At 65.3% G+C, this 112,299-nt stretch carries 112 protein-coding genes, 2 tRNA genes and 1 pseudogene (1 of these 115 only partly in view); 57 read left to right on the plus strand and 58 right to left on the minus strand.

All coding sequences use genetic code 11. The features are described from left to right. Position 1 precedes the first annotated feature (1 nt). Positions 2-74, plus strand: a tRNA-Ala gene (locus A9W95_RS16530). A 21-nt stretch (positions 75-95) separates the two neighbouring features. On the opposite strand, the gene A9W95_RS16535 is transcribed toward A9W95_RS16530, so the two are convergent. The 4 genes from A9W95_RS16535 to A9W95_RS16550 are packed head-to-tail and all read right to left on the minus strand — an operon-like array spanning position 96 to position 3,418. Then, a complete protein-coding gene (locus A9W95_RS16535) occupies positions 96-836 on the minus strand; it encodes a 3-oxoacyl-ACP reductase family protein (RefSeq protein ID WP_067414847.1) in 741 nt (246 codons plus the stop codon). After that, positions 833-1,702 carry an NmrA family NAD(P)-binding protein gene (locus A9W95_RS16540; RefSeq protein ID WP_067414850.1) on the minus strand — a complete coding sequence of 290 codons (870 nt, stop codon included), beginning with the start codon at positions 1,700-1,702 and terminating at the stop codon, positions 833-835. Before A9W95_RS16540 ends, A9W95_RS16535 begins: the two co-directional genes overlap by 4 nt. Further along, positions 1,689-2,324, minus strand: coding sequence for an FMN reductase (locus A9W95_RS16545; RefSeq protein WP_067414853.1), 636 nt, complete (start codon positions 2,322-2,324; stop codon positions 1,689-1,691). The genes A9W95_RS16540 and A9W95_RS16545 overlap by 14 nt, the downstream gene beginning before the upstream one ends. Beyond that, entirely contained in the window at positions 2,321-3,418 is a 1,098-nt protein-coding gene (locus tag A9W95_RS16550) for an LLM class flavin-dependent oxidoreductase (protein WP_067414856.1), read from the minus strand. The genes A9W95_RS16545 and A9W95_RS16550 overlap by 4 nt, the downstream gene beginning before the upstream one ends. A gap of 166 nt (positions 3,419-3,584) precedes the next feature. On the opposite strand from A9W95_RS16550, the gene A9W95_RS16555 reads away from it, so the two are divergent. Together A9W95_RS16555 and A9W95_RS16560 are read left to right on the plus strand one after the other, a co-directional pair. Further along, the gene (locus A9W95_RS16555) at positions 3,585-4,526 is read left to right on the plus strand and encodes a DUF5996 family protein (protein ID WP_067414858.1); all 942 of its coding nucleotides are present in this window, start codon (positions 3,585-3,587) and stop codon (positions 4,524-4,526) included. Beyond that, on the plus strand, positions 4,523-6,013 hold the full coding sequence (locus A9W95_RS16560) for an MFS transporter (protein ID WP_067414860.1): 1,491 nt from the start codon (positions 4,523-4,525) through the stop codon (positions 6,011-6,013). Before A9W95_RS16555 ends, A9W95_RS16560 begins: the two co-directional genes overlap by 4 nt. A 2-nt stretch (positions 6,014-6,015) precedes the next feature. On the opposite strand, the gene cwsA is transcribed toward A9W95_RS16560, so the two are convergent. Then, a complete protein-coding gene (gene cwsA / locus A9W95_RS16565; protein WP_067414863.1) occupies positions 6,016-6,441 on the minus strand; it encodes a cell wall synthesis protein CwsA in 426 nt (141 codons plus the stop codon). A 135-nt stretch (positions 6,442-6,576) separates the two neighbouring features. Here cwsA and A9W95_RS16570 point away from each other — a divergent pair, with 135 nt between their 5' ends. Beyond that, entirely contained in the window at positions 6,577-7,125 is a 549-nt protein-coding gene (locus A9W95_RS16570) for a peptidylprolyl isomerase (protein WP_067414866.1), read from the plus strand. Positions 7,126-7,140: 15 nt separating this feature from the next. On the opposite strand, the gene A9W95_RS16575 is transcribed toward A9W95_RS16570, so the two are convergent. Then, the gene (locus A9W95_RS16575; RefSeq protein WP_067414869.1) at positions 7,141-7,554 is read right to left on the minus strand and encodes a PH domain-containing protein; all 414 of its coding nucleotides are present in this window, start codon (positions 7,552-7,554) and stop codon (positions 7,141-7,143) included. A gap of 155 nt (positions 7,555-7,709) precedes the next feature. Beyond that, entirely contained in the window at positions 7,710-7,991 is a 282-nt protein-coding gene (gene crgA, locus A9W95_RS16580; protein WP_067414872.1) for a cell division protein CrgA, read from the minus strand. Positions 7,992-8,112: 121 nt separating this feature from the next. Between crgA and A9W95_RS16585 the strand changes: the two genes are divergently transcribed. Continuing rightward, on the plus strand, positions 8,113-8,856 hold the full coding sequence (locus A9W95_RS16585) for a DUF881 domain-containing protein (RefSeq protein ID WP_067414875.1): 744 nt from the start codon (positions 8,113-8,115) through the stop codon (positions 8,854-8,856). Positions 8,857-8,895: 39 nt separating this feature from the next. Next, a complete protein-coding gene (locus tag A9W95_RS16590) occupies positions 8,896-9,573 on the plus strand; it encodes an aminodeoxychorismate/anthranilate synthase component II (protein WP_067414877.1) in 678 nt (225 codons plus the stop codon). On the opposite strand, the gene pknB is transcribed toward A9W95_RS16590, so the two are convergent. From pknB to A9W95_RS16625, 7 genes are all read right to left on the minus strand, one after another. Then, a complete protein-coding gene (gene pknB, locus A9W95_RS16595; RefSeq protein WP_067414880.1) occupies positions 9,551-11,440 on the minus strand; it encodes a Stk1 family PASTA domain-containing Ser/Thr kinase in 1,890 nt (629 codons plus the stop codon). The two genes, A9W95_RS16590 and pknB, sit on opposite strands and share 23 nt — an antisense overlap. Further along, a complete protein-coding gene (locus A9W95_RS16600) occupies positions 11,437-12,765 on the minus strand; it encodes a serine/threonine-protein kinase (RefSeq protein ID WP_067414882.1) in 1,329 nt (442 codons plus the stop codon). The genes pknB and A9W95_RS16600 overlap by 4 nt, the downstream gene beginning before the upstream one ends. Positions 12,766-12,853: 88 nt before the next feature. Continuing rightward, positions 12,854-14,332 carry a D,D-transpeptidase PbpA gene (gene pbpA / locus A9W95_RS16605; protein WP_067414885.1) on the minus strand — a complete coding sequence of 493 codons (1,479 nt, stop codon included), beginning with the start codon at positions 14,330-14,332 and terminating at the stop codon, positions 12,854-12,856. Beyond that, the gene (locus A9W95_RS16610; protein ID WP_067414887.1) at positions 14,329-15,738 is read right to left on the minus strand and encodes an FtsW/RodA/SpoVE family cell cycle protein; all 1,410 of its coding nucleotides are present in this window, start codon (positions 15,736-15,738) and stop codon (positions 14,329-14,331) included. Before A9W95_RS16610 ends, pbpA begins: the two co-directional genes overlap by 4 nt. Beyond that, complete coding sequence (locus tag A9W95_RS16615; protein WP_067414890.1) at positions 15,735-17,267, minus strand: PP2C family serine/threonine-protein phosphatase; 1,533 nt, start codon at positions 17,265-17,267, stop codon at positions 15,735-15,737. Before A9W95_RS16615 ends, A9W95_RS16610 begins: the two co-directional genes overlap by 4 nt. Continuing rightward, entirely contained in the window at positions 17,264-17,731 is a 468-nt protein-coding gene (locus A9W95_RS16620) for an FHA domain-containing protein (protein ID WP_067414893.1), read from the minus strand. The genes A9W95_RS16615 and A9W95_RS16620 overlap by 4 nt, the downstream gene beginning before the upstream one ends. 125 nt (positions 17,732-17,856) lie before the next feature. Further along, positions 17,857-19,572, minus strand: coding sequence for a DUF3662 and FHA domain-containing protein (locus A9W95_RS16625; RefSeq protein WP_067414896.1), 1,716 nt, complete (start codon positions 19,570-19,572; stop codon positions 17,857-17,859). Between the two features lie 226 nt (positions 19,573-19,798). Between A9W95_RS16625 and A9W95_RS16630 the strand changes: the two genes are divergently transcribed. Further along, positions 19,799-19,884 (plus strand) — tRNA-Leu (locus A9W95_RS16630). 163 nt (positions 19,885-20,047) lie between these two features. Here the strand turns inward: A9W95_RS16630 and A9W95_RS16635 are convergent. The 3 genes from A9W95_RS16635 to A9W95_RS16645 all read right to left on the minus strand — a co-directional run bounded on the left by A9W95_RS16635 (position 20,048) and on the right by A9W95_RS16645 (position 23,555). Beyond that, a complete protein-coding gene (locus A9W95_RS16635) occupies positions 20,048-21,412 on the minus strand; it encodes an NAD(P)/FAD-dependent oxidoreductase (RefSeq protein ID WP_253851680.1) in 1,365 nt (454 codons plus the stop codon). 138 nt (positions 21,413-21,550) lie between these two features. Further along, positions 21,551-22,279 carry a hypothetical protein gene (locus tag A9W95_RS16640; protein ID WP_067414902.1) on the minus strand — a complete coding sequence of 243 codons (729 nt, stop codon included), beginning with the start codon at positions 22,277-22,279 and terminating at the stop codon, positions 21,551-21,553. A 22-nt stretch (positions 22,280-22,301) separates the two neighbouring features. Next, positions 22,302-23,555, minus strand: a complete 1,254-nt coding sequence (locus A9W95_RS16645) for an EAL domain-containing protein (protein ID WP_067414905.1) — start codon at positions 23,553-23,555, stop codon at positions 22,302-22,304. A 220-nt stretch (positions 23,556-23,775) separates the two neighbouring features. On the opposite strand from A9W95_RS16645, the gene A9W95_RS16650 reads away from it, so the two are divergent. Beyond that, positions 23,776-25,278, plus strand: coding sequence for a PPE family protein (locus A9W95_RS16650; protein ID WP_067414907.1), 1,503 nt, complete (start codon positions 23,776-23,778; stop codon positions 25,276-25,278). On the opposite strand, the gene A9W95_RS16655 is transcribed toward A9W95_RS16650, so the two are convergent. The 4 genes from A9W95_RS16655 to A9W95_RS16670 all read right to left on the minus strand — a co-directional run bounded on the left by A9W95_RS16655 (position 25,275) and on the right by A9W95_RS16670 (position 28,537). Beyond that, positions 25,275-25,613: a GNAT family N-acetyltransferase gene (locus A9W95_RS16655; RefSeq protein ID WP_067414911.1), complete on the minus strand. Its 339-nt coding sequence runs from the start codon at positions 25,611-25,613 to the stop codon at positions 25,275-25,277. The two genes, A9W95_RS16650 and A9W95_RS16655, sit on opposite strands and share 4 nt — an antisense overlap. Next, positions 25,613-26,593: a pirin family protein gene (locus A9W95_RS16660; protein ID WP_067415148.1), complete on the minus strand. Its 981-nt coding sequence runs from the start codon at positions 26,591-26,593 to the stop codon at positions 25,613-25,615. The genes A9W95_RS16655 and A9W95_RS16660 overlap by 1 nt, the downstream gene beginning before the upstream one ends. A gap of 57 nt (positions 26,594-26,650) precedes the next feature. Next, on the minus strand, positions 26,651-28,033 hold the full coding sequence (locus A9W95_RS16665; protein WP_067414914.1) for an acyl-CoA dehydrogenase family protein: 1,383 nt from the start codon (positions 28,031-28,033) through the stop codon (positions 26,651-26,653). 87 nt (positions 28,034-28,120) lie between these two features. Continuing rightward, positions 28,121-28,537, minus strand: a complete 417-nt coding sequence (locus A9W95_RS16670; protein WP_067414917.1) for a WhiB family transcriptional regulator — start codon at positions 28,535-28,537, stop codon at positions 28,121-28,123. Positions 28,538-28,682: 145 nt separating this feature from the next. On the opposite strand from A9W95_RS16670, the gene A9W95_RS16675 reads away from it, so the two are divergent. The 6 genes from A9W95_RS16675 to A9W95_RS16700 all read left to right on the plus strand — a co-directional run bounded on the left by A9W95_RS16675 (position 28,683) and on the right by A9W95_RS16700 (position 32,850). After that, the gene (locus A9W95_RS16675; RefSeq protein ID WP_067414920.1) at positions 28,683-29,486 is read left to right on the plus strand and encodes a helix-turn-helix domain-containing protein; all 804 of its coding nucleotides are present in this window, start codon (positions 28,683-28,685) and stop codon (positions 29,484-29,486) included. Beyond that, a complete protein-coding gene (locus A9W95_RS16680; RefSeq protein WP_067414923.1) occupies positions 29,470-30,297 on the plus strand; it encodes a C40 family peptidase in 828 nt (275 codons plus the stop codon). Before A9W95_RS16675 ends, A9W95_RS16680 begins: the two co-directional genes overlap by 17 nt. Before the next feature lie 13 nt (positions 30,298-30,310). Continuing rightward, the gene (locus A9W95_RS16685) at positions 30,311-30,673 is read left to right on the plus strand and encodes a DUF4226 domain-containing protein (protein WP_067414926.1); all 363 of its coding nucleotides are present in this window, start codon (positions 30,311-30,313) and stop codon (positions 30,671-30,673) included. Between the two features lie 85 nt (positions 30,674-30,758). Beyond that, on the plus strand, positions 30,759-32,171 hold the full coding sequence (locus tag A9W95_RS16690; protein WP_067414929.1) for a DUF4226 domain-containing protein: 1,413 nt from the start codon (positions 30,759-30,761) through the stop codon (positions 32,169-32,171). A 59-nt stretch (positions 32,172-32,230) separates the two neighbouring features. Then, positions 32,231-32,548, plus strand: coding sequence for an ESX-1 secretion-associated protein (locus A9W95_RS16695; protein ID WP_067414933.1), 318 nt, complete (start codon positions 32,231-32,233; stop codon positions 32,546-32,548). Further along, positions 32,545-32,850, plus strand: coding sequence for a DUF2694 family protein (locus A9W95_RS16700; protein WP_067414936.1), 306 nt, complete (start codon positions 32,545-32,547; stop codon positions 32,848-32,850). The genes A9W95_RS16695 and A9W95_RS16700 overlap by 4 nt, the downstream gene beginning before the upstream one ends. Positions 32,851-32,854: 4 nt before the next feature. Here the strand turns inward: A9W95_RS16700 and A9W95_RS27290 are convergent, their stop codons facing one another. Next, on the minus strand, positions 32,855-32,998 hold the full coding sequence (locus A9W95_RS27290; RefSeq protein WP_172826640.1) for a hypothetical protein: 144 nt from the start codon (positions 32,996-32,998) through the stop codon (positions 32,855-32,857). A gap of 78 nt (positions 32,999-33,076) precedes the next feature. Between A9W95_RS27290 and A9W95_RS16705 the strand changes: the two genes are divergently transcribed. From A9W95_RS16705 to A9W95_RS16730, 6 genes are all read left to right on the plus strand, one after another. After that, entirely contained in the window at positions 33,077-34,213 is a 1,137-nt protein-coding gene (locus A9W95_RS16705; protein WP_067414939.1) for a DUF5631 domain-containing protein, read from the plus strand. Positions 34,214-34,258: 45 nt separating this feature from the next. After that, positions 34,259-34,588 carry a DUF2710 family protein gene (locus tag A9W95_RS16710; RefSeq protein WP_067414942.1) on the plus strand — a complete coding sequence of 110 codons (330 nt, stop codon included), beginning with the start codon at positions 34,259-34,261 and terminating at the stop codon, positions 34,586-34,588. Between the two features lie 49 nt (positions 34,589-34,637). Further along, entirely contained in the window at positions 34,638-36,134 is a 1,497-nt protein-coding gene (gene eccB / locus A9W95_RS16715) for a type VII secretion protein EccB (protein ID WP_067415151.1), read from the plus strand. A gap of 2 nt (positions 36,135-36,136) precedes the next feature. Further along, positions 36,137-40,225 (plus strand): type VII secretion protein EccCa, encoded by a 4,089-nt coding sequence (eccCa, locus tag A9W95_RS16720; protein ID WP_067414944.1) that lies wholly within the window; start codon positions 36,137-36,139, stop codon positions 40,223-40,225. Between the two features lie 79 nt (positions 40,226-40,304). Further along, positions 40,305-40,616 carry a PE family protein gene (locus A9W95_RS16725; RefSeq protein ID WP_253851681.1) on the plus strand — a complete coding sequence of 104 codons (312 nt, stop codon included), beginning with the start codon at positions 40,305-40,307 and terminating at the stop codon, positions 40,614-40,616. An 8-nt stretch (positions 40,617-40,624) separates the two neighbouring features. Next, positions 40,625-41,800 carry a PPE domain-containing protein gene (locus tag A9W95_RS16730; RefSeq protein ID WP_067414951.1) on the plus strand — a complete coding sequence of 392 codons (1,176 nt, stop codon included), beginning with the start codon at positions 40,625-40,627 and terminating at the stop codon, positions 41,798-41,800. Positions 41,801-41,892: 92 nt separating this feature from the next. Here the strand turns inward: A9W95_RS16730 and A9W95_RS16735 are convergent, their stop codons facing one another. Further along, a complete protein-coding gene (locus A9W95_RS16735) occupies positions 41,893-42,678 on the minus strand; it encodes a TIGR03084 family metal-binding protein (protein WP_067415154.1) in 786 nt (261 codons plus the stop codon). Beyond that, a pseudogene (locus tag A9W95_RS16740) lies at positions 42,678-44,013 on the minus strand (MFS transporter). The gene A9W95_RS16735 and the pseudogene A9W95_RS16740 overlap by 1 nt, the downstream one beginning before the upstream one ends. 102 nt (positions 44,014-44,115) lie before the next feature. Here A9W95_RS16740 and A9W95_RS16745 point away from each other — a divergent pair. Continuing rightward, positions 44,116-44,721, plus strand: coding sequence for a YqgE/AlgH family protein (locus A9W95_RS16745; RefSeq protein ID WP_067414953.1), 606 nt, complete (start codon positions 44,116-44,118; stop codon positions 44,719-44,721). A 5-nt stretch (positions 44,722-44,726) separates the two neighbouring features. Here A9W95_RS16745 and A9W95_RS16750 read toward each other — a convergent pair whose 3' ends face one another. Both A9W95_RS16750 and A9W95_RS16755 read right to left on the minus strand, forming a co-directional pair. After that, positions 44,727-45,071 (minus strand): hypothetical protein, encoded by a 345-nt coding sequence (locus tag A9W95_RS16750; protein WP_067414956.1) that lies wholly within the window; start codon positions 45,069-45,071, stop codon positions 44,727-44,729. A gap of 69 nt (positions 45,072-45,140) precedes the next feature. Then, positions 45,141-46,259 (minus strand): LpqN/LpqT family lipoprotein, encoded by a 1,119-nt coding sequence (locus A9W95_RS16755; RefSeq protein ID WP_067414959.1) that lies wholly within the window; start codon positions 46,257-46,259, stop codon positions 45,141-45,143. Between the two features lie 197 nt (positions 46,260-46,456). Here A9W95_RS16755 and leuS point away from each other — a divergent pair, with 197 nt between their 5' ends. After that, complete coding sequence (leuS, locus tag A9W95_RS16760; RefSeq protein ID WP_067414962.1) at positions 46,457-49,360, plus strand: leucine--tRNA ligase; 2,904 nt, start codon at positions 46,457-46,459, stop codon at positions 49,358-49,360. A 3-nt stretch (positions 49,361-49,363) separates the two neighbouring features. On the opposite strand, the gene A9W95_RS16765 is transcribed toward leuS, so the two are convergent. From A9W95_RS16765 to A9W95_RS16785, 5 genes are all read right to left on the minus strand, one after another. Further along, the gene (locus tag A9W95_RS16765; RefSeq protein WP_067414965.1) at positions 49,364-50,029 is read right to left on the minus strand and encodes an SDR family oxidoreductase; all 666 of its coding nucleotides are present in this window, start codon (positions 50,027-50,029) and stop codon (positions 49,364-49,366) included. 40 nt (positions 50,030-50,069) lie between these two features. Further along, entirely contained in the window at positions 50,070-50,573 is a 504-nt protein-coding gene (locus A9W95_RS16770) for a MarR family winged helix-turn-helix transcriptional regulator (protein WP_067414968.1), read from the minus strand. A gap of 64 nt (positions 50,574-50,637) precedes the next feature. After that, entirely contained in the window at positions 50,638-51,387 is a 750-nt protein-coding gene (locus A9W95_RS16775; RefSeq protein WP_067414971.1) for an amino acid ABC transporter ATP-binding protein, read from the minus strand. Next, the gene (locus A9W95_RS16780; protein ID WP_067414974.1) at positions 51,384-53,207 is read right to left on the minus strand and encodes an ABC transporter substrate-binding protein/permease; all 1,824 of its coding nucleotides are present in this window, start codon (positions 53,205-53,207) and stop codon (positions 51,384-51,386) included. The genes A9W95_RS16775 and A9W95_RS16780 overlap by 4 nt, the downstream gene beginning before the upstream one ends. A gap of 38 nt (positions 53,208-53,245) precedes the next feature. Next, entirely contained in the window at positions 53,246-53,974 is a 729-nt protein-coding gene (locus tag A9W95_RS16785; RefSeq protein ID WP_067414977.1) for a GntR family transcriptional regulator, read from the minus strand. Positions 53,975-54,217: 243 nt separating this feature from the next. On the opposite strand from A9W95_RS16785, the gene fadD32 reads away from it, so the two are divergent. Next, positions 54,218-56,128: a long-chain-fatty-acid--AMP ligase FadD32 gene (gene fadD32, locus A9W95_RS16790; protein ID WP_067414980.1), complete on the plus strand. Its 1,911-nt coding sequence runs from the start codon at positions 54,218-54,220 to the stop codon at positions 56,126-56,128. 44 nt (positions 56,129-56,172) lie between these two features. On the opposite strand, the gene A9W95_RS16795 is transcribed toward fadD32, so the two are convergent. Next, positions 56,173-56,958 carry an LLM class F420-dependent oxidoreductase gene (locus tag A9W95_RS16795; protein ID WP_067414982.1) on the minus strand — a complete coding sequence of 262 codons (786 nt, stop codon included), beginning with the start codon at positions 56,956-56,958 and terminating at the stop codon, positions 56,173-56,175. Positions 56,959-57,305: 347 nt separating this feature from the next. Here A9W95_RS16795 and A9W95_RS16800 point away from each other — a divergent pair, with 347 nt between their 5' ends. Further along, positions 57,306-58,277, plus strand: coding sequence for an NAD-dependent epimerase/dehydratase family protein (locus A9W95_RS16800; protein WP_067414986.1), 972 nt, complete (start codon positions 57,306-57,308; stop codon positions 58,275-58,277). Here A9W95_RS16800 and A9W95_RS16805 read toward each other — a convergent pair. The 6 genes from A9W95_RS16805 to A9W95_RS16830 form a co-directional block, all read right to left on the minus strand. Next, on the minus strand, positions 58,263-59,102 hold the full coding sequence (locus A9W95_RS16805; RefSeq protein WP_067414989.1) for an SDR family oxidoreductase: 840 nt from the start codon (positions 59,100-59,102) through the stop codon (positions 58,263-58,265). The genes A9W95_RS16800 and A9W95_RS16805 overlap by 15 nt on opposite strands. Positions 59,103-59,167: 65 nt before the next feature. Beyond that, complete coding sequence (locus A9W95_RS16810; RefSeq protein WP_067414992.1) at positions 59,168-59,773, minus strand: TetR/AcrR family transcriptional regulator; 606 nt, start codon at positions 59,771-59,773, stop codon at positions 59,168-59,170. 12 nt (positions 59,774-59,785) lie between these two features. After that, positions 59,786-60,679, minus strand: coding sequence for an alpha/beta fold hydrolase (locus tag A9W95_RS16815; RefSeq protein WP_371328086.1), 894 nt, complete (start codon positions 60,677-60,679; stop codon positions 59,786-59,788). A gap of 76 nt (positions 60,680-60,755) precedes the next feature. Then, positions 60,756-61,862, minus strand: a complete 1,107-nt coding sequence (locus A9W95_RS16820; protein ID WP_067414995.1) for an inositol-3-phosphate synthase — start codon at positions 61,860-61,862, stop codon at positions 60,756-60,758. Between the two features lie 61 nt (positions 61,863-61,923). Then, positions 61,924-62,451: a PadR family transcriptional regulator gene (locus tag A9W95_RS16825; protein WP_067414998.1), complete on the minus strand. Its 528-nt coding sequence runs from the start codon at positions 62,449-62,451 to the stop codon at positions 61,924-61,926. 150 nt (positions 62,452-62,601) lie between these two features. After that, a complete protein-coding gene (locus A9W95_RS16830; protein ID WP_067415160.1) occupies positions 62,602-63,474 on the minus strand; it encodes a DUF1707 domain-containing protein in 873 nt (290 codons plus the stop codon). Between the two features lie 112 nt (positions 63,475-63,586). Between A9W95_RS16830 and A9W95_RS16835 the strand changes: the two genes are divergently transcribed. From A9W95_RS16835 to A9W95_RS16880, 10 genes are all read left to right on the plus strand, one after another. Continuing rightward, positions 63,587-64,009: a DUF5318 family protein gene (locus A9W95_RS16835; RefSeq protein ID WP_067415000.1), complete on the plus strand. Its 423-nt coding sequence runs from the start codon at positions 63,587-63,589 to the stop codon at positions 64,007-64,009. After that, complete coding sequence (locus A9W95_RS16840) at positions 64,002-66,542, plus strand: transglycosylase domain-containing protein (protein ID WP_082983139.1); 2,541 nt, start codon at positions 64,002-64,004, stop codon at positions 66,540-66,542. Before A9W95_RS16835 ends, A9W95_RS16840 begins: the two co-directional genes overlap by 8 nt. Then, entirely contained in the window at positions 66,539-68,158 is a 1,620-nt protein-coding gene (locus tag A9W95_RS16845; RefSeq protein ID WP_067415003.1) for a glycosyltransferase family 87 protein, read from the plus strand. Before A9W95_RS16840 ends, A9W95_RS16845 begins: the two co-directional genes overlap by 4 nt. Continuing rightward, positions 68,158-68,796, plus strand: coding sequence for a DJ-1/PfpI family protein (locus A9W95_RS16850; protein WP_067415163.1), 639 nt, complete (start codon positions 68,158-68,160; stop codon positions 68,794-68,796). Before A9W95_RS16845 ends, A9W95_RS16850 begins: the two co-directional genes overlap by 1 nt. A gap of 113 nt (positions 68,797-68,909) precedes the next feature. After that, the gene (gene rpsF / locus A9W95_RS16855; protein WP_067415006.1) at positions 68,910-69,200 is read left to right on the plus strand and encodes a 30S ribosomal protein S6; all 291 of its coding nucleotides are present in this window, start codon (positions 68,910-68,912) and stop codon (positions 69,198-69,200) included. Between the two features lie 67 nt (positions 69,201-69,267). Further along, positions 69,268-69,795: a single-stranded DNA-binding protein gene (locus A9W95_RS16860; RefSeq protein ID WP_067415009.1), complete on the plus strand. Its 528-nt coding sequence runs from the start codon at positions 69,268-69,270 to the stop codon at positions 69,793-69,795. Positions 69,796-69,833: 38 nt separating this feature from the next. Continuing rightward, a complete protein-coding gene (rpsR, locus tag A9W95_RS16865) occupies positions 69,834-70,088 on the plus strand; it encodes a 30S ribosomal protein S18 (protein ID WP_067415012.1) in 255 nt (84 codons plus the stop codon). A gap of 31 nt (positions 70,089-70,119) precedes the next feature. Next, complete coding sequence (gene rplI / locus A9W95_RS16870; RefSeq protein WP_067415015.1) at positions 70,120-70,578, plus strand: 50S ribosomal protein L9; 459 nt, start codon at positions 70,120-70,122, stop codon at positions 70,576-70,578. A gap of 531 nt (positions 70,579-71,109) precedes the next feature. After that, on the plus strand, positions 71,110-73,740 hold the full coding sequence (dnaB, locus tag A9W95_RS16875; RefSeq protein WP_067415018.1) for a replicative DNA helicase: 2,631 nt from the start codon (positions 71,110-71,112) through the stop codon (positions 73,738-73,740). Positions 73,741-74,377: 637 nt separating this feature from the next. Beyond that, positions 74,378-74,998 (plus strand): NADPH-dependent F420 reductase, encoded by a 621-nt coding sequence (locus A9W95_RS16880; protein ID WP_067415021.1) that lies wholly within the window; start codon positions 74,378-74,380, stop codon positions 74,996-74,998. Here A9W95_RS16880 and A9W95_RS16885 read toward each other — a convergent pair. Next, positions 74,985-75,572, minus strand: coding sequence for a TetR/AcrR family transcriptional regulator (locus A9W95_RS16885; RefSeq protein WP_067415025.1), 588 nt, complete (start codon positions 75,570-75,572; stop codon positions 74,985-74,987). The two genes, A9W95_RS16880 and A9W95_RS16885, sit on opposite strands and share 14 nt — an antisense overlap. A gap of 137 nt (positions 75,573-75,709) precedes the next feature. Here A9W95_RS16885 and A9W95_RS16890 point away from each other — a divergent pair, with 137 nt between their 5' ends. Together A9W95_RS16890 and A9W95_RS16895 are read left to right on the plus strand one after the other, a co-directional pair. Continuing rightward, on the plus strand, positions 75,710-76,444 hold the full coding sequence (locus A9W95_RS16890; protein ID WP_067415166.1) for an SDR family NAD(P)-dependent oxidoreductase: 735 nt from the start codon (positions 75,710-75,712) through the stop codon (positions 76,442-76,444). Positions 76,445-76,648: 204 nt separating this feature from the next. Continuing rightward, positions 76,649-77,074, plus strand: coding sequence for a nuclear transport factor 2 family protein (locus tag A9W95_RS16895; RefSeq protein ID WP_067415028.1), 426 nt, complete (start codon positions 76,649-76,651; stop codon positions 77,072-77,074). A gap of 253 nt (positions 77,075-77,327) precedes the next feature. Here the strand turns inward: A9W95_RS16895 and A9W95_RS16900 are convergent, their stop codons facing one another. Continuing rightward, the gene (locus tag A9W95_RS16900) at positions 77,328-78,428 is read right to left on the minus strand and encodes an aldehyde reductase (protein ID WP_216638177.1); all 1,101 of its coding nucleotides are present in this window, start codon (positions 78,426-78,428) and stop codon (positions 77,328-77,330) included. 232 nt (positions 78,429-78,660) lie between these two features. On the opposite strand from A9W95_RS16900, the gene A9W95_RS16905 reads away from it, so the two are divergent. Beyond that, positions 78,661-79,134: a DUF4262 domain-containing protein gene (locus tag A9W95_RS16905; RefSeq protein ID WP_067415031.1), complete on the plus strand. Its 474-nt coding sequence runs from the start codon at positions 78,661-78,663 to the stop codon at positions 79,132-79,134. 118 nt (positions 79,135-79,252) lie between these two features. On the opposite strand, the gene A9W95_RS16910 is transcribed toward A9W95_RS16905, so the two are convergent. Beyond that, entirely contained in the window at positions 79,253-79,894 is a 642-nt protein-coding gene (locus tag A9W95_RS16910; RefSeq protein ID WP_067415034.1) for a dihydrofolate reductase family protein, read from the minus strand. A gap of 101 nt (positions 79,895-79,995) precedes the next feature. Beyond that, positions 79,996-80,478 carry a MarR family winged helix-turn-helix transcriptional regulator gene (locus A9W95_RS16915; RefSeq protein WP_067415037.1) on the minus strand — a complete coding sequence of 161 codons (483 nt, stop codon included), beginning with the start codon at positions 80,476-80,478 and terminating at the stop codon, positions 79,996-79,998. Positions 80,479-80,565: 87 nt separating this feature from the next. Here A9W95_RS16915 and A9W95_RS16920 point away from each other — a divergent pair, with 87 nt between their 5' ends. Continuing rightward, the gene (locus A9W95_RS16920) at positions 80,566-81,540 is read left to right on the plus strand and encodes an NmrA/HSCARG family protein (protein WP_067415041.1); all 975 of its coding nucleotides are present in this window, start codon (positions 80,566-80,568) and stop codon (positions 81,538-81,540) included. Between the two features lie 82 nt (positions 81,541-81,622). On the opposite strand, the gene A9W95_RS16925 is transcribed toward A9W95_RS16920, so the two are convergent. Then, the gene (locus tag A9W95_RS16925) at positions 81,623-82,255 is read right to left on the minus strand and encodes a TIGR03086 family metal-binding protein (RefSeq protein ID WP_067415044.1); all 633 of its coding nucleotides are present in this window, start codon (positions 82,253-82,255) and stop codon (positions 81,623-81,625) included. A 52-nt stretch (positions 82,256-82,307) separates the two neighbouring features. Here A9W95_RS16925 and A9W95_RS16930 point away from each other — a divergent pair, with 52 nt between their 5' ends. Further along, complete coding sequence (locus A9W95_RS16930) at positions 82,308-82,736, plus strand: MarR family winged helix-turn-helix transcriptional regulator (protein WP_156746246.1); 429 nt, start codon at positions 82,308-82,310, stop codon at positions 82,734-82,736. A 90-nt stretch (positions 82,737-82,826) separates the two neighbouring features. Here A9W95_RS16930 and A9W95_RS16935 read toward each other — a convergent pair whose 3' ends face one another. Both A9W95_RS16935 and A9W95_RS16940 read right to left on the minus strand, forming a co-directional pair. Next, positions 82,827-83,855 carry a fused (3R)-hydroxyacyl-ACP dehydratase subunits HadA/HadB gene (locus A9W95_RS16935; protein ID WP_067415046.1) on the minus strand — a complete coding sequence of 343 codons (1,029 nt, stop codon included), beginning with the start codon at positions 83,853-83,855 and terminating at the stop codon, positions 82,827-82,829. Between the two features lie 51 nt (positions 83,856-83,906). After that, positions 83,907-84,716, minus strand: coding sequence for a DNA-formamidopyrimidine glycosylase family protein (locus tag A9W95_RS16940; RefSeq protein ID WP_067415176.1), 810 nt, complete (start codon positions 84,714-84,716; stop codon positions 83,907-83,909). A 131-nt stretch (positions 84,717-84,847) separates the two neighbouring features. On the opposite strand from A9W95_RS16940, the gene A9W95_RS16945 reads away from it, so the two are divergent. Further along, entirely contained in the window at positions 84,848-85,663 is an 816-nt protein-coding gene (locus tag A9W95_RS16945; protein ID WP_067415049.1) for an SDR family NAD(P)-dependent oxidoreductase, read from the plus strand. Between the two features lie 17 nt (positions 85,664-85,680). Here the strand turns inward: A9W95_RS16945 and A9W95_RS16950 are convergent, their stop codons facing one another. After that, positions 85,681-86,517: an oxygenase MpaB family protein gene (locus A9W95_RS16950; protein WP_253851682.1), complete on the minus strand. Its 837-nt coding sequence runs from the start codon at positions 86,515-86,517 to the stop codon at positions 85,681-85,683. 159 nt (positions 86,518-86,676) lie between these two features. Here A9W95_RS16950 and A9W95_RS16955 point away from each other — a divergent pair, with 159 nt between their 5' ends. Further along, complete coding sequence (locus tag A9W95_RS16955; RefSeq protein WP_067415054.1) at positions 86,677-87,018, plus strand: helix-turn-helix transcriptional regulator; 342 nt, start codon at positions 86,677-86,679, stop codon at positions 87,016-87,018. Between the two features lie 2 nt (positions 87,019-87,020). Next, positions 87,021-87,506 carry an SRPBCC domain-containing protein gene (locus tag A9W95_RS16960; protein WP_067415057.1) on the plus strand — a complete coding sequence of 162 codons (486 nt, stop codon included), beginning with the start codon at positions 87,021-87,023 and terminating at the stop codon, positions 87,504-87,506. Between the two features lie 18 nt (positions 87,507-87,524). Here the strand turns inward: A9W95_RS16960 and A9W95_RS16965 are convergent, their stop codons facing one another. The 3 genes from A9W95_RS16965 to A9W95_RS16975 form a co-directional block, all read right to left on the minus strand. Further along, positions 87,525-88,457, minus strand: a complete 933-nt coding sequence (locus tag A9W95_RS16965) for a TauD/TfdA family dioxygenase (protein ID WP_067415060.1) — start codon at positions 88,455-88,457, stop codon at positions 87,525-87,527. A gap of 114 nt (positions 88,458-88,571) precedes the next feature. Further along, a complete protein-coding gene (locus A9W95_RS16970) occupies positions 88,572-90,230 on the minus strand; it encodes a catalase (RefSeq protein ID WP_067415063.1) in 1,659 nt (552 codons plus the stop codon). Between the two features lie 106 nt (positions 90,231-90,336). Then, positions 90,337-90,918 (minus strand): sigma-70 family RNA polymerase sigma factor, encoded by a 582-nt coding sequence (locus tag A9W95_RS16975; protein WP_067415066.1) that lies wholly within the window; start codon positions 90,916-90,918, stop codon positions 90,337-90,339. An 85-nt stretch (positions 90,919-91,003) separates the two neighbouring features. Between A9W95_RS16975 and A9W95_RS16980 the strand changes: the two genes are divergently transcribed. Beyond that, positions 91,004-91,711 carry a helix-turn-helix domain-containing protein gene (locus A9W95_RS16980; RefSeq protein ID WP_067415069.1) on the plus strand — a complete coding sequence of 236 codons (708 nt, stop codon included), beginning with the start codon at positions 91,004-91,006 and terminating at the stop codon, positions 91,709-91,711. A 28-nt stretch (positions 91,712-91,739) separates the two neighbouring features. Here A9W95_RS16980 and A9W95_RS16985 read toward each other — a convergent pair whose 3' ends face one another. Further along, positions 91,740-93,038: an ammonium transporter gene (locus tag A9W95_RS16985; protein ID WP_067415179.1), complete on the minus strand. Its 1,299-nt coding sequence runs from the start codon at positions 93,036-93,038 to the stop codon at positions 91,740-91,742. A gap of 91 nt (positions 93,039-93,129) precedes the next feature. Between A9W95_RS16985 and A9W95_RS16990 the strand changes: the two genes are divergently transcribed. Together A9W95_RS16990 and A9W95_RS16995 are read left to right on the plus strand one after the other, a co-directional pair. Further along, positions 93,130-93,582 carry a DUF4442 domain-containing protein gene (locus A9W95_RS16990; protein ID WP_371328085.1) on the plus strand — a complete coding sequence of 151 codons (453 nt, stop codon included), beginning with the start codon at positions 93,130-93,132 and terminating at the stop codon, positions 93,580-93,582. Between the two features lie 10 nt (positions 93,583-93,592). Further along, entirely contained in the window at positions 93,593-94,207 is a 615-nt protein-coding gene (locus A9W95_RS16995; protein ID WP_067415075.1) for a class I SAM-dependent methyltransferase, read from the plus strand. 4 nt (positions 94,208-94,211) lie between these two features. Here the strand turns inward: A9W95_RS16995 and A9W95_RS28235 are convergent, their stop codons facing one another. Then, positions 94,212-94,334 carry a hypothetical protein gene (locus A9W95_RS28235; protein ID WP_256388909.1) on the minus strand — a complete coding sequence of 41 codons (123 nt, stop codon included), beginning with the start codon at positions 94,332-94,334 and terminating at the stop codon, positions 94,212-94,214. 128 nt (positions 94,335-94,462) lie between these two features. On the opposite strand from A9W95_RS28235, the gene A9W95_RS17000 reads away from it, so the two are divergent. Beyond that, the gene (locus A9W95_RS17000) at positions 94,463-95,473 is read left to right on the plus strand and encodes a methylenetetrahydrofolate reductase C-terminal domain-containing protein (RefSeq protein WP_256388910.1); all 1,011 of its coding nucleotides are present in this window, start codon (positions 94,463-94,465) and stop codon (positions 95,471-95,473) included. Beyond that, positions 95,470-96,225, plus strand: coding sequence for a class I SAM-dependent methyltransferase (locus A9W95_RS17005; RefSeq protein WP_067415082.1), 756 nt, complete (start codon positions 95,470-95,472; stop codon positions 96,223-96,225). The genes A9W95_RS17000 and A9W95_RS17005 overlap by 4 nt, the downstream gene beginning before the upstream one ends. Positions 96,226-96,240: 15 nt before the next feature. Here A9W95_RS17005 and A9W95_RS17010 read toward each other — a convergent pair whose 3' ends face one another. Both A9W95_RS17010 and A9W95_RS17015 read right to left on the minus strand, forming a co-directional pair. Further along, positions 96,241-97,140, minus strand: coding sequence for a class I SAM-dependent methyltransferase (locus A9W95_RS17010; protein ID WP_067415084.1), 900 nt, complete (start codon positions 97,138-97,140; stop codon positions 96,241-96,243). Between the two features lie 101 nt (positions 97,141-97,241). Continuing rightward, positions 97,242-97,970, minus strand: a complete 729-nt coding sequence (locus A9W95_RS17015) for a peroxiredoxin-like family protein (RefSeq protein WP_082983140.1) — start codon at positions 97,968-97,970, stop codon at positions 97,242-97,244. 100 nt (positions 97,971-98,070) lie between these two features. Between A9W95_RS17015 and A9W95_RS17020 the strand changes: the two genes are divergently transcribed. The 4 genes from A9W95_RS17020 (at position 98,071) to A9W95_RS17035 (ending at position 102,102) form a co-directional block, all read left to right on the plus strand. Further along, positions 98,071-98,799 (plus strand): cutinase family protein, encoded by a 729-nt coding sequence (locus tag A9W95_RS17020; protein WP_067415087.1) that lies wholly within the window; start codon positions 98,071-98,073, stop codon positions 98,797-98,799. A 25-nt stretch (positions 98,800-98,824) separates the two neighbouring features. After that, positions 98,825-99,673: a mycofactocin-coupled SDR family oxidoreductase gene (locus A9W95_RS17025; protein WP_067415089.1), complete on the plus strand. Its 849-nt coding sequence runs from the start codon at positions 98,825-98,827 to the stop codon at positions 99,671-99,673. A gap of 82 nt (positions 99,674-99,755) precedes the next feature. Continuing rightward, a complete protein-coding gene (locus tag A9W95_RS17030) occupies positions 99,756-100,493 on the plus strand; it encodes a TetR/AcrR family transcriptional regulator (protein ID WP_067415092.1) in 738 nt (245 codons plus the stop codon). A gap of 52 nt (positions 100,494-100,545) precedes the next feature. Further along, positions 100,546-102,102: a GMC family oxidoreductase gene (locus A9W95_RS17035; protein ID WP_067415184.1), complete on the plus strand. Its 1,557-nt coding sequence runs from the start codon at positions 100,546-100,548 to the stop codon at positions 102,100-102,102. On the opposite strand, the gene A9W95_RS17040 is transcribed toward A9W95_RS17035, so the two are convergent. Then, the gene (locus A9W95_RS17040) at positions 102,103-102,861 is read right to left on the minus strand and encodes a TetR/AcrR family transcriptional regulator (protein ID WP_067415097.1); all 759 of its coding nucleotides are present in this window, start codon (positions 102,859-102,861) and stop codon (positions 102,103-102,105) included. It lies immediately after the preceding gene. A 111-nt stretch (positions 102,862-102,972) separates the two neighbouring features. Beyond that, positions 102,973-103,566, minus strand: a complete 594-nt coding sequence (locus tag A9W95_RS17045; protein ID WP_067415099.1) for a TetR/AcrR family transcriptional regulator — start codon at positions 103,564-103,566, stop codon at positions 102,973-102,975. Between the two features lie 74 nt (positions 103,567-103,640). Between A9W95_RS17045 and A9W95_RS17050 the strand changes: the two genes are divergently transcribed. Beyond that, on the plus strand, positions 103,641-104,366 hold the full coding sequence (locus A9W95_RS17050; RefSeq protein ID WP_067415104.1) for an SDR family oxidoreductase: 726 nt from the start codon (positions 103,641-103,643) through the stop codon (positions 104,364-104,366). Positions 104,367-104,643: 277 nt separating this feature from the next. Beyond that, positions 104,644-105,936 carry a PP2C family protein-serine/threonine phosphatase gene (locus A9W95_RS17055; RefSeq protein WP_067415107.1) on the plus strand — a complete coding sequence of 431 codons (1,293 nt, stop codon included), beginning with the start codon at positions 104,644-104,646 and terminating at the stop codon, positions 105,934-105,936. Positions 105,937-105,957: 21 nt separating this feature from the next. Here A9W95_RS17055 and A9W95_RS17060 read toward each other — a convergent pair whose 3' ends face one another. Beyond that, positions 105,958-106,659 (minus strand): class I SAM-dependent methyltransferase, encoded by a 702-nt coding sequence (locus A9W95_RS17060; protein ID WP_067415110.1) that lies wholly within the window; start codon positions 106,657-106,659, stop codon positions 105,958-105,960. Positions 106,660-106,777: 118 nt separating this feature from the next. Here A9W95_RS17060 and A9W95_RS17065 point away from each other — a divergent pair, with 118 nt between their 5' ends. Together A9W95_RS17065 and A9W95_RS17070 are read left to right on the plus strand one after the other, a co-directional pair. Next, complete coding sequence (locus A9W95_RS17065) at positions 106,778-107,389, plus strand: TetR/AcrR family transcriptional regulator (protein ID WP_067415186.1); 612 nt, start codon at positions 106,778-106,780, stop codon at positions 107,387-107,389. 102 nt (positions 107,390-107,491) lie between these two features. Further along, the gene (locus tag A9W95_RS17070) at positions 107,492-108,418 is read left to right on the plus strand and encodes an SAM-dependent methyltransferase (protein WP_067415114.1); all 927 of its coding nucleotides are present in this window, start codon (positions 107,492-107,494) and stop codon (positions 108,416-108,418) included. 5 nt (positions 108,419-108,423) lie between these two features. Here A9W95_RS17070 and A9W95_RS17075 read toward each other — a convergent pair whose 3' ends face one another. Continuing rightward, positions 108,424-108,993 (minus strand): DUF2231 domain-containing protein, encoded by a 570-nt coding sequence (locus A9W95_RS17075; protein WP_067415117.1) that lies wholly within the window; start codon positions 108,991-108,993, stop codon positions 108,424-108,426. A 165-nt stretch (positions 108,994-109,158) separates the two neighbouring features. On the opposite strand from A9W95_RS17075, the gene A9W95_RS17080 reads away from it, so the two are divergent. Both A9W95_RS17080 and A9W95_RS26915 read left to right on the plus strand, forming a co-directional pair. After that, complete coding sequence (locus tag A9W95_RS17080; protein WP_156746247.1) at positions 109,159-109,698, plus strand: hypothetical protein; 540 nt, start codon at positions 109,159-109,161, stop codon at positions 109,696-109,698. Between the two features lie 335 nt (positions 109,699-110,033). Further along, entirely contained in the window at positions 110,034-110,300 is a 267-nt protein-coding gene (locus tag A9W95_RS26915; protein WP_156746248.1) for a hypothetical protein, read from the plus strand. A gap of 22 nt (positions 110,301-110,322) precedes the next feature. On the opposite strand, the gene A9W95_RS27525 is transcribed toward A9W95_RS26915, so the two are convergent. Then, positions 110,323-112,299 carry the 3' portion of an adenylate/guanylate cyclase domain-containing protein gene (locus tag A9W95_RS27525; protein ID WP_067415126.1) on the minus strand. 66 nt of this gene lie beyond the right edge of the window, so the window shows 1,977 of its 2,043 coding nt (coding positions 67-2,043); its start codon lies beyond the right edge, outside the window — the gene reads right to left on this strand; its stop codon occupies positions 110,323-110,325.

Consider the following 112,299-nt stretch of genomic DNA (forward strand, 5'->3'; position numbering starts at 1 on the left):
AGGGGCCTTAGCTCAGTTGGTAGAGCACCGCCTTTGCAAGGCGGGTGTCAGGGGTTCGATTCCCCTAGGCTCCACAATTCTCCAGCCGATCGGTGTCAGGCCGCGAATCCGCCGTCGACGTTCCACGTGATGCCGGTGATGAAGCCCGCCTCTGCGCTCACCAGATAGGCCACGGCGCTGGCGATGTCCTCGGGGCGCCCGTAATGACCGACCGCGGTGAGTTGCCGCATCGCATCGGCGAATTCGCCCACATCCGGATTGGCGTCGGTGGTCGTGGGCCCCGGCTGGACGACATTGACGGTGATTCCGCGCGGTCCCAGCTCGCGGGCCAATCCGCGGGTCAAGCCGGCGAGCGCGGCTTTCGTCATGGCATAGACAGCGCTGCCCGGACGCGGAACGCGGTCGGCGAAGATGCTGCCGATGGTGACTATCCGGCCATCGGCGCCCAGATGGGGAATTGCGCGCTGGATGGCCACGAACACGCCTCGGACATTGACCGCCAACATCCGGTCGAATTCCGGTAGCGAAAACGATTCGGCGGCACCAGACGTGCTGAGGCCGGCGTTGTTGACCAGAATGTCCAAGCCGCCGAAGGCGGCGACCGCCGCATCGACCGCGTCGGTCACCTGCTGCGCCTCGGCGCTGTCGGCGCGGATGGCCACCGCCGTTCCGCCGTGGGCAGCCACGTGCGCGCTCAGCTTGTCTGCCGAACCGGCCGAGGCGGCATAGGTGAACCCCACCTGGGCTCCGTCGGCGGCCAACCGGCGCACGATCGCCGCGCCGATCCCTCGCGACCCGCCGGTTACCAGGGCACGCCGGCCCGTGAGTGCGTTCATCCGCGATGCGCCTCCTGCGATCCGAAGGTCTGTTGCGCCCAGGCGGCGAAGGGCTGCCAAGAAATGTCGGGGTTGGCGGCGTGTAACGCTGCAACATCGACTTGATAGCCCGGGCCGTTGAGAAAGCTCCACATCGCATGCATGTCGGGACTGCCGATCGACTCGAGTGGGGTTTGTTGCAGTCGGACCGGTCTGCCCAGCACCGTGCTGAGCGCGGCGGTCATCTGCGCCGGGGTGGGGGCGTCGCTGGCCAATTCGATGCGTTGCCCACGGTATGGCGCCGGGTCGCTGAGCACCTTGGCGACGAAGGAACCGAGGTCTCGGCGAGCCAGTTGCTGCAACGGACGGTCGGGCGGCAGGGGCAGGTCGAGAATTCCGGCGTAGATGCGGTCGATGCCGCCGAGCGCGTTGTCGTAGAAGTAGGTGGGCGCCGCGATCGTATACGGCCCACCGCTCATGGCCAGCTCCGCCTCGATGATGGCCTTGCTCTCGAAATGGGGCACACCGCTGTGCTGATCTGCCCCGGCGACCGAACTGAACACCAGGTGTGGCACCTGCGCATCGGCCGCCGCCGCCACGATGGCACGGCCTTGAGCCACCTCTTCGTCGACCCCTGTCTCGAAGGGAGTGGTCACCGCGAAGACCCCTGCGACACCGCGCATTGCCGCTGCAAGCGCGGCGCGGTCGTCGAGAGTGCCGGCGACAGGCTCGACGCCGCGCTCCGCCAGGCGCCGAACCCTGGGCGCGTCGGGCCGGCGCACCAGCGCCCGCACTCGAGCTCTGCGGGCCAGTAGTTCGGCGGCCACGGCCCCACCCTGGCCACCGGTGGCGCCCAGGACGAGGAAGGGCAATTCAGTCTTCGACACCCTCGCCTCCGTTTGACGGCTGCCAACCGGCGAGGAGGCGCTCCATGTCGGTCACCTGCTCGGCGAACGCGTCCCGACGGGCGCGGGGACCGCACGCTTGCAGCAGGCGGGCAAAGTCGCTCGCCGCTTTGTCGATCCGCTCGGAGAGACCGGAGGAGGCACCGAAGTCCTCAGTGGCGGCGTACACGCCGGTGGGTGAAACGACCGCATGCAGGTAGGAGAACATCGGCCGCAGCGCGTGTTCCAGCACCAGCGAATGCCGCTCGGTGCCCCCGGTGGCCGCGATCAGCACCGGCATGTCCGAGAGCGTCTCCTCCGGCAGCACGTCGAAAAACGACTTGAACAGCCCGCTGTAGGAGGCGTTGAAGGCCGGGCTTACGGCGATCACCCCGTCGGCGCCGGCGACCGTCTCGAAGGCTGACTCGAGTTCGGGTGAGGCGAACCCCGCCAGCATTGCATCGATGATCGGGCGGCCCAGCGGTCGCAGTTCGATGGTCGACGCGGTCATCGTGACGTTGCGGTCGGCCAACGCTGCGGCAACCGAGGCGGTGATCCGGTCGGCGAGTAGCCGGGTCGACGAAGGTTCGCGCAGCCCGCCACTGATCACCGCCAACTTCGTCATGGCCGTTGCTCCACGGCCGTACCGGCGGCCGCCGCCACCAGCGACGGGTGCGTGGGAGCGTCCGGCACGTGCTCTGGCCGACCGACGGCGAATTCCTTGCGCAGCACCGGAATCACGTGTTCCCCGAGCAGGTCGAGCTGCTCGAGCACCACCTTCAGCGGCAGGCCGGCGTGGTCGATGAGGAACAACTGACGCTGATAGTCGCCGGCGTAGTCGCGGAAGCCCAGCGTCCGGTCGATCACCTGCTGGGGCGAACCGACGGTCAGCGGAGTTTGAGCGGTGAACTCCTCCAGGCTCGGGCCATGCCCGTACACCGGAGCGTTGTCGAAATAGGGCCGAAACTCCGCGATGGCGTCCTGGCTGTTGGGCCGCATGAAGACCTGCCCGCCGAGGCCGACGATGGCCTCATCGGCGCTGCCGTGCCCGTAATGCTCAAAGCGCTGCCGATACAGCTGCACCATCCGTTTGGTGTGGAACGGCGGCCAGAAGATGTGGTTGGCGAAGAAGCCGTCGCCGTAATAGGCCGCCAATTCGGCGACCTCGGGAGTTCGGATCGAACCGTGCCAGACGAACGGGGGCACCCCGTCCAACGGTTGCGGTGCCAGGGTGAAACCCTGCAGCGGTGTGCGGTATTTCCCGTCCCAGTCGACGACCTCTTCACGCCACAGTCGGCGCAGCAGCCCGTAATGCTCCACGGTCAACGGGATCGCCGCGCGGATGTCCTGACCGAACCATGGGTAGACCGGTCCGGTGTTCCCGCGGCCCAGCATCACGTCGACCCGGCCGCCAGCCAGGTGCTGTAGGACGCTGAAGTCCTCGGCGATCTTCACCGGATCGTTGGTGGTGATCAACGTGGTGGAGGTGGAAAGGATGATCCGCTCGGTCTGCGCCGCGATGAAGCCCAGCAGGGTGGTCGGCGAGGACGGCACAAACGGCGGGTTGTGGTGCTCGCCGGTGGCGAACACGTCGAGACCGACCTCTTCGGCCTTCTTGGCGATCTGCACGGTGGCGCGGATGCGCTCGGCTTCGGTGGGTGTGTGTCCCGTCGTCGGGTCCTTGGTGACGTCGCCGACTGTGAAGATGCCGAATTGCATTCCTGCCATCGACTCCATACCTCATGACGCGCTGCGCTCCACGAGGGCCGCTGCACGGCTGGGGGTGCGCGTGAGAAGACCTTACGCCTCGCCGCCAGGACGTGTAAGTACTTGAGGAAACAACCGTTCGTATGCCTGCGACACCGAACCCGGAGGTGGTCAACCAATGGCGCAAGACGGCAACACCTGGCCCAGGCTGCGTGTCGACGACTGGACTCCGACGCGGGAAACGCTGCACATGTGGATGCAGATCGTCGGCAAGTTACGACTCGTTCATTCGCCTCTTATCAACCACTGGTGGCAGGTCACCTTCTACGTGACGCCCCGGGGACTGACGACGTCAACGATCCCGTACGCGTCCGAAGCGTTCGACATCGAATTCGACTTCGTCGAGCACCAATTGCTGATTCGGAGCAGCACTGGTGCAGTGCGCGCCGTGGCGTTGCGACCACAATCCGTCGCCGAGTTCTACGCGCAGACTATGCGGACACTGGACGAACTGGGGTTTCCGACGCGCATCCAGCCGCACCCCAACGAAGTTGATCCTGCCGTGCCGTTCGACCAGGACGACCAGCACGCCTCGTACGACGGTGCTGCCGCGAACCTGTTCTGGCGCCAGTTGCTTCAAGCCAACCGTGTAATGGGCCAGTTCCGGTCCCGGTTCGTCGGGAAGGTGAGCCCGGTGCATTTCTTCTGGGGTGCAATGGATCTCGCGTGCACGCGGTTCTCTGGCCGCAGAGCACCGCGTCATCCCGGCGGAGCACCGAATTGCGGGGATTGGGTGATGGTCGAGGGCTACTCACACGAATTGAGCAGCTGTGGCTTCTGGCCGGGCGGGGGTGATGAGGGCGCGTTCTACGCCTACGCATACCCGGAACCGGACGGGTTCGCCGACTACCAGGTCAGCCCCGCAGAAGGTCAATACCGCAGCGATATCGGTGAATACGTCCTGCCCTACGCGGTGGTGCGACAGGCCGCTGACCCCGACCGGACGCTGCTGGGCTTCTTGCAGGACACCTATGAAGCCGCGGCCGTCACCGCGAATTGGGACCGCGCCACGCTCGAGGACGACCCGGACCGCTGGAGCGCCTACCAAGTGCGCCCATGACCGCCGGAAGCGAATTTGTTGCGCCGCAACGGGTTCCATTGTCCTCGACCGGCGCCCGGTGGCTGATCGCGGCGGCTGTTCTGGGATCCGGCATCGCGTTCCTGGATGCCACCGTGGTCAACGTCGCGCTTCCGGCCATCGGGCGCGAGTTGGGTGCCGGATTGACCGGACAGCAGTGGGTTCTCGACGGTTACATGCTGTCGCTGAGTGCCCTGCTGCTGTCCGGCGGCGCGGCCGGTGACCGTTATGGCCGGCGCCGCGTCTTCGTCAGTGGCCTGGTCATCTTCACCGCGGCGTCCCTCGCCTGTGGGTATTCGCCGTCGGTGGGGTGGTTGATCGGCGCGCGTTTGGTGCAGGGCGTCGGGGCGGCTGCCTTGGTGCCCGGCAGCCTGGCCTTGATTGACGTCGGCATCCGAGACCAAGACCGCGCCCGTGCGGTGGGCATCTGGGCCGGCATGTCCGGGGTGACTTCTGCGCTGGGGCCGCTACTCGGCGGGTATCTGGTCGACGCCGCGTCGTGGCGGTGGATCTTCTTCTTGAACATCCCGCTGGCCGCCGCCGCGGTATGGATCACGTTCCGCCACGTGCCTGAGTCGCGCGCCACCACCGTGCCCAAGCGCGCCGACCTCCTTGGCGCGGGGGCGGTCATGCTCGGACTCGGCGGCGTGATCTACGCGCTGATCGAAGCCCCTGCTCGGGGCTGGACGCCGATCACCCTAACGGCGGCCGTGGTCGGCGCCGCGGCGCTGGTGGGTTTTGTGCTGATCGAATCGCGCGCCGCCGCACCGCTGCTGCCCCTCCGCTTGTTCCGGTTGCGCCAATTCACCGGCGCCAATCTGACCACGCTGGCCGTCTACGCCGCACTCGGCGGGGCGCTCTTCCTGCTGGCGCTGCAGCTGCAGCAAACCCTGCACTATCCGGCGTTGGCCGCCGGCCTGGCAACGCTGCCCATCACCATCATCATGCTGATCGGCTCGCCGTGGGCCGGCGCACTCACCGAGCGCACGGGTCCTCGGCTGCCCATGGCGGTCGGCCCGCTGATCGCCGCGGCCGGGCTGGCTCTGATGGCCCGCATCATCCCGGGAGCGTCCTACCTCAACGCCGTGCTGCCGGCGATCGTCGTCTTCGGTCTAGGGCTGGCGATCACCGTTGCGCCGCTCACCGCGGCGGTACTGGCCACCGTTTCCGAAGACCTCGCGGGCACCGCGTCGGGCGTCAACAACGCCGTCGCGCGCCTAGCCGGACTACTCGCCGTCGCGGTGCTGCCAGTCGCCGCCGGCATCCATGCCGGCATCGGTCAGCCTCTTGGTCACGGCTTCGTCGTCGCAATGCTCATTGCGGCAGCCGTCTGCGCAAGCGGGGGCATCGTCGCAGCCGTCACCATCCGCAGCGGCGTCGACGTCACCCGGCAGGTGCTCCCGAGCGTCGACCACTCCTGTCAAGACCCCTGCACCCGACATGCCGCAGACGGGCAACAGGCTGCTTGACCTCAGGGCCGCGGCTGCGGGTCCACGCTGGGCGGGCGCGGCGACGGCTCCGGCTGCGACGAACGTCGCACGATGCTGAAAGTGACCGCACCACCGGCCAACACCGCCACGGCCGCGCCCGCGATCAGCCAGGGCCGCTTGCTGCGACCCTGCTTGCGGCGGGCGTCCTGCAGCGCCTGGGGCAGATTGGCGACCACTTCTTGGGCCGCGGCCAATTCCTGGGCGAGCGTGTCTTGAGCGGCCGAAAGTTCGCGGGCCAGCCGCCCCTCCTGGTAGCGCTGGCGCAGCTGAGATGCGGTCGACTGCGCGGAGCGCACACCGAGGCCGACCACACCTCGGGTGACATCCACGGGTCCCACCGCCGAATACGTCAGACCGCGAGTCAGCCGCTCCCTGGGAGTCAGCCGCGTTTCCGCCTTTGCGCTCATCTGCCGCCTTTCTGCCGTGTTGGCCCGAGGGTGGTTCAGTATCCAACACATTGCCACCATCGTTCCCCGACGGGCCCATTGGGCGCACGCAGCAGGGTTCGGGTCGGCACCGGGTGCGGCCGCGGTCTGCGCGTGATGGCAGACTGTGATCCCGTGACTAACAGCCCCATTCAGACCGCCACCGCCACGCTGCACACCAACCGCGGAGACATCAAGGTTGCCCTGTTCGGCAACCACGCGCCCAAGACTGTTGCGAACTTCGTCGGTCTGGCGCAGGGCACCAAGGAGTACTCGACGCAGAACGCATCGGGTGGCCCGTCGGGCCCGTTCTACGACGGCGCGGTCTTTCACCGGGTGATCCGGGGCTTCATGATCCAGGGCGGCGACCCGACCGGCACCGGTCGCGGCGGGCCCGGCTACAAGTTCGCCGACGAGTTCCACCCTGAGTTGCAGTTCGACCGGCCGTACCTGCTTGCGATGGCCAACGCCGGCCCGGGCACCAACGGCTCGCAGTTCTTCATCACCGTGGGCCCGACGCCGCACCTGAACCGGCGGCACACGATCTTCGGTGAGGTCATCGACCCGGAGTCGCAGCGGGTCGTCGAAACGATCTCCTCGACGGCCACCGACGGCAACGACCGGCCCACCGAGCCCGTCGTCATCGAGTCGATCACCATCTCCTGACGCCGCAGGCCTTGTTCAGCCGGCGTAGCCGGCGGCGGTGAGGGCGTCCAGCACCTCGAGCGGGTCGGTGCCGAGGTCCCACCGCGACAGAATCAGCAGGCTGCCGCCGACGGTTTCGATCTCCAGTAGCCGGACCCGGCGCCCATGGCGGCGGAACTCGGTGATCCGAATGATCTTGATGTCGGGCCGTCGTAATAACTGCGTTCGGAACCAGCCTCGCACCGCCAGACCGTCGTCGGTGATTGCCAGCTTCGGCCGTGCACGCCACGAAGCGCCCGCAAACAACAGCAACCCCAGCGCGGCAACCCCCACCATGACGTGCCCCGGTCGGTCTGTGACCAGAGTCACATCAGCGATAGCCATAGCGAGCCCGCCAACGGCGCAACCAGCGATTCCCGTCGCCGGAGGCGCCCACTGAGTTTGCTGCACGGGGTATTTAGACCTTCCCACCACGGCGGATACAGTTATCCACAGACGCTATCAACAGTGGGGATGAATCACACGCGTGTGATTGGGTCACCGGAAGGTTGCTAGCTGGTGAACGAATCCCGCACAAGATGAATTCATTACGGCTGCGTCAATGCTCAGTGCCACCGCATCGTGAGCAACAAGCCGGTGATCATGAAAGCGAACGCGATCGCATAGTTCCACGGGCCCAGCTGAGCCATCCAGTTGAGCGCCGCGGGTGCCTGGCTGCCGACGGCGGCTAGCTGGAAAACCATCAGCCAGACCAGCCCGATCAGCATCAGGCCGATGAACAGGCAGACGAACCACACACTCGACGGCCCGACCTTGACCTTCACCGGCGTGCGGCTGACCGCGCTGACCGTGAAGTCGTTCTTCTTGCGGACCTTGGACTTGGGCATTTGCTACCTCGAGATACCTCAACGGAAGAGCGGGACGGGTGCAACGATTACGGTTGCACCACAGCAGAGCTTGGCTATGAGACTAGCCCACCTGCCACCGTGACCAGGAAATGGAGACGCCATGGCCGCACCGCGCCGTTCGCCGTGGCGCTTCGGTGTGCCCTTGGTGTGCCTGCTGGCCGGGGTCCTGCTTGGCGCGACGCATGGGGTATCCGGCGGCGCGGAGATCCGCCGCAGCGACGCGCCGCGGCTGGTCGACCTGGTCCGCGAGGCGCAGTCGTCGGTGAGTCGGCTGGACACCCGACGGGAAGCGCTGACCAATCGGCTCGACGCCGTTCACGGCCGCTCCACCGATGCAGCGTTGGCGGCGATGCTCAGGCGAACCGCCGAGCTGGCCGCCGAGGCGGACATGAATCCGGTGCACGGCCCGGGGCTGGTGGTGACGCTCAACGACGCGCAGCGCGACGCCAACGGCCGCTTCCCCCGTGACGCCTCCCCCGACGACCTGGTCGTGCATCAGCAGGACATCGACGCCGTCCTCAACGCGCTGTGGAGCGCGGGCGCCGAGGCGATCCAGATGCAGGACCAGCGCATCATCGCGAACTCGGTAGTCCGCTGCGTCGGTAACACGCTGCTGCTTAACGGCCGCACCTATAGCCCGCCCTACACCATCACCGCGATCGGCAATGCCGCCGCCATGCAGGCGGCGCTGGGCGCTGCTCCCCTGGTCACTCTGTACAAGCAGTACGTGATCCGGTTCGGTCTGGGGTATCACGAGGACGTGAAAACCGACGTGCAGGTCGCCGGGCACTCCGAGCCGATCCGGATGCACTTCGCGCAGCCGCTGGGCCCGATCGGCTACTGAGCTCGGCACGGCGGCGCGGCTGGACGGTACCCTGTCACGGTGCGGATCCTGGTCGTCGACAACTACGACAGCTTCGTGTTCAACCTGGTGCAGTATCTGGGCCAGCTGGGCGTCGAGGCCGAGGTATGGCGCAACGACGACCCCCGGCTGTCCGATGAGGCCGCCATCGCCGACCAGTTCGACGGTGTGCTGCTCAGCCCCGGCCCGGGCACACCGGAACGCGCCGGCGCCTCCATCCCGCTGGTCCGGGCGTGCGCCACGGCGCAGACCCCGCTTTTGGGCGTGTGCCTGGGGCACCAGGCGATCGGCGTCGCGTTCGGCGCCACCGTGGACCGAGCTCCGGAACTGTTGCACGGCAAGACCAGCAGCGTGCTGCACAGCAATGCCGGTGTGCTGCAAGGGCTTCCGGACCCTTTCACGGCCACCCGCTACCACTCGCTGACCATCCTGCCGGAGTCGCTGCCGGCCGAATTGAAGGTCACCGCCCAGACGCGGACCGGGGTCATCATGGCCGTGCAGCACACCGCACTTCCCATCCACGGCGTGCAATTCCACCCGGAGTCGATCCTGACCGAAGGCGGGCACCGGATGTTGGCGAACTGGCTGACCTACTGCGGCTGGGTCCGCGACGACACCTTGGTGCGTCGGCTGGAGAACGAAGTGCAGACCGCGATCCGGCCGCACTTCCCGACCGCTACTGACCGAACTTCAGCGTGATGATGCCGTCCCGGTTGACGCCGGTTCCGGCGGGCGGGTTCTGATAGACGACGCGGTTGCGCTGGTTGCTGCCGGCGTCGACGTCGGCGCCCTTGTCCAGCACGCCGGTCCAGCCCAGCGCGCGCAGCCGCGGCTCGGCGTCGGTCCAGAACATCCCGGTCAGATCGGGCATCACAAATTGGTTGCCGCGGGAAACCTGCAACTCGATCACCGAGTCCACGGGGACCGTCTGCCCCTTGGGCGGATTGGTGCCGATCACCTCACCCGCCGGCCGGGTGCTGTCCACTTGCGATTGACTGAACTTGCTGAACCCGTAGACGGTCAGGTTCTTCTGCGCGAGCTCGACATCCTGACCGGCGACATCGGGAATCTGCTTGGTTTCCGGGCCGGAGCCGACGATGACCGTGATGACGTTGGTGATCGCTGAAGTCTGATTGGCCGGTGGGTTGGTTCCGACCACCTTGCCGGCCAGCTCCGGCGTCGACGAGGACGTGGTCTGCTTGAACTTGCTGAACCCGGCCGCCTTCAGCTTGGTGACCGCGTCGGCGTAGGTCAGCGACGACACGTCGGGTACCTCGCGCTGTTCGGGCCCGGTGGACACGTTGATCGTCACCTCGTCGCCGGCACTTACCGAGGAGTTGGCGGTGGGATCGGTGCTGATGACGTGATCCGGCGGGATTGTCGAGTCCGGCTTCTGCAGCGTGCGGGTCTTGAAGCCCCTGTTCTGCAGCGCGGCGATGGCATCGGCGGACGCCTGCCCACGTACTTCGGGAACTTGGACGCTGCGGGTGTCTCCGCCGAAGGTGTTGATCGCGATGGTCACGACGATGGTCAGCACCGCCAACACCGCGACGACGGCGGCCCACCGTCCGATCGAACCGCCACTGTTGCGGTCGCGGTCGCCGTTGTCGTAGGGCTGGCGGGGCAACGGGTCGGTGCGCGGGCCGGCGCCGGCCCCACCCGATCCGGACGAGGCCAGAAACGAGCGCCGTTCGGCGCCGGTGAGCACCTTGGGTGCCTCGGGCGCCTCGCCGTTGTGCACGCGGACCAGGTCCGCGCGCATCTCGGCGGCGGTTTGGTAGCGGTTCTCCGGATTCTTGGCCAGCGCCTTGAGCACCACGGCGTCCAAATCGGCGGAGATGCCTTCATGCCGCTCCGAGGGCGGAATCGGGTCTTCCCGCACATGCTGGTACGCCACCGATACCGGGGAATCGCCGGTGAACGGCGGCTCGCCGGTGAGCATTTCGTACAACACGCAGCCCAATGAGTAGACGTCGGAGCGGGCATCGACGGAGTCACCGCGAGCCTGTTCAGGCGACAGGTACTGCGCCGTGCCGATCACCGCCGCGGTCTGGGTGACGCTGTTGCCGCTGTCGGCGATCGCGCGCGCGATACCGAAGTCCATCACCTTGACCGCGTTGCTGTTGCTGATCATGATGTTCGCCGGCTTCACGTCGCGGTGAATGATGCCGTTCTGGTGGCTGAAGTTCAGCGCCTGGCAGGCGTCGGCGATGACCTCGATGGCGCGCTTGGGCGGCATCGGTCCCTCGGTGTGCACGATGTCGCGCAGGGTGACGCCGTCGACGTACTCCATGACGATGTAGGGCAACGGGCCCGACGGGGTTTCCGCTTCGCCGGTGTCATAGACCGCGACGATCGCCGGGTGATTCAGCGCGGCGGCGTTCTGCGCCTCACGCCGGAAGCGGAGGTAGAAGCTGGGGTCGCGGGCGAGATCGGCGCGCAGCACCTTGACCGCGACGTCGCGGTGCAGCCGGAGGTCGCGGGCCAGATGAACCTCGGACATCCCGCCGAAACCCAGGATGTCGCCCAGTTCATATCGATCGGACAGATGCCGAGGGGTGGTCATTGCCGTTTCTCGTATCGGGCCGCGGACGCGCGGGGGTGCGGCGTCGTGGGTACGGCCCAGCTGGTCATGATGGCCCGGACAGATCCGGGCTGGTTGCTTTGCGATCCAGAATTCCCTATCGGTGGGCGTTGCGTCCAATTCGGGCTCACGCCTTGACCGGCGGGGGTCTGGCTCGCCGGGGGGTTTCCGGTGTCGGTGACGGTGGGCGGCGACTGTTGCTGAGTCTCAGCCCGGGAGTTGATGACGATCAGCACCGCGATGATGATGGCCAGTGCCCCCAGCACCCCGGCCGCCCACAGCAGCGCGCGCTGGCCGGAGGAGAAGGTACGGCGCGCCGGCGGTGGCCGATGCCCACCGCTGGCCGGGCGGGACCGGCGCGGTGCCGTGGTGCGGGTGGACGTTGCGGGCGCGATCCGGGCCGGCGTGGCAGACGGGATGGCCGCCGGGGCGGCGCGTCCGGGCGGCGGTGACTGACTGGGTCGCGGCGGGCGGCGGCCCGCGCGCACCGCGGCGACGGCGTCGGCGAACGGTCCGCCGCTGCGGTACCGCTGACTGGGGTTCTTCACCAGCGTGATCTCGATGAGCTCCCGCACATTGGGCGGCAACTCCGGCGGCAGCGGCGGCGGGGGCTCCTTGATGTGCTTCATGGCCACCGTCAGCGCGCCGTCGCCGGTGAACGGGCGCTTGCCCGAAACCACCTCGTAGCCGACCACACCGAGGGAGTACACGTCGCTGGCCGGGCTGGCTTCGTGACCGAGGGCCTGTTCGGGCGCAATGTATTGGGCGGTGCCCATCACCATGCCGGTCTGAGTCACCGGTGCGGCGTCGACGGCCTTGGCGATGCCGAAGTCGGTGATCTTCACCTGGCCGGTGGGGGTGATCATGATGTTTCCCGGTTTGACGTCGCGGTGCACCAAGCCGGCGGCGTGCGCAACCTGTAGGGCGCGACCGGTCTGCTCCAGCATGTCCAGGGCGTGGCGCAGCGACAGCCGTCCGGTGCGTTTGAGCACCGAGTTCAACGGTTCGCCGTTGACCAGCTCCATCACCAGGTAGGCCGTCCGACCCTCGCCGTCGAGCTGGCTTTCGCCGTAGTCGTGGACTTGGGCGATGCCGGGATGGTTGAGCATCGCGGTGGTGCGTGCCTCCGCGCGGAAGCGCTCGATGAATTCCGGGTCCTGGGAGAACTCCTGTTTGAGGACTTTCACCGCCACCCGCCGGCCCAGCCGGCTGTCGACGGCCTCCCACACCTGGCCCATGCCGCCGGTGGCGATGAGGCGCTGCAGGCGATACCGGCCAGACAGCGTCACACCAACGCGCGGGCTCATGCCTTGCCTCCCACTCGCTTCGGTCCTGGTGCGTTGCGCGTCGCGGTCACCACGCCTGCGGTCGCCGCGGGTGCTGGTCTACGGGAGCTCATGGTCCTCCCTGCAGCGCGGCTTCGATGACGGCTCGTCCAATCGGGGCGGCGAGCGCTCCGCCGGTGGCGGACAGGCGATCGCCGCCGTTCTCCACCAGCACGGCGACGGCGACCTTCGGGGCCTGTGCGGGTGCGAAGGCGATGTACCAGGCGTGCGGTGGGGTGTGTCGAGGGTCGGTGCCGTGCTCTGCGGTACCAGTCTTGGACGCGATCTGCACGCCGGGGATGGCCCCTTTCTGCTGTGCGACTTTCTCGGCGCCGATCATTAGTTCTGTTAGCTTAGCGGCGACCTGCGGCGACACCGCGCGGCGCTGCTGATACGGCGTTGTCGTGCTGATATTGGCCAGGTCCGGCCCTTTCAGGCTGTCGATGAGGTAGGGCCGCATGGTGATGCCGCCGTTGGCGATGGTGGCGGCGACTTCGGCGTTCTGCAGCGGTGTCAGCGCAACGTCCTTCTGCCCGATGCTGGTCATGCCCAACGCGGCACTGTCTGCAATGGGCCCCACGGTCGACTCGGCGACCTGCAGTGGGATCGGGTTGGGGGTGCTGTCCAGGCCGAACGCCTGGGCCATGCTGCGCAGCGCGTCGGCTCCGGTGAGGATGCCGAGCTGGACGAAGGCGGTGTTGCAGGATTTGGCGAAGGCTTCGGTCAGCGGCACGGTCTGACCGGGTCCGCAGGCCGTGCCGCCGTAATTCTCCAGGGTGGCCGTGCTGTTGGGCAGCGGGATGGTGGGCGCCGCGGTCAACTGCTCGTTCTCGTTGGCACCGGCGGCCAGTGCCGCCGCGGTGGTGATCACCTTGAAGGTGGACCCGGGCGGGTAGGTCTCCGAAATCGCGCGGTTGGTCAACGGCGTCTCCGGATCGTCGCGCAGCCGCTGCCATTCCTGGGCCTGCACGTCGGAATTATGAGACGCCAGCAGGTTGGGGTCATACGACGGCGCGGATAACATCGCCAGGATCTTGCCGGTGGACGGCTCGATGGCCACCACGGCGCCCTTGCACGGCGGCCCGCCGCAGCCCTGCTGCATCGCGTCCCACCCGGCCTGCTGGACGCGCGGGTTGATGGTGGTGTCGACATTGCCGCCGCGCGGATCGCGGCCGGTGAAGAAATCGGCCAGCCGACGACCGAACAACCGCTCGTCGGAGCCGTTGAGCAACGGGTCCTCGGCCCGTTCCAGGCCGCTGCTCGAGTAACGCAGCGAGTAGAAGCCGGTAATGGGCGCATATACCGCGGGATTGGGATAGACGCGCAGGAAGCGGAAGCGGCCGTCCGTGGCCACCGAGTAGGCCAACAGCTGCCCGCGCGCGGTGATCTGTCCGCGCTGGCGGGAGTACTCGTCGAGCAACACGCGCTGGTTGCGGGGATCGGCCCGCAATCCGTCGGCGGTGAAGACTTGGGTGTAGGTGGCGTTGAGCAGGAGCAGCACGATCAACGCCATCACGGTCACCGAGATCCGGCGCAGAGAGGCGTTCATACCTTCTGGATCACCTCGGTGCCGGCCGCCGCGATCGGCGACTGATTACGTGGTTTGGTGCGCAAAGGGCGTCGGGCGCTATGGGAGATGCGGGCCAGGATGGCCAGCAGTACATAGTTGGCGAGCAGCGACGAACCGCCGTAGGAGATCCACGGTGTGGTCAGTCCGGTGAGTGGGATCAGCCGGGTCACGCCGCCCACCACGATGAACAGCTGGATGGCCAGGGTGCTGGCCAGTCCGGCGGCCAGCAGCTTGCCGAAGCTGTCGCGGGTGGCGATCGCCGTGCGCATGCCCCGCACGATGACGATGGTGTAGAGCATCAGGATGCTGGCCAGCCCAACCAGGCCCAGCTCCTCCCCGAAGGCGGCGATGATGAAGTCGGTGGAAGCCGCCGGCACGGTATCGGGTTGGCCATTGCCCAGCCCGGTTCCGAAGATGCCGCCGGTGGCGAAGCTGAACAGCGACTGCACCATCTGGTATCCGCTGCCCTCGGGGTCGGCGAACGGGTCCAGCCAGGTCTGCACTCGCACCCGGACGTGGCTGAACAAGAAGTACGCCACAACGCTTCCCGCCGCGAACAGCAGCAGACCGATGACCACCCAGCTGAACCGCTGCGTCGCCAGATACACGACCACCAGAAACGACGCGTACAGCAGAAGCGAAGTGCCGAGGTCTTTTTCGAAGACCATCACGGCGACCGAGATGATCCACGCCGCCAGCACCGGCGCCAGGTCGCGCGGGCGCGGCAGCGTCATCCCCATCAGGTGCTTGCCGACGCTGGTGAACAGGCCGCGTTTGGCCACCAGAACGGCCGAGAAGAAGATCAGCAGCAGAATCTTCGAGAATTCGGCCGGCTGAATTGAGAAGCCTGGCAAGCGAATCCAGATCTTGGCCCCGTTCTGCTCGGACAATGACCTCGGCAGCAGCGCCGGAACCGCCAAGAGGATCAGACCGGTCAGGCCGCAGATGTAGCCGTAGCGGGCCAGCTGGCGGTGGTCGCGTAAAAAGGTCACCACCAACGCGAAAGCGACCACGCCCAGCAGGGTCCACAGCATCTGCTGGTTGGCGCTGGGGTGTCCATGCCGACCGACCTGGCGGTCCACCAGATCCAGGCGGTGAATCATCACCAGCCCAAGGCCGTTGAGCAACGCCACCACCGGCAGCAGCAGTGGGTCGGTATAGGGCGCGAAGCGCCGAATTGCCAAGTGCGCGAAGACGAACAGCGTCAAGAAACCCAACCCGTAACTGGTCAGGTCCCAGTGCAGACCCCGCTCCTGGTTGGCCTCCACGATCAGCAGCGCGGCCACGGTGATCGCCGTCGCAAAGCACAACAACAACAGTTCGGCGTTACGGCGGGTCGGCAGAGGTGGCGTCACCGCCACCGGCGGTTGCAGTTGTGTGGTCATGCCACCGCCCGGCAATCAATGCCCGGCTGCGGTGGGGGTGGCGGGAGTGCGGTCACCGTTTGCGATGTAGACGGTGGCGTCGTCGACGGCGACGCGGGGGTCGCCGGAGAAACGCTGGGACTCGGCGCGGCACTCGGTGTGGTGGTCGATGTCGACGGCGGCGTGACCGGGACCGGCGATTGAGGGGTGGAAGGTTCGGGCGTGCCGCTGCTGTGGGTTGACGGCGCCGACGGCTCGGGGGGTGAGGTCGCCCCCGGCGACGGGCAGAGCGGCAGCAGCGAATTCGCCGCCAGGTCGCGAAGCTGGCGCTGGGCGTCTTCGAAGCTGCCCGACGGGAGCCCGGCTTGGACCTGGGCGCGTTCAGGAGCGCGCAGATCCTGGAGTTTCATCAGTCGGCAGGCGGTGTGCCCGCCGGTTTGCCCCGGTTCGGTCACGATGAGCTGGTTGCGGTTATCCAGGCAGCCGACGCGGTAGGGGTCGTGCAGCGACATTCCCAGTAACGAACCCTGGATGCCGCGCATGATGGACACGACGCCGTGGTCGTCGGCGACGTAGTAGTTGTTGCGGATCACCGCCCGTCCGATGGCCAATCCGGCCAGCACCAGCAACACCAGCAGCGCGACGATCAGCAGCGTCCGGCGTCGGGACCACTTGGACCGGGCAGGCGCTTCCTCTTGTTGGGGCGCAACACGTTTGGCGGCTTCCTTGCGCGGGGCGATCGCCGAGGCGCGGCCCGCGGCGGTGTTGGGCAAGGTGTGTTGGTCTTCGTCTCCGGAGACCGCCCCGGCCAGGATCGGCTGGGTTTGCCCGTATTCATAGTCGACGACGTCGGCCACGACGACGGTCACGTTGTCCGGTCCCCCGCCGCGCAGCGCCAATTCGATGAGGCGGTAGGCACTTTCGGCGACGTCGGGGATCTGCAGGGCTTCGTGAATCGTCTCGTCGCTGACCGGGTCGGACAATCCGTCCGAGCACAGCAGGTAACGGTCGCCGGCACGCACTTCCCGCATGGTCAAGGTGGGTTCGACCTCATGACCGGTCAGCGCGCGCATGATCAGCGAACGTTGCGGGTGGCTGTGTGCCTCTTCTGCGGTGATGCGGCCTTCGTCGACCAGCGTCTGAACGAACGTGTCGTCCTTGGTGATCTGGGTCAGCTCGCCGTCACGCAGCAGGTAACCGCGGGAGTCACCGATGTGGACCAGGCCCAGCCGGTTGCCGGCGAACAGGATGGCGGTGAGCGTGGTGCCCATGCCCTCTAACTCGGGCTCGGCCTCTACCTGCGCGGCGATCGCGGAGTTGCCGGCGCGCACCGCGGCGTCGAGCTTGGCCAGTAGGTCGCCGCCGGGCTCGTCGTCGTCGAGGTGCGCCAGGGCGGCGATGACCAGCTGCGAGGCCACCTCGCCGGCGGCGTGCCCGCCCATGCCGTCGGCCAAGGCCAGCAGCCGGGCACCGGCGTAGACGGAATCTTCATTGTTGGCGCGAACCAGGCCGCGGTCACTCCGGGCGGCATACCGCAGGACCAGAGTCACGGGCGCAGCTCGATTGCCGTCTTGCCGATCCGAACCGGCGTTCCGATTGGAACTCGTACCGCAGTGGTCACCTTCGCCCTGTCAAGGTAAGTGCCGTTGGTCGATCCTAAGTCTTCGACGTACCATTCCGAGCCGCGCTTGGACAGCCGGGCATGTCGCGTCGAGGCGTAGTCGTCAGTCAACACCAGCGTGGAATCGTCAGCACGTCCGATCAGCACCGGTTGCCCACTCAGCGTGATGCGGGCGCCGGTCAGCGCTCCTTCGGTGACCACCAGGTAGCGCGCGGTGTCCCTGCGCTGGCGCGCAGGCAACAGGGTGCCGCGCAACGCCAATCCGCGGCGCACCATCACGGCGCCCGTGGGTGCGTAGATGTCGGTGCGCAGGATTCGCAGGACGGACCAGATGAATAGCCATAACAGCATTAAAAAGCCGGCACGCGTCAGTTGCAGTACCAACCCCTGCATCTGGCGTCCTTTCCGTCCTTGGCGTTGCCCCACCCCGCGCCGGTGATGCCGAGCAGATCAGCAAGGTCACGATACTCAGACGGTGGTCGAGGCGGTGCGATGCTCGCAGCTTCGAGTCCAGCGGGTCAGTGGATGCGGACGATGATCTCCGAGTGCCCCAGACGGATCACGTCGCCGTCAGCCAACTGCCACTCCTGAACCGGAGCGTTGTTGACGGTGGTGCCGTTGGTCGAGTTGAGATCGGTTAGCAGCGCGACCTGGCCATCCCAGCGGATCTCCAGATGGCGCCGGGACACCCCGGTGTCCGGCAGCCGGAACTGAGCGTCCTGCCCGCGACCGATGATGTTGGAGCCGTCGCGCAGTTGGTAGGTGCGACCGCTGCCGTCGTCGAGTTGGAGGGTGACGGTCGTTCCGACCGACCCGTAGCCGCCCTGCGCGTAACCGCCATAGCCGCCTTGTCCGTAGTCGGGCTGCCCGTAGTCCGGCTGGCCGTAGTCGGGCTGCTGGCCGTACTCCGGTTGCTGGCCGTAGTCGTAGTCACTGCGCGCGGGCTCGCCGTAGCCGCCCTGCGGGGCATATCCGCCCGCTGCCGGCGCCTCGGCGTACTGGGTGTAGTCGCCGGCGCCGCCGCCGTACTCTTGCCGACCGTATCCGCCCCCTTGTTGGTAGCCCTGGTCATATCCCCCGCCCTGGTCCGGGTACGAGGGTCGCTGCGGCTCGACCGGGGCGGGCGGAGCACCAGCCGAGGCGTAGCCGCCGTCGTCGTGGCGTGCGGGCTCGCGCCCGTAGTCGCCGTATCCGCCGTAACCGGGCTGGCCGCCGGCCGGAGGTGCGCCGTAGCCGCCGCCCTGTCCGTAACCCTGGTCGTAGCCACCGCCTTGGGCGCCGTAGCCCCCGGGCGGACCGGCCGGGGCGGTCGGCGGGCGCTGCTCATAGGACTGCGGGTAACCGCCCTGTGCCTGGCCGCCGTAGCCGCCCTGGTCGCCATAGCCGCCCTGGCCCTGGTAGCCGCCTTGGGACGGGGCGCCGTAGCCGCCCTGCTCTTGGCCCCCGTAGCCACCGTGCTCGCCGTAACCGCCGGGTGCTTGGCCGCCGCCGTAGCCGCCCTGTTCCGGGTAGCCGCCCTGGCCCTGGTAGCCGCCTTGGGACGGGGCGCCGTAACCGCCCTGGTCGCCGTAACCGCCCTGGTCATAGCGCGGCGGCGGGTAGCCCTGCTGCGGCGGGTAACCGCCACTTTCAGGTGGGTAACCACCCGGAGCGCCCTGCGGGCCTGGGGCGCCGCGCGGGTCATCGTGGGGACGCCCGTAGCGGTCGTCGTAGTACTCGTCGGGCCGACCCTGCCCCTGACCGCCGCGGTAGCTCGAATTGTCAGTCATCGGTGGTACTCCTGGTTCTGCGCCAAACGGTTGATTTGATTGTGGTCGGGCTGAATCGGTGCTTGTCGCGCGGGTCTCGACGTCGGGGTTGACAGCCCCGCGGGCGCGGAACTGGCCGGTGTGTAGGTTCGCAGACTGCTCGAACCGGACGACAACCTCACCATACGTTTGCCACCCCTGTTCTTGGATATAGCCCGCCAAGTACCGAGCAAAAGCGCTTGACGACAGATCCGGGTCCGCGCCCAACTCCTCAAAGTCGTGCACACTGAGGGTAATGATGTATTCGTTGGGCGCCAAAAGGCGATTTCCCTGAAGGGACCGAACACCGTCAGAGGCTTCTCGGCGCAATGCCGTCTCCACCTCTTGCGGGACGATCGAACCCCCGAATATCCGGGCAAACGCATCACCGACGGTCGCCTCGAGTTTGCGCTCGATGCGCTGAACTAGCCCCCGTTGGCTATTCATCTGTCAGCGCTCGCCTCACTAGGTTCATCGGCGCAAGGCAAACGACTCGCCCGCGTGTCGTGTCAACCAGTCATCGTATCGGGACACCGCGACGCAGCGGCACCGTGAGAATTCTGAGAATCACATCCGATACGGTTCGGAGACCTTCGCGTGCCCGGGAGGGCAGACCTGGCCGCAGCGGTTGGGGCGCGCAACTACTACAGTGATATGGTCCTCCGGTTGTTTCGGGCGAGTGGCGGAATGGCAGACGCGCTGGCTTCAGGTGCCAGTGTCCTTCGGGACGTGGGGGTTCAAGTCCCCCTTCGCCCACCAGAGAGCGGTTCTACGAACTGCAGGTGCCGGAGGTCATGGACCAGAAATGGTTTGTGACCTTCGTGTAGCGCTGTGCGCTGGTCGGACCCAGGGCTGCGCAGCCAGACAGCCATATCTGCGTAGGCCGCTGGCACTTGCCGCCCGTGGCTTGTCCGCATCGGCGTCATAATCCGCTACTGAGTCCAGCGGGTCTTCTGGATGGGTGTCGGAGGTTGGTCAGCAGGATCTGTAAGAGCAGGGCCGGGTCCTGCAGTCGTGCGGGTGGGTCGATGAGTCCGCGGACGCGCATGAGTTGTTCGGCGACAACGATGTTGTTGGTCGCGGCCGCCAACGCTGCTCGTATCATCCAGCTGCGCATCCTTGCCCGTAGGGCAGAGTTGGGAGCGGCTGGGCGGTCGCTGGCCCGGTTCATCGTCCACACTGGCGCGATGTGTTCGGCCGCAGTTCTGTAGAACCGCCCGGCCACGTCGGTCTCGCCGGCGGCTAGGCAGTCGCGGAGTGCGAGCGCGTGCAGAGCGGCCATGGTCATGCCTTGGCCGTACAGCGGGTTGAGGGTGCACAGCGCGTCGCCCAGAATAAGCAGACCCTTGGGTAGGCGGGGCATTCGGTCATAGCGTCGCCACCGCCCGGCGGTTGCTCGGGAGATCGCGATCTCCCCGACGGGCGTCGCATCGCGCAGGACCATGCTGATGGCGCGCGGAAGTATTTGGTCAGTTATTTCCAGCATCTCGGTAAAGGATCTCGGCGGAGCACCACACTTGACCGAGCGAGAGGTGGCCAGCATCCAGGTGTCGTCTTCATAGGCCATCAGCACGGCACCGGGTGCCGAGGTGCCTTGATTGACAAACACCATTCGCTTGTTGAGGCGACCGGCTGGGATGCGCATCAGGTGACTGGAATATCCCCACATCGCAGGTGTCCGGTCGTGCGGCACCGGGCCGTATCCCTGGCTCTCTAAGAATGCGTGGGTGCGCGACGCGCGGCCGGTCGTGTCGACGACCAAATCGGCGTCCACCGCGCTCGTAATGGCGTTGGCCTGGTTGATGATTCGCGCACCGATGACGGTGTCGGCCGAGATCAGCGGTTCGGTCACCGCGTGATTGTCGAGAATCGCGACGCCGGCCAATGCGGCGACCCGTCGGCGCAAGTGCAACTCGATAAACGGGCGACTGGCCTGGTAGGCCGCTAGTGGTCGAGGATCGGTCAGCTTGCCCGCGGGGTTCAGCTCGTAGCCGGCGTTGCGCACATATAACCGCGACAAGTCGTCGCTCTGGTCGACAGCGGCGCCGCCGGCAGCCAGTTCTTCCAAGATGCCGGGAAAAAGCTCGCCGATCAATTGAGTGCCACGACTAAGAAAGTTGTGCAGGTGACGGCCTTGCGGCACCCCTTTGCGTTGTTCAGGACCTTGCGGCAGTACGTCTCGCTCCACCAACGTCACCGACCGGTAAAACTCCGAGAGCACCCGGGCGGTCAACAACCCCGCCATACCAGCACCGAGAACCAAAGCGTGTGAACCACTTTCGGCCACAACACCACCTTCTGTCGCCTCCATAGGGCACTTTGCGGCGCCCCGCCGGACTCTGACAGTACAGCAAAAATAAGAAAAATAAGACACTCTTAAGATAACGTTAAGGACCGTGTTTGATTCGCAGTCTCTTAATGAGGGTTAACAGCCAAACACCGGATTGAGGGTGTCGCTGTCGGCGGTGATGCCCGCTGAGATGTCCAGCGGCGCCGTCTCGAGATCCTTGTTGGTCAGGAGCTCCTCGATGCAGGCGTGTGAGGCCCCGATATAGGTGCTGTCGAGGTCGATGTCGGTGGCCACGCACCACGCGTGGTCAGCCGGCCACCAGAGGTTGCAGGACGTGTGTGGCCACGGTTGGGCGGCTACCGACTGAGCGGCCGCCGCAAGCGGACCATGGGCCAGGTGGTAATTGCGCGCGGGCAGCCCGAACGTAGGACGGTCACCAAAAGCCGCGTCGAGCGATCCCCAGCCGTCCCACACTGCAAACCAGCAGTCGTCCGGGTCTGGCGTGTGGCGAGCAAACGTACGGACCAGGATGCGCGCGGTCGCTGCCGGCAGCGTCCCGATCGCGGGCGCTTCGTCGAACAGTCCGGGTTGCTCGCCGTGATATCCGACGACGTATCGCGAGGCGAAGCCGATCAACCGATTGAACTGCATCTGCGGGTGCGCTGTCTTGCCATTCGCCCGCGCGATCTCCGTCCACCTGATCGGGGTGCCACCGTCGTAGGCGGGATGGAAGAGCCGCGCGTAGCCGTCGAACATGTCCGGCAGCAGCGATCCGACGTTGTACGCGAAGGTGCGGATGTGGTCGGTCAGCCAATGCGCCGGGCGCAGATCGTGGACGACGGTCAAGGCGCCAACGGTGACCACGGCACCACCCTAAGCGCAGTGCTCACAGCATGCGGTCCAGCAGATTGTGTGCGGCAGCGGTAACGAGCGATCGGTCGTAGGTGATGGTGAAGTCGAACCGCCGGTCCGAGTCATCCCGGTGCCGATTCGCGTCGTCGGCTCGTTCCCGTGCGATGAGCGCGACGGCGAGTTGCGCCCCCAACGCCAACACCACCCACTCGTTGTTCAACGCGTCAGCGGCGTCCACGTGGACACCGCGCACGCCGGATCCCAGGTCTGTCGGCAGGTTCTGACCGAAGACGGCGACCAACGGTGAGGATCGCGCCAGGTCCAAGTAGTGCTCGCGGGTCCCGGGGGTGAAGTACTCCGCCTCCTGCAAAGCGACCAACACCATCGGCGGGTCCGCGGTGAATCTGGCCTGATCTTCGATGTGTCGGGCCAGCGCGGTCAGGGTGGCTTTGCGCGCGGTTCGCAGCGGTGCCCTGCTGGCGACCAGATCAAACGGTGAACCCGAAACCAATTGAGACGGGGACGTTTTGGGCGGCGCGGCCCATATCCGCGGCGGCTCGAGGCAGTCTTGCAGGTCGAACCGATAACCCTGGCCCAAGCTCGCGCCTAGGGCGAGCGCCTGTTCGAGGTGATCGTCGTTTTCGATGCCCTCGGCGAGGATGACCGCGCCGGCTCGTTCCTGGTGAGCCAGGACAGCGGCCAATGTCCGTGCCTGGCTACGACGAGGTTGAGACTGTACCAGCGGAAGGTCCAGTTTGATTACGTCAGGAGACAAAACATCCAGCAGCGCAAGCGAATCCGGATGGGCGCCGACGTCGTCAAGGGCGACGGCGAAGCCGTCTTGCCGGAGCGCCGCGACCTTCGCCAACAGAGCATGCGGGTGAGTGAGCACGCTCCGTTCGGTGATTTCGAAGACCAACGCCAGATGGTCATGTCCGCGTACCAGCAAGTCGTCGTCGGCCGGACCGACATACGCGCTCGCGGGTTCACAGTTGATCGCCAACATGGTCCCGCGGGGTAACTGGTGGTCCAGCGTCGTGCGAATCGCGGCGTAAATGCACAGCTGATCGAGCTCGTCTAAGCGGCCGGAAGCTGAAGCGTAGGCAAAAACGTCCAGCGGGCTCGGGTTGTTGAGGGACGGCCACCGCGCCAGCGCCTCAAAGCCGACAAGATCACCACCGGGTAGGGCGACAATCGGCTGCAGCACCGGCGCTAACCCGACACCCCGGGCGGCAGCGTCGAGACCAGCGTCTTCCCGCCGATGCCGAACTTCCTGGCCGCTAGCCATGAACCCCCACTTTGAGTGGCTGCCGCGCCGAACGGGCGATTACCGGGTTCTGTCGCCCACGGCCGTTCCGTTACCCTACCTGTTAGGGGAGCCTAAGCTACGGTGAGAGGGCCGCAGCCGCGAGTGGGAGGGATTGCCGGATGTACGCAAGGGCAGTGCCTTGTCGCTTGGCGGCAGCGCCTGCCCTTAGTCGGAGGGTGATCCAGCGAGGTCGCCCGGCATGAGTTTTATGTGGATGGCGCTGCCGCCCGAAGTCCATTCCGCGCTGCTCACCAGCGGCCCAGGCCCGGGTTCCTTGCTCGCCGCCGCCGGCGGTTACCAGGCGCTGAGCGCCGAATACGCCGAGGCAATGGCCGACCTCACCGGCTTGCTGGGCGCGGTGCAGGCCGGTGCGTGGCAAGGGCCCAGCGCCGAGCAGTATGTGGCCGCGCACGTGCCCTACCTGGCATGGCTTGCCCAGGCGCGGGGCAAGAGCGATGCCGCTGCCGCGCAACACGAAGCCGCGGCCGCCGCCTACACGACGGCGGTGGCAATGATGCCCACGCTGCCCGAACTAGCGGCCAACCACGTCATACACGGGGTCCTCGTCGCGACGAACTTCTTCGGCATCAACACCATCCCGATCGCACTCAACGAGGCCGACTACGTCCGCATGTGGATCCAGGCCGCCACCAGCATGACCGGCTATGAAGCGGCGTCGGCCGCGGCGCTGGGCGCTGTCCCCCCGACTGCGCCGGCTCCGATGGTGATGACGGCCGAGGCCACCGACGCCGCGCAGACCAGCCAGCTGGCCGCGGCCGCACCGGCGGCGGACTCGGGCAGCCAGCTCAATCTCGCCGACATCATCAGCCAACTCCTGCAGGGCTACATGAACTATGTGCAGCAGCTGTTCGAGCCGATCACCAACTTCCTGCAGGACCCGGTGGGCAACACCATCAAATTGATCACCGACTTCATGACCAACCCGTCGCAGGCGCTGGTCACCTGGGGCCCCTTCTTGTTTGCCATTGCCTATCAAGCCTTTTCCTGGGTCGGGGCGTCACTGACCTATCCCCAGCTGCTGCTACAGCCCCTGCTCGCCATCACGTTGGGAGTGGTCATCGGCGTGGCTCAGCAGTTCTTGGAGCAGGCGCCGGCTTTGGCGGCCGAAGGCGGCGCCGCCGCTGCGGCTATACCTGCCGTCGTTGCGCACCAGTCGACCTGGCCGGTGGCGGGCTTGGCTCCGACCGTGGCCGGCCCGGCCGGCGCACCCGCCGCTTCTGCGGCAGGCAGCGCAGGGGCCGCACCGACGTCGGCGGCTCCGGCGGCGCCGGCGACCACGATCGTGCCCTACGCCGTGGGCGGTATGGATCCCGGCGAAGGATTCACCCCCATCCTGCGCGACAAGACCTCCGCCAAAGCTCCGGCGGCGAGTGTTCCGGCCGCCGCGGCGGCTGTGTCCGCGCGAGACCGGCGCTTGGCCCGGCGCAAGCGCAAGGACACGATGCCGGAACGTCAGTACGCGGACGAATTCATGGATTACGACGGGGGTTCCGGCGCTGCGCCCGAGCAGGAGCCGACGGTGGCCGCGTCGGCGCTCGGCGCCGGGCAGATGGGTTTCGGCGGAACCGAGGCCAACGGCCAGGCGGACGCAGCTGGGTTGATCACCTTGCCCGGCGACAGTTTCGGCGGTGGACCGACCAGCCCGATGTTGCCCACCACCTGGGAATCCGACAACCGCTAGTTCGGCTGTGTCTGTGCCCAGCCCCGAACGTCCGCGGTGACGGGGTCGGTGATGTCGTTGTACTCGGGATGCTTCTTGAGCACCGTGCCCACCATCGAACAGACCGGAACGATGCGCTTGCCTTCCGCGCGGGCCTCTTGCAGCGCTTCCTCGAGCAGGATGGTGGCCAGGCCGCGACCGCCGAACTCGGGATCTATCTCGGTGTGGTAGAAAACCCGCTGGTCGCCCCGGTCGGCGAAGTCGGCGAGACCGACCACCTGGCCGTCAACGGCGATGGTGTACCGGCGCGCCTCGGTGGTGACGGTGGCTTCCGCGCCAGTCTTGTCGGTGGTCATCAATTCTCCTTCCTGTCTGGCTGCGACCGAGGCCGCAACCGAGTGGTGGGCAGAGCCGGGGCGGGCAGTCGGGTGACTGAGCCCTGGTACCCCTCGACGGCGCCGAAGCGGTCGTCGGCGTCCTGCCACTGCCGGCGATAGGTGACGATGTCGTCGTGGCTGCGCCCGACGAAGTTCCACCACATCACCAACTGTTCGGTGAACGGGGTGCCGCCCAGCAGCAACACCCGTGCGGGTTGTTCAGCGACGTTGTGCAGATGCAGGGTGTGGTTGCCCGGCGACTGGTAGCCCAAATCACCCACCGCGAGCACCGTTCCACACATCCGAACCGCTCCCTGATCACACAGCACCCCATGCTCAAAGGTGGTGTCAATGTCCAGGCGCACCGCGCATCCTGGGTCCAGATCGATCTGGCACCCAAGCAACGGAGTGAATGTTTCTATCGGCGAACGGCTTCCGGCGAGCTCTCCCAGAAATACTCGAAGCTGCGCACCGGGCACAGCGACGGGCGTGGGCGCATAGTGGGCGAAGTCGCGTCCGGTGTCGCGCGCGAAGCCTGGCAACGCCACCCATAACTGCGCGCCGTGCAGCACGGGCTCGGACTCCACCGAAACCTCGGAGTGGCAGATCCCCGCGCCCGCCGTCATCAGATTCAGCTCCCCAGGGCGGACCAGGGTGTGAACTCCGGCGCTGTCTCGATGCTCCACCAGCCCGCTGAACAACCAACTAGCCGTCTGCAGTCCGGTGTGTGGATGCGGTGGTACATCCATGCGCGTCCCGGAGACCGGGCCGTAGTGGTCGACAAAGCACCAAGCCCCGATCAGCGAACGCTGTCGCTGCGGCAGCGTGCGTTGTACGCGGATGGCCCGCGGGCCGCCCAGCGGCACCTCGCGCGGATGGAGCACATCGACCGGCTCGTCGTCGCCCACTTGTGAAGGGCGACAGGCGACCTCGGCCGGTGCTACCTCAACGTTGCTCATCATTACTCTTCGGCGCGGTGCGGTCGGGTGTTCAACCGCGACCATACCCTCGGCTCGCTACCGCCCCGGTGGCTGCAGCGCCTTCATGGCCACGCGCATCACCGGCTCCGGAATCCGATCCTTCATGGACAACGCCGCATCGGCAGCCCGGGAACGCAACGGAGTGCCGCGACCGAACATCCGGTTGAACGGCCCACCCGACGGTTCCAGCACCACGTGCAACGGCGGCCGGTCCACCGCAGCACCCAGCGCGTTGGCGATGACCATGCGCTGGATCTCGCTGGTGCCTTCAAAAATGGTGTACAGCTTGGCATCCCGATACCACTTCTCGACCGGGTGATCGGTGATGTAACCCCAGCCGCCCATTGTTTGAATGGCGCGCTCGGTCGCTTTGACCGCGACTTCGCTGGCGGCCATCTTCGACATCGAACCTTCCCCGCGCTCGAACGGGATCCCGTTGGCCGCCATCCACGATGCCCGCCAGGTCAGCAGCCGGGCCGCGTCGATCTGGGTGGCCAATTCCGCGAGCGGGAAGGCGATGCCCTGGTTGTCGATGATCGGCCCGCCGAACGCTTCGCGTTCGGTGGCGTAGGCCGTCGCGTATTCCAATGCGGCGCGGGCGATACCGATCGCCTGCGCGGCGACCATCGGGCGGGTCTGTTCGAAGGTGCCCAGGGTCGCCGAGCCGGACCGCTTGGCGCCCGCGACCACTTCCCGGGCCTTGGCTAGCTTATGTTCCAACTTCTCTTCCCCGCCCAACAAGTTCCCGCCCGGAACGCGGACACCGTTGAAGCGCAACTCCGCGGTGTGCGAGGCCCGGCAGCCGAGTTTGTCGAGCTTTCGCACCAGCTCCAAGCCAGGGGTTCCGCCTGGCACCACGAACAGCGCCTGTCCGCGGTGCCCCAACTCCTGGTCGACCACGGCGTTGACGACGTGCACATTGGCGATGCCGCCGTTGCCGATCCACATCTTGTGGCCATCGATGATCCAGTCGTCGCCATCTCGGCGCGCGTGGGTACGCAGGTTGCGCACATCACTGCCGCCTTCGGGTTCGGAGATCGCCAAGGCGGCGAGCTTGAGGTCCCCCGGCGTGCCGAAACACTCCGGGGCCCACTGCAGCATTTGTTCCGGCGATGCGGCCTGGCCGATCGCCGACAACGCCAACGCGGGCATGACGATCGCCAAACCGATTCCGGCACAACCCCAGAACAGCTCTTCCATGAACATCGGCAGCGAAATGCCAGTCGGGTCACCGATCAGATCGCGGTAGAACAACGGGCTGTAGAACCCCCGCTGAGCAGCCTCCTCCAGCACCGGCCAGGGGAATTCCTGCCGTTGGTCGTAGTGGAGGGCAACCGGGCGGATCACCTCCTCGGCGAACTCATGCGTGCGACGGGCCAAATCGTGTTGTGCCGCTGTTGGTGTCAGATCGAACGTCATGGATTCGCGCCCTTTTGGTCGACCGGTCCCTGCCGCCCTCGTCTACCCCGTCGTCAAACCCAGCAAACTGCGATCGATGCGCGGGTACTACGCCGCCGTGCGCGGGCCCAGATGTGCGGTCGGCAAGTGCAGTACCACCGCGGTTACCGGAACCACGTCATGTTCGCGCCGTTCTAACAATGCCGCGTTCTCGGGCAACTGCCGGGCGTTGATCTCGCCGGCCGCGATGCGACGCAATACTTCGTGGGCACGGGCGAGCTGTTCTCGCTTGCGGTATTGGCCGCCGGGAAGCTTCACTCCAGCCCAGACGCCGTACTCCTCGCGGTGCTTGATGGCCCGTTGCGCGCACAGCCGCTGTTGAGCCAGTGGGCAGCGGCGGAGGCATTGGACGCGAGCCTCGGTGGCCGAGCGTTCGTAGGCGCGGGCCTTGGCTGCGCCGTCGCCATCATCGTCATCGGGGTAGCCGAACCACAGTTCCGGGTTGCTTGCGCACGGGTTTGCCATCTTGACGGCCCTCCTATCTAACTGAAACGTAGGCGGAATCGTATACACACGACGGCGTGCAACACAAGGAAATCGCGACAAGAACGTATATCCAGTGTGGCGTCGGAATGCGTGTGTAATATCCGCTTATGGCCCGGAGCCTGCGGTGAGCCGCGAGTCGGCCGGCGCGGCGATCCGCGCTTTGCGGGAGTCGCGGGACTGGTCGCTGGCGGACCTCGCCGCCGCGACCGGCGTCAGCATCATGGGCCTGAGCTTCCTGGAACGAGGAGCCCGTAAGCCTCACAAAAGCACAGTTCAGAAGGTTGAGAACGGGCTGGGCCTGCCGCCCGGCACGTATTCGCGATTGCTGGTCGCTGCCGATCCCGACGCGGAGCTCGCTCGCCTGATCGCGGCGCAACCGCCCGAGCCGTCGAGTGTTCGGCGTTCTGCAGCGGTCGTCGTGGATCGACACAGCGACGCCGAGGTGCTCGAAGGCTACGCCGAAGCACAGCTCGACGCACTCCGCTCGGTCATCGACCGATTGCCCGCGACGACCTCAAACGAATACGAGACGTATATTCTGTCTGTGATCGCGCAATGCGTGAAAGCGGAGATGCTCGCGGCCAGTTCCTGGCGGGTAGCGGTCAACGCCGGCGCCGACTCGACTGGTCGGTTGATGCAGCACTTGGAGGCGCTGGAGGCGACCCGTAGAGCCCTGCTAGAGCGAATGCCCGCCAGCCTGAGCGCTCGGTTCGACCGGGCTTGCGCACGCTCGCCGTTGCCGGAAGCAGTCATCGCCGCGCTGGTGGGTCTCGGCCGCGACGAATTGTGGGACGTCCGAAATCGTGGTGCCATACCTCCGAATGCGGTGCCCAGAATCCGCGCTTTCACCGAAGCGATGGATGCGGCGGAAGCGGGCACGGACAACCGTGCAGCCAGCGGTGAGGGGAGCAATGAGTCCGGAAGTTGAGTTGCTGAGCCGAGCCCATGAGTTGTTCTCCGGTATCGGACACCACGAGGCCGTGAACGCCGGCATCAGCAGGGCCGGGCAACCGCCGCATCGGGTATCGAATGCCGCTGTCGCACAAGGGAATTATGTGCGGACGGCAGACCACAGTCACACCGCATTGTTATCGGCTGCCCGCACCGACGCGGCTGCCACCACTGTCATCGGCGCAGCACATCGGGATCGGGAAGCGGGTCGAGAGGCAACCGGGCGAGTCGTCGCAGAAGCTCGCGCTGACGCGGGCGCTACCCAGACGACGCCGTTAGGCCAGCGCGAAGCGATGCGCCGACGAGCGGCGCGCCTGCGCGCCCAGCGCGCGCACGTCTTGTTGGCGCGGCACAGAGCGCGCCGGCACGCGGCGGCACTGCGTGCACTGCGTTACCGCACCACGCGGCACCATCGAGGTGCGCTCTCTGGCCTGCGGGTACCGGCAGCAAACGGTCGCGCCGGGACAGCCGTGCGCGCGGCGTTGTCGCGGCTGGGCCGCCCGTACGTGTGGGGTGCCACCGGGCCAGACCAGTTCGACTGCTCGGGTTTGGTGCAGTGGTCCTACGCGCAGGCCGGTGTGCATCTGGATCGGACCACCTACCAACAGATCAACGACGGGGTCCCGGTACCTCGGTCGCAGGTGCGCCCGGGGGACCTGGTTTTCCCGCACGCCGGTCACGTGCAACTGGCCATCGGCAACAACTTGGTGGTGGAAGCCCCGTATTCGGGCGCGACGGTTCGAATCAGTCCCTTGGGCGGCAACGTGCAGATCCGCCGTCCTCTGTAAGAAGGTTGACCCCATGTCGGATCAAGCAGGATCCTCGATAGCCACCATCCAGGCACGGCAGGCAGCGTTGGCGCGGCGACATCGCGCGGTCGCGGAGGCCGATCGCGTCCTGACCGAGGCAGTGCACAGTGCCCACGCCGCGATGCGGGACAGTGTGCAGCGGCTCGACGCGATCGCCGCCGAAATCGGCCGTGCCGTGCCAGACGAACACGAGCGCGCCGTCGATACGCCGGTCGGCGCCCGAGAATTGCAGAGGTTCTTGGTCGCAAAGCAGCGGGAGATCGCCACCATCGTGGCCGACGCCCGCGAGCTCAGCCGTACGAAAGCCGCTGTCCTGCAGGGAATCAAAGACCACTACATTCTGATCGCGGGTTAGGGCTCGACTGCGGGCCAGGGTCCTGAGGTGAATTGTCGCTCGCCTGCGGCTTGGGTACTGTCCCGCGGCATGAAGGGGTCGCCCGATGTCGACGTTTAGCGATCTGGTCGACACTCTCGGTGCGATACGGGAGCGTACCGGCGACCCGAACGCCTGGCAGTCGGGTCTGACAGTAGACGAGGTCACCGCCGTGTTGACCCCCGCCACCGGTCCGGCCCAACTGACCGCAATTCTCGCCAAGATTCGCCAGCGCTACGCCACCATACTGAACCCCCCGGCCGTCTCTACACCACCACCGGGCCCGCACCAAGGCGATGCGGCCGAGGCTATTGCCGCCGCCGAATCGGCACTGGCGCATCAGAATTCGGCGACATCTCAACTCGACTTGCAGGTCGTCTCGGCCATTCTCAATGCGCACTTGAGCACCGTCGAAGGTCGGGAGGCGCTGACCCAATTACAGCGCGCCATCGAGGCCGCGGTGCGTACCCGGTCCGACTTGGACACCCCAGCCGGAGCCCGCGACTTCCAGCGGTTCTTGATCGGGAAACTCAGAGACATCCGCGCAGTGGTCGCCAACGCCAGCCTCGACGACACGTCGAAGTCTGCGTTGATGGCGGCGTGGACGTCGTTGTACAACGCGTCCAAAAACGAGATTCCCGACGAGCGCCGGGTTTCCGCCGTGCCTGCCGCAGCCCAGCCCAGCCGGACCGTCAGCGCTCAGCCGGCTGCGATACCAGAGGCCGGTGCCGCCGACCCGCTGCTGGACTCTCTGCTGCTGGACGATCCCGGAATGACTGGCACCGACCCGGTCCCAGCGAGCGCCGCCGTGCCGGCAGTCGCAACCGCGCCCGCCATACCGGCCTTCGGCGGCGCAACCATGCCGGCCGGCGGCAGTATGCCGGGCTGGGGCACCGCGGGTGAATCGCCATTGTTCACCCCGACCAGCGGCCGATCGCATCACCAACAGCGAGATTTCGACGACGACTTACTGGACGACGAATCCGACCCGCACGAATCGAAGTCGACCGAAGCAACCGAAGACGGCCACCACGACGACGAGGCGCCAAAGGATGCGCCGGGCCAACCGGAACCTGCGCCGACCGGGCCGACCACCGTGACGCTGCCCAATGGTGAGACGGTCACCGCCGCCAGCCCGCAACTCGCCGCGGCGATCAAGGCGGCGGCCGGTGGAACACCGATCGCCGAGGCGTTCCAGCAGCAGGGCATCACCATTCCGCCGCCTGGAACGGCCGTCCCCAAACCGCTCGAACCGGCACTGCTGGTCCCCGGAGACATCGGCATGTTCAGCGACCGCCACGCGCTGGCCCTCGGGCGCAGCGAAGCCCTTCTCGACGGCCAGATTCAGCACATTTCCACGGTGAGTGGACCAAGCTTTCTAGGGTGGGAACATCCACCGACAGCGGCGACCGCCACGGCTCCGGCCGGGACCGGTACGCCGACACCGACCCGGCCGGCGGCCACGCCGACGGCGACCTGACGACGCACCGATGAGTCCGCCGGCACCCAGCCGCCGGCGCAGGAAAGAGGAGACCGCCGATGGCAGATCGAATTCGGGTGGTACCGGCGCATTTACGCGAAGCCGCCGCTCACCATGAGCGGACCTCCGACCACCTACGGACGATTCCGGCGTCGCACCCGGCGATTCAGGAGAGCCTGGACTCGTTAGGGCCTATCTTCAGCGAGTTACGTGAAGCCGGTCGCGAACTGCTCGAACTCCGGCGGCAATGCTACGAGCAGCAAGCCGACGACCATGCCGACATGGCCCAGAATCTCCGCACGTCGGCCACGGTGTGGGAGCAGCACGAGGAAACGGCCGCCCACGACCTGAGCAGCATCATCGACCCGGACCGATGACGGAGGCCAATCCCGCTTTCGACACCGTCCACCCCAGTGGACACATCCTGGTCCGATCGTGCCGCGGTGGATACCTGCATAGTGTCGCGCTGAGCGATGCGGCCATGGATACCGATGCCGCCAGTCTCGCCGAAGGCATCCTGCTGACCGCCGACGTGTCGTGCCTCAAAGCGTTACTCGAGGTGCGCGACGAGATCATTGCCGGCGGTCACACGCCGTCCGCGGAGGTGCCCACCCTCGACGATCTGCACGCGGCCATCGAAAAGCTGTTGGCTCATCAGCTGCGCCGGCGGGACCGCTGACCAGCTAGAGCAGCCAGATTTTACCGCTCTCCGGATCGGGCGTGATGTCGGCAGGCGGCTCGATTGGGTTGTCGCCGAACAATTGTCGTGCGCGGCCCAGCAATGCACGCACCTCGTCGAGTTGCTGCTGCAGCGCAGAATCGGCCATGGCCCCACGCTACCGACGCCGTGTCGTGCGCACAATTCACCGCCAAAGCCGCCAGCGACGTGCCGGTACGCTTACCCGGTGGCGATTTTCGGTCGACGGGCAGCGCGACAGCGCCTGCGCAAAGCGACCCAAGAATCCCTCGCCATCCCGACATTCAGCTCGCCGCCCGACTGCACCCCATGGGTCATCGGTGGGCTGTGGCCCGCGGACCTCTCCCCCGAGAACCCCGAAACCGCTTCACTGGCAGAGGTTCTCAGATCCGACCTGCAACGGATCGCAGGCAATGCCAACGAGGAGCTGATTTCGATTCGGCGCGCACCGATTGCCGACTCCGCCAGGCGAGCCGCCGAATCCCAGCTCATCGCGCAAGCTCGCGCGATGGCGGTGCGGCGAGTCGAGTCGACCTTGCGCCAACTACGCGGGAGGCCCCACCCCGACTCCCACGACCGGCGGCCCGGTTCGGTCACCCGGCATTCGCCCGGCAATGACCTGGAGACGACGCTGGTGCTGCCACCGGTGCAAGCGGATCCGCCCGAGGTGGCGCACCCCTCCCCCGCAGCATCGATTCCAGCGGACGCAGTGGCGCCGGAGGACCCGCACCAGCGATTGCGCCGGCTGCTGAGCGTCGTGGTCCGTCAGGAACCCCGCCTCGGCTGGGCGATCGGCGACACAGCGGACGGGTCGACAGTCTTGGTCACCGATCTCGCGCACGGCTGGATTCCGCCGGGCATCGTATTGCCGGAAATCGTGCAGGTCGTGCCGCCGGGTCAACGAACCGGTCGAGCGGTCGACTTGCTAGGCGCGGCGACGCACACCGCCAGGTACACGCCAGGTGACCCGGTCGGTGGGCCGGCAGAATTCACCGACGCAGAATCATCGACACGGCCCCTGCAGTTGCCTACCGTGACCGACCTGCCCGTGAAGCTGGAGGCAGCCACGCGGACCAGCGACGAATTGCCGCGAATGGTGCACCGGTTAGCCAAGGCCGCGGCCGCTGGAACCGGGGTCGCCGATGAAGAAATCGATCTGCTGCGCGTACATCTGGAAACGGCGCGATATCGGCTCGTCGCCCAATACCCCGAAGTGAATTCCACACAGTTGCTGAACTGTATGCTGCTGGCCGCTACCGAAGGTGCCGTCACCGATGACGAGATAACGGCGAATTATCACTTCGCATGGTTCCAAAAACTGAACACCCTACCGTCGCACCAATGACCGCGCAGGTGAATTGACGCAGGTGAGGGCTGTGGACATACTGTCCTGGTGTCGCGGTCGGACAGCCCGAGGGAATTGGGTGACAAAAGCGACCGAGACCTCGTCGAATCGGTTCTCCGCGACTTAAGCGAAGCGGCCGACAAATGGGAGGCACTCGTCGCGGAAGCCGAAACCGTCACCTACAGCGTGGACCTTGGAGATATTCACGCTGTTGCAAATTCCGACGGTCGGTTGCTCAAGTTGACGCTGCATCCCAGCGTGATGACCGGCTACGCCCATGGCGAGCTGGCCGACAGGTTGAATACAGCGATCGCAGCGCTGCGAGAGGAGGCAGAGGCCGAGAATCAGGCACGGTACGGCGGCCATCTGCAGTGACGTCGGTGATGCGGATAGCGGCATATCCCGCATCGGAAGGAGAATGACTGTGCCACTCAATCTGTCCAATCGGGATCAGAATTCGGGGCACCTGTTTTATAACCGGCGGTTGCGTGCGGCCATTACGCGGTTCTCCGTCCGCATGAAGCATGACGACCGTAAGCAACAAGCGGCGGTCGTGTTGTCGATCGTCTTGGTCCTTATCGGCGCCGGCTGGATGGCTCTGTTGCACATCATGAAGCCGGCGGGCCTGATCGGTCAGTCGGCCGTCATCGGTAACCGCGACACCGGCGCTGTCTACGCCAGGATCAACGGACGGCTGTACCCCGCGCTCAATCTGACGTCGGCGCGACTGGCGGTGGGCAACGCCGCCGCGCCCGCCTGGGTCACCGCCGGCGAAATCACCAAGTACCCGACCGGGCCGATGATCGGCATACCGGGTGTTCCCGACAGCCTTCCCGTCGTCAGTAGTGCGGTGTCGGCATGGTCGATCTGTGACACCGCGGCAACTCGAGGCAGCGGCACGGCGCCGGTGGTGACATCCATAGCTGGCCAACTCCTCCCGATGGGCAGGGCCGTCGCGCTGGGGACCAGGCAAGCCGTGCTGGTGACCCACAAAGGCGGGACGTACGTCATCTGGGGCAGTCAACGGTCGCGCATCGACCCGACGGACCGGTCGGTCACCTTCAATCTCGGCCTCGACCCCGGCGTCACATACCCGATCGAGATTTCCAATGCCCTTTTCGATGCGCTGCCAGCAACGGAACCCCTTGTGCTGCCGGCCATCCCAGAGGCCGGAGCGCCGTCGCGGTGGCTACCCGAAGACAAGGTCGGCAGCGTGCTGGAATCACGCGACGCCAGCGGCACGGTCAACGGCTTCTACGTGTTGCTGCCCGGCGGAGTGCAGAAGATCAGCGCCTTTGTCGCCGACCTACTCCGCACCGGCAACTCTCAAGGGTCCACCGCCCCAACCCTGGTACCTCCGGACAAATTGATCCACATCCCTGTTGTCGATGTCCTCAATGTCGACTACTACCCGTCGGGGAAGCTGGAATTCGTTGACACCAAGGCCAATCCGGTGACCTGCGTCGGGTGGGAGAAGCAGTCCGGTGACCCGCAGGCCCGGATCACCACCTTCACCGGCCGAGGACTGCCGGTGCCGATCAGCATGGACTCCCGCCTGGTGCATCTGGTCCGCGACGACCGCAATCCCGACTCGGCCGAGGCTCACCAGACCCTGGTCTTGCCGGGCGCGGCCAACTTCGTCACCAGCACCAGCGGAGTCGCCGCGGCGGACAGCCGCGAAAGCCTGTATTGGCTATCGCCGCAAGGCGTTCGGTACGGCATCCAGTCGGAACAACGGACCTTGCAGGCACTCGGACTCGATCCGCGCCTGGCGGTGCAAGCGCCCTGGCCATTGCTGCGGACGTTTGCCCCCGGTCCGGCCATCAGTCGTGACGCGGCATTGGTCGCGCGCGACGCCGTCCCGGCTGGTGGCGCGGTGGCGCCGCTGCCCGACGCAAACGACCCAAGCGTCGGGGGTTAGACATGTCCAAGCGGGGTTTCGTCCGGGGCAAACGCACACCACCGCCCGCCGTTCCGCCGGTGCGAGTGGCGGTCGCCGCGCCGCTCGCACTTCCCGAACGCGAACCACGCAACATCCTGTTGATGATCGCCTTGCCGGCGCTGCTGATCGGGATCATCGGCACGTTGGTAGTGATGTACGCCTCCGGTATCCGGACGTTGCAGTCGGGCTTCTTCCCGATGATTGGTTTGGTCGGGTTCGGCGCGCTGATGTTCGGCGGCCGATTCGGGCGCGGACGCCGAATCAGTTGGGGCGAACAGGAAAAGCAGCGCCGCAGCTATCTGCGCCAGCTCGACGAGGATCGTGAAGAGGTGCAACGGGCCGCGCAGGAGCAACGTCGCAGCCAGTCGTTCCTCCATGCCGATCCGCACAAGCTGGACACCGTGATCGGCGGTCCGCGCATGTGGGAGCGCCGCCCGGCGGACGCCGATTTCCTGGACGTCCGATTAGGCATCGGGGTGCAGCAAGCCAGTGAATCGGCGGTCACGTTGCAATGGCCTGACGTCCCCGTAGGGGAGGAGCTCGAACCGGTCACCGGCGGTGCGCTACGGGACTTCATTCTCGAGCAGAGCAAGATCCGCGGCATCGGCAAGGTGCTCAGCCTGCGGTCCAAGCCCGGATTCAGCTTCATCGCCGACGATCCGAGTGAATTGCACGCTCTGGCAAGGGCAATCATGTGTTCGCTCGCGGTCTATCACAGCCCCAGCGACGTCAAGCTGTTGGTGGTCACCCGCCACCCGGAAGCGTGGTCGTGGCTGGTGTGGCTCCCGCACAACCAGCACGACGAGATGTTCGACGCGTGCGGGCTGCGGCGACTGGTGTTCACTTCGCCCACCGAGTTGGAAGAGGCCCTCGACGCCGATCTCCACCGCAAGGGGCGCGGACCCTGGACCCCACCGGTCGGGGCGAGCCCTTCGTCGATGCCGTCTGCCATGGAGTCGCCGACCGCAGTTTCACTCGGTCCGCACTGGGTCATCGTCGACGACAACGTAGGCACTCCCGAGCAATGGGAGGGCGTGACCGGACAAAAGGGCATGGCCGGCATCACCGTGCTGCGGCTGGCGACGCGGGTCGGCGTCGGCGTCGGATTCGCCGACGAGAACCAGCGTTTCACGCTGCGCGAAGGCAGGTTGATACATCGCGGCACCTTCTACGCGGTTGCCGATCTGCTTGCCAACAGCACGGCCAGCCGGTACGCCCGGGCGCTGGCCCGTTGGTCTCCGATGACCGCCGGAGAACTTTCCGATACCGACAGCCAAGGTGGCGAGTTGTTGCGCGCGTTGGGGATCAGCGACCCGCGATCGCTCGACGTCGAACGCCTGTGGGCGGAAAGTCGCGGCCGTGGTGACCCTAAGTGGGCCATGGTGCCGGTCGGCGTCAAGCAAGGCGGCGAGCTGCAGTATGTGATTCTGCGCGCCAAGGACTTCGGCGGCTACGGCTTCCACTCGGTGGTGATCGGCACGTCCGGATCGGGCAAGTCCGAGTACTTCTTGTCGCTGTGCAGTGGGATTGCCCTCACCCATTCGCCGGAGACGTTCATCGTCATCTTCGTCGACATGAAGTTCGAATCCGCCGCTCAAGATCTGCAAGGCTTCCCGCACGTCGCGGGCTCGCTGTCCAATCTCGGCAAGGACGACCGGCATTTGGCCGAGCGGATGCGCAAGGCGATCAACGGTGAAATCGCGCGCCGGTACCGGCTTTTCAAAGAGGCCGGGGCGCGTGACGCCAACGAGTACGAAGAGATGCGGCTGGCCGGGCGGGATTTGGAGGCGGTGCCGATCTTGTTGGTGATCATCGACGAATACCTCGAGTTGTTCATTCACCACCCGGAGTGGATCGATCTGGTCATCCATATCGGGCAGGAGGGCCGCGGCTGTAACGTCTTTTTCACCCTTGGTGGTCAGCGACTGGACCTGTCGTCGCTGAGTAAGGTCAAGAGCAACATCGCCTTTCGCGTGGCGCTGCGCGCCGAGACCGCCGAAGACTCGCGTGATGTCATCGGCAGCGACGCGGCCCTGCATCTGCCCTCGAAAGAAAACGGTTATGCCCTACTGAAAGTGGGGCCGCGTGACCTCGAGCAATTCCGCTGCTTCTACGTTTCGGCCCCGTTCGTGGTGCCCAAACGGACCGTATCCGTGGACAAGACGGTGGCGATGAGCTTCTCCCAGCCACGCTCATACACCTGGGAATACCAGCCGCTCACCGATGCTGACAGCGCGGCATTGGCGGTGGCCGACGCGCCGGAGGAACCCGACGAATTCCTCTTTCACTCTGACGGTTTCCGCAAGAAGAAACTCGTCGACGTGGTCCGCGACTCCCTGGTATCCCACGCCGCCCGGCCGCCGCACCAAATCTGGCTGCCGCCACTAGAAGTCAGCGAGCCCATCGATATGTTGGTGGCCCGCTGGCGGGGCCGGCCATGGCACGTCGACTACGGGCACAACCCAGGCCTGGTCTTTCCGGTCGGCATCGTGGACATCCCCGAAGAGCACAGCCAACGGGTGCACAGCATCGACGCCGAGATGGACAACGTCATGGTGGTGGCCACCGCTCAGCGGGGGAAGTCGACCACACTGATGACGCTGATGTGCTCCGCGGCCTTGATGTACCGGCCCGAACGGGTCACCTTCTTCTGCATCGGGGCATCGCTGTACCCCATCGAAGATCTCCCGCACGTGGCGTCGGTGGTGAGCCCGACCGACACCGAAGGCGTATCCCGGACCATCGCCTCCATCGAAGGCCTGATCCTGGCCCGCGAGGCGTCGTTCAAGAAGTACCAGATCGACGTCTCCGAATTCCGGGAGCGACGATTCGCCGCCGACGCCCTGGGTGCCACCGACCCCGACGACAAATTCGGTGACGTGTTCCTGGTGATCGACAACTTCAGCGATCTCTACGACAAAGACGCCGCCATGGGCGAGCGGGCCATCGCGATCGCCCGCCAAGGTCTGTCGTACGGTGTGCACATCATGACCAGTGCCACCGCCTGGCTGGTCGGACAGAAGCAGCAACTGGTCAACGTGTCCAACGCGCGCATCCAGTTGCGGCTGAGCAACCCCGACGAGACCCAGATGGGTGAGGGGTTCGAGCGCAAGAAAGCCGCCCGCAACACGCTGGATCGGCCCGGGTTCGGAGTGACCAGGGACGGGCACGAACTGCTGATCGGTGCCCCAGAGGTGATCGGGCCGACCGGTGATCGGGTGCCGACGCGCGAGATCGGCCGGCTGATCGCAGACCTGACCGGGGCGGGCCGCGTGGAAACCCTGGCCCGGCTGCCCGCACGAGTGGACCTCGACGACGTGCTGGTCGCCTTCGAGCGCAGCGCCGCAGCCGCCGATCCGTTGAACATCCCCTTCGGTATCGGAGAGACCGCGCTGCAGCCCGCGGTCCTGCCTACCCGGGTGGCACCCAACATGCTGATCGTCGGACGTCAGTCATGCGGTAAGACAACCACTTTGGCCGTCATCGGGCAGACTATCGCGAATCGTATGACGCCCGAGCAGGCGCAGATCACCATCATCGATCCCAAGACCTCGCTGATCGGCAAGATCCGAGGGGACCATGTACGGGCTTACGCGTACACCGCCGATGACATCGACGTGGTCGTGGGTGAGTTAGCGCAGCTGCTGCGCGATCGGCTGCCGCCGTCGGGTCTGAGCCAAGAAGAATTGCTGAGACGAAGCACCTGGGAAGGGCCGCACCACTTCGTCCTGATCGACGACGAGCACGAGCTGCGACCTCACGGGGTGGTCGGCAAGGGCGCGGCGACCGCCCCGCTGTGGGGGCTGATCGAACGCGGCCGTGAGATCGGATTGCACATCATCGCCTCGCGGCTGCCGGGTAACTGGGCCGGAGTCTCGGTAACGAACCCGTTCCTGCAGAAGATGACGGGTTCGCGTGCTCCCACTTTGTTCATGGACAACGACCCGGCAGCCGTCAAAGTGTTCGGCCGGACCAGCGCCCAGCAACTCCCGCCGGGAAGGGGCCTGTTGGTCACGACGGACGGCGTCATGGAGGGAGTCTTGGTCGCCGACCCGGGCCGAGGAAGGTGAATCGACAGCTGGAGTGCCCGAATTTAGACTCAGACCGCTCGCTTGCGTGCCAAGCTGAGCAGCAACGTGGGAGGCAGATATGACTGGCTTTTTCGAAATGGTTCCCGGCGCCGTCGACCTGTCGGCGGCTGCAGAGGCCGGTATCAGTGAGGAAATGGCGGCCACCACCGCGGCGGGAGCCGCAGCGTTGACCGGCGTCATGCCGATGGCGTCCGATGCCGACTCGATCGAGTTCGCGGCCGCGCTCAACGCCGCCGGCGCCGCTTACCTCGCCACGGCGGCCGAGCACGTCGGGCAGCGCGCCGGCTTCTCCGGTGCGCAAGGGCTGGCGTCCGCGACCACGGTCGCTACCGATGGGCTGAACGCGGCAGCCACCGCACTCGGGGGGTAGCAGACGGTATGCCCGACCCAAGGTGGACCGGTCCCCCAGAAGTCGTCGCCGCGATCTTCGAAGCCGGCTCGCCTGCGTCGGTGATCGCCAACAACACCGTCTGGGTCGCCGAGACCGCCAACAAGGAGCTTTCGGCAGGCCTGTCGGCCGTCAACACCCTGGCCACCGCCGCGCAATGGCAAGGAGTCAGTGCCGTCGCGTCGATGGCGACCGCCACCGGACTCAACGCCGGACTGCAAACCCTGGTGGGCTGGACGGCCGAGAAGATCAGCATCACCCAAGCGGCCGTGGAGGCGTTCGCCGTAGCCAGGTCCTCGGTCATCCCCTCGTTGGTATCGCAGACCAACCGCGACGAGTGGGCCGTCCTCAACGCCACCAACTTCCTCGGCATCAACACTCCCGCCATCGTCGAGCGGGATTGCGAATACTTCGGGGAGCACTGGCCGCACAACTCCAGCATCGGATGGACCTACTCCGGCGCGCTGAGCGCGCTGGTGGCAGCACTGGCCGTGCCGCCGCCAGTTGCTCCGATGGGCGCGTCACCGGCCGCTCCCGCAGCGGCGGCCCAAGCCGTCGCGCAGGCGGCGGGGCAGTCCGGCATGAACGGCGCGGTGCAGGCATCGACCCAAGCCGCGCAGACGACCGCCGCACCTTCGGAAGCCACCGGCCAACTGGGCTCGCTGATGCAGCAGCCGATGCAGATGATCTCGGGTGTCACCGAACCGCTCAAAGAGATGGCTCAGGCGCCGATGCAGGCCATGCAGGGCTTCACCAGCCTGCCGCAGAGCATGATGCAGGCCATGGGTGGGATGTTCGGTTCCGCCGGAGCGCCGAGCGCGGCCACGGTGGCCGCCGAGCCAGTGGTCGCGGCGGGCGGCGTGGCAGGAGGCGCCGCCTCAGGTGGGGGTGCGGCCGGTGTGGGGAGCTTCCCCGGTGCCGGATTGACCAGCTACACCCGTCCCACCAGCAGTTTCGAACCGGAGGCAGGCGGGCGGCCGACCAGCGTGCGGGCAGGTGTGCTGAATGCCGCTGAACTGCGCGGCCCGGTGACGTCGTCGGCTATGGGAGGTGCGCCGATGCCGGTGTCCCCGGCCGGCATGCTGGCGCGAGGCGCTGAATCGGAGAAAGAGTCGGTGACGCGCGCACGCGTCGTCGTGAACGGTGACGGCGAGCAACCGCGCTAGGTCCCGGCCGGGCACGTTGGTCACGGGTGTCACTCCAACCCCTGGCCGACTAACTGCACATCGGCGACCACCCCGGGAAGAGGCCAGTGTGACTACTGTGACGCGCTTCGACCAGCGCCGGGCGGCCCGGCAAAGGCTTGCGCAATAGACAGCCACCGGCACGCATCCTCACCGTCGGCAACCAAATCCAAACGGCTCAGCGCCCGCCGCTGCGTCACCAGATAACAGAAGTCTTCGGCCGAACCGGTGACCCGCTGCGCCGCCCCCTCCGGCCCCCACACCCAGAGGTCACCAGCAGGCCCCCGCAACTCAACGCGAAACGGCTCGGTGGGCGGGGTCGCGTTGTTGACGGCGAAGGCGTAATCACGGGTGCGCACGCCCAGGTGCGCAATCGAGCGCAGTCGTTCCGTCGCGACCCGCCTGACCCCCAATGCATCGGCGACATCCAACCCATGCGCCCACGTCTCCATCAGTCGCGCCGTCGCCATCGATGCCGCGCTCATCGGCGGCCCGAACCATGGCAGTTTGCGCCCCTCAGGAACCGTGACCAACGCCTGGTGCAACTTCTCCCGGGTGATCCGCCAGTCGTTCAACAAATCACTGGCGGGCACCGCGGCCAGGTCTTCGGCCCCAGCGTCGACGAAGCCGCCCGGATCGGCCGCAGCGGCGCTCAGCACGGCGCCGAACGCGTCCTCGTCGGTGACCGCGGTCAGTGCGACGCGGTCCGTCCACAACAAGTGCGCGATCTGATGAGCAATGGTCCAGCTCGGCGCGGGCGTCTCCGTGGCCCATTCCTCCGGCGACAGCGGAGCCACCAGCGCGTCGAGGTCCTCGCTTTCGGCGCGCAAGTCAGCGACTATCGGACCGGGTCCCGCCATCACAGCCTCCCTAACTTGGCCGGTAACCCGCGCCGGCCGACAACGCTGTGCACCACCAGGCCCAGCACATAAATCCCCGAGCCGACCAGCACGAACACCGGCGCGCGCCCATCATCCGGAATCACCGCCGCAGAAACGGTCACCGCGACGATGAACGACACCCAGAACAAGGCGTCCTGCACGGCGAAGACGTGTCCGCGCAGCGCGTCGTCGACGTCGATCTGCATCGCGGAGTCCGCGCACAGTTTGACCACCTGCCCCGCCACGCCCAGCGAGAAACCGCAGGCCACCATGACCGGCAATTGCAGCCCCGCGCCGGCGAGCTGGATGAGCGCCGCGGCCACCAGGGCACCGTTGGCCGTCGCGTAGCGGCCCCACCGGCGGATGATGATCGGAGTCAACACGTTGGCTAGAAACGCCCCTAGCCCCGTGGCCCCGAAAAACACCAGTGCGGTGCCCAATCCCGCGACGTCCGGATCTGGGAGGTGGTGCACCAGCAACAGCACCAGCAACGAGTTGATGCCGACCACCATGCGATGGGCGGCTAAACCGGAAAGCGCCGCCGCCACCGTCGGCAGCTGCACCACCGTGCGCAAACCGTGCAACCACCCGGTGATCACCGCGTACACGGCCGATCCGTGGATGGCGCGCTTGGTGTCGTCGGGCCCGAGCACCCGCGGGGCGAAGCGCAACGACAACAGCAGCGCTATCGACACCGGTATGGCGGCGACGAAGATGACGAGCGCGGCACCCCGATCACCACCACCGCCCAGCCAGCGGGGGACCAACATGAAGTTGGCGCCGACGAAGGCGGCAACCGCACCCGAAGCGGTCGCCACCGAGTTCATCGTGACGACCTTCTCGCGCGGCACCACATGCGGCAGCGAGGCCGACAGCCCGGACGCGACGAACCGGGCCAAGCCATTCGCCAGCAGCGCCGCGCACAGTAACAGCACATCACCGGCCCCGACGGCCAAGATGGTGCCGATGATCGCGATGAAGGCCAACCGAGCCACGTTCGCGCCGACCAGCACCAGACGCCGATCCCAGCGGTCCATCAGCGCCCCGGCGAAGGGTCCCAGCAACGAGTACGGCAAGAACAGCACGGCGAAGGCTCGGGCGATCGCCATCGGGTCAGCGGCTCGGTCCGGGTTGAATAGGAGCGCTCCGGCCAGGCCCGCTTGAAACAGGCCATCGCCGAACTGACTTGCCATGCGCAGCTGCATGAGTCGCCAGAAGTCCGGCATACCGCGTACCGACCGCCACAGCTCGACGGGTGCGCGTGCCTGCGTGCGGCTGCGATTCAACAAAACCCACTTCCACGATCGGGCGCAGGCAAGGCTGGTGTCGCGCTGTGCCGCCCCACCAACATTACAAATCTTCACCGACGGCGCTTGTTTGTGCCGGGCTTCGCGTCGCGGGTGCGATGATGGTGAGGTGGCGCCGCACGAAGATCCCGAAGACTATGTCGCACCCGCCGCGCAACGGGTTCGAGCGGGTACGTTGCTGCTCGCCAACACCGATCTGCTCGAACCGACTTTCCGCCGTAGCGTCATCTACATCGTCGAGCACAATGACGGCGGAACCCTGGGCGTAGTGCTCAACCGGCCCAGCGAAACCGCGGTCTACAACGTGCTGCCGCAATGGGCCAAACTCGCCGCCAAGCCCAAGACGATGTACATCGGCGGCCCGGTGAAGCGGGACGCCGCGTTGTGCCTGGCGGCTCTGCGGGTCGGCGCCGAGCCCGACGGTGTTCCCGGCTTGCGGCACGTCGCCGGCCGTATCGTGATGGTCGACCTGGACGCCGAGCCGGAGGCGATCGCACCGGTCGTCGAAGGGGTGCGGATCTTCGCCGGCTACTCCGGTTGGACCATCGGTCAACTCGAGGGCGAGATCGAGCGCGACGATTGGATCGTCTTGTCCGGGCTGCCCTCTGACGTGCTGGTCGGGCCGCGGGCCGACCTGTGGGGGCAGGTGCTGCGCCGCCAGCCGTTGCCGCTTTCGCTATTGGCCACCCACCCGATCGACGTCAGCCGCAACTAGGCCGGTCAGTCACAGGACAGGGTGCAGCCGACGCAATTTCCCCCGCAGCCGGCGGCCTCCACGGCCTGATTGCGTAGCGCATACCTCGCGCTCTGCCAAGAGCCGGTCGCCAACGTCCCGACCGCGCCGACGATGCAAACGATGACCACGACCAGCGCCGCCTGCGGGGAGGCGGCCAATGCCACCACGGCACCGGCGGTCAACATCACCGCGGCCGCCAACTGTGTCGGCGCCATCGCCCGCCGCGCCAGCAGCGTCGTGTCGGCCGTCTGAGGCTGTGTCAGCGACCAGGCCCCGAACGCGGCGGAGGCGACCGCCGCACACATGCACAGCATGCCGACGATAAGCATGGGCTCACAATACGAGTTCGCCCATGCCTCCGCTCGCCGGGTTCCGCCGATCCCTGGGTGCGAATGGTCCTAACGTTGGGGAAGCAACGGGATCAGCGGCGTCGGTGCGGTTCCCGGGCCGGGCAACGGACGCTGTGCCGGCAGCCCAACCGCACCGGACCGGGCTGTCTGCGCGGGTGCGGGGACCGATGCCGGGGCGACCGCCGGCGCTGGCGCAACCACCGGTGCTGGCGCAACCGCCGGTGCAGGCGCAACCACCGGAGCCGGGGAAACCACCGGCGCAGGAGCAGCGGGCACCGCGGAGGCGGGAGCCGCTCCGGGCGCCGACACCCGGAAGCCGTTGACGATCGCATCGGTGGCCGGCGCGTCGGAGACGGCCTGGGAAGCGGCCGTGGTCACCGACAACGACACCAGGTACTTCTCGTTTGCGGCGGTCGCGATGACATGACGCCGCGACGTGTTGAGGGTCATGTCGTTTTCGCGGTAGGTGCCCTCGATGACTGACGACGGGAAAGCGCCGAGATTGGCCATCGAGGCATTGGTGGTCTGCCAGCCGAGCAGCTGTTGGCTGTCGACGTAACCATGGCTGATCGCCTCGACGGGGTCGAAGTCGCCGATCAGCTTGTACACCACGACCTGGGCGTTGGACGTGTAGATGCTGTTGCCGCCCACCCGGTCAGCGATCACCACGAATGCGTCGGGGACGTTGGGATCGGGCACCTGCGTCCACCGCGGCGGCACCGGCAATGTGATGTCGAGCGCCTTGAACCCTTGCGACCGCTGCGCTTCGAGCTTGACGCCCTTGGCGCGCAGGTAGTCCCGCAAGGTGCCGGTGACCGTGGGGGTGGCCGCTGGTGGCGTGGGCGCTGCGACGGCCCCGGCACCGGCGGCCGGAACCGTGGCGGGAACCGGGGAAGCAACCGGAGCCGGCAGCTGCACCGGAGGCACAGCCTGCGCCGGTGCCGGAGCGAATCTGTTGGTGACGCCACCGGGGTAAACGCCACCGGGGTAAACCGTGAGGTTCTGCGCCGGCGGCACGGCGGCTTGAGACGGGACTGGCGCGGGGATAGCGGGCGGTGGGAACAGTGGGTCGGCAGACGCCTTGCCACTGGTGAGTAGTACGACGCCGACGAAGCCGGCAGCCACGCCTCCCGCGAAAACCCGCCAGTTGCGGGCGATCTGAATCATGTGCGTCGATCCCTCCGAAGAACCTCGGGCGCCAGTGCCCGTCATGAACGCCGAATTTAATAAGTTCTTAAGGGGCCGACCAGGCTTGAAATGAACCTGGGACGAACCTCTGATCGGCGCGCAACGCAACCGAGACCATCCCGTGGCCGGCGGCTCGGCCCCCGACCGTTGTGGCTCGCCCTTATACCCTGTTGGGCGTGACCGAATCGCCGACCGCTCCGCCTGGCAGCACGCCCGGCGTCACCGACGCGGACTCCGACGCGCCGCGTCACCGCTACACCGCCGAGCTGGCGGCCCGGGTGGAACGGAGCTGGCAGGAGAATTGGGCGCGATGGGGCACGTTCCATGTGCCCAATCCCGTCGGCTCGCTGGCGCCGGCGGACGGCAGCCCCGTGCCGCACGACAAGCTGTTCGTTCAAGACATGTTCCCGTACCCCTCGGGCGAGGGACTGCATGTCGGGCACCCGCTTGGTTACATCGCCACCGACGTCTACGCCCGGTACCACCGGATGATCGGGCGCAATGTCTTACACGCGCTGGGCTTCGATGCGTTCGGGCTCCCGGCCGAGCAGTACGCCGTCCAGACCGGGACGCATCCGCGCATCAGAACCGAAGCCAACATTGTCAACTTCCGTCGCCAGCTGGGGCGGCTGGGGCTGGGCCACGACTCAAGGCGTAGCTTCTCGACGACCGACGTGGAGTTCTACAAGTGGACACAGTGGATCTTCCTGCAGATCTACAACGCCTGGTTCGACACCAACGCCAATAAAGCGCGACCGATCTCAGAGTTGATCGACGAATTCGATTCCGGCGCAAGAACGCTGGAGGACGGACGGCCCTGGGCCGAGCTGTCGGCGGGGGAGCGGTCCGACGTGATCGACGGCTTCCGGCTGGTCTACCGGTCGGATTCGATGGTCAACTGGTGCCCCGGGCTGGGCACGGTGCTGGCCAACGAAGAGGTCACCGCGGACGGCCGCAGTGACCGCGGCAACTTTCCGGTGTTCCGAAAGCGGTTGCGGCAGTGGATGATGCGGATCACCGCCTACTCCGACCGGCTGCTCGACGACCTCGCTCTGTTGGACTGGCCGGAGAAGGTCAAGACGATGCAGCGCAACTGGATCGGGCGTTCGACGGGCGCCTCGGCGCTGTTCTCGGCCACCAAGGCCGACGGGTCTGGAGCTGACATCGAGGTGTTCACCACCCGACCGGACACCCTGTTCGGCGCCACCTATCTGGTGTTGGCTCCCGAGCACGATCTGGTGGACGAGCTGGTGGCCGGCGACTGGCCGGAGGGCGTCGACCCGTCCTGGACCTACGGCGCCCCGACGCCCGCGGAGGCGGTGGCCGCCTACCGTCGCGCCATCGCCGCCAAGTCCGACCTGGAGCGCCAGGAGAGTCGGGAGAAGACCGGCGTCTTCCTGGGCAGCTATGCCACCAACCCGGCCAACGGTGAGCTGGTGCCGATCTTCATCGCCGACTATGTGCTGGCCGGCTACGGCACCGGGGCGATCATGGCGGTACCGGGCCATGACCAGCGCGACTGGGACTTCGCCCGGCAGTTCGGCCTACCGGTTGTGGAAGTCATTGCGGGCGGCGACCTTTCGGAGGCGGCCTACGCTGGCGACGGCGTGCTGGTCAACTCGGGGTTCCTGGACGGCATGGATGTGGCGGCGGCCAAGGAGGCGATCACCGCCCGGCTGCAATCCGAGGGGAAGGGCGAGGCCCGCGTCCAATTCAAACTCAGGGATTGGCTTTTCGCGCGGCAGCGGTATTGGGGCGAACCCTTTCCGATCGTCTACGACAGCGACGGGCGGGCACATCCGCTCGACGAGGCGGCTTTACCCGTCGAACTGCCCGACGTACCCGACTATTCGCCGGTGCTGTTCGACCCCGACGATGCCGACAGCGAGCCGTCGCCGCCGCTGGCCAAGGCGAACGAGTGGGTACATGTCGAGCTTGATCTGGGGGATGGGCTCAAGCCCTATACCCGCGACACCAACGTCATGCCGCAGTGGGCCGGCAGCTCCTGGTACGAGCTGCGCTACACCGACCCGCATAACTCAGAACGGTTCTGCGGCAGGGAGAACGAGGCCTACTGGATGGGCCCGCGGCCTGCCGAGCACGGACCCGCCGACCCGGGCGGTGTCGACCTGTATGTAGGGGGCGCCGAGCACGCCGTGCTGCACCTGCTGTACTCGAGGTTCTGGCACAAGGTGCTCTACGACCTCGGCCACGTCAGCTCCCGGGAGCCCTACCGCCGCTTGGTCAACCAGGGCTACATCCAGGCCTTCGCCTACACCGACTCCCGCGGCTCCTACATGCCTGCCGAACAGGTCATCGAACGCGACGGTAAGTTCGTCTTCCCCGGACCCGACGGCGAAATCGAGGTTTATCAAGAATTCGGCAAAATCGGTAAGAGCCTGAAGAATTCGATTTCACCCGACGAGATCTGCGACGAGTATGGAGCGGACACGTTGCGGGTTTACGAGATGTCGATGGGACCCCTGGAGGCCTCGCGCCCCTGGGCGACCAAGGACGTCGTCGGCGCGCACCGCTTCTTGCAGCGGGTGTGGCGTCTGGTGATCGATGAAGACACCGGTGCCACCCGCGCCCTCGACGGTGCGGAGTTGGATGACGAGACGGCGCGGGCTCTGCACCGCACCATCGCCGGCGTAACCGAAGATTATGCGGCGCTACGCAATAACACCGCGACGGCCAAGTTGATCGAGTACACCAATCACCTGACGAAGCGGCACCGCGACGCAGTACCGAGGGCGGCAGTCGAGCCGCTGGTACTGATGCTGGCGCCGTTGGCGCCGCACCTCGCCGAAGAGTTGTGGTTGCGGCTGGGCCACACCACCTCGCTGGCGCACGGCCCATTCCCCCACGCTGACCCCGCGTACCTGGTGGACGAGGCCGTCGAATATCCGGTACAAGTCAACGGCAAGGTTCGGGGGCGAGTCGTGGTGCCCGCGGACGCCGACCAGGAGGCGGTGAAAGCCGCTGCGCTGGCTGACGAGAAGGTGCAAGCTTTCCTGGCGGGCGCGACGCCGCGCAAGGTGATCGTCGTCGCCGGTCGATTGATCAATCTGGTGGTGTGACTCTCAACGCTGCCGAATAACCACCTCATGGACATGGCCGTCCGGGGGAGTGGCCACTACCTGTGCCACGGTTTCGGCTATGGTCTGCGGCCGCAAGAATTTGTTCGGGTCGTAATCTCCACCCTCGTACGCGACGAGGTCACGCTGCATCTCGGTATCGACGCGGCCTGGATGGATGGAGGTGACCCGCAGCGCGGGCTCGTCTTGGCGCAGCGAGTCGGCGAAGGCCCGCAAGGCGAACTTGCTGGCTGAATAGGACGCCATGCCCGGCGAAACGTTGCGTCCGGAACCGGAATTGATGAACACCACCGAACCCTTGGCTTGGCGGAGGGCCGGCAACAATGCCAGAGTCAACGCCACGGCGCCGAACACGTTGACCGCGAACGTCGCCCGCCACTCGTCGACGTGGGACTCACCGACCCGGCCGGGAACGGATAGTCCTGCGTTGTGCACCAGAACGTCCAATTCATCGATCACCTCGCAGCTGGACTCGATGCTGTCGGTGTCGGTCAAGTCCATCGGAAACGTTGTGGCGTCGAGCCGCTCGGCGACGGCGTCGAGTCGCGCCGAGGGCCGTCCGGCCAGCAGCAGGCTGTGTGTGGGCGCCAATGCGGCGGCGATGGCCGAGCCGATTCCGCCGCTGGCGCCAGTGATGAGTGCGGTGGGCATGACCTAGTCAATCATCAATGACATTGTTCGCCAATAGGATTCAAGCCTGCTCATGCGCAGGGGAGTCACCCGGAGGACTGGCCGCGGGCTCGCCGGCCGCCAACCGGTCCAGCGGCGCCAACGCCTTGGCCAATGTGTCCAGGTCCGATGAGGGAAGCTGGCTGAGCATCGCCGCCAACGCCGCATGCCGGTTGGCCAACGATTCGGCGTGCACCGCGCGACCGCGCGAGGTTATGTCCACCAACACCGCACGCAAGTCGGACGGATCACGCGAGCGCTTCACCAGCCCGATCTTCTCCAATCGGCGGATGGCGACGGTTGTGGTCGGAGTGCGTACCCGCTCATGCGCGGCTAAGTCCGTCATTCGGATCGGACCACGGTCGAGCAAGGTGACCAGAATAGAAAGTTGCGCCAGCGTCAATTCTCCGGCGACAGCGCCGTTCGGGTCACCGCGTCGCAGGATGGAAAACAATTTAGACAACGCACGATGCAAACCCTCCGCCAGCTCCGTCACCTCGGGCGCAGTTGGTTCGCTGTCCGCCATAAGTCGGCAGTCTAACGCGACGCATGCCTATGCGGAGAGTACGCCTCGCGCCAGTTGCTGGCCGTCAAAGAACTTGGGACAGAAACCGCTGTAACCGCTCGCTTTCCGCCGCCTCGAATATCTGCTGTGGAGGACCAGATTCGACGACTTTGCCATGATCCATGAACACCACTTTGTCCGATGCCGATCTGGCAAAGCCCATTTCGTGAGTGACTACCACCATTGTCATGCCATCGGCGCCGAGTTCGGCAATCAAAGCCAAAATGCCCTTGACCATTTCGGGATCCAGCGCGGAAGTGGCTTCGTCGAAAAACATCACCTGCGGCGCCATGGCCAACGCGCGCGCGATTGCCACACGTTGCTGTTGACCACCGGACAATGTGGCTGGACGGGCACCAGCTTTGTGTCTCAGGCCAACCCGATCCAGCTGGTCCACCGCCAACTCGCGCGCCGCTTCGGCAGAAAGGCTCCGCAGTTTTCGTGGTGCCAGTGTGACGTTGTCCAGGACACTGAGATGCGGGAAAAGGTTGAAATGCTGAAACACCATGCCGATGCGCTGCCGCAACTCGTTGGGGTTGTCCCGTAACACCGACCGGCCGTCCAGCAGGATGTCACCACTGTTGGGTTCGTGCAAGCGATTCAACGTGCGCAGCAGGGTCGACTTGCCTGAGCCGGACGGGCCGATGACGGCAGCGGTGCTGCCGGCCGGTACGTCGATGTCGACACCGCGCAGTACCTCATTACCGTCCAGGATCTGGCGAATCTGCCTGGCCGCCAGTGACACTGGCGCTCGCTGGCGGGTGTCAGCGGTCACGTCATCTCCTGGCCGATGCTCGACGACACCATCTCCGCGGAGTCTTCCGGCTGCACCTTCGCACGGCCGCGGCGCAGCCGGGTATCGATGTAATTGACGAAATGCGTTAACGGCACTGTCAATATCAGATAGAACAGGCCGGCAGCCACCAGCGGTGACAAGTTGCCAGTCTGCGCGTTGAGGTCGCGTCCCACCTGGAACAGCTCGCGCTGTTTGGCGATCAGGCCCAGAAAGTACACCAGGGCCGACGCCTTCAGCAGCGCGATGAACTGGTTGACCAATGCGGGCAACACCCGCCGTATCCCCTGCGGTATCACGACCAATCGCATGGCCGCCGCATAACTGAATCCCAGCGCGCGGGACGCTTCCAGTTGACCGGGATCCACACTTTGGATACCCGAGCGCAGAATCTCGCCGACGTACGCGCCGGCCATCAATCCCAGCGCCGCGATGCCTAGCGGATAGGGATTGTTGTTGGTCACTCCACCGACCAAGGGTCCGAGGCCCAACCCGATGATCAAAATGATCACCACCTCAGGCAGCCCCCGGAAGATGTCGGTGTACACCCGGGCCGGCCAGCGCAGCAACCGTTTCTCTGAAATTCCGGCGATCGCCAACACCATGCCCAGCCCCAACCCGACGACGCTGGCACTGCTGGTCAGGATCAACGTGTTCGGCAACCCGGTGGTGAGCAACGCCGGAATGGCTTGCCGGTACATGTCCCAGTCCAAGAACGAGTCACGCAACTGTTCCAGCGTGGACTTCGGCGCTGCCGGGGTCACCGGCTTGCGGTGATGCTGCGCGGCGATGCTGGCGAAGTCCGGAAGTTTGGGATACGCGACTGCTTTGGAACCGGGCTTCCAACCAGGCGGCAGGGTCCGAGGCACCCACTTGCTGTACAGCTGCGCCCATGTCCCGTCGGCGATGACCGCGTCCAGGCCGGCGTTGAGGGCATCGACCAGCGGCTGGTTGTCCTTCGCCACGGCATAGGCGACGAAGTCGTCGATGCTGAAAGTGTTGGCGACAATCACCGCAGGGTCGCCCGATCGGATCGCGGCCGAGGCCTGATTGGCCGGGGCCACCCAAGCGTCGATCTGGTGGGTTTTCAGGCTGGCGTACACGGTGGCGAAGTCGGGGTACTTGACCGGTTGCAGATGCAACGTCTCGACGACATAGGCATCTTCGACCGTGCCCTGCACCACGCCGATACGCTGCCCGGGACCCAGATCGCTGAACTGCTTGACAGCTGAGCCAGGCGGCACCACCAGCGAGTAGTAGCCGAAGTCGTAGCCGTTGGTGAATGCGACGGTGTGTCGTCGCGCGTCCGTGGATTTGACCGACGCCGACCCGACATCGAAGCGCCCCGACGCCACTTGGGCGAGCAGGCCAGAGAAGTCGGTGCCGACGAAGCGAACGTGCAGCCCCAGCTTCTCGGCGATGGCGCGCAGCAGTTCATTGTCGAAGCCGGTGAACCGACCCGTGGCGTTGATGCATGTGTTGGGCGGGGCATCCGACAGCGTCCCTACCAACAGGACACCGGGGGTATCCAGTCCTAGCGCACCGACATTCACCGCGCTCAACGGCGGGGCGCTCGGCGTCGTCTCAGTGTCGGCGTCTTGGGCGGAGCCTTGTCCTTCGGTGAGGTCCTTGGGCAGTACGGTCGCGCTTTCCAGACCGGGCGGCGCACATTGGTTCCGGTCCGCCAAAGCCGGTGCCGGTAACCACACGGTGCAGGCCAGGCCTACCAAGATGTGGATCACCGCGACAATGGCGAAGAGTTTCGCGCCGGTCCTGGGGCGCGATGTCGAGCTGCAATTCATTACTTGCCACCGTATCTTCTGCGCGGTGGCGACCCCGGCTAGAGCAGGATGGAAGACCGCTCGTGCTGTAGGCCGGCGGCAACCGGCTGGGGGACACCCGGGGCGAGGAGGTCAGGCGGAGTAAAGACCCGGCGACGGCACAATTCGGCCAACATCGTCTGCGCCATCAGATAAGAACGGCCGACGCACGCGGCGCGCGCCGCTTCGGCGTCCCGCCGGTGTATCGCGGCGTTCTCGTCTTCATAGAACGGCAGGATGTCGTCGCGGTTGTTCTGATAGGTGGTCCAGAACATGCGGGGGATGAGGTTTTGTGAGGCGCGGATGGTCGCGTGTAGCCGGGGGCCCGCATATTCGTCGTTGATCACTCGGCGGTATTCCCAGGCGCTTTCGGCGAAACTGCGGGAATCCTTGGCAGCCCGCAACGACCGCATAAGCGCACCTAGTTCCCCGAGAATCCGTGGCGTGGGGTTGGCCGCGGCGCGCGCGGAAGCGATGCCATTGAGCATGCCGTCGAGTTCGTGATGTTCCAGGACGGTGCCCTCGTCGAAGCGCTCGACGAAGGCGCCGCGGTGATACCGAGTCGAGACGACGCCGTCGTGTTCAAGCTGCACCAGGGCCTCCTGGATGGGGACTCGGCTCACCCCCAACCCCTGGGCAATCTCGTTGCGGTCGACGCGATCACCGCTACGCAATCTCCCGGTCAGCACCAGATGGAGAATGTGCGACACAACCTGGTCTTTTTCTTTGATCCCATACTTCTTAGGCATCAGTTTCTCTGAATCTCTCTAAGCCCACTCCGGCCATCAGCGCGGCAAGTTTCTCACGTCTGCCCGGCCGCAATGAGGTGTTTGGCAGATGCAGCGGGGTCGACGCGGAGGTGTCGCCCCGTTCAGCCGCTCGGCTCCGGCGTTGCTGTCAACGCGCGAAACAGCGGTTACCGAGGTTGTTTCATCCACGCGGCTAAGGTGGCCGGGGTCTTCCGCTTTCCGCCTGCGATCGGAGAATTGAATATGGCAGTGCCGAACCCGTACGTCGTGGACGGGAAAATCAAATTCCCTGACAACGGCAGCTTGATTCGTCATGTAGAGCGGTGGGCGCAGGTGCGCGGGCAAAGCCTGGCCTACCGCTTCCTCGATTTTTCCACCGATCCCGACGGGGTCTATCACGATCTGACCTGGTCTCGATTCGGCGCCCGCAACCGCGCCGTCGCTGCGCGTTTGCAACAAGTCACCCAACCTGGTGACCGCGTCGCTGTATTGGCGCCACAGGGACTGGACTACATGGTGGCGTTCTACGGTGCCCTGTACGCCGGAACCATTGCGGTGCCGTTGTTCGATCCCGCCGAACCTGGCCACGTGGGCCGGCTGCATTCGGTTCTCGACGACTGCACGCCCTCGGTGATCCTGACCACCTCCAATTCTGCGGAAGGTGTCCGCAAGTTCTTCCACCACGATCGCCGGGGCGCACAACGGCCCCGGATCATCGCGGTAGACGCTGTCCCTGACGAGGTCGGTGAGACCTGGCAGCAGCCGAAGCCGGACCCGGACACCGTCGCCTACCTGCAATACACCTCTGGGTCCACCCGGGTCCCGGCCGGTGTGCAGATCACCCACCGGGCGGTGGCCACCAATCTGGCGCAGCTCATCACCGCCCTGCAGGTGGAAGAGGGTCAGCGAGGCGTGATGTGGCTGCCGCTGTTTCACGACATGGGCCTGATCACCGCGATGGTTCCGTCGGTCATCGGACACCGCATCACCTTCATGAGCCCGGCCGCCTTCGTGCGCCGGCCCATCCGGTGGATCCGCGAGCTCGGGGTGCTCGAGGACGACGATGGGCCCACCTTCTCGGCGGCACCCAATTTCGCCTTCGAGCACGCTGCGTTACGCGGACTGCCCAAAGATGGTGATCCCGAACTCGACTTGAGCAACGTATTCGCGCTGCTCAACGGCAGCGAGCCGGTTTCCACCGTGTCGATGCGCAAGTTCAATGAAGCCTTCGCGCCGTACGGTCTGCCCGCGACCGCCATCAAGCCGTCGTACGGCATGGCCGAAGCGACACTGTTCGTTTCGACCACCGACATGAAGCGGGAGGCCACCACTATTCACGTGGACCGAGAGGAATTGACCCGCGGCCGGTTCCGCACCGTTGCCGACGATGCACCGTCCGCTGTCGCGCAGGTGGCGTGTGGCGTGGTCTCGATCGACCAATGGGCCGCCATCGTCGATTCCGACACCGCCACCGAGCTTCCCGACGGACACATCGGAGAGATTTGGCTGCACGGCGACAACATCGGATCGGGCTATTGGGGCCGCGAGCAAGATTCCCGCGACACCTTCGGCAACACCCTGCATTCCCGCGCCGAACCAACGCATACCGACGGCGTGCCTGACGACGGCCGTTGGATGCGTACCGGCGACTACGGCACTTACTTCGACGGCGAACTGTATGTCACCGGTCGGGCTAAGGACATGGTGATCGTCGACGGCCGAAACCACTACCCGCAAGACATCGAGCAGACCGCGCAGGAGGCCAGCGGTGCCCTGCGTTCCGGATATGTGGCTGCCTTCTCGGTACCGGCGAACGAGCTGCCGGCCCAGGTCTTCACCGATCCTCAGTCGCGGCTCGAAAACGATCCGGAGGACTGTTCTGAGCAGTTGGTGATCGTCGGGGAACGCGCTCCTGGCGCACGCAAGGCCGACATTCAATCGATCGCCGGCAATATCCGCGCCGCGGTCGCAGTGCGCCACGGCCTCACTGCGCGCGACGTACTGCTGGTTCCCGCCGGATCCATCCCACGCACCTCAAGCGGGAAAGTCGCCCATTCCGCTTGCCGGGCGTCCTATCTCGACGGGAGCTTACGGGGAGGACACACTCAGCATTCCTACGTCAACCCCGTCGCCGATTCGGGGACGGGAGACTAGTCGACGGATCGAAATCTCGGGCCCGGCGGCCAATACGTTTGGCCTCAACGGTTATCGCGCCATTTGCAAAGCTCTTCTGCCGCGCTCAAGTCGTAGTCAGGACCGTCACAGGCGACCGTCAATAAGGTGACGCCAAGGTTGACCAACGCTTCAGCGTTGGCGGTCAAGCCGCCCTCGCCGTTCACTGCGGCCGACCGTTCGATAGTGGCCGGGTCGCGACCCACGTCGGCGCAGTGTCGGCCCAGCACGTCGGCCTTGGCGGGATATTCGTCGGCGCTGGCGAAGCTGTGCCAGATGTCGGCATGCTCGGCGACCAGGCGCAAGGTCTTACGCTCGCCGCCACCGCCGATCAGCACCGGGATGTCGCGGGTCGGCGCTGGGTTGAGCTTGGCCAATCGGGACTTGATCCGGGGCAGCGCGCCGGCCAGGTCGTCGAGGCGGCTGCCGGCGGTGCCGAACTCATAGCCGTATTCGTCGTAGTCGCGCTGCTTCCAGCCCGAGCCGATGCCCAGCACCAGCCGGCCCTCCGAGATGTGGTCGACGGTTCGGGCCATGTCGGCCAGTAGCTCCGGGTTGCGGTAGGAGTTGCAGGTCACCAGAGCGCCGATCTCGATGCGTGAGGTCTGCTCCGCCCAGGCTGCCAGCATGGTCCAGCACTCGAAGTGGGCGCCATCGGGATCGCCGTAGAGCGGGAAGAAATGGTCCCAGTTGAAAGCGATGTCAACGCCGATGTCCTCGCAACGACGCACCGCGTCGCGGATGTTGCCGTAGTTCGGTGCGTGCTGCGGCTGAAGTTGAACACCAACACGAACGGGGAAGTCAGAAGTCATACGACCACCGTAGGCACATCAACCGACAGGCGCAGTGCGCACATCCTCCCGGACCAAGCCTTCCGAGCCCGAACCGTCACGAAACTTGTTCATCAGGTGTGGATCTCGCAGCAAGGCCCTTGCCATCGCGACCACTCGAAGCCCGCACCGAGCCGTCTCAAGCCGACTGATCCCGCCCAGCAGCCTCAGCGGCATGGGGTGACGCGACGGTGCGGCATCACGCCCTCGAACGGCGCCGCTTTGCCGAAACGGTTCTTCATCGTGAACGGGCCCCGGAAGTAGCGGAGATAATGCTAATTTCGATACCATTGGCACCGAAATATACCACTCGGTCAGGAGTGCCACCAATGCTGATAGCGGTTACCGGGGGCACCGGTTACCTTGGCGCGCATACTGTTCGGGCGCTGTTGCAGCGCGGCCACGACGTGCGGCTGCTGGTAGCGCCGGGCGACCCGTGCGACACCCTTGTCGATCGGTTTCAGGCGCTCGGCTCGGTGCGAGTGGTGGTCGGTGACGTCAGGTCGACCGAGTCGATCGACGAACTCCTACGCGGCGCCGATGCGGCATTGCATGCCGCTGGGATCGTCGGAACCGATAACCGGCGGGCCCGGGCGATGTGGGACATCAACGCCCACGCAACGGAGATGTTGCTGACCCGTGCGGTTGAACGCGGGCTCGATCCGGTGGTGTCGGTGAGTAGCTACAGCGCGTTGTTCCCACCGCCGGACGGGGTTATCTCCCCGGACTCGCCCACCGTGGTGGGCCGCAGCGCATATGCCAAGACCAAGGCATACGCGGACCGTGTCGCGCGGCGCTTGCAACGCGCTGGCGCGCCGGTCGTGGTCACCTATCCCTCGAGTGTCGTCGGCCCGGCATTCGGCACGGCTCCCGGTGTCACCGAGCGAGGTTGGGCGCCGATCGTGCGGTGGGCCGTGGCCCCAAGGGTCCGCGCCGGCATGCAGATGATCGACGTGCGAGACGTCGCCGAGGTCCACGTGCGGCTGATGGAAGCCGGTCGCGGCCCACGTCGGTACGTATGCGGGGGCCACTTGCTGAGCTTCGACGACATGGTCGACGCATTGGAGGCCGGGCTGGGCAAGCGGGTGCGCCGCATTCCGATTTCCCCGGCCGTGTTGCTCTCCGCGGGCCGCCTCGCCGATGTCGCCGGCCGATTCGTCCCGCTTGCCGACGGGTTGAGCTACGAGGCCGCGATGCTCCTCACCGCCGCCACTCCGACTGACGACAGCAAGACGCTGCACGACCTCCAGATGACCTGGCGGGATCCCAGGTCCGCGATCGTGGACTCATTGCAGAAATGACCGGAGGTAGCCGATGAGCCGGCGCGCGGGAACCGGCCGGGGCCAGTCGTCGGTGCGGAAGTGGGCGTCTGTGCCGCCGTCGACGAAAACCACACTGCCGCAGCAAAAATCGGCGGCTTCCGACAGCATGAAGCAGACCCATTGCCCCAGCTGATCGGCATCTCCGAAGCCGCCGACCGGGACGGGGAAGCGCCGCACCGCTTTGCCCTGCGCCGCGCTGTCCAATTGCTGTTGAAGCAGCGGCGTCATCACCGCGCCAGGTGCCAAGGCGTTCAGCCGGATGCCCGCCCCGGCCCAGCCCGGCCGGATCGCCTCGCGGCGCACCCAGCGGGTCACCGCGATCTTGGAGGCGGCATACATCATGATCGGCCGTCCCGGCCCATACACAACCAGGCTGCGCACCGCCCTGTTGGCGTCACCCGACAACAACGCCCGCACGGTGCGTTTCGGCACAACCGGGACGGTCGTCGTCGAATTACTCGATATGACAACCACTTTCGCATGTTCGGCCGCCGCCAACGCCGGTTGCCAACGTGTCAAGAGCTCGACTACTCCGAAGAAATTCACTTCTGCGATGCGGCGCAGATTCCCCGTGCCACCGCTGGGGCCCAGGCCGGCTGCCAACACGACGCCGTCTAGGCGTCCCTGGGTCCGTTCCAGCACTTCGCGGGCGGCGTGCGCGCGGCCACTCGGAGTCGACAGATCCGCGACGACGTCTGCCTTACGGATGTCCACGCCGATCACGCGGTGGCCAGCGGCGTGCAATCGGCGTGCGCTTGCCTGCCCCATTCCCGACGCCGATCCAGTGACTGCATACGTCGCCATGGGCTACACCTCCCCGACCACAACCATTCCGATGCCATTGGTCTCGTAACGTTATCAGGGGTGCGTTATGTCGAATAGGACGCGCTGACCGCGGCCGTCAACAAGTGGGTGATTCGCCGTCCTAGCGCCTCGGAGTCGTCCTCGCGGGCGATCGTGGTGACGAAGAAGGCGGCACCGGCCGCCATCGCCAGGGTAGCTCGGGCGTCGAGATCGGCCCGGTCCCGATCGGCCGGCGCGGGTGCATTGACCCGCTCGGCGAAGAGTTGCACCGCCGGACCACTGAATCCCGCCCACATTGCCTTGCGCAACTCATCGTTTTCGCGCAAGGCCAGCAGCAGACCTGGCACCGCCGCCTGTACGTCGCTGCGGCTGAACAGTTCATGACTGCCGCGCACCACCCATTCGATCCAGCCGCTCAGGTCGGTGCCGGAAAACGGTGACAAATCCGGGGATTCACCCAAGATGGCGTGCAGTACCAACTCCGCTTTGGATGACCAACGCCGATTCAAGCTGGAGCGGCCGACCCCGGCGCGCGCCGCGACCAACCGCACGCTCAGTTCGTCCCAGCCGACCTCCAGCAACAACTCCCGCGTGACGCCGAGCACCCGCTCGTCGATCGAATGGTCGCGCGGTCGCCCCGCGGTCCGGCTGGGGCGGTCGTCGTCGGCCATCTGTGGCCAGCTTCAGCGTGCGTCGATCACGTTGCGCAGCAACTCGATCAGGGCGCGCGGTTGATCGCTTTGCACCGAGTGGCCCGAGTTCTCGACCACGTGTGCGCGCTGAAATTGCTTTGCGCGATTACTCAATTCGGCAACGTCGTCGTCGTTGACGAAGCCGGAGTTGCCGCCGCGGACCAACGTGATAGGCGCCGTCACGGCGTCGACGTCGTCCCACAGGCTGGCGAAGTCGGGGAAGGTGCGAATGGCGTCGTAACGCCAGATCCAATTGCCGTTGTCCAGACGGCGGGAGTTGTGGAACACGCCGCGCCGCAGAGCTTTGACTTCACGGTGCGGCGCGGCGGCGACAGTCAGGTCCACCATCGCCTGGAAGCTGGGGAACTCCCGCTCGCCGTGCATCAACGCCACGGTGCCTTGCTGCTCCTTGGTCATCTCTGAGTGTCGATGCAGTGCCGACGGGGTGACATCGATCAGGACGAGTGCGCGCACTAACTCCGGGGCCACCGCGGCTAGCCGGATGGCCGTCAGGCCACCCAGGGACATGCCGACCACGAGTTCGGCGGTCGGCGCGAGTTCGCGCAGTACGGGTGCCAGCGTGTCGGCGTTGCACTGGGGCGAGTAGTCGCCGTCCTCCCGCCAGGCCGAGTGACCGTGCCCGGGGAGGTCGACTGCCAGCGCCGGCTCGCCGAGTCCGACGATCACCGTGTCCCAGGTGTGCGCATTCTGGCCGCCACCGTGCAAGAAGATCAGGCGCGGCGCGGAATCACCCCAGCGCAATGCGCTGATGTCCCCCGCGTCCACTCGCTCCACCGCGGGCAGCGGGCCTGAGACGCCGGCCTGTTCGGCGTTCTCGGCCAGCAAGGCGAATTCCGGTAGCCCGGTCAGTTCCTCGTCGGAGATCTCAGTCACGGTCTCTGACATTACGAACTACGGCCAGGCGGCGAAAGACGGGCCCGGCGGCGCAGCCGGCGGCGAACTACCCCTCGATGATGAACTCTTCGAGCTGGGTGCGCGCGACATCGTCGGGCAGCTGCTCGGGCGGGCTCTTCATCAGGTAGGCCGACGCCGGGATCACCGGTCCACCGACGCCGCGGTCCTTGGCGATCTTGGCCGCCCGCACAGCGTCGATGATCACGCCGGCCGAGTTCGGTGAGTCCCACACCTCGAGCTTGTACTCGAGATTCAGCGGCACGTCGCCGAACGCGCGACCTTCCAGTCGCACGTAGGCCCACTTGCGGTCGTCGAGCCAGCCGACGTGGTCGGACGGGCCGATGTGGACGTCCTTGGTCTTGAACTCACGCTGCAGGTTGGAAGTGACGGCCTGGGTCTTGGAGATCTTCTTGGATTCCAGGCGCTCGCGCTCGAGCATGTTGAGGAAGTCCATGTTGCCGCCGACATTGAGCTGCATGGTGCGATCCAGTTGCACGCCGCGGTCTTCGAACAGCTTGGCCATCACCCGGTGGGTGATCGTCGCACCCACCTGGCTCTTGATGTCGTCACCGACAATCGGCACCCCGGCGTCGGCGAACTTCTTGGCCCACACCGGGTCCGAGGCGATGAACACCGGCAGCGCGTTGACGAACGCCACCCCGGCGTCGATGGCGCACTGGGCGTAGAACTTGTCGGCCTCTTCGGATCCCACCGGCAGGTAGGACACCAGCACGTCGACCTTGGCGTCCTTGAGCGCCTTAACCACGTCGACGGGCTCGGCGTCGGACACCTCGATGGTGTCGGCGTAGTACTTGCCGATGCCGTCCAGGGTGGGTCCGCGCTGCACCACCACATCGGTGGGCGGCACGTCGGCGATCTTGATGGTGTTGTTCTCCGACGCGAAGATCGCCTCGGACAGGTCGAATCCGACCTTCTTGGCGTCGACGTCGAAGGCGGCCACGAACTTCACGTCGCGGACGTGGTACTGGCCGAACTTGACGTGCATCAAGCCGGGGACGGTGCTGTTCGGGTCGGCGTCCTGGTAGTACTGAACGCCCTGAACCAGTGAGGACGCGCAGTTGCCGACGCCGACAATGGCGACTCGAATGTCCGACTGCGCCTCTTCCGCCTTCAGCGGCTGCTGCTCACTCATCGGGCGTTCTCCTAACTTATGACTTCGTCTTGGGTATTGATTTGAGCGTGGTGCTGGGGAATCAGATCTGTTCGGCACGTTCGGCGGCGATGAGCTCGTTGAGCCACTTGACCTCTCGCTCGCTGGATTCAAGCCCCAGCTGATGCAGTTGGCGGGTGTAGCGGTCGAACGAATTGCTGGCCCGCGCCACGGCTTCACGCAGACCTTCCCTACGCTCCTCGACCTGGCGGCGTCGGCCTTCGAGGATGCGCATCCGTGCCTCGGCCGGAGTGCGGTTGAAAAACGCGAGATGCACCCCGAAACCGTCGTCGGTGTAGTTGTGCGGTCCGGTGTCGGCCACCAACTCACCGAAGCGCCGGCGGCCTTCGTCGGTCAGTTGGTAGACCCGCCGGGCACGCCGGACCGGGGTTCCAGCAGGGGCGGCATCTTCGGCGATCAAGCCTTCGTCCTGCATGCGGCGCAGTGCTGGATACAACGAACCGTACGAGAATGCCCGGAACGCTCCGAGCAAGCCAGTCAGCCGCTTCCGCAACTCATAGCCATGCATGGGCGATTCGATGAGAAGCCCCAGGATGGCGAGCTCAAGCACCGACTCACCCCCTTTGCACGATCAGTTACGACGGCTCGACGCCTCGCGTCATCGTATCGTTTCGATATATTCGCCACAACACCGCCTGATGTTCGTGCGTTGTTAGTCACACCGCGGCGGGATAGCCAGCCAGCGCTCATTTACCCGTGGTCAGGACGGATAGTTGACGTGTTTGACGGTTCCGTCGCCCGCCAGTTGGATGTAGCCGCTGCCGTAATCGCTTGAGACGTAGATGGTCAGGGATAGCGACCCGGGCGCGGTGGGGTCGGTGGCGGGTTCGAGGATCAGGTAGGTCGACTTGACGTCCGACGGCTTGATCCCCAGCGTTTCCGGAGCGCCGCGCATGATGCCCACGACGGTCTTGATGTCGAACTTGCCCAAGTCGACGACGGCCGTGTCGGTACTTCCTCTGGCGTTGCTGGTGGGATCGCCCCATCCACCGCGATACGTGTAATCCAGCACCCGACGATCGTCGGTCGGGTCCTGGCGGTCCAGCGACGCGTACTCGGGGTAGACCACCAGCCGATAGCCCGTGGTGTCGCCGAACCGCTTGCGCATCTGTTCCATCAGGCCGGTGAGCCCGCCGAGCGAATGCAGTTGTTTGGGCGGAGTCAGCACGACCGCGGCCACACCGTCGGGCTTGGCTCCTGGGTCGGAGGTGAAGTCCAGGGGCGAGTTGGTGTTGCTGTACAGACCCCAGCCGATGCCGATGCCGAGCAGTACGGTCACCGCAAACGTTGCGATCGTCACTCCGATCCCAGTGCGTTTGGGCCGCGGTTGGAATGCCGGGGCTTGGTCGGCGGTGTTCTCGGAGTGCTGAAGGTCTGCCACCAACTCCTGCAACTCGCCCAGCGTGACGGCTTTGGTTGCCGTGCTGACGCGTTCCCGGTGCTCCTCGGAGGAGATCTCACCGTCGTTGAGGGCGTTGTCGAGGAGTCGGCACGCGTCTTGGCGGTCCCGGTCCTTGGCGCGAGTGGACGCCGACGCTCCGCGAACCGTTGGTGACCCCGACCATTTCGCCACGGGACGATCGTAGAAGTCCCGCACCGCTCGTGAGCACCCAATACCCGACTTCGCACACAACTACGGCATCGGTGCGTATCGGTGCCGGGCATGGGGACGTACTCTGGTCAGCGTGCGACTGCAGCGACAGGTGGTGGACTACTCGCTTCGGCGGCGCTCACTGCTGGCCGAGGTGTATTCCGGGCGTACCGGGGTGTCCGAGGTGTGCGACGCCAATCCGTATCTGCTGCGCGCCGCAAAGTTTCACGGCAAACCGAGCAAAGTGATGTGTCCGATCTGCCGCAAGGAGCAGCTCACGCTGGTGTCGTGGGTGTTCGGTGAGCACCTGGGCGCGGTATCCGGTTCGGCGCGTACCGCCGAGGAACTCGTCATGCTGGCCACCCGGTTCACCGAATTCGCGGTCCACGTGGTGGAGGTCTGCCGGACTTGCAGCTGGAACCACCTGGTGAAGTCCTATGTCCTCGGCGCGGCGCGTCCGCCGAAGGGGACCGGCACGCGTACGGCGCGCAACGGCGCCCGAACGGCCAGTGAATAACGAGGGCGGTCGCCACCAGTCGTCGCACGACGCCTCGGACGTCTCGGCGACTGACGGCGGCAATCGGAATCCCGGCCGAGACCCCGGCAATGGGCGTCCCCAACCTGGTCCACGCCGCCCGGTCCCGCCCGACGACCGGTTGACCACCATCCTGCCGCCGGTGACCGACGACCGCGCGCCACGGCACGCCGACCCGATCCAGGCCGTCAAGGCCGCGTTGGACAACCCGCCCGCGACGCCCCTGCAGCGTGACCCGCTCGAACAGGTGAAGGCCGCCCTCGACGGCAAGGAACAACCGACGCGTTCCGAGCGGCCAGGCGGTGGCGGACGCCCACCTGGACCACCCGGTCCACCGGGAACCGGACCGGCCGGTCACCGGCCGCGCCGGCCCAGGCCGAGTTGGTCGCAGCAGGTCAACTGGACGTGGGTACGACGCTCGCTGTACTTGAGCGCGGCGGCGCTGATCCTGTTGCCCATCGTCACCTTCACGATGGCGTACTTCATCGTCGACGTGCCCAAGCCCGGTGACATCCGGACCAACCAGGTCTCCACCATCCTGGCCAGCGACGGCTCGGAAATCGCGAAGATCGTTCCTCCCGAAGGCAACCGGGTGGACGTCAACCTGAACCAGGTACCGGTGCATGTCCGGCAGGCGGTGATTGCCGCCGAAGACCGCAACTTCTATTCCAACCCTGGGTTCTCGTTCACCGGCTTCGCCCGAGCGGTGCGCAACAACCTGATTGGCGGTGACTTGCAGGGCGGCTCGACCATCACCCAGCAGTACGTCAAAAATGCGCTGGTCGGCTCTGCTCAACACGGCTGGAGCGGATTGATGCGCAAGGCCAAAGAACTGGTGATCGCGACCAAGATGTCGGGGGAGTGGTCCAAAGATGATGTGCTGCAGGCGTACCTGAACATCATCTACTTCGGCCGCGGCGCCTACGGCATCTCCGCGGCGTCCAAGGCCTATTTCGGCAAACCCGTCGAGCAACTGACCGTTTCCGAGGGCGCGCTGTTGGCCGCGCTCATTCGGCGGCCGTCCACGCTGGATCCGGCCGTTGACCCGCAGGGCGCCGTCGCGCGTTGGAACTGGGTGCTCGACGGCATGGTGGAGACCAAGGCGCTGTCCGCCAACGACCGCGCCGCGCAGGTGTTTCCGCCGACGGTGTCGCCCGACCAGGCCCGCGCGGAGAACCAGACCAGCGGGCCGAACGGGCTGATCGAACGTCAGGTGACCCGAGAGTTGATGGATTTGTTCAACATCGACGAGCAGACCCTCAACACCCAAGGGTTGCAGGTCACCACCACGATCGATCCGCAGGCGCAGCAGGCCGCGGAGAAGGCGGTGGCGAAGTATCTGGACGGACAGAACCCCGACATGCGGGCCGCGGCGGTGTCGATCGACCCGCACAACGGCGCGGTCAAGGCCTACTACGGCGGTTCCAACGCTCAGGGCTTCGACTTCGCCCAGGCCGGTTTGCAGACCGGATCGTCGTTCAAAGTCTTCGCCCTGGTTGCCGCCCTCGAGCAAGGCATTGGCCTGGGCTACCAGGTGGACAGCTCGCCCCTGACCGTCGACGGCATCAAGATCACCAACGTCGAGGGAGAGAGTTGTGGCACCTGCAACCTCGCCGAAGCGCTGAAGATGTCGCTCAACACCTCCTATTACCGGCTGATGCTCAAGCTCAAAGGCGGGCCGCAGGCGGTCGCCGATGCCGCCCACCGGGCCGGAATCGCCGACAGCTTCCCGGGCGTTGCCCACACCCTTTCCGAGGACGGTAAAGGCGGGCCACCGAACAACGGAATCGTGCTGGGTCAGTACCAAACTCGAGTGGTCGACATGGCAACCGCCTACGCCACTCTGGCCGCGTCGGGCAACTACCACCGGTCGCATTTCGTGCAGAAGGTGGTCAACGCCGAGGGGCAGGTGCTCTTCGATGCCGGCACCACGGACAACTCCGGCGAGCAACGGATTCCGAAAGCGGTAGCCGACAACGTGACCGCCGCCATGGTCCCGATCGCGGCGTATTCGCGCGGCCACGCGCTGGCGGGGGGACGACCGTCGGCAGCCAAGACCGGCACGACTCAGTTGGGTGACACGACCGAAAACAAGGACGCATGGATGGTCGGCTACACCCCATCGCTGTCCACGGCGGTATGGGTGGGCACCGTTCAGGGTGACCGTCCGCTGGAAACAGCTTCCGGCGCATCGGTTTACGGCTCCGGGCTGCCGTCGGATATCTGGAAGGCCACGATGGACGGGGCCCTCAAGGGCACTCAGAACGAAACCTTCCCCAAGCCGACCGAGATCGGCGGTTACGCGGGTGTGCCCGCGCCGCCACCTCCACCACCGCCGCGCCCGTCGGAAACCGTCATTCAACCAACTGTTGAGGTCGCACCCGGTATCACCATTCCGGTCGGACCGCCGCAGACCGTCCCGGTCGGGCCGCCGTCGCCGCAAGCGCCGGGGGCTGGTCCGCAATTTCCAGGGGCGGGGCCGCCGCCGGCAGAGATTCCGAATTCCCCCCCGTGACCGGCGCCCGGACCGAGCGAGCGAGTACCTCACCCGGGCCGTTAGCCGCCGACTTGCGCAGTGCTGACAATCGCGATTGCCCGAGCCGCACCGACGTCTTGGGTGCTGCGTTGGCCAATGTCGTCGGCGGCCCGGTCGGTCGCCACGCACTGATCGGCCGCGCCCGCTTCCTGACACCGCTGCGGGTGATGTTCATCTTCGCGCTGGTGTTCCTTGCGCTCGGTTGGTCGACGAAGGCTGCCTGCCTGCAGAGCACCGGCAGCGGTCCGGGCGATCAGCGGGTCGCCAACTGGGAAAACCAGCGCGCCTATTACGAGTTGTGTTACTCCGACACGGTGCCGCTGTACGGCGCAGAGTTGTTGAACCAGGGGAAGTTCCCGTACAAGTCGAACTGGATCGAAACCGACACCGCCGGCAATCCGCAGACGCGTTACGACGGTCAGCCCGCAGTGCGCTACATGGAGTATCCGGTGTTGACCGGGCTGTACCAGTACGTGTCGATGGCGTTGGCCAAGACCTATACCGCGTTGAGCAAAATGGTGCCGATGCCGACCGTCGCCGAGGTGGTGATGTTCTTCAACATCGCCGCTTTCGGGTTGTCGCTGGCGTGGCTGGCGACGGTATGGGCCACCGCGGGTTTGGCCGGCCGCCGTATCTGGGACGCGGTGTTGGTGGGCGCTTCGCCGCTGCTGATCTTTCAGATCTTCACCAATTTCGATGCCCTGGCAACCGCTTTCGCGATGGGTGGGCTGCTGGCGTGGGCGCGCCGCAGGCCGGGGCTGGCCGGAGTCCTGATCGGTCTGGGTGCCGCGGCGAAGCTGTATCCGGCGCTATTCCTTGGCCCGTTGCTGATCCTGGGATTGCGGACCGGTCGGCTGCGTGACGCGGCGCGGACCACGCTGGCTACCGCGCTGACCTGGCTGGCCGTCAACCTGCCGGTGATGGTGCTGTATCCGCGCGGTTGGTCGGAGTTCTTCCGGCTCAACACCCGTCGCGGTGACGATATGGACTCGTTGTACAACGTCGTCAAATCGTTCACCGGTTGGCGCGGCTTCGATCCGCAGCTCGGATTCTGGGAGCCGCCGGCCGTGTTGAACATCGTCGTCACGGTGTTATTCGTATCGGCTTGCGCGGCGATTGCTTACATCGCTTGCACGGCACCACAGCGGCCCCGCGTGGCGCAGTTGGCATTTCTGGTGGTGGCCGCGTTCCTGCTGACCAACAAGGTGTGGAGTCCACAGTTCTCGCTGTGGCTCGTGCCGCTGGCGGTGCTGGCCCTGCCGCATCGCCGAATCCTTCTGGCGTGGATGACCATCGACGCGCTGGTCTGGGTGCCACGGATGTACTACCTGTACGGCAACCCCAACCGCTCATTACCTGAGCAGTCGTTCACCGCGACGGTGCTGCTGCGCGACATCGCAGTAATCGCATTGTGCGCCTTGGTCATTCGGCAGATCTATCGCCCCGACGAAGACCTGGTCCGCTGGCAGGGGAGGATCGACGATCCGGCCGGTGGGAGTTATGACCGCGCGGCCGACGATGCCTCTCCGGGTTGGCTGCCCGATTGGCTGCGGCCCGCTGCGGCACGGCGACCGGTGCAACCCGCGAGTCCGTGATGCAAGTCGCCATTCCGCTCTTCCCCCGGTTCACCGCGCTGGACGCCATCGGTCCCTACGAAGTGCTGCAACGCATTCCGTCGGTCGACGTGGTGTTCCTCGGGCATCAGCGCGGGGAGGTGCGCACCGAGAATGGGATGCTCGGCGTCACCTGCGATGCCACCTTTGATGACGTCGACGCCCCCGATGTCGTGGTGTTTCCCGGCGGCATCGGAACCCGGGTACTGCTCGAGGACGACACCATCCGGCACTGGTTGCAGGCGGTACACCCGCGCACGACGTTCACCACCTCGGTATGCACCGGCGCGCTGTTGCTCGCTGCCGCAGGCTTGCTCGACGGACTCACCGCCACGACACACTGGGGCGCCGCCGAGCTGCTCAGCAAGTTGGGCGCCCACTACGTGCCCGACCGCGTCGTCGAACATCTGCCCGAGCGGATCATCACCGCCGCGGGCGTCTCGAGCGGCATCGACATGGCGTTGCGCTTGGTGGAGCTGCTGTTCGACCGGGAGGCAGCCCAGGCCAGCCAGCTGCTCATCGAGTACGACCCGCAACCACCATTCGACTCCGGCTCGCTGGCCAAGGCCGACGCGGCGACCAGAGCCAAAGCCGGAGAATTTCAGCGCTCCCGCAAATGAGCGATTTCCCGGGTGCGGGTACATCCGGTAGCCTGATGCGGTTGCCGACGCAGGCGACCCTCCTGCCACGGACCGCCCGTGGCCGCTAGACCAGAGGAGGTGATGAGGTCCCTATGCGTCCATACGAAATCATGGTCATCCTTGACCCCACTCTCGACGAACGCACCGTCGCCCCGTCGCTGGAGACGTTTCTGAACGTCGTCCGCAAAGACGGCGGCACGGTCGAGAAGGTCGACATCTGGGGTCGCCGCCGGCTGGCGTACGAGATCGCCAAGCACGCCGAAGGCATCTACGTGGTCATCGACTTGAAGGCTGCTCCGGCGACCGTGTCCGAACTCGACCGGCAATTGAGCCTGAACGAGTCCGTGCTGCGCACCAAGGTGATGCGCACCGACAAGCACTAAGTGTCGGCGCTGTCGCTTAGGCTCGCCGCAAGCATGAATACCTACCGGGCGGACTCAGGAGGAAATTATGGCTGGTGACACCACCATCACCGTCGTGGGAAACCTGACCGCTGATCCCGAATTGCGGTTCACGCCATCGGGTGCCGCGGTCGCGAATTTCACCGTCGCATCCACACCGCGCATCTATGACCGACAAAGCGGTGAGTGGAAAGACGGCGAGGCGCTATTCCTGCGGTGCAACATCTGGCGCGAGGCCGCCGAGAACGTGGCGGAAAGCCTCACTCGCGGGTCTCGCGTCATCGTCACCGGCCGGCTCAAGCAGCGCTCCTTCGAAACCCGCGAGGGGGAGAAGCGCACCGTGGTCGAGGTCGAGGTCGACGAGATCGGGCCTTCACTGCGGTATGCCACCGCCAAGGTCAACAAGGCCAGCCGCAGTGGCGGCAGTGGCGGCGGTGGCGGCGGCGGCTTCGGTGGCGGCGGCGGTTCGCGTCAGGGCGCATCGGCGCCGGCGAGCGGCGGATCCGGTGACGACCCATGGGGCAGCGCTCCCGCGTCGGGCTCCTTCGGTGGCGGCGACGACGAGCCGCCCTTCTAACTTCCCAACACCATTCACGAACGGAAAGAAAGACACTCATGGCCAAGTCCACGAAGCGGCGCCCGGCTCCGGAGAAGCCCGTCAAGGCGCGCAAGTGCGTCTTCTGCGCGAAGAAGGACCAAGCGATCGACTACAAGGACACCGCTTTGCTGCGCACGTACATCAGCGAGCGCGGCAAGATTAGGGCGCGCCGGGTCACCGGTAACTGTGTGCAACACCAGCGCGACATCGCGACCGCGGTGAAGAACGCTCGCGAGGTTGCGCTGCTGCCCTTCACGTCCTCCGCGCGGTAATTGCCTGCGCCGCAACGAAAGTAAGCAAACAATGAAGCTGATTCTGACGGCTGACGTCGACCATCTCGGAACCGTCGGTGACACGGTGGAAGTCAAGGACGGTTACGGCCGCAACTTCCTGCTGCCCCGCGGGCTGGCGATCGTCGCCTCGCGCGGCGCTCAGAAGCAGGCCGACGAGATTCGTCGGGCCCGTGAAACCAAGACGGTGCGCGACCGCGAGCACGCCAACGAGATCAAGACCGCGATCGAGGCTCTGGGCCCGGTGGCGCTGCCGGTGAAGACGGCGGGCGACTCGGGCAAGTTGTTCGGTTCGGTGACGGCCAGCGACATCGTCAACGCCATCAAGAAGGCGGGCGGCCCTAACCTCGACAAGCGGATCGTGCGACTGCCCAAGTCCCACATCAAGAGCGTGGGAACGCACCCGGTCGTGGTGCACCTGCACCCGGAGATCGACGTCGAGGTGTCCCTCGACGTCGTCGCGGAGAGCTAGTTCGCACACTTTCCCTCACCGAGCGGTGGCCGCCGAGCGGCCCCCGCCCTGCCGCCGGGCGCACCTTCGGGCCTGCCGTGTGGTTACTTTGCACGTGGCGTGGGTATGTGCGGCTGGCGAACAATTTAGGGGCCGGTCCAGCGCCACCGCGTAACCGGCCGGTTACGTGCTGAAAACGCCGCCGAAAGACAACACGCCCGGCGCGGTAACCTGGCGCGACACGCCGTAGAGATTGTTGTCCACACGAAATACATGGCGTTATATGGCGCTCAACAGCAGTGATGTCATAGCAGCATGTGATCATCCACAGGTTCTCCACACCCGCCTTAACACAAGTGTTCACGGATATGCACACGCGATGCACAGCTTCATGAACAACCGCCTCTTGGAGTGCTCGCCAGCAACGCTTAACGTCATCCCCGCGTCAGACGATTCGGGAGATTAGGGCGGGGTGTCGGAGCCTTGACTTACGCTCTGGATATCGGCAATCGAATGTATGTTCGGTGCTAATTTCGGAGGAGGTGAGGGCGCATGGCGGTCGTCGACGACATGCCGCATCCAGGCATGGATTCGCCGCCACCGAGTGAAGACTTCGGCCGTCAGCCGCCGCAGGACTTAGCCGCAGAGCAATCCGTGTTGGGCGGAATGCTGCTGAGCAAGGACGCAATCGCCGACGTTCTCGAGCGGTTACGGCCCGGCGATTTCTACCGGCCCGCGCATCAGAGCGTCTATGACGCCATCCTCGATCTGTATGGACGGGGCGAACCGGCGGATGCCGTGACCGTGGCCGCCGAACTGGATCGTCGCGGCATGCTGCGTCGCATCGGCGGCGCGCCCTACCTGCACACGCTGATTTCGACGGTCCCGACGGCGGCGAACGCGGGCTATTACGCCGGCATCGTCGCCGAAAAGGCACTGCTGCGCCGTCTGGTGGAGGCCGGCACCCGAGTAGTCCAGTACGGCTATGCCGGAGCCGACGGTGCCGATGTCGCCGAGATCGTCGACCGGGCGCAGGCCGAGATTTACGAAGTGGCCGAACGGCGGACCTCAGAAGACTTTGTGCCGCTTGAAGATCTGCTCCAGCCCACAATGGACGAGATCGACGCCATCGCCTCCAACGGTGGAATCTCGCGCGGCGTACCGACGGGTTTCACCGAACTCGACGAGGTGACCAACGGGCTGCACCCGGGACAGATGATCATCGTGGCGGCCAGGCCTGGGGTGGGCAAGGCGCTCGCGTTGGACACCCCGCTGCCCACGCCGACCGGGTGGACGACGATGGGTGACGTCTCGGTTGGTGATGAATTGCTTGGTGCCGACGGACGCCCGACGCGGGTGGTGGCCGCCACCGAGGTGATGTTGGGTCGCCCGTGTTACGAGGTGGAATTTTCCGACGGGACAGTGATTGTCGCGGACGCGGCGCATCAGTGGCTGACCGAAACGCGAGCGTCCAGGAAGTCAGCGCAAGCTGCGGCGGTGGGCTACAACCGGTACAAGAATCAACGGACCTCTGCAGCGGTGCGAACGACGGTCGAGATCGCCGAGAGTCTGCGCTGCGACACCCTAGACCGGCGACTGAACCATAGTGTGGTCAACGCGCGTGCCCTTGACCTACCGGACCGCGAATTTCTAGTCGCGCCATACACGCTCGGCGCTTGGCTTGGGGACGGCACCAGTGCCGCCGCCCAGATCACCACGGCCGATCCTGAAATCGTCATGCGGATCGAGGCGGACGGCGTCGTGGCTGTTCCGTCGGAATCCGCTCGGTACCGCTACCAGCTGCGGCTACCACCTGACGTCGGATCGGCTGCCCGCCCGTGCGCGGTATGCGGCAAGTCATTCATTCCCCGGACCAGTCAGGTCCGTACCTGCGGGCGCTCCTGTGGTGGCCGGGCGCGGTTTGTCTCTGCTCCGGTCCCGAGTCCAACCTGCGTTCGGTGCGCAGGACCCTCGGCAGGACTGCGGTTATGCCGTCACTGCCATGCCGCTGTGGGGACACTGCAGGCGCGTCTGCGAACACTCGGGGTGCTCCAGAACAAGCACATACCGGCGGAGTACTTGCGGGCATCTGAGGCGCAGAGGCGTGCCCTACTCGCCGGCTTGCTCGACACGGACGGAACCGTGACGGCGGGCGGAGCTGTGCAATTCTGTGTTACCAACCATCGGTTGGCGTCCGATGTCGCTGAGCTTATCGTCAGCCTTGGTTATCGTTGCCAGACCTCGACCAAGCGCGTCCGGGGTCGTAGCGATGCGTCCAATATCGTGTACACCCTGACCTTATCGACGGACGACGTAGTGTTCGCATTGCACCGAAAGGCGTTATTGCACAAAGAGCGCCGCGCTTCGGCCAATACAAAGCGCTCGGAATCACGTTTTATTGTGGCTGTCCGCCCAATCGAGACCGTCGCGGTGCGATGTGTCGAAGTTGACAACGATAGCCACATGTATCTGGCGAGCAAAGCAATGATCCCGACGCACAATTCCACGCTGGGACTAGATTTCATGCGGTCCTGCTCGATCAAGCACCGCATGGCCAGCGTCATCTTCTCGCTAGAGATGAGCAAGTCCGAGATCGTCATGCGGCTGCTGTCGGCGGAAGCGAAAATCAAGCTGGGCGATATGCGCTCGGGCCGAATGACCGACGACGACTGGACCCGGCTGGCGCGGCGTATGAGCGAAATCAGCGAAGCGCCACTGTATATCGACGATTCACCAAACTTGACCATGATGGAAATCCGAGCCAAGGCGCGCCGGCTCCGGCAGAAGGCCAATCTGAAGCTTGTTGTTGTCGACTATCTACAGCTGATGACCTCAGGCAAGAAGGTCGAATCACGGCAGATCGAAGTCTCCGAATTCTCAAGGCACCTCAAGCTTTTGGCTAAAGAGCTCGAGGTTCCGGTGGTCGCGATCAGTCAGCTCAACCGCGGCCCAGAGCAGCGCACGGATAAGAAGCCGATGCTGTCGGACCTACGCGAGTCGGGCTCGTTGGAGCAAGACGCCGACATGGTGATTCTGTTGAACCGGCCCGACGCCTTCGACCGGGACGACCCGCGCGGGGGAGAGGCGGATTTCATTCTGGCCAAACACCGTAACGGCCCGACCAAAACGGTGACCGTTGCGCACCAACTGCACCTGTCGCGCTTCGCCAATATGGCGAGGTGAGATCTGGGTGTGGTGCCCAGATGCCGTGTCAATTCCCAATTAAATTGCCGCCCAAATGCCGCCTTCGACATGACAGTGCGAAGGTGCATGTTCGGTTAGGACAGGTGCACAACGGGCTCAGCTGGTCGCAAATCGCGGCACGGCCTGTGGAGTGGCTGATTTCGCCGAATACCGGACCCCTACGACATCAGCGTGGCGGTTGCCACCAGCCCGATGATCAGTTCGAACCCGGCCGCAGCCATCGCTGCAGCGCAGCCGAGCGGCCCTCCGCTTTACCGCGCTGAGCAAACGTCATCCGACCTACAAGAGTGCGTGCCCGCGGTGTGACTGGACACATGCTGTGGTCCACCCTGGCCGCAATGCGCCGGACGCCTAAGCAACTGCTTACGGCTGGCTGCCTCCTGTTCAACACCGTCGGGCTATACCACGAGAGAGAACTTCAGCCGCATTTGGTACGGCTCGGTGTGTATAGCTTGCACGACAGTGAGTTGTCACCTACGTTAAGTACGCCGATCGGTGTACATAGAAGGTAACTCCGGTTCTCCTCTTGCGGCGATTGGTCTCGGTTGAGGCGCTAGGCCCACCTCGGCAGAAACGAAGAAAAGTGAACGATCGAGATCACGGGGAGATTCACACAATGAGCAACATCAGCATCATCGGCTCAGGAAACATGGCCAGGGCCATTGGCGGACTGGCGGTCAAGGGCGGCAACACCGTTGAGGTGGTGGGTCGCGATGCGCACAAGGCCGCGGCTTTGGCTGAAGAGCTGGGCGGAGGCGCCACCACCGGACAGTGGGGCGCTGCCCCGACCGGCGACATTGTCATCCTCGCCGTGCTGTTCGACGGCGCCGTGCCGGTCGTCACGGAGTACGGTGACGCGCTGACCGGCAAAGTGATTGTCGACATCACCAACCCCTTCAACGCCGATGCGACCAGCCTGGCCATTCCCGATGACACGTCCATCGCGAAGAGGGTCGCCGAAGCCGCCCCTTCCAGCGCGCATGTCGTGAAGGCCTTCAACACCCTGTTTCGTGACGTCTTGGCCTCGGGCCGCCCGCTGGATGTTTTCCTGGCCGGCGATGACGCGCAGGCCAAGGCGCGCGTGTCGGCGTTCATCGAAAGCCTCGGGCTGCGGCCGCTGGACGTTGGCGGGCTGGACATGGCGCACTGGCTAGAGGGTGCGGGTGTGCTCACTATGGGCCTTGCCCGCAATGGCGTGGGGAACTTCGACTTCTCCCTGGCCGTCAGCCCCGGCTGAGTTCCGCCGCGGGGATAGCGTGGTCGATGAGGACGGTGGCGATTGCGGCTGCGGTGGCGAAGGTGTCGCAGTCGATGACGCGGTTACGGGCTGAGGCGCCGTCGAGCAGCAGCGCCAGTTGTTCACCGAGTTGTTCAGGGTTGGTGGCGCCCGCTTCGCGAGCGGTCTCGGCGAGTCGCGTGGCGAAGGCCAGCTTGTAGTTGCGGGCCTGCACGCGTGCCGGGTGGCCGGGGTCGTTGATCTCGACGGCCGCTGCGATGAACGGGCACAACGGGGCGTGAATGTCGAAAGCGGCCAGCAGCCGTTCGCGCGGTGTGAGGTCGGTCCGGTCGAACACCTCGGGCAACACTTCCGGATCAAATCGGCGCAGGTGTTCGGCGATCAACTCATCCTTGCCGCCGGTGAAGTGCTGGTAGAACGTGCGCTTGGACACTTGGGCGACCGTGCAGAGCTGGTCGAGCCCGGTGCTGTTGATCCCTTGGTCGCGGAACAATTGTCGTGACGCGCCAAGGATGCGCTCCCGCGCGCCCCTGCCGCGGCGCAACCCTCGCGGCCCCTTCTCCAACGTGGACATTGTCCCAGCATAGCCAACCTCGGTACAGGCCGGTGTACATAACTTGTGCTCGGTTGAACCGTCAGATAACTTAATGCGGACCAACTAAGTGCGCGGAGCGGTGTACATAAGAGCGCCAACCGAGGAGTGGAGTGATCGTGGGAAAGCTCGATGGCAAGATTGCAGTGATCACGGGCGCGACCAGCGGTATGGCGCTGGCCGGCGCGAAGCTGTTCACTGCTGAAGGAGCGCACGTCTACATCACGGGGCGGCGCCAGGAGGCGCTGGACCAGGCCGTCGAGCAGATCGGCCGCAACGTCTCCGGCGTCCAGGGCGACTCGGCCAACCTCGACGATCTGGACCGGTTGTTCGACACCATCAAGCAGGACAAGGGCGCAATCGACGTGCTGTGGGCCAGTGCCGGAATCGGCGCACAAGCCAAACTCGGTGAGATCACCGAGGAGGACTTCCACGACGCCTTCTGGCTGAACGCGCGCGGCACGCTGTTCACCGTCCAAAAGGCGCTGCCGCTATTCAACGATGGCGGCTCGATCTTCATGACCGGGTCGAATGCCTCGCTGCGCGGCTACCCCAACTGGAGTGTGTACGCCGGAAGCAAGGCCGTGCTGCCCGCCTACGCGCGGGTGTGGGTGGCCGAACTGCGCGACCGCAAGATCCGGGTCAATGTGCTCACCCCCGGCCAGGTCGCCTCGCCGATGCTCGACGAGGTGATGGACGCCGACGCCAAGGCGCAGTTCGAGTCGGTGATCCCCCGGCGTGCTATGGGCCGCCCCGAGGAGATCGCCGCGGCCGCGCTGTTCCTGGCCTCCGACGACTCGAGCTATGTCAATGGCAGGGAGCTAGTCGTAGACGGCGGCACCACGGTCATCTAATGAGAGACAACAGCTTTCGCGCCATCTCCATGTGGCGTGTGCCGAACCAAGGTCACCGGCGCAGAAAGCTATTAGTCGTTCCGATTTCCTAATCTCTTCGGTCGTCCGCTATTGCGAGTCACTCGCAGTCGAGCCGATTCGTCGGGTGGACGCACTGGTGAGGTGTCACAAGACCACAAGCAACAACGAACATGAGGAGAAACCATGACCACGTTCGCCGCGCACCGCGCCACCGTGGAATCCTTCGTCGAATCCATGCACGGCGGCGCCGACAAAGATGTCCTCGCCGGCATTCTCGCCGAAAACGTTGTGATGTACAGCCCGCTCGGCGACGAGCCGATCACCGGCCGCCAAACAGTCGTAGAAGCCATGCGGGGGGTCGGCGCGGTCGCTGCCGACCTCACCTATAAGGAAATCCTCACCGGCGAGACCCACCACGCCGCCTACTTCCTGCTCCGGATCGACGACACCGTGGTCGACGGGATGGACTACATCCGGCTCGATGCGCACGGCAAGATCGCCGAGGTGATCATCTGGTGGCGGCCGATTCCGTCCGGCGTCCAGATGCAGCGCCACCTTGCGGGTCACCTCGGCATGAAGCCCTGGGAACTGTCCACCCACCAGGTGTAAAGGGTCAACTATCCGCCGTGCAGCGAAGCAATGAAGTTGCATCGCCACTGCAAGTGGCGTCAAAACCTGAGTCGATACGTGCGCAACGGTATCCAGGTCGAGCCGTAGATCTGCACCGCGGTCCGATCGTCGTTAATAGGCCATGGAGATGATTCGCTATTTCCGATACCAGCAGAGGTGAGCGGGGGACGGACGGCAGTCGTCATTGTAGGAATTGAATTGCAGACCGAGATACTGAGTCTCACAGCACAATTCATCCCCGCCGCAGCAGGGATATACCCGGGACCCGGTGCACCAGTCCGTCGTCGAGCATCTGCTGGAAGTGATCGCTGATGGTCTGTTCGACGGGCCGGTAGGTCAACCCCAATTCCGTTCGGCTGCGGGTGTTGTCGAACGCGAGCGGATAGCCGACGTTGCGGTCGACGAATTTTCTGGTAAGTCCGACAACGGGAGCGATGGCCTTGAAGACCGCCTTTGGTGCCGTGGTCCTCGGAAACGCATAGAACGGGCCGAATCGCCGGCGCAAGATCTTGCCGATCTCCAGGAAGGTCAGGGTGTCGGCGTTGACGAGGTAGCGTCCATGCGCCTCCGGAGTGAATCCGGCGCGTAGGTGGGCATCGGCAACATCGCGGACATCCACCACGCCCATGGCCATCGCCGGCGCCCCAGCCAGCATGGTGCCGTCGGAAAACTGCTTCATCGTGCTCAGGCTGGCCGAGTCGCTGCCAGTGGTCATCGACGGGCCCAGCACCATCCCGGGGTGAATTGTCACCATGTCCCAGCGCTCCTGCTGCCGCTGGTAACGCCAGGCCTCCCGCTCGGCCACCGTCTTTGAGTAGGGGTATGGCTGATGGTCAGCACTGCTGGTGGTGTTCCAGTGTTCCTCGGTGAAGACCCCGTGGGGGACATCTTGTGACTCACGGGCATCGCCGTAGATCGCGACCACACTGCTAGTCAGTACTACGCGCTTGACGCTCTCAGTTCGGTTGACTGAATCGAGCACGTTGCGGGTGCCCTCCAGCGCCGGGCGAACCAGCGCTTCCTCAGCATCCTTGAAGCCGGAGATGAGGAATGGCGACGCGGTATGCATCACGAGCTCACAGCCGTTCATCGCTTCGTCGAAGCTACCGGGCTCGAGGAGGTCGGCTTTGAAAAGCTTCAGCCGGCTGGGATGGTCGTTTGAAAGCTTGTGCAAGTGCTCAAGGCCCGAAGCCTTATCGGGATTACGCACCGTGCCGTGGACCGTGTGCCCGGCTTCGAGCAGCGTACGCACGATCCAGCTGCCGATATAGCCGCTGGCGCCCGTGACGAGCACCGGCGCGGCGGGGTCGATAGTGGTCGAGGATCGGCTCATGATCGGGTTCCCTCTCTCGGGTCGTGCACCCTGACGCGCAGCCGAGCCGATGCATCGCGCATCGCAAAGGCTGCTGCTCGGACACTAGCGCGACGAGCTTCAAGAACATACCGGCCCTCGACGGTTGAGTCAGGCGGTTGACCGGCCCGAGTCGCTTTGGAAGCGCCGGGATCCTACCGATGTCAGTCCGTCCGGGCACCCTAGTCGGTGACTACGAGGAAGGGTGTGGGACATGTGCTGGCAATGCGACAACCCCGACGCCACCGTCGAGGATTACCTGGACGTTGTGCGAGCCATCATCGCGGATCGCGGATGGGCGGTGCAGTACGTCGAGCACGAATCGCGACCATTTGCGTACACGGTCGGGCTGTCCCGTCGGGGTCTACCCGAACTACTTATCACCGGTATGCGACCGCACATGTCGGCGCGCGTGTTGAATTCGGTCGCACATCAGATCGTCGACGACGGCATGGTCCTGCGGCCCGCCGAGCGCATCGACTTCCAGGGCGAATTCCTGCTCGAAGTGGTCGAGGTCGCCCACCCGGACGTGCACCTGAAAGTCGTGCTTGGGTTGTACGAGAGACCGTTCCGCGCTTTCCAGCTGGTCTGGACCGACGATTGTCGCCACTGGCCGTGGGATCTCGGATGGAGTCGTGGCCGTCGCCGGCAACCGGTCCTGGGCATCCGTTCTGAGCTGACGAAGTGAAGCTCACACCTAACCCGGGCTTTCCGTCAGTACCCAGGCTGAGCGCAATCGGTCTGCGATGCACGACTTTTGGGCACTTAAGCGGAGTCGAGACGTCAACATTGAGCGCAGCAGCAGCCTAAGCGACGCCCAACCCGCGCTCGGGTGCACTCATATCTCCGGTAGCGGGGACGCCGTCGGCCAGGCCGTACCGCAAATACACCGTGCCCTTACCTATAGACGCTGGCGGTTCAAGAAGGCGGAGGTTCGTGGGCGCCGCGCCGTCGCCAAACACCTTCTTGCCGACGCCGAGCATGAGGGGATGCAGCCAGAGGTCGATCCGGTCGAATAGTTTCTCGCGCAGGAGCGTTCGCACCAAATCGAGGCTGCCGACGACCTTGATGTGTTCGTGTCGATCACGGATCTCCCGCACTGCGCCGGCCAGGTCAGAGCCTAACTGGGTAGACCCGTGCCACGAGAGTTCCGGTCGGCCGCGCGAAGCCACGTATTTAGGGACGCTGTTGAACAGGTTGGCGATCTCCTTGTCCTCGCCACCTTGCTGGTGCGGCCAATAAGCGGCGAATATGTCGTACGTCCGCCGACCGAGCAGGAGGGCATCGGTTCCCTCGTACGCGGCAGCTACTTGGGCGCTGGTCACCTCGTCGACCAGCGGCGCCTGCCAGCCGCCGAACGAGAATTCCGTCGGGTCCTCCTCGGGGCCGCCGGGCGCCTGCCCGACGAGGTCGAGCGTTGCGAACAATTCGATGCAGATGAGGCCCATGGCTTTGCTCCCAAGTTTCGGTCAGTCTGGTCTGGGGTTAGACCTGCGAGCGCACGCAGATTCATCGCGGCAACCGTCGCCCAATCGCCGGACTGCCGCCGCTATTGTTCGTTGCGATCCGACCGGTGTTCCTGGATAGCAGCTATGACGTCCTCGGATGCCTGACGGAAAACCGCCAGGCGATCGGGTCCAAGCACGTCGATGAACAACTGGCGCACCCGAGCGGCGTTCGCGGGGGCGGCCGACCTGATCGCGGCCCTTCCGGCCTCGGTTAGCACGACCTGCGGAAAGCGGGAATCGCCGTGCGGATCCTCCTCCCGGCTGACCAAACCCCGCTTTTCCATCCGGCCGAGGTGATGGGATAACCGACTCTTTTCCCACGATGTGGCTCGACTCAATGCGTAGGCACGCATCCGTCCTTCAGGAGCTTCGGAGAGGTTCACCAAGATCTCGAAGTCGGGTGCCGAGAGACCGAACTCGCGCTGCAGGTTGAGGGCGAGATGTCGTTCGAGGAGGTGATGCATGTCGACGAAACGTCGCCATGCCGCCTGCTCGTCCGCATCGAGCAGCCACTGTTTGTCCATAACGGAATCGTACTGCGGCGGGTTGACATATCAACTCCAACCGGTATCGTAAATCTGGTTGACATATCAACCTGAAAGGCGACTGACATGGAAGAGAAGAAGATAATCGCCGTGGTAGGGGCTACCGGATCGCAAGGTGGCGGCTTGGTGAAGGCGATATTGGACCATCCCGAGGGCAAGTTCAGCGTGCGTGCGCTTACGCGCAACGCACAGTCCTCGAGCGCTCGCAAGTGGGCCGACGCCGGTGCCGAAATAGTCCAAGCCGACTTGGACGACGGCCAGAGCATCCGCACCGCCTTCGAGGGCGCACACGGAGCATTCATCGTCACCAACTATTGGGCTGAGTTGTCACCGGACGACGAAGGACGGCGGACCAGGGCCGAAAGGGAACTGGCACAGGCCGATACGGCAGCGCTCGCGGCCAAAAAGGCCGGTGTCACGCACGTCATCTGGTCGACATTGGAGGACACCCGGGACTTCTTCGGTGACGACGAGCGGGTGCCGACTGTTGAGGAACGGTTCAAGGTTCCGCACTTTGACGCCAAGGCCGAGGCTGATGCATTGTTTCGTCAGTACGGCGTTCCTACAACGTTTTTGCGTACCACGCTGTTCTTCGAGGGCTTCGTCAACTCCTTTCCGCCACGACGCGGCGCCGACGGCACAGTCAGTTTGACGCTGCCCATCGCCGACCACCCGATGGCCGGCATCGCCGTCAGCGACATTGGCAAGACGGCGCTGGAACTCTTCGCGCGTGGCGGGGCATACATCGGGAAGACTCTGAGTATCGCTGGCGACCACCTGACTGGTGAGCAGTATGCGGCTGCCCTAACTGACGCTTTGGGCGAACAGGTGGCCTATCGACCCATGACGTGGGATGAGTTTCGGAAGCAAGGGTTTCCCAGCGCGGTCGAAATGGGCAATATGTTCCAGTACTACGCGGAAAACTCGGCGGCCTTTGTCGGTGAACGAGACTTGGCCAAAGTACGGGACCTCAACCCGCAGCTACAGTCCTTTCGGGACTGGCTTTCATTGCACAGTCGAGAAATTCAAATCGTCGACTGACACGCTCCGATGAATACCGTTGTAAGGCAGTGAGATTAGCCTGGGCGGCGGCGTTCTCGAGCAGCGTAGCGGCCGGCGGCACTCACGGTTTGCGCGAACACTCTGGGGTCCAATCAGGGCTTCGCCCGAGGTGGCGCAGTATTCGGTCGAGTTTCGTCACGCTCGGAGCGTCGAGGGCACGCGCGAACGGTACGGCCGGTGTGTCCCGGTAGTCGCCGTCGGGTATGGCGAGAGCCAGGGACAGCGCGGCCTCGAGGACATCGTCGGGCAGGGCGTAGCGGACACCCAGCGACGCGGCGACGTCCCAGCCGTGGACCACGTAGTCGATGAAGTGAAAACCAATGGCGATAGCTCCCGGGAACGTCGCATGAGGCCCAAAGTCGGGCAGGGCAAACGACGCCTGAAGTACTGCGTCATCGGTGAAGGCGGTCAGCACTGCGTTAGCCGCATCGGCATACGTCCCGGCGGGATCAGCGGTGACCGCGCCCAGCAGAGTGTCGACTCGCCAAACGTCGGTGTCACCCCCCGACCCTATTGCGGCAGCCGCAAATCCGCGATGCTGAGCGATCATGTGGGCGAGCAGGTCGCGCAGGTTCCAGCCCGCGCATGGTGTAGGCGCAACGAGGTCGCCTACCGCCACGGTGTCGACGATCGCGATGGAGTTCAACACGGCAAGGCGATGGAACGGACGGACATCGACTAAATCAGTATGCATCTGCTTACCATAGACAGACACCTATGATCTGGCAACGCTTAATATATGGGCCGTGCCGCCAAAGCCCCGCCGCGACGACCTCGCGGCCATGCTGCACCCGCTGCTCAGAGATCTCGTGGCGGCCGAACTGCCAATCTTGGCCTCTCATGACCTGACCATGTGGGAATACGTTGTGCTCAACGCCTTGGACAAAGCGCCGGTGCGCACGCAGGCCGCCCTGGCCGATGCCATCGGCGCCGACAAGACACGGATCATCGGCACGCTCGACGCGCTGCAACAGCGCGGCCATATCGAGCGCACTCCCGATCCCGACGACCGGCGAGTGCGCCTGCTGAAGATCACGCCGGCGGGTCGCGCGGCGAAAAACGCGGTGCAAGCCGACATTCAACGTGGAGAGGAGCGCTGGCTCTCCGAACTGACGGCCGAAGAACGCAGTGTCTTCCTTCGCGTGCTTGCTCGGTTCAGCGGCGCGCAAACATGATCCACGCAGAGGTCCGTCCTAGGTGCCGATACCACTGAATCGACGGCGCCTCAATAGTTTCGGTGGTCTTCAAGTGGGAGCAACCCCCGATCAGCTGAAGCGAATCTCCATCGTCGCCAGGCCAAAGATCTTCCGGCCAGCCGACTTAGCGCCGACGAGAACGACACCGGTGCGAGTAGCCGGGTCCAGCGACTTGACGCGGCCGCTGAACTCGATGTCTGCGCCCTCGCCGGCAGACACAATCGCGGGTGCGGACAACCGCACCGCATAGCGGGTCACCGCACCGGGGTCGCCCGACCACGCGGAGAAGAAGCCGGCTCCCAGACCCATGGTGAGCATTCCGTGCGCAATGACATCGGGCAGCCCGGCCAGTCTGGCGAGGTTCTCGTCCCAGTGAATCGGGTTGGCGTCACCGGCCACGCCGGCGTAGTTCACCAGGTCCCCCCGAGACAGTCGCGCATGGTGCGCCGGCAACTCGTCGCCGACCTTCACGTCGTCGAACGACGGAGTCCCCAGGGGGCGCTCCCGGTCTGGCTGGGCGATTCGCACCTCACCCGGAGGCCGGACCGTCTTCTGATAGGCGGCCTCGGAATCACCGACCGCTAGGACATTGAAGTCGTGCATCATCGCCCGTTGCACCGCGGACTTGATTGCCGGATCGACATCCTCGGCCGTGAGGCCTACGACGGTGGTGTGCAAAGTGTGCACGCGCTCGCCGGCAGTGTCGGTGAAGGTGTTGGTCACCGTGATCAGGTCTCTGCCGGCAATGCGGCGTACCGACGCCAGTTCGACGTCAACGAGCAGCTCGTCGCCGGCCACGATGGGGCGGTGCTGTTCGAAGACCTCCTCGGTCTGCACGTAGGTGTCATAACCGACGACCACCGATTCGAACATGCGGCGATTGCAGGCCATGCCTGGGACGGAGGTGAAGGTCAGTGGCGCGACCAGCTCCAAATACCCCAGCTCGGCAGCGGCGGGAACATTCCAGTGCGCGGGGTGGTAGTCCTGCACGGCACGGGCGTACTCGCGGACCTTTTCCCGCCCGACCAGGTAGGTGCCATCCATCTGGTAGTAGTGGCCGACCCTTGATTCGATCCCCGGCGCTTCTGCTGCTGTCATGAATTAACTCAACCGTTCTGTCGGCTTTTCGTTGAGTCCGACCCATGCACACTAGCGACTCGAGGGTGCCGGACCCGGCTGGCAGTTGGGACACCACCAGGTTCGGCGCCGCTCAGGGTCGTTGGGAACCTCATCGACCACCTGAACTTCGGTGCCGCACCGCAGACACGGCCGGCCGGCACGTCCGACCACCCAATGTTGCTCTCCTTTGCGCCGGACTCCGGTGGTCACCTGCATCGCGCCGGGAACCGTTGCCGAATGCCGCAAGGCGCGCGCTCCGATGCTCAACAGCGCGCTGACGTCGACCTCGCGCACCGGCGTCCACGGGCTGTGGCCGCGCAGGAAGCACAGTTCGTTGGCCCAAAGGTTGCCGAAGCCCGCCACGCAGCGCTGGTCAAGTAACGCAGCGACGAGCGGCCGGTCAGGGTCACTGGTCATCCGGCGACTCGCCTCGGCGATATCCCAGTCCTCCCGTAACGGGTCGGGGCCTAGATAACCGACGGCGCAGCCCTCATCCCGGGTGCGAAGCAGTTCGACCATTGGGAGCCGTATTCCGTAGGCGGCCGGCCCGTCGGTGCGCAGCACTACCCGAACATCCGGCATCACCGAGGGCGGCAACCAACGCCCATCCTGCGAAATAGTCCAGGACCCCGACATTTTCAGATGCGTGTGCAACGTGAGGTCACCGGAGAGCCGGGTCAGCAGATGCTTACCGTGCGTGACGTGCGCCAACACCGTATGTCCCGCGAGGTCCGCCGTAGCATGGGCCGGCACTCGTAGGTCCGCCTCCACCAGGACGCGACCGCGCAGTGCCGCGTCCAACCGGCGGGCCAGCGCATAGACGGTGTCGCCTTCGGGCACATTCTCCATCCTGCCTTCACCGCCGGTCGGCAACCGCGCTCTATGAATCGGGCAAGTCGTCGCGGCCCAAGCACCCCCAATGGGTATAGGAGGATCAGGTTGCTTCACCGACGACGCCGAAGGAGCGCAGTATGCAGTCCGTCAGGGGCCTCAACGTCCTAGTCACCGGCGCCGCGATGGGCCTCGGCAAGCTGTTCGCCACCCAAGCCGTCAAGGAGGGCGCCGCCGCGGTCGTGCTCTGGGACGCCAACGAAGCCGCCTTGAAGGAGACCGCCACCGAGTTGGACTCGGCCGGGACCACCATCCACTACGAGACGGTCGATGTCACCTCTCAAGACCGAGTGGCCGAGGCCGCCGAGCGCGCCCGCACCGACGTCGGCACCGTCCATGTGCTGTTCAACAACGCCGGCATCGTGCGTGGCAATGGCTACTTCTGGGAGAACGAGCCGCGTGACTTCCTGCTGACGATGCAAGTCAATTCCATCGGCCCCATGCTGGTGACCCGGGAGTTCCTGCCCCGGATGATCGAGTGCGGTACTCAGTGCCGCGTCGTCAACATCGCCTCGTCAGCCGGACTGAATGCCATCCCGCGCATGGCCGCGTACGCCGCTTCCAAGTGGGCGGCGGTCGGCTTCTCTGATTCGGTGCGGCTCGAGCTGGAACAGGCCGGTCACGAGCGAGTCAGGGTCACCACTGTCTGTCCGACCTACATCAACACCGGCATGTTCGACGGCGCCAAGGGCATCCTGTTCACGCCGATGCTCGAACAAGAGGACGTGGTTGACCGGACGTGGGTGGCAATGCTGGCCGGTAAGCCGTTGGTCGTCATGCCCTGGACGTCGAAGCTGAACAAGGTCCTCACCGGTGTCCTGCCGGTTCGATTGCGCGATGCGTACCTGCGCCGCGTTGGTGTCTACAACTCCATGGACGAGTTCTCCGGCCACTAGCCGCCGCGAGCAGACCGTTATGCCGGCTGCGGTCTGGCGTCCGGCTCGGCGTCCTGGTGGCCAGGCGTCAGGACCCAACGGATGCCCCCGACGAGCACTCGGCCGGCCATGCGGGTCACCGTCGCCTCGAGCGGTGGAGCGTAGGGCAGGAGCAACGGTAGCCGCGCCCAGCTGGGCAACATCGCGACCGCCGTTGCGGCCAGGACGCCGTACACCGGTCTGACCGGCAACGGCAACGGCGGCGTAAGCAGCAGAAACCGGGCTGCTTCGCGGGCGGCCGGTGTTCCGCGCAATTCTGGACGGTAGGCCCCAATCCGGTCCTGCAACTCCTTCTCGGTCCGAGGCGGCTCAGGCACGCCGAGGGCCCTTGCCACGACGGCCATGTCGGCCACATAACCGTCGCGCCCGGCCTGGTCCAACGGAGCCGCACCATACAACTGATGGGCAAGCAGGAAGCTGTCGACTTCGGCGATGTGAACCCACTCGAGCAGATGCGGGTCCGACGCCCGATAGGGTCGTCCGTCCGGCGCGACGCCGTGCACGTACTTGTGGATCCGTCGGACATGGTCGACGGCCCGTTGGGCGTCGGCAGCGCAACCGAACGTGGTCTCGGCCAGGAAAGTGCTGGTGCGTTGCAGGCGCCCCCACGGGTCGCCCCGATAGTCGGAGTGTTCGGCCACGCCGGCCATGGCCAGCGGATGCAAAGACTGCAACAACAACGCCCGGAGCCCGCCCACGAACATGGACGCGTCGGCATGTACTCGGCGGATGGGGCGGCCATCGTCGAACCACCGATCACCCGGTGTCAGGTGTATGCGCTCTCGATTGGCCGGCCCCTCCGGGCCTGCCACCATGGCAAACAATTTGCTTCCCAATTCGGACCGTACAGCACTGATCACCGACGACATAGCCACATCTCCACGGTACGAGCCGGTGTCAGTGAGGACACGCGAACGGAGGCCGGCGCCCCGAGGGCTTGACAACGTACAACCGATTGGTTGTATGTTATAGGCGTGATCGTGGACACCGAGGAGCGGGCCGACGCCCTGTTCCATGCGCTCGCCGACCGCACCCGGCGTGACATCATGCGTCGCGTGTTGACCGGCGAGCACTCGGTTTCTGCGCTCGCGAAGAAGTACGAGGTGAGTTTTGCGGCCGTGCAGAAACACGTCGTCGTGCTGGAGAAGGCCGGCCTGCTCACCAAGCGACGTAGTGGCCGCGAGCAGCTGGCCAGCGGTGACGTAACGGCGGTGCGGTCGGTGGCATCCATGCTCACCGAGTTGGAACAACTGTGGCGCGGTCGCATCGCGCGGATCGACGAACTCATCTCACCTGACCCAGCCAAGGAGGACTGACCATGCCCGTGACCGACGTCCAGCATGATCTCGACAACCTGACCCTCACGATCATCGCCGACTTCGCCGCGCCGGTGGAGCGCATCTGGCAGGTCTACGCCGACCCGCGTCAGCTGGAAAAGGTGTGGGGACCGCCGAGCTATCCGGCTACCGTGGTCGACCACGACCTCACACCGGGCGGGCGAGTCACGTATTTCATGACCGGGCCGGAGGGCGACAAGCACGCCGGGTACTGGGAGATCACTGACGTCGACAAGCCCAGGAGCTTCTCGTTCCTCGACGGCTTCGCCGACCTGGACTTCAACCCCAACCCCGAACTGCCGGTTTCGCAGAATGTCTATACCTTCGTCGAGCACGAAGGCGGGACACGGGCAACCTACGCCAGCACCTTCGAATCCGCCGAGGCGCTGCAACAGGTGCTGGAGATGGGTGTGGTCGAGGGCGCGACTTCGGCCATCAACCAGATCGACGACCTGGTCGCATCCTGACCCAGTGCGCGTATCACCCTATGCGACAAGCCTTTTCGGGGTGTCGACCACCGAGTACTCGGACGCGTCGCCCAAGACGGCTCGGCTTTGCTCACCGCGGACGCTCACCGGGATGTCGCCGGCCAGCGTGATGCGGTGCATCCGGCGCGGTTGGTCACCATAGTCCGAGACGGCGTAATGCTGGGTGGCGCGGTTGTCCCACATCGCGACGTCGCCGAGTTCCCAATTCCATCGGATCGTGTTCTCCAGCCACGTGATTCGGTCCTGGAAGATTCTGGTCAAGGCCTGCGACTCCGCGCTGTTGAGCCCAATGATCGACTTGGCGAAAGCGCCTAAGAGCAAAGCCTTTTCGCCGGTTTCGGGATGCACTCGCACCACCGGATGATGCGTCTCGAAACGGGTTGACTGGAACTGCGCCGCATACTTCAGCACCGCGTCGGGTTGGGCTTCCAGCGCGGCGAGCTTGGCCGGATCGACCTGGGCGTAGTCGAACGCGTTGTTGTGTACGGCCCACAGGTTCTCTGCCAGCTGCTGCAACGGCTGGGGCAGTTGCCGGTGGGCGGCGACGGTGGACGCCCACGTGGTGGTGCCACCGTAAGACGGCAGTTCGACCGCGCGCAGGATGGAGGCTTTCGGTGGGCGGTCAACGAAGGTGACGTCGGTGTGCCATTGGTTGGCACCACCGCCGCCGAAGGACTCCAACCGCATGACGCGACTTCCCTCGAATTTCAGCGTCGGGTGTGGCGTCGTAGGTACACCCAAGCTCTCGGCGAAGGCGTACTGGGAGTCGTCGTCCAGGTGGTGCTGTCCGCGGAAGAACACCACCTTGTGGGTGACGAGCGCTCGATTCACGGCAGCGGCCGTCTCGGCATCGAGTTCACCTAGCCGGACGCCATCGATGCGGGCACCGATGTTCTCGCCCAGCTTGACCACCCGAAGTTCACTACTCATGCCAGGATGCCCTCTCGTCACTCACCCGTGTAGTCGACTGTATACACGCGGACCGAACGCCACTGTATACAAATGACTACACCGAAGGCAACGCTTGGCGCGAAAGGTCGACGCCTAACCGGCTACCGAGACGTGTTCGTTCGGGACGCAGTGGGTCATCGTCAGTCCTTCGACGTCCCGTGGCCCGTTCTTTCCAAGGTTGGCGCGACGCTGCTCTTCCTCATCGGACAGTGTTTGTGATTTCAACGGCTCCAGGTGACGTACATCGTCGGGTGTGATGCCAAGGCCCTGTCCGACCCGGATTCCCAGCTCGTCGTCACACATCAGAAAATGCCACACCATGCGCTCCTGCACCTCGCGCACGGCCTCAGAGATGCCGTTGACCAGATTGAGCACCAGGTCGTCCTTCTCCCATTGCTCCATCAACTGGTAGCGCTGTCCGGCCTGGGTGTAGTCGGCGGTGCGCGGGATCCGCTTCTTGGTCAGGCGCCCCCGAATCTCGGGGCCGACTTCGTCGGGGCCAGCACTACTGGCTTCCCGTAAGCCACCGGTGATGGAGGGCTCGTAATTCACATGCGGGTTTGCTCCGTTGTTGTCGACCCGGTACTGCATTTGGCCGCCCTGCTGGTTGGTCGACACCTTGGCGTTCTTGGCTTGATTCACCGGAAGTTGCAGGTAATTCGGTCCGACTCGGTAGCGCTGGGTGTCGGAGTAGGAGAACGTACGACCGACCAGCATCTTGTCGTCGGAGAATTCCAGCCCATCGACCAGCACGCCGGTGCCGAAGGCGGATTGCTCGTTTTCGTTGAAGTGGTCGGAGACGTTGCGATTGAGCACCATGGTGCCGACCAGCTTGGGTGGGAACTCGTTCTCCGGCCACACCTTGGTGTCGTCGAGTGGGTCGAAGTCCAACTCGGGGTGATCGTCGTCGCTCATCATCTGAACCAGGAGCTGCCATTCGGGATAGTCGCCGGCTTCGATGGCCTCGTACAGGTCTTTGCTGGCGTGGCCGAGATCTTGGGCCTGGATCGCGGCGGCGTCGGCTTCGGTCAGGCTCTTCACCCCGATCTTCGGCATCCAGTGGTACTTGACCAGGCGGCTTTCCCCGTCGGCGTTGACCCACCGATAGGTGTTGACGCCGAAACCCTGCATGGTGCGGTAGTTGGCCGGGATGCCTCGCGGGGAGAACAAGTTGACCAGCATGTGCATCGATTCCGGCGTCTGGGACATGAAGTCGAAGATGCGTGCGGGCTCCTGCCGGAAGGTGACCGGATCGGGTTTGAGCGCATGGATGACGTCGGGGAATTTCACTGCATCGCGGATGAAGAAGACTCCGATGTTGTTGCCCACCAAGTCCCAGTTGCCGTCTTCGGTGTAGAACTTGACCGCGAATCCCCTTGGGTCTCGGGCGGTTTCGGAGGAGTCTCGCCCGCCGATGACGGTGGAAAGCCGGATGACCAGGTCGGTGCGCTTGCCTGGTTCGGCGAACAGTTTGGCCCGGGTGTACTTGGCGATCGGCTCGTCGCCCCACTTGCCGGTGGCCTCAAAGTAGCCGTAGGCGACGAAGCCGCGGGCGTGTACGACTCGCTCGGGTATCCGCTCTCGGTCGAAATGGCTGACCTTTTCCAGGAAGTGGTAGTTCTCCAGGGTCGCCGGCCCACGTGCCCCGATGGTGCGCTGATTCTGGTTGTCATAGATCGGGTGACCTTGCCGGTCAGTGAGGATGTCACGGGTGTCGTCGGGATCTGGCGGCAGTGAGGACACGTCGGTCATGTGTTGCTCCTGGTCGGCTTGGGGTTATGCGCAGGGCCCTCGTCGGCGTACCCACGGGTGCCGGCCTGAAACAGCCCCCTCAAGTCCGTCGGCCGGTCCGCAGCGTCTAGGTCAGTCCACGGTCATTCGCCACCTCGGCCAGCAATATCCGCAGGCGACGGCGGGCACTGGAAAGGCGAGAGGTCACCGTCCCGATTGGGATGCCGAGTATTTCCGCGATTTCTCGGTACCGGAGACCGTGGACATCGGCGTAGTACACGGTCGCGCGAAAACACTCGGGCAAGGCTTCGAGTGCCTCCACGATCTTCTGGTCGGGTAGTCGCTCGAGCACATCGAGTTCTACGGCCCGACATCCCGCCGAGTCGTGATGCTGGCGACTGTTCGCCTGCTGCCAGTCAGCGATGTCGGCACTGAGTTGCTCGGCCGGCCGGGACAGGGACTTGCGGTGGTTGTTGATCCAGGTGTTGTGCATGATGCGGTACAACCAGGCGCCCAGGCGTGACCCGTCACTGAACAGATGAAAACAACTGTAGGCCCGCAGCATCGTGTCCTGGACCAGGTCCTCGGCATCGGTGCGGTCGCGCGTCAGCCGGCGGGCGGCGGCATAGAGGTCGTCGAGGAGCGGCAGCGCATCGCGCTCGAAGCGCATCTTCAGCTCCACGTCGGCGTCGTGGCATTCGGATCTCATGCTGACATGGTCACCACCCGGTGCCCGGCCGTGAAGTTCTAAATCAGAACTTCACGTTGTTCTGCGCTGACGCAGAATTGGTTTCATGGTGAACTACCGTCAGTACTGCCCGGTCGCCGTGGCGGCCGAAATCATCGCCGAACGCTGGAATCCGTTAATCGTGCGCAATCTGATGTTTGGTGCCGACACCTTCTCCGCGATCGCCAGCGGCGTGCCGACGATGTCTCGCTCCATGCTGCTGAAGCGGCTTGACGAGTTACAGCGGGCCGGCGTGATCGAAACGCAGCGCAAGCCCGGTGGCCGCGGCTATCACTATCGGCTCACCGAAGCAGGTGCCGACCTCGCCGGGGTCATCGCCGCGCTCGGAGCTTGGGGCGAGCGATGGGTCGACGTAACGGCAGACCAGTCTGATCCAGGGTTCGCGCTGTGGGCGTGGTGCCAGGTACAGGTCGACCGGTCCGCGCTGCCCGGCGGCCGGGTCGTCGTTGCGTTCACCTTCCCCGAGGAGCGTCCCGCCAACCGGCGCTTCTGGATGCTCATTGAGCACCACGCTGCTGAACTATGTCACTCCGATCCCGGTGGGCAGCCGGACCTGACGGTGGAGGCCAAGTCCCAAGCATTCGTCGACTGGCACCGGGGCGCCCGGTCGTGGCGTGATGTGCTGCGCAGTGGAGACGTGACGATCAGCGGTCCAGTTCGGCTACGCCGCGCCTTTCCTACCTGGAATCTACAGGCGCCGGTTTTCGACCCCGAACTGAGTGACCTGGCGGTCAAGCTCGAGCTCGCGCGTTGACAGTGGTATCAGCCGGCGGTTAGCCGACTCACTCTTCGTAATCGTCCAAGTGTTGACGAGTTCCATCACCGATGGACGGCCGGCGTGGGGCCTGATGGCCGTAAACGCCCTCGGGATAGGCGGTTTCGGCGTGCTGGGTCAGGTCGGCTCCGCTCACCTCATCTTCCGCGCTGAGCCGGAAGCCCATGAATCGCTGGATGAGCCAAGCCAATCCGTAGCTGACCGCGAAGGCGTAGAGGCCGACCGCCACCATCGCCAGCGCCTGCTTGCCGAGTTGCCCGAGCCCGCCACCGTAGAACAGGCCGCGCGGCCCGTGCGTCATCACGGCGGTGGCCAGCAGTCCGATCAACAAAACACCGACAACGCCGCCGACGAAGTGCACGCCGACCACGTCGAGCGAGTCGTCGTAGTTCAGCTTGAACTTCACCGTGATGGCGAACGCGCACACGACGCCCGCCGCCAGTCCGACCAGGGCGGCGCCGAAGGTGTTGACCGTGCCGCAGGACGGAGTGATGGCCACCAAGCCTGCAACCACGCCGGAGGCCGCGCCGAATGTGGTCGGCTTGCCGTCACGGATCTGCTCCACCGACAGCCAACCCAGCATGCCCAGGCACCCGGCGACCAAGGTGTTGAGGAAGATTGCGGACGCTAAGCCGTTGGCGGCCAAAGCAGAACCCGCGTTGAACCCGAACCAGCCGAACCACAATAACCCCACCCCGAGCAACACGAACGGCAGGTTGTGCGGGCGCATCGCTTCCACTTTGAACCCGATGCGCCGGCCCAGCACCAGCGCCAGCGCCAACGCCGAAGCACCGGAGACGATTTCGACGACCAGCCCGCCCGCGTAGTCCAGCACGCCCATCTTGGCCAGCCAGCCGGTCGGTGCCCAAACCCAATGCGCCACAACGCAGTAAACCAGAATTGACCACACCGGGACGAACACCATCCAGGCCGCGAATTTGGCGCGGTCGGCGATGGCACCGCTTACCAAGGCGGCGGTGATGATCGCGAAGCTCAGCTGGAAGGTTGCGAAGAGCAGTTCCGGAACGGACCCGTGCGCGGTGTCCGGGCCGATGCCCTGCATGCCGGCGTGCGCCAGCCCCCCGAGAAATCCGCCGGCGCCGCCGTCGGAGAACGCCAGGCTGTAGCCGGCCAGCAGCCATGCCACCGTGACCAGGGGTATGGAGATGAAGCTCATCATGATCATGTTGAGCACGCCGCTGGTGCGCACCATGCCTCCGTAAAAGATCGCCAGTCCGGGCGTCATCAGCAACACGAGCGCGGTGCTGGCCAGCAGCCACCCCGTCGCAGCGGGATCAATGTTCACGGTGTGCTCCTTCGAAGTCGTCGATGAGAATATCGGCGCGGTGCTTCGGCGGAGGTAGGCGGCGGCAATTGCGTGTGCGACGATCTTCGATGTGGCTGACCCGCTCGTCGAGATGATGAACGCCGGCATGGCAACGACCATCCCCACGGCCGACAAGATGGGTGTGCGAGTGCTCGAGGCGCACCGGGGCTTTGCCGCCGCGAGCGTCCCGGCCGAGGGCAACGGCAATCACTTCGGGGTCATCTACGCCGGCGTGCAGTTCACCGTCGCCGAAATGCTCGGCGGCATCATCGCCCTGGCCACCTTCGATTCGAGCAAGTACTTCCCGCTGGTGAAGAACCTCGAAATCGCATTCCTCGGGATGGCCACCACCGCACTGCGCGCCGAAGCAAGCATGGACGACGAGACAATCGCGCGCGTGGAAGCCGAGGCCGCCGACAAGGGCAAGGCCGATTACCTGCTGGACGCCGTGGTCACCGACACCGCCGGCATTGTCGTGGCCACCACCCACGGGCTGTATCAGTTGCGCGCACATCGACGTTGAGACGTCGGCCATGGTAGAGCCGCGCATGGATTGGGATAGCGCCTACCGGCTTGGCGTGCCGCCGCCGTGGAGTATCGGAAGGCCGCAACCGGAACTCGCGGCCATCTTCGGCCAGGTACGCAGCGACGTGCTCGACGCCGGGTGCGGGCACGCTGCGCTGTCGTTGGAACTGGCAACCCTGGGGCATACGGTGGTCGGGTTGGACATCAGCGCCACGGCGGTATCGGCGGCGGCCGCCGCGGCGGCCGAGCGACGGTTCACCACAGCCACTTTCGCGCAAGCTGACATGACCGACCTGCACGGGTATGACGGCCGCTTCAACACCGTGATCGACAGCGGCCTGCTGCACTCGCTGCCCATCGAGCTGTGCGAGCCTTACTTGCGCGGCATTCACCGGGCCGCAGCCCCTGGTGCGTCGCTTTTCGTACTGGCGTTCGCACCGCGACCAGCCGGCGAACACGGTCCGGGTCCGCGCGGCTTCACCGCCGAAGAACTTCGAGCCACCGTCGCCAAATTATGGCGGGTGGACGAGGTGCGTGCGGCAACGATCTACGCACACGACGGGCAACCAGACGGCACCGGCCATCTCACCATGGCCGGTCATCTACTGACTGCGCACAAGTAGCGGCTCAGTCGCCACTTTCACCGGCCGGAGAAGCGTCCGGGTCCTGTGCTTCGGTGCTGTCGTCTTCGTCCGAAGCTTGGGGCGGTTGTTCGCCGCCCTCCGGCGGCGGCTGCTCGGCAGTGGTCACTGTTCCTCCGTAGGCGTTGAGGGGCTCAGTCACAGCTACCCGATGTGTGGATCCGGAAAACAGCTTGGCTGCCGAACATTCCGGGTACAGGCTGCGAATAGCTGTTGCGGGAAAGGTTGGCCGAGGGGGTGAAACTGTCGACGGAGCTCGGATGTCCCAAGCGAATGCAATACGGCCCCTGCGGTGGGGTCCGACCCGACGGTCAATGCGAGATGCGTCCCGGCGAGTGCGTTTTCCCCGATGTGGTGCCGTGGTCTGGTCGGCAGTATCGCGCCCAACCGGTACAGGCGCCGCTGGTGCTCACCGACTTCAGTTGCACGCCGTTTGACCAAGCCGACGTCGCGGCAACCGCAGCGACCCTGGTAGGAGCGTCAGACGCCGTTCTGGTCGGCGAACATCAAAATCGACCGGATTTCCCGCCCACGTTGATGGGGCGGTTGCTGCTGGAAGCGGGCGTGTCACCGTGGATCACGCTGTCCTGCCGGGACCGCAACCGGGTGGTCCTCGAACAGGAATTGCGCGGGCTGCAGAGCATCGGCGTGCAGACAGTGTTATGCGTGACCGGAGACGGGCGAGGTTACGACGTTCGACCCGATGTCACCCAGACTTTCGACCTCGACGGTCCGCGACTGGTGGCACTGGCCGCGTCCGTCGGCATGGTCGCGGCCGTTCCCGAGACACCCACCGCGCCGCCGGTGCACGCCCGGCCCGTGCGCCTCGTCGAGAAACAGCGGGCCGGTGCCAGTCTCGCGGTGCTCAACCACGTGCCCTTGCCCCGCATGATCTCCGAATTCATGTCCTGCGCTCGGTCGGCCGGATTGTCAATTCCCGTTATCGCCGCGGTCGCGGTGTTCACCGACGCCGTCTCCGCAGCCGTTTTGGAAGGACTTCCTGGACTGGAACTCGACCACACGGTGGTCGACGAAGTCTTGCACGCGCCGGATCCCATCGCGGCCGGGATAGCGGCTGCCGTCGCGGAGGCGCGCGCGCTGTTGTCGATCGACGGCGTCGAGGGCGTAAACCTGTCCGGATTGGCATCGGCCTCCGGAACACGCATAGGCGCCGAGATCAAAGCCGAAGTCGGCCGACGCATCAAGGAAGGCATCAAGCAGGACATCAAGGAGGCGGCGGTGCCATGAGTGAAGCGATGGAAGCCGAATTCGACACGGTCGCCGAATGGACCGCCCAGGTCGCCGTTGATCTCGGCACCGACTACTACGTTCCCGCCGGCTGCCGGGGCAGCGGTAGCCCGGCGGCTCTGGATTGGTTGATCGAAGAGCTGGGCCTGACGGCAGGCGAAACATTGCTCGACTCCGGCGCAGGAGTGGGAGGCCCCGCAGCCTATGCCGCGCAGGAGGTGGGGGTGACGCCGCTGCTGGTCGAGCCGGAGGCGGGAGCCTGCCGCGCCGCACACACCCTGTTCGAGTTTCCCGTCCTGCAGGCGCTTGGATCAGCGCTGCCGTTGGCCGACGGCACTTTCGACGCAGCCTGGTCATTGGGGGTCTTGTGCACAACGCCGGACCAGGTCGAGCTGCTGACCGAGCTGCGTCGCACCGTCCGGCCGCCCGGACGCATCGCGCTGCTGGCGTTCGTGGCCCGTGAGCCGGTCGCCGCCGAACAGCCGGAGGGCAACCACTTTCCGACAAGCGACCATCTCAACGACTTGGTTGAGCGGGCGGGGCTACGAATCCATACCTGGCGAGGCACCGCCGATCTGCCCGCCATTCCGCAGGAGTGGACGCGCCGGATGGACGCCGTTACCGACGCGCTGTCCGACCGCCACGGTGCGTCGCAAGCCTGGCAGCTCGCCGAACGCCAGAGCCAACAGATCGGTGACCTGCTCGCGCAGGAGAAAGTGACTGGTGAATTGCTGGTGCTCCGGCACGCCTGACCGGTCCACAGGAATTCAGCTCAGCGTTGCCGTCAGGTATCCAGAGGAGTCGCCGAACGACGCCAATTCGTCGTCGGGAACGTCGAACCCGTGCGCGGAGTACGCCTGTTCGGTGGTGCGGACGTTCACCCGCCAGCCGTGACCACTCAGGTAGTCAGCCGCCGTGTTGCGGTCACCGGTGTAGAACAACTCAGCCAGATTGATATCGGAGCCGATGCGCCGGGAGCGCTCGGTGAGCCTCTCTGCCCAGTCCGAGGGGATGTTGCGCAAATCCATGTGTTCTGTCGCGATCCGGCTGCCGGGCGCCGACAGGGCGACGATGTTGTCGAAGAGGCGATCCTGCGCTTCGGGAGGCAGATAAACCAGCAGGCCTTCGGCACTCCAGGCAGTCGGCTTCGTCGTGTCAAATCCGGCCTCCCGCAACGCCCCCGGCCAGTCGTCGCGCAGATCGATGGCCACCGTGCGGCGCTGAGCGGCGGGCTGAGCCCCGAGGTCGGCCAAGGTCCGCGTCTTGAATTCGATGACGTCGGGCTGGTCGATCTCGTACACGACAGTGTCCGGCGGCCAGGGCAACCGGTAGGCCCGGGTGTCCAGGCCCGATGCCAAGATCACCGCCTGCCGTACACCCGCTTCGGCCGCCTGGATGAAGAAGTCGTCGAAGAAGCGGGTGCGCACGGTGATTTGTTCGCTCATCGCCTGCCGGTTCAGCAGCGGGTCGTTGGCACCCTCGAGCTCGCCGTCGATGAGCTTGATGAAGGTGTCGATGCCGACCGCGCGAACGAGGGGATCAGCCCACGGGTCGGCCAAGAGGGCGTCGTCGCCGGCAGACGCAATCGCCCGTGACGCCGCGACCGCGGTAGCGGTCGCCCCGACGCTCGACGCGAGATCCCAGGTGTCGTTTTCGGTGCGGGCCACAGCCACACTCCTCTCGGCATTACGGCAGATTAGTTAGCTCATATAACAGATAGCTTCACTATACGCCGTAGACGACGCAGGCGAGACGGGCCAGGCGCACGTCACAGGTGCGCGACGACATCGACCACCTCAAGGGGATCGGTCCGCTGCGTGTAGTCCAGCAGTGCTTTCCCGAACCGAACCACGCCGCTTTTGTCGATGACGAAGACGGCGGGTACGGGCAGTGCCCAGTCGTTGGTGCCGTTGAACGTCGGCAACGGGTGACCCAGCTGCCGGTACACATCCTGCAGATATCCCGGAAGTTGGAAGACCAGGCCATAGTCGCGAGACACCGCACCGCCGACGTCGCTCAACACCGGGTAACTCAACCCATTGCCTGCAGCGGTCGAAAGAGAGGCATCCGGCGTTTGCAGCGAGATCGCGACCATGGAAGCGCCGGACGCCCGCAGTGCTGGGAGGTGCGGCTGGTAGGCCCGCAGGGTGAGACTGCAGAACGGGCACCACACGCCGCGGTAGAAGGCGAGCACTGCCGGGCCACTGGCCAGTAGCCCGTCCAATGACACGATTTCACCGACTTCGTTGGGCAGCGCAAACGTCGGGGCGGCGTCACCGACCGCGGGAATGTGGGCGAGCGAGTCGGCGCCCGCCAGTTCTGCGGTCGCCTGATCCATCTTCGCGGCGGCCTCCGACCCCATCGCCGAGTCTCTGAAATCGCGCAATCGCTTCAGCGCTTCGGCCAGTTGGAACGAGCCAGTCGGCACCAGTTCGTTCGGAAGCCGTTGCAGTACCTGGCCATCGGCCCCGTCGAGCAGGTTCGGTCGCGATGTCACAGCATGCTCCTTTGTTATCACTTCGACGTTGCCAAACGGTGATATCAACGATATCTTATTTGTGATCTCAATGGAAACACCTGGAAAGAAGCCTATCGCAATGACGCGTGACTCCAGCTGTCCGACAGGTGAACCGCCGGGGCTGGCGAACCGGTACGCCGCCGGCCTGGGGGCGCCCGCGTTGATCGCTGCGGTACTGCTGGCCTCATCAGTAGTGAGCCTTCGAAGCTATTGCGCCTTCCAGCCCGACGTCAGAAACTTCGACTGCGCCGACATTCAGGTCGTCTTAGCCCGCGATACCGACGAACCGCCCGGACCGGGACGCGTGGGAGAAGCATTCACCGATTCCTTGCGGTATTTGGTGCCGGCGAAGTCGGTCAAGGTCTATGCCGTCGACTACCCCGCATCCCACGACTACTGGCGCGCGGCCGATGGCGCCAACGACGCCAGCCGCTTCGTGCAGAACACCGTCAAGCGTTGTCCCTCATCTCAATTAGTGCTCAGCGGTTACTCGCAAGGGGCAGCGGTAATAGATTTCGTCACCGTTGCTGAGCAGCCTATGTTCGGATACACCGATGTGATGCCGCCGGAGGTCGCCAGCCACGTGGCAGCGGTGGTCGTCTTCGCCAACCCGCTACGACCCAGTGGACCCCTAGACGCCGTCGCCCCCATCTACGGGTCCAGGACCATCGATCTATGTAACGGCGCAGACCCCATGTGCTCGAACGGTGTTGACCTTGCAGCGCACAACTCGTACGTCGAGTCCGGCAAAACCGCAGAAGCCGCGCGCTTCGCCGCCGATCGCCTCAACGCAAGCGCCAAGGCGTAGCCCAACCCCTATCGAAAGGAAGCCCATGGCAATGTCATCCGGACCGTTGGAGGGCAAGGTCGCATTCATCACGGGTGCTGCTCGCGGCCAGGGCAGGGCACATGCGGTGCGGCTGGCGAGCTTGGGCGCGGACATCGTCGCGCTCGACGTGTGCGCGCGTGTCTCTGAAACCGTCCTTTATCAGCCGGCATCCCCCGAGGACCTCGTGGAGACAACCGCGCAGGTGGAACGGCATGGCCGCAAGGTGCTGGCACGGGAAGCCGATACTCGGGACAGCGCCGCTTTGACCGCCTTGGTCGACGAGGCGGTCACCCAGTTCGGTCGGCTCGACATCGTGGTCGCCAACGCCGGTGTGTTGTCCTGGGGACGACTGTGGGAGTTGTCCGACGAGCAGTGGAACACCGTGATTGACGTCAACCTGTCCGGTACCTGGCGCACCCTACGCGCCGTTATCCCCGCCATGATCGAGGCGCGAAACGGCGGCTCCATCGTGGTGGTCAGTAGTGTGACCGGCCTGAGGGCGACACCGGGCAACGCCCACTATGGCGCGTCGAAGCACGGCCTGGTGGCGATCACCAATTCACTCGCGCTCGAGCTTGCCGAGTATGGCATCAGGGTGAATTCCATACATCCGTATGCGGTTCAGACCCCGATGACCGACGGTTCGGCGATGATGGGATTGTTCGAGAAACATCCGTCGTATCTGCCCAGCTTCCCGCCTGTCCCGTTGAAGGCGCCGGGGACGGGCAGCGCCGGCCTGGAACATATGGCTCCCGATGAAGTTTCCGATGTCGTCGCCTGGCTGGCCGGTGACGGGTCAGCGGCGATCTCGGGTTCGCAGATCGCAGTCGACCGCGGGGTCATGAAGTACTAGGCGCCCTATCCGCGTCTCTGCGCCTACGATGACCGCATCAATATGATTCCCACGGAAACAATCTAGTGATATCGTTGGAAACATGCCGACTGCGCCCCTTCGGTCCGCTCCTTCGGCACCACCCGCCGAGGGCTTGATCCTCCAGGCTGCCGCTGACTTGTTGCGAGCCGGTGGCATTGACGCCCTCTCCACCAGGGCGGTGGCGATGGCCGCCGGCGTTCAACCACCGGTCATCTACCGCCGGTTCGGTGACAAAAAGAGGCTCCTTGATGCGGTGACCCGCTTTGTCTTCGACCAGTACATCGCCGACAAGCGCCGCTTGATCGCGACCTACGCCGATCCACTGCAGGAACTCGAGCACCTGTGGGACCTGCACGTCGACTTCGGGCTGACCCACCCGGATTGTTACCTGCTTGCGTACGCCTACAGCGGACGCGACGCGATGTCCGCTTGCGCCGCGCGGTCGTTCGCTCTGCTCGAGCAGGTGGTCGCCGAGTTGGGGAACCAAGGGCGTCTGCGAATGAGCGTAGAGCGCGCGGCCGCGCTGATTCGGTCGGCTGGGATGAGTGTGGTGCTCGCGCTCATCCCGGTTCCCCCGCAGGATCGGGATCTGGAAATCTCGCGTGTCCTGCGAGACAGCACACTGTCTGCAGTGGTCTGCGGCGAGGTCGGGTCGCACACCGCGCCGCCCGATGTTCCGACGCGGGCTATGGCGCTGCGCGAGGAGTTGTGCGGCTCCGGCGTCGACACGCTGAGCGGTGCGGAACGCGCGCTGCTCGGCGAATGGCTGGCTCAACTGGCCGACCATGGCGGCCATTAGGCGATGTTTCCGATGATATCAAAGTGAAGGTTCCACTGGTAACATGGTCGCCATGGTGAACGGGCAGATAGCGGCACAGTACGACTTCATCGTGTGCGGCTCCGGCTCAGCCGGTTCCGTGGTGGCTGGGCGCCTGACCGAGAATCCTGAAGTCAGCGTGCTGTTGCTGGAGGCCGGTGGCACCGATGAGGTGCCGGAGGTGATGAACGCCGATCAGTGGCCGGCCAACCTGCGCAGCGAACGCGATTGGGGCTTCGTGGCGACGCCCAGTCGGCACGTCAATGGCCGATCGATACAGCTTTCGATGGGCAAGGTGCTCGGTGGGGGATCCAGCATCAATGTCATGTGTTGGGCGCGCGGACACAAGAACGACTGGGACTTCTTTGCCGAGGAAGCCGGTGACAAGTCGTGGAGCTATGAGGCCATCCTGCAGATCTACCGCCGCCTCGAGGATTGGCACGGTGTGCCCGACCCGCGGCGTCGCGGGACCGGAGGCCCCGCATTCGTGCAGCCGGCGCCGAATCCTCACCCACTCGCCGCGGCGGTAGTGAGCGCCGCTGAGGGCGTGGGCATTCCAGCCCATCAGAGCCAGAACGGCGCCATGATGGAATCCGAAGGCGGCGCGTCGATCCAAGAGATCCGCGTGCGCAACGGACGCCGCGATTCCGCGTTCCGTGCCTATGTTGCCCCTCATCTACACCGATCAAACCTGACGGTGCTGACCCACGCGTTGGTCACCGGACTGACCATGAACCGCCGTGGCGTTAATGGAGTGGAATTCCGGACCGGCAATCAGATTCGCCAGGTTCAGGCCACCACCGAGGTGATCATCTCCCTCGGCGCCATTCACACACCGAAACTGCTGATGCAGTCCGGTATCGGTGACGCGGTGGAATTACGGAAGTTCGGCATCCCGGTCTTCGAACACCTGCCGGGCGTCGGACAGAACTATCAGGATCACCCGTTGATCCCTTGTCTGTGGGAAGCGGTTGACCCCGTCGTCGTGCGCAATTGCGGTTCGGAGGCGACGTTCTTCTGGAAGAGCGATCCGGCGCTGGACACACCGGATCTGCAATGCTGCGCCCTGGAACTTCCCATGGCAAATGAGACGGTCGCCGCCAAATTGGTTGCCCCTCAGCACGCCTGGACCATGTGTATGGGCCTGCAGAAGCCCAGAAGTCGCGGTCGGATTCGGCTGACCGGCCCGCAACCCACCGACCCGTTAGCGATCGAAACCGGTCTGCTCGCCGACCCGGACGATGTGAAGGCCGCGATAGCGGGGGTCAAACTCTGCCGGGAGATGGCGGAATCTGAAGCGCTACGCCCCTTCGCGCAGCGCGCCGTCGCACCAGGTGACTTGCCCGATCGCGATCTCGAATCGTACGTGCGGGAGTCAGCGTTGACCTACTGGCACCAAACGTGCACCGCCAAGATGGGCTTGGACGAAATGTCAGTTGTGGACGGCAATTTGAAGGTATACGGCGTTGAGCGGCTCCGGATCGCTGACGGCTCGATCATGCCACGAATTACGACGGGCAACACCATGGCGCCTTGCATGGCCATTGGTGAGCGCGCCGCCGACATCGTCAAGGCGGCCCATGGAATCTGATTACTGGCTGCGATCGGCCAGCCGTACCAGCCACTCCAACAACAGGCTTCGCTCGGCCGGGCTCAAAGGTGTCTGGTCCGCCCGCCGAACCGCTTCGCTTAAGGCGACCGCGCGCCCGGTTAGCGCTGACGACTTCGCCGCGGCCGGCTTCTTCTCCCCGCAGATTGCGGAGATTACGTTATCGCGCCCGAGGACCGATAATTGCATGTCGCGCTCATCGGGCGGGATGGCGATAAGTGTCAGCACGGTGCCAATGCCGGCCGAGTGGAACAGCATGGTCGCGCGCTCGACACTCATACGCAGACGCCCCTCGTCCGCGACTCGAGCAATCGCGCGCTCCAGCAATTTGATCGTTTCGCCGGCACCGGTACTGATGGCGCCGGCGCGAGACTGGACAAACGTCAATACATAAGTATCGGGATGGGTCAATCCGAACTCGACGTGCGTATCCCATAGCTGTCGAAGATCTTGCAGCGGGTCACCGGAAGCTCGCTGTATTCGCCGGCGTTTGCTGCTCAAGTAGCTTTCCAGGACGAAATGCGAAACGGCGTCGAGCAGTTCGTCTTTGCCACCAAACTCGCGGTAGATGACGGGCGGCTGCACGCCAGCAGCTGCTGCCACCGCCCGAGTCGAAACGGCGTCGATGCCCCCGGTGCGCAGCAGCTCGGCCGCAGCCCGCAATACCTTCTCTGACCGAGTCGGTGCAGCGGCGTCGATATCCGTCTTCTGCGACTTGCGCCGCCGAGTCTGCTCTGCCATGTTTCCGATGATATGGGCCGATGCTTAGCGAAGCTCCCTATTGCTGAGATCGGCGCGGCGACGACCATCCGCCGGACCAGGAAAGTCGCCCAGTACACCGCATCTCGGCCGTCACACCACACCGCGGAACAGATTGTCCACGAGGTAGTCCACGAACTCCTCAGTCAGCGGCTCGTCAGGCAACAGCAAGCGGTGATAACACGCGCCCCACAATTGGTCGACGACAGTTGCAGTGTCAAGGTCTGCCCGAAGCTGGCCGCGGGCCTTCGCCCGCTCCAGTGCGTCCTTGGCCAATGCCCGCCGGGGTGACGAATAGCGTTGCAAGTAGGCCATTTTCAACTCGGCGTCCGACTGTGCCTGCCCGATCAATTCAGCGATGGCCCGGCCCGCCGGACTGTCGCTGATGACCCGCAGGAATGCGTGTAGCTGCGCGCGCAGGTCCTCTCGGATGTCGCCGGTGTCGGGGAACGCCAACGTGGGTTGCACCCTGTCGAAATAACCGTCTAACGCCAGTGCGCCCTTCGTTGGCCACCACTTGTAGATAGTCATCTTGCTGGCGCCGGAGCGGCTGGCCACCTTCTCCATGGTGAAACCGGCCATGCCCTCCTCGAACAGCAACGCACCGGCGGCTTGCAGCACCTCTCGGCGGACCTGCTCGCTAGGTCGGCGGCCCCGGCCTCTGCGTGCTGGTGCTGGTTTCGTCATCGGTCTCCTTCCATTGCCGCGGTCGTCCGGGTACTGTATATGTACATACTGTACATATACTATGGGAGGCGGACATGACAAGGGTGGCGCTAGTTACCGGCGCTTCGGGCGGCATTGGGCGAGCGGTGGCCGTGCAATTGGCCCGGGCAGGAATGGACGTGGCCGTGCATTACGCCGGCAACCGCGACAGTGCCTTGCGCACCGCAGACGAGATCACCAACGGCGGGCGGCGGGCCATGGTGGTGTCCGCTGATATCGCCGACGAACTCCAGGTTGCCGACATGTTCGACCAAGTGGAGGCGGAGTTCGGTGGTCTCGACGTCGTGGTCAACACCGCCGGAATCATGTTGCTGAAACCATTGACGGAGTTGGACTTCGACGATTTCGACCGAATGCATCGCACCAACGTGCGAGGCACCTTCGTAGTCGGTCAGCAGGCCGCTCGACGCGTGCGTGCGGGTGGGGCGATCATCAACTTCTCGTCGTCTGTGGTCAAGATCGCGTTGACCGGCTATACGGCTTACGCCGCAACCAAAGGCGCTGTGGACGCCATGACACTCATCCTGGCCAAGGAGCTGCGCGGCCGGGACATCACCGTCAACGCCGTGGCGCCGGGCCCGACCGCCACACCGCTTTTCCTCGACGGCAAGGCGGATGAAGTCGTCGAACGCCTGCGGTCCATGCCGCCGCTGGAGCGGTTAGGAGAGCCGGAAGACATCGCGGAAGTCGTGGCCTTCCTCGCGGGTCCCGCGCGTTGGGTAAACGGACAGGTCGTTTACGCAAACGGGGGAGTGGTGTAACTGACCAGGCTGACCGCGCGTGTCCCGTCGTTTGTCGCTATGAGGCGGGCAAAAGCGTGGTGTCTCGGGCAGGGAGCGTGAGTGATGGAATCAGGCGGTCGAAGACGGTCGATCCGGGGTATTACTCGCAAGTCCAGCAAGGGCGAAGTGAGCTACACGTGACGGTTCGACTGGGAGAACGACCATTTCCGGGGATCGCGACATACAGGGCGACGCCGAGGCGAAGCGCCTCGTTGCAGTTGGGCGCTACCAAGTACTCGATGCGCCGCCCGATCGGATATTCGGGCGTGTCGCGCGCTTGGCCGCCCATGTGTTCGACGCCCCGATGGCGGTGGTGTCGATCGTCGGTCGCGAGCGCATCCGGTTCGTCGGCGGGTACGGACTCGAATCGGTACGCGAAGTCCCGCGTGACGAGGGGCTGTGCGGCTCCGCGGTGATGGCCGAGACGTCCTATGTGGTGCACGACACGCGGAACGATGTCCGCACCGCGGGCAACCGTTTCGTCGAGGAGCACGGCGTCCGCTTCTATGCCTGCGCACCGATTGTCACCTTCGACGGACATCGTCTCGGTGTTGTCGCGGTCATGGATATCAGAGCGAGCACCGCATCAGACAAACAACTGGCGATCTTGGACGACCTGGCCGCGATCGTGATGGAGCAATTGGAACTGAGGTTGACGTCTCTGGACGCCGTGCGGGTCGAACGACGGTTGCGCGGCGCCGCGGAGTATGCCCGCGACGATGCGCGACGCGACCGTGACGACGCCAGACGACGGCGTGATGAGGCCCGCCAGGCGCGAGACGACGCGCGGTTGGACCGCGACATCGCCGAGCGGGAGCGAGACCTGATCGAGCAGTACGCGACGGTGCTGCAGCGCACGCTGTTGCCGCCGGCGCTGCCGGAGATTCCCGGGTTGTCCCTAGCCTGCCTGTATCACCCGGCTTCCTCTCGGCAGGTCGGTGGCGACTTCTACGACGTCTTCGCCCTCGATGACCAACGCTGGGCGTTCTTCATCGGTGACGTCGAGGGCCACGGGGTGGACGCCGCCACGGTAACTTCGCTGATTCGCTACACCCTGCGATCGGCGGCGTTGCACATCACTGACCCCACCGAGGGGTTGGCTCAACTCAACATGGTTTTGCTTAAGGAAATGAACCCACGGCGTTTCTGCACGGTACTGTTCGGCACCCTGCGGTCCAGTGAGACGGGCGACGGCTTCCACATCACCATGGCCACCGGAGGGCACCCGCCGGCGTTGCGCCTGGACCCCGCCAGCAGCACGGCCGAGAAGGTGCGCTCCAGCGGGGGAATGCTGGTCGGCGCGACACCCAACGCCACATTCGACGCATGCAGCCTGCTGCTGCGCCCAGGGCAAACCCTGTTGTTCTATACCGACGGGCTCATCGAAGCGCGCCGCAGTCCCATCCCCTTCGGTGAGGAGGATCTGGCCAGCTTCGCCCTCAAGCGTGCGGCGATGGGTGCCCACGGCCTCGTCGACGAGTTCGCTGCATTTATTCCCAAACTCGAGCCCGACGACGACGTCGCGATATTGGCGATCACTGCCCGTTAGCGGCTGGCCGGCGCGCCCGGGTCAGCCACGGTGGGCGCAGAGCAACCAGGCGGGCAGGGACTTGCGGCCGTTGCCCTCATCGCGGATGTCGGCACCGGCGAAGGCCTCGAAGTTCGTCACGAAGTCGTCGGGAACGTTGGCGTGGATGCGCGCCGGCCGGATCTCGTCGACCACCCAATACTTGGAGACGACCTCGTGCAGCTCCTCCTTGGTGACCGGATTGACCGGTCCGTCGGCGGGCATGCTGCCTCGGTCGAACACCAGAACGAAGTAGGACGCTGCGGGCGCGGCAGCGCGCACGATCGAGCGCTGGTAGCCGTCGCGTAGCTCGATCGGCATCGAGTGAAACAGCGTGCTGTCGACGATCGTGCCGAAGCGACCTTCCGATCCTGCGGGGTAGTCGGTGAAGTCACTGATATCCGCCACGTCGAAGGTGGCGTTGGAAAGGCCACGTCGCGCGGCCTCCTCGCGCGCCAGGGCAATCGCGGTGGGTGACTGGTCTAACCCGACCGTGGTGTAACCGTGTTCGGCCAGAAACAGCGACACCGCCGCCTCGCCACAGCCCGCGTCGAGCACGTCCCCGTGGAACCTGCCGGCAGCTATCAGTGCCGCAATCTCCGGTTGTGGTTCACCGATGCTCCATGGGGGCCGGGCGCCCTCGCCCATCTCGGGAGCCGTGCCCTGGTAGGCGGATTCGAACATTTCTTGAGTCGGCTGAGTCATGTCTTCCTTTATATCAATTAGGCTGATATATGTCAACAAGCTTGATGCTTATAGCCCGGCCCGATCTCTTCGCATACCTGCGGTATGTGATGTGCTGATGGCGGCTATGCTCACCGCTGTGGCCGACGTAAAGACCCGCCGCGAGCAATATGCCCAACAGACGCGTGAGGCGTTGTTGGCTGCTGCCGCAGCGGCATTTGCCCGAGACGGCTTTGCGGCAACCTCGATCACCGATATCGCCGCAGCCGCCCGAGTCACCAAAGGTGCGGTATATCACCACTTTCCGGACAAGCGTGCGTTGTTCGAAGCGGTGTTGAAGCAGTGTGACGAGGAGGCGCAACGCAGGGTGCTGGCGGCGATCGCCAAGCATCCAGATGATCTGTGGCAGGGTGCGCAAGCCGCCCTAGATGTCACGCTCGACGCATGCGTCGACCCAGTCGTCGGCCGGCTGATCTATGTGGAGGGCCCGATTGCGCTCGGGTGGAAAAGGTGGCGGGAATGCGAAGATCAATACACCTACGGCAACGTCAAGGCGCTACTCAACAGCACAATCCAGGCGGGCATCTTCAGACCCGACACTCCTGTCGACGCCATGGCGCAACTGCTGACTGGGATGATCACCCACGCCGGCGTTGCTCTCGCGGAGTCTTCCCCGGCACAGCGCCGCAGGCTCCGTCGAGACATTCACACCGCTGTCCAACAACTGCTGGAAGGTTTGAAGCGGCGTTGAGGCAGTTCATCCGCGCCAGGCACTGAAACCCGCATCGGCAAAACGTACGATGCATGGTCAGGGCCGGCTTGATTCGGCCGCAGTCGGGGGAAGGAGCATCCGGTGTCGTCGCTTGGTTCGGCTCGCAGCGAAGGAGACAGTTGGGATCTGGCCTCGAGCGTGGGAGCGACCGCAACAATGGTGGCCTCCGCTCGGGCGTTGGCCTCTCGGGAGCCAGATCCGTTGCTCGATGACCGGTTCGCAGAACCGCTGGTGAGGGCGGTCGGGCACCCGTTCTTCACCCGCATGCTCGACGGCGAGATTCCGTTTGACAGTGATCAAGAGGTGCCGTTCACACTGCAACAGCGCCGTGAGCAGATCACGGTGCGCACCAGGTTCTTCGACGACTTCTTCCGCACCGCCACCGACGACGGGATACGCCAGGCCGTCATCTTGGCTGCCGGGCTCGACGCACGCGCTTATCGACTGGCCTGGCCTGCCGGCACGGTGGTGTTCGAGGTGGACCAGCCCGAGGTCGTCGCGTTCAAGAGCACCACGCTCGCTCAGATCGGCGCCGAGGCTGCCGCCGAACGCCGTGCCGTGGGTGTCGATTTGCGTGATGACTGGCCTCAAGCGTTGCGCGACAACTTCTTTGACACGACCGCGCCCACCGCGTGGATTGCCGAAGGCTTGTTGCCCTACCTGCCGCCGGACGCCCAAGACCGGCTGTTGGACAACATCACCGCGCTCAGCGCGCCGGGTAGCCGGCTGGCCACCGAAAACATCACCGACATGAGCGTGTTCAGTGACGAGCGCGCTCGGGCTATGCGCAGTGCCTGGCGCAAGCACGGGCTCGATATCGATGTCGCGGACTTGGTATGGGCCGGTCCGCGCCGGCCGGCCGGTGAGCATCTGACGGCCACCGGCTGGACGATCACCGAATATGCCACCGAACGGCTCTATGCCGAGCAGGGCTTCGAGTTACCCGACAACGAGGTCCTCGCCGAATTTCGTAACGCGGTCAGCTATATCAGCGCCGAATTACGTTGATTCGGTCAAGCAGCGCGTCGGTATTCGATGGGGCTGCGGTTGGTGACGGCGCGCAGTGGTTGCCATCGGAACATGCCGGCGCCCTGGGCATAGGAGAGGTGACCACCCAGCGCGCCGCCTACGCTGATCGCGGTCAGGCCCAGCAGGGTGAACGCGCGTGCCGCCGCTGTGCGTTCGCGCCGGTAAGCCCGATGGGCCAGCCAGAACAGCACAACGCCCACGAAGTTTGATCCGGCATGCACCAGACCCACCCGCTGTTGTCGCCGGTTGAGCAGCGTGTAGTCGGCCCACCCGGCCACAATGGTGGGTGGGGTAGCGGCCAGTCCGACGGCCAGGAGCCGGCGGGCGGCGGTCACGTCTTTGAAGACGATGTCGAAGACCGCTGAGGTCATCCACGTGCCGATCGGAATCGTGATCAACAGCGGGTGCACCGGGTGACCGAGCCAGGAGCCGCGTAGGGCCTTGGCCAGGCGTCCCCCGCCGATCAGCCGTCCGGCAACGCGAGAAGCAACGCGGGCAGGCGGGTCCAGAACCTCGACATCTTCAACGCTGCCGAGAGCATCATGCAGATTCATAGCGAATATCTACCCCGTCGCCCGACATTGAATCGCGCGGTCGGTGGCGGCGCCGGGCTGGCCGAACAAGCGGCGGTGGACACCACGAGGGATCGGCGCCCGACGGAGCGGGCTGGGTGCGCGAATTGGTCCTGCTGACAGTGGGTTTGAGCTTATCGTAGGGAAGTGAGGGACAAGCTGCCTGTGATGCTCCTGCGCGCAGCGACCCGAGCTCTGGCACTGCTGGCCGTCACCGTCGTCGCTGGATGTGGGACATGGCCCTTCGACAATCGCGCCAGAGCGCCGCGACCCGACACGCCGGTGACGATCCCCCAGCCGGAACTGGAACCCGGTTTCGTCCTCGACGCAGATCCGATGCGGGTCCTGCGGGACGGCGTTTACTTCCTTCGCTCACAGGTCAAGTTGGACGCGTTGATGCAAGGCAACTTCGTCGTCATCACCGGTTACCGCCGCCAGGTGGCAGCCGACGGCTCATCCGTGCAGACCGGCGCCTACCAGTTGAGTCCGCGCAATGAGTGGCAAGCAATTGCCGACGATGAGGTTGTGTGGTCGCCGAGTCAGCAGCGATGGCTGACTCCCGCCGCGCCCCAGCCTTGTCGCTGGGACCGGTCGGCAGTAGGGGTTGGCCGACCGCGAAAGTCATGGCCGACTCCGCAACTAGCTACCTCACCTACAGCTACCAAGAACTCGGCGGGCGCCCGCTAGTGGACGGGATCGAAGCAGCTCTCGCCCATGGCGGCCCGCTCCCGCAGTCGGTGCAAGCGGCCACGTTCAGTCACGGGGCGAGGGTTTACGTCGAATCAACGTTCGCAGCTGACCCGCGCTACACCATCCGCCGAGGCCGCAACGCCAACACCGGCGCGGAAGAACCGGCGACGGTATACAGCTGCGACACGTCGCCGGACTGCTCCGCACCGGCCACCGACATAGCTACGGCGGTCACGCACGGCGCACGGTATACGAACTTCGCCGGCACCGCCCGCCTCGACCTGGACAGTTCGGGCCACGCCGCCCTTCGCCCCGTGCAATCGGATACACCCGTGGCTAACCTGACCTATCGCGTCGTCGAATCTGGTGGACTCAAGCGCATCACGCTACGGGCGACCGACGAAGAGGACGCTGAAACGTTCCGACAGGCAATGGGTATCAGCGACGAAAACTTCGTGATGGTCGAGTACAACGGCCAGGTCAGGATCGGTGTCGCCGAACCCGGTAATGACACCACCACAGTGGCTGCCTACAACCGGATCGCGGTGAACGACGTGCTCGGTCACTGGACTCCGGCGTTACCGTCGACGCTGCCCTGAGCGTCAGCCCGTGCCGGACGCGCTACTCGTGTACCTCGTGCAGCACACAGACGCGCACCGGGTCCCGCTTGCCCTTGACCCGCACCCATCCGTGCTCACTCACTCGGGCGGCGGGGCCGAGCGCGGCAACGGTCCCGGGCCCGACGACAACCTGACCCGCCCGGGCCAGGCTTTGCAGTCGCGCCGCCAGGTTCGTCGTGTCGCCGATAGCGGTGAAATTGCGCATCTCCGCCGCACCGATGTTGCCGACCACGGCCGGCCCGGTATTGATGCCTACCCGAAAGCGTGGCCAGTCGGGATGTCCGGCGGCGGCTTGCTCGACCACCTCATGCAGTGCAAGTCCGGCTCGGGCGGCCAGCAACGCATGATCGGGCTGGCGCACCGGCGCGCCCCAGATCGCCATCATGGCGTCGCCGACGAATTGGGTGACCGTGCCGCCGGCGTCGAGAATGACTGGGACGATCGCTCCGTAGTAGGTGTTGAGCATGGTGACCACTTGCTCCGGTGAATGAGCTTCGGTGAACGCGGTGAAGCCACGCAGGTCAGCCATCAATACGGTTACTTCGGTAAGTGCGCCGCCCAACCCGGCCTGGTCCGGGTCGGCCAGCAGTGCCGTGGCGACCGCCGGCGACATGTAACTGCGGAACAGTCCGTCGAGGTGACGGTACAGGCGGGCGTTCTCCAACGCGATCGAAGATTGGGTCGCGAACGAACGCAGCAGTGCGACGTCAGCATCGGTGAACGTGCCACCCGGTCGTCGCACCGTGATCACCCCGGCAACCTGGCCCTTGACCATCAATGGAAGTTGCATGGCATCGGCCTGCTGATCGGAATCGGTTGTGAAGGAACCGGATCCGGCGATCTCGCCGGCCGGGTCGTCCTCGAAACGAAGCTCGCCGGCGTGCACGAGACCCAGTCGAACCTGGTCGTCGGGGAAGGCATCGTTGATGGCAGAAACCACCGCGTCAAGCAAGACGTCCTCGTCCTGGATAACGCTGGATTCGCGACCGACGGCGACCAGCCGGCCCAGCTTGCGCACCCGCTCCCGTTCGGCACCAAGCGCTTCGGCACCACGTTTCAACACAGCCACCTGTTGCTCGGTCAACCCGAACCGGTCGGCAAGTCGGGTGGTGACGGCGCCGGGCGGCACCCGTTCGCCACGCTCCCGGCGTTGCAGCAGGTCGACCATCGCCTCCAGCGCCGCGGCGTAGTCGCGGCGCAACTCCGCGATCGTCTGTCGGGTCGCGAGCGCGTCAAAAAGCCCGCGCGCCGAACCTTCCTGATGAAACCGAACCCTTGCGCTGTAGGCGATGAAGCAGAAAGCCGTCGTCATCAACAAGTGCCACAGCCACCATGAGGCGTGCCAGCTCATCCCGAGCGCCAACGCCACCGAGGCCTCGGCCAATAACACGAATGAGGTAAGCACCGACATCAGGACCACGGCCGGACGCCGCCGGTAGACCGGGAAGTAGGCGAGGGCCGCTAATGCGAACAGCACACAACCAACTAGGGCCGCGTCCTGCTCGACACCCTCTACCCGGTCTTGGTCCGGGAGTCGGTCAAGCAAACCGAGGTAGACCACCACCGCACAGGACGCCATCAGTGCCCCGATCAGCATGGACAGGCCGCGGCGCAACTGCCACAGCCGGGCATTTCTGGCCGGATTGAAGGTGATCGCCGAGGCCAGCGCGATCAGACCGGACAGCACCAAGCCCATTCGCGTCGGCAGCATGAAGTCCGCGTCGGATGTGTCCACCAGTACGCCAGGGGTAACCAGCGCATGCACGCCAAAGAATCCGGCGGTAGTGACGAAAACCAACGACACCAACCACAGGCGGGCGTCATCGCGAGCGCGCGCCGCTCGGCCTATCGAGACGCCCAACCCCACACTCACTGCTGAAGCCGATAGCACCAGCACAAAGTGCGCCACCCGGTTGTCCCAGGCCAGATCGACTTTGGGCTGGGCCAGCAGTAACCACAACGCCAGCATCGGTAGCGC

The organism is Mycobacterium sp. 1423905.2 (genome assembly GCF_001673155.1).
Classification (GTDB): Bacteria; Actinomycetota; Actinomycetes; order Mycobacteriales; family Mycobacteriaceae; genus Mycobacterium.

What these genes read in the sequence shown, in the direction of transcription:
- A9W95_RS16535 (WP_067414847.1), bottom strand. Translation starts at nt 836, where the DNA reads ATGAACGCACTCACGGGCCGGCGTGCCCTGGTAACCGGCGGGTCGCGA.
- A9W95_RS16545 (WP_067414853.1), bottom strand. Translation starts at nt 2,324, where the DNA reads ATGACGAAGTTGGCGGTGATCAGTGGCGGGCTGCGCGAACCTTCGTCG.
- A9W95_RS16550 (WP_067414856.1), bottom strand. Translation starts at nt 3,418, where the DNA reads ATGCAATTCGGCATCTTCACAGTCGGCGACGTCACCAAGGACCCGACG.
- A9W95_RS16555 (WP_067414858.1), top strand. Translation starts at nt 3,585, where the DNA reads ATGGCGCAAGACGGCAACACCTGGCCCAGGCTGCGTGTCGACGACTGG.
- A9W95_RS16560 (WP_067414860.1), top strand. Translation starts at nt 4,523, where the DNA reads ATGACCGCCGGAAGCGAATTTGTTGCGCCGCAACGGGTTCCATTGTCC.
- cwsA (WP_067414863.1), bottom strand. Translation starts at nt 6,441, where the DNA reads ATGAGCGCAAAGGCGGAAACGCGGCTGACTCCCAGGGAGCGGCTGACT.
- A9W95_RS16570 (WP_067414866.1), top strand. Translation starts at nt 6,577, where the DNA reads ATGGCAGACTGTGATCCCGTGACTAACAGCCCCATTCAGACCGCCACC.
- crgA (WP_067414872.1), bottom strand. Translation starts at nt 7,991, where the DNA reads ATGCCCAAGTCCAAGGTCCGCAAGAAGAACGACTTCACGGTCAGCGCG.
- A9W95_RS16585 (WP_067414875.1), top strand. Translation starts at nt 8,113, where the DNA reads ATGGCCGCACCGCGCCGTTCGCCGTGGCGCTTCGGTGTGCCCTTGGTG.
- pknB (WP_067414880.1), bottom strand. Translation starts at nt 11,440, where the DNA reads ATGACCACCCCTCGGCATCTGTCCGATCGATATGAACTGGGCGACATC.
- A9W95_RS16600 (WP_067414882.1), bottom strand. Translation starts at nt 12,765, where the DNA reads ATGAGCCCGCGCGTTGGTGTGACGCTGTCTGGCCGGTATCGCCTGCAG.
- pbpA (WP_067414885.1), bottom strand. Translation starts at nt 14,332, where the DNA reads ATGAACGCCTCTCTGCGCCGGATCTCGGTGACCGTGATGGCGTTGATC.
- A9W95_RS16610 (WP_067414887.1), bottom strand. Translation starts at nt 15,738, where the DNA reads ATGACCACACAACTGCAACCGCCGGTGGCGGTGACGCCACCTCTGCCG.
- A9W95_RS16620 (WP_067414893.1), bottom strand. Translation starts at nt 17,731, where the DNA reads ATGCAGGGGTTGGTACTGCAACTGACGCGTGCCGGCTTTTTAATGCTG.
- A9W95_RS16625 (WP_067414896.1), bottom strand. Translation starts at nt 19,572, where the DNA reads ATGAATAGCCAACGGGGGCTAGTTCAGCGCATCGAGCGCAAACTCGAG.
- A9W95_RS16645 (WP_067414905.1), bottom strand. Translation starts at nt 23,555, where the DNA reads ATGGCTAGCGGCCAGGAAGTTCGGCATCGGCGGGAAGACGCTGGTCTC.
- A9W95_RS16650 (WP_067414907.1), top strand. Translation starts at nt 23,776, where the DNA reads ATGAGTTTTATGTGGATGGCGCTGCCGCCCGAAGTCCATTCCGCGCTG.
- A9W95_RS16655 (WP_067414911.1), bottom strand. Translation starts at nt 25,613, where the DNA reads ATGACCACCGACAAGACTGGCGCGGAAGCCACCGTCACCACCGAGGCG.
- A9W95_RS16660 (WP_067415148.1), bottom strand. Translation starts at nt 26,593, where the DNA reads ATGAGCAACGTTGAGGTAGCACCGGCCGAGGTCGCCTGTCGCCCTTCA.
- A9W95_RS16665 (WP_067414914.1), bottom strand. Translation starts at nt 28,033, where the DNA reads ATGACGTTCGATCTGACACCAACAGCGGCACAACACGATTTGGCCCGT.
- A9W95_RS16670 (WP_067414917.1), bottom strand. Translation starts at nt 28,537, where the DNA reads ATGGCAAACCCGTGCGCAAGCAACCCGGAACTGTGGTTCGGCTACCCC.
- A9W95_RS16680 (WP_067414923.1), top strand. Translation starts at nt 29,470, where the DNA reads ATGAGTCCGGAAGTTGAGTTGCTGAGCCGAGCCCATGAGTTGTTCTCC.
- A9W95_RS16685 (WP_067414926.1), top strand. Translation starts at nt 30,311, where the DNA reads ATGTCGGATCAAGCAGGATCCTCGATAGCCACCATCCAGGCACGGCAG.
- A9W95_RS16690 (WP_067414929.1), top strand. Translation starts at nt 30,759, where the DNA reads ATGTCGACGTTTAGCGATCTGGTCGACACTCTCGGTGCGATACGGGAG.
- A9W95_RS16695 (WP_067414933.1), top strand. Translation starts at nt 32,231, where the DNA reads ATGGCAGATCGAATTCGGGTGGTACCGGCGCATTTACGCGAAGCCGCC.
- A9W95_RS16700 (WP_067414936.1), top strand. Translation starts at nt 32,545, where the DNA reads ATGACGGAGGCCAATCCCGCTTTCGACACCGTCCACCCCAGTGGACAC.
- A9W95_RS27290 (WP_172826640.1), bottom strand. Translation starts at nt 32,998, where the DNA reads ATGGCCGATTCTGCGCTGCAGCAGCAACTCGACGAGGTGCGTGCATTG.
- eccCa (WP_067414944.1), top strand. Translation starts at nt 36,137, where the DNA reads ATGTCCAAGCGGGGTTTCGTCCGGGGCAAACGCACACCACCGCCCGCC.
- A9W95_RS16725 (WP_253851681.1), top strand. Translation starts at nt 40,305, where the DNA reads ATGACTGGCTTTTTCGAAATGGTTCCCGGCGCCGTCGACCTGTCGGCG.
- A9W95_RS16730 (WP_067414951.1), top strand. Translation starts at nt 40,625, where the DNA reads ATGCCCGACCCAAGGTGGACCGGTCCCCCAGAAGTCGTCGCCGCGATC.
- A9W95_RS16735 (WP_067415154.1), bottom strand. Translation starts at nt 42,678, where the DNA reads ATGGCGGGACCCGGTCCGATAGTCGCTGACTTGCGCGCCGAAAGCGAG.
- A9W95_RS16750 (WP_067414956.1), bottom strand. Translation starts at nt 45,071, where the DNA reads ATGCTTATCGTCGGCATGCTGTGCATGTGTGCGGCGGTCGCCTCCGCC.
- A9W95_RS16755 (WP_067414959.1), bottom strand. Translation starts at nt 46,259, where the DNA reads ATGATTCAGATCGCCCGCAACTGGCGGGTTTTCGCGGGAGGCGTGGCT.
- A9W95_RS16765 (WP_067414965.1), bottom strand. Translation starts at nt 50,029, where the DNA reads ATGCCCACCGCACTCATCACTGGCGCCAGCGGCGGAATCGGCTCGGCC.
- A9W95_RS16770 (WP_067414968.1), bottom strand. Translation starts at nt 50,573, where the DNA reads ATGGCGGACAGCGAACCAACTGCGCCCGAGGTGACGGAGCTGGCGGAG.
- A9W95_RS16780 (WP_067414974.1), bottom strand. Translation starts at nt 53,207, where the DNA reads ATGAATTGCAGCTCGACATCGCGCCCCAGGACCGGCGCGAAACTCTTC.
- A9W95_RS16785 (WP_067414977.1), bottom strand. Translation starts at nt 53,974, where the DNA reads ATGCCTAAGAAGTATGGGATCAAAGAAAAAGACCAGGTTGTGTCGCAC.
- fadD32 (WP_067414980.1), top strand. Translation starts at nt 54,218, where the DNA reads ATGGCAGTGCCGAACCCGTACGTCGTGGACGGGAAAATCAAATTCCCT.
- A9W95_RS16795 (WP_067414982.1), bottom strand. Translation starts at nt 56,958, where the DNA reads ATGACTTCTGACTTCCCCGTTCGTGTTGGTGTTCAACTTCAGCCGCAG.
- A9W95_RS16800 (WP_067414986.1), top strand. Translation starts at nt 57,306, where the DNA reads ATGCTGATAGCGGTTACCGGGGGCACCGGTTACCTTGGCGCGCATACT.
- A9W95_RS16805 (WP_067414989.1), bottom strand. Translation starts at nt 59,102, where the DNA reads ATGGCGACGTATGCAGTCACTGGATCGGCGTCGGGAATGGGGCAGGCA.
- A9W95_RS16810 (WP_067414992.1), bottom strand. Translation starts at nt 59,773, where the DNA reads ATGGCCGACGACGACCGCCCCAGCCGGACCGCGGGGCGACCGCGCGAC.
- A9W95_RS16820 (WP_067414995.1), bottom strand. Translation starts at nt 61,862, where the DNA reads ATGAGTGAGCAGCAGCCGCTGAAGGCGGAAGAGGCGCAGTCGGACATT.
- A9W95_RS16850 (WP_067415163.1), top strand. Translation starts at nt 68,158, where the DNA reads ATGCAAGTCGCCATTCCGCTCTTCCCCCGGTTCACCGCGCTGGACGCC.
- rpsF (WP_067415006.1), top strand. Translation starts at nt 68,910, where the DNA reads ATGCGTCCATACGAAATCATGGTCATCCTTGACCCCACTCTCGACGAA.
- A9W95_RS16860 (WP_067415009.1), top strand. Translation starts at nt 69,268, where the DNA reads ATGGCTGGTGACACCACCATCACCGTCGTGGGAAACCTGACCGCTGAT.
- rpsR (WP_067415012.1), top strand. Translation starts at nt 69,834, where the DNA reads ATGGCCAAGTCCACGAAGCGGCGCCCGGCTCCGGAGAAGCCCGTCAAG.
- rplI (WP_067415015.1), top strand. Translation starts at nt 70,120, where the DNA reads ATGAAGCTGATTCTGACGGCTGACGTCGACCATCTCGGAACCGTCGGT.
- dnaB (WP_067415018.1), top strand. Translation starts at nt 71,110, where the DNA reads ATGGCGGTCGTCGACGACATGCCGCATCCAGGCATGGATTCGCCGCCA.
- A9W95_RS16880 (WP_067415021.1), top strand. Translation starts at nt 74,378, where the DNA reads ATGAGCAACATCAGCATCATCGGCTCAGGAAACATGGCCAGGGCCATT.
- A9W95_RS16885 (WP_067415025.1), bottom strand. Translation starts at nt 75,572, where the DNA reads ATGTCCACGTTGGAGAAGGGGCCGCGAGGGTTGCGCCGCGGCAGGGGC.
- A9W95_RS16895 (WP_067415028.1), top strand. Translation starts at nt 76,649, where the DNA reads ATGACCACGTTCGCCGCGCACCGCGCCACCGTGGAATCCTTCGTCGAA.
- A9W95_RS16900 (WP_216638177.1), bottom strand. Translation starts at nt 78,428, where the DNA reads ATGAGCCGATCCTCGACCACTATCGACCCCGCCGCGCCGGTGCTCGTC.
- A9W95_RS16905 (WP_067415031.1), top strand. Translation starts at nt 78,661, where the DNA reads ATGTGCTGGCAATGCGACAACCCCGACGCCACCGTCGAGGATTACCTG.
- A9W95_RS16910 (WP_067415034.1), bottom strand. Translation starts at nt 79,894, where the DNA reads ATGGGCCTCATCTGCATCGAATTGTTCGCAACGCTCGACCTCGTCGGG.
- A9W95_RS16915 (WP_067415037.1), bottom strand. Translation starts at nt 80,478, where the DNA reads ATGGACAAACAGTGGCTGCTCGATGCGGACGAGCAGGCGGCATGGCGA.
- A9W95_RS16920 (WP_067415041.1), top strand. Translation starts at nt 80,566, where the DNA reads ATGGAAGAGAAGAAGATAATCGCCGTGGTAGGGGCTACCGGATCGCAA.
- A9W95_RS16925 (WP_067415044.1), bottom strand. Translation starts at nt 82,255, where the DNA reads ATGCATACTGATTTAGTCGATGTCCGTCCGTTCCATCGCCTTGCCGTG.
- A9W95_RS16935 (WP_067415046.1), bottom strand. Translation starts at nt 83,855, where the DNA reads ATGACAGCAGCAGAAGCGCCGGGGATCGAATCAAGGGTCGGCCACTAC.
- A9W95_RS16945 (WP_067415049.1), top strand. Translation starts at nt 84,848, where the DNA reads ATGCAGTCCGTCAGGGGCCTCAACGTCCTAGTCACCGGCGCCGCGATG.
- A9W95_RS16950 (WP_253851682.1), bottom strand. Translation starts at nt 86,517, where the DNA reads ATGGTGGCAGGCCCGGAGGGGCCGGCCAATCGAGAGCGCATACACCTG.
- A9W95_RS16960 (WP_067415057.1), top strand. Translation starts at nt 87,021, where the DNA reads ATGCCCGTGACCGACGTCCAGCATGATCTCGACAACCTGACCCTCACG.
- A9W95_RS16965 (WP_067415060.1), bottom strand. Translation starts at nt 88,457, where the DNA reads ATGAGTAGTGAACTTCGGGTGGTCAAGCTGGGCGAGAACATCGGTGCC.
- A9W95_RS16970 (WP_067415063.1), bottom strand. Translation starts at nt 90,230, where the DNA reads ATGACCGACGTGTCCTCACTGCCGCCAGATCCCGACGACACCCGTGAC.
- A9W95_RS16975 (WP_067415066.1), bottom strand. Translation starts at nt 90,918, where the DNA reads ATGAGATCCGAATGCCACGACGCCGACGTGGAGCTGAAGATGCGCTTC.
- A9W95_RS16980 (WP_067415069.1), top strand. Translation starts at nt 91,004, where the DNA reads ATGGTGAACTACCGTCAGTACTGCCCGGTCGCCGTGGCGGCCGAAATC.
- A9W95_RS16995 (WP_067415075.1), top strand. Translation starts at nt 93,593, where the DNA reads ATGGTAGAGCCGCGCATGGATTGGGATAGCGCCTACCGGCTTGGCGTG.
- A9W95_RS17005 (WP_067415082.1), top strand. Translation starts at nt 95,470, where the DNA reads ATGAGTGAAGCGATGGAAGCCGAATTCGACACGGTCGCCGAATGGACC.
- A9W95_RS17020 (WP_067415087.1), top strand. Translation starts at nt 98,071, where the DNA reads ATGACGCGTGACTCCAGCTGTCCGACAGGTGAACCGCCGGGGCTGGCG.
- A9W95_RS17025 (WP_067415089.1), top strand. Translation starts at nt 98,825, where the DNA reads ATGGCAATGTCATCCGGACCGTTGGAGGGCAAGGTCGCATTCATCACG.
- A9W95_RS17030 (WP_067415092.1), top strand. Translation starts at nt 99,756, where the DNA reads ATGCCGACTGCGCCCCTTCGGTCCGCTCCTTCGGCACCACCCGCCGAG.
- A9W95_RS17035 (WP_067415184.1), top strand. Translation starts at nt 100,546, where the DNA reads ATGGTGAACGGGCAGATAGCGGCACAGTACGACTTCATCGTGTGCGGC.
- A9W95_RS17040 (WP_067415097.1), bottom strand. Translation starts at nt 102,861, where the DNA reads ATGGCAGAGCAGACTCGGCGGCGCAAGTCGCAGAAGACGGATATCGAC.
- A9W95_RS17045 (WP_067415099.1), bottom strand. Translation starts at nt 103,566, where the DNA reads ATGACGAAACCAGCACCAGCACGCAGAGGCCGGGGCCGCCGACCTAGC.
- A9W95_RS17050 (WP_067415104.1), top strand. Translation starts at nt 103,641, where the DNA reads ATGACAAGGGTGGCGCTAGTTACCGGCGCTTCGGGCGGCATTGGGCGA.
- A9W95_RS17060 (WP_067415110.1), bottom strand. Translation starts at nt 106,659, where the DNA reads ATGACTCAGCCGACTCAAGAAATGTTCGAATCCGCCTACCAGGGCACG.
- A9W95_RS17075 (WP_067415117.1), bottom strand. Translation starts at nt 108,993, where the DNA reads ATGAATCTGCATGATGCTCTCGGCAGCGTTGAAGATGTCGAGGTTCTG.